The 114,561-nt window shown below is 41.3% G+C and carries 134 protein-coding genes, 1 other RNA gene and 2 pseudogenes (2 of these 137 cut by a window edge); 115 read left to right on the top strand and 22 right to left on the bottom strand.

Features of this window, described 5'->3' with window-relative positions:
- The 10 genes from MKX62_RS21590 to MKX62_RS21545 form a co-directional block, all read left to right on the top strand.
- A protein-coding gene (locus tag MKX62_RS21590) for a prephenate dehydrogenase (protein WP_067210359.1) crosses the window boundary here: on the top strand, positions 1-526 show its 3' end. The gene continues 575 nt to the left of window position 1, outside the view; 526 of the gene's 1,101 nt are visible here — the last part of the coding sequence; the start codon falls outside the window, past its left edge; it ends in the stop codon at positions 524-526.
- 17 nt (positions 527-543) lie between these two features.
- Entirely contained in the window at positions 544-1,851 is a 1,308-nt protein-coding gene (gene aroA / locus MKX62_RS21585) for a 3-phosphoshikimate 1-carboxyvinyltransferase (RefSeq protein WP_340742313.1), read from the top strand.
- 38 nt (positions 1,852-1,889) lie between these two features.
- Positions 1,890-3,155, top strand: a complete 1,266-nt coding sequence (locus MKX62_RS21580; protein WP_067210357.1) for a tetratricopeptide repeat protein — start codon at positions 1,890-1,892, stop codon at positions 3,153-3,155.
- Between the two features lies 1 nt (position 3,156).
- Positions 3,157-3,708 carry a ReoY family proteolytic degradation factor gene (locus MKX62_RS21575; protein ID WP_067210355.1) on the top strand — a complete coding sequence of 184 codons (552 nt, stop codon included), beginning with the start codon at positions 3,157-3,159 and terminating at the stop codon, positions 3,706-3,708.
- Positions 3,709-3,765: 57 nt separating this feature from the next.
- Positions 3,766-4,215, top strand: coding sequence for a YpiF family protein (locus MKX62_RS21570; protein ID WP_067210353.1), 450 nt, complete (start codon positions 3,766-3,768; stop codon positions 4,213-4,215).
- A gap of 147 nt (positions 4,216-4,362) precedes the next feature.
- On the top strand, positions 4,363-4,866 hold the full coding sequence (locus MKX62_RS21565) for a QcrA and Rieske domain-containing protein (RefSeq protein ID WP_067210351.1): 504 nt from the start codon (positions 4,363-4,365) through the stop codon (positions 4,864-4,866).
- A gap of 23 nt (positions 4,867-4,889) precedes the next feature.
- Entirely contained in the window at positions 4,890-5,564 is a 675-nt protein-coding gene (gene qcrB / locus MKX62_RS21560) for a menaquinol-cytochrome c reductase cytochrome b subunit (protein WP_067210348.1), read from the top strand.
- Positions 5,565-5,605: 41 nt separating this feature from the next.
- Positions 5,606-6,370, top strand: a complete 765-nt coding sequence (locus tag MKX62_RS21555; RefSeq protein WP_067210345.1) for a menaquinol-cytochrome c reductase cytochrome b/c subunit — start codon at positions 5,606-5,608, stop codon at positions 6,368-6,370.
- Positions 6,371-6,786: 416 nt separating this feature from the next.
- Positions 6,787-7,386 carry a DUF1405 domain-containing protein gene (locus tag MKX62_RS21550; protein WP_067210343.1) on the top strand — a complete coding sequence of 200 codons (600 nt, stop codon included), beginning with the start codon at positions 6,787-6,789 and terminating at the stop codon, positions 7,384-7,386.
- Between the two features lie 71 nt (positions 7,387-7,457).
- Complete coding sequence (locus MKX62_RS21545; protein ID WP_067210340.1) at positions 7,458-8,126, top strand: zinc metallopeptidase; 669 nt, start codon at positions 7,458-7,460, stop codon at positions 8,124-8,126.
- 713 nt (positions 8,127-8,839) lie between these two features.
- On the opposite strand, the gene MKX62_RS21540 is transcribed toward MKX62_RS21545, so the two are convergent.
- The gene (locus MKX62_RS21540) at positions 8,840-9,712 is read right to left on the bottom strand and encodes a YitT family protein (protein WP_067210339.1); all 873 of its coding nucleotides are present in this window, start codon (positions 9,710-9,712) and stop codon (positions 8,840-8,842) included.
- Between the two features lie 106 nt (positions 9,713-9,818).
- Here MKX62_RS21540 and MKX62_RS21535 point away from each other — a divergent pair, with 106 nt between their 5' ends.
- From MKX62_RS21535 to MKX62_RS21465, 15 genes are all read left to right on the top strand, one after another.
- On the top strand, positions 9,819-10,157 hold the full coding sequence (locus MKX62_RS21535; RefSeq protein ID WP_067210336.1) for a nucleotide pyrophosphohydrolase: 339 nt from the start codon (positions 9,819-9,821) through the stop codon (positions 10,155-10,157).
- Positions 10,154-10,954: a 4-hydroxy-tetrahydrodipicolinate reductase gene (dapB, locus tag MKX62_RS21530; RefSeq protein ID WP_187045121.1), complete on the top strand. Its 801-nt coding sequence runs from the start codon at positions 10,154-10,156 to the stop codon at positions 10,952-10,954. Before MKX62_RS21535 ends, dapB begins: the two co-directional genes overlap by 4 nt.
- A gap of 41 nt (positions 10,955-10,995) precedes the next feature.
- Positions 10,996-12,129: an N-acetyl-alpha-D-glucosaminyl L-malate synthase BshA gene (gene bshA / locus MKX62_RS21525; protein WP_067210332.1), complete on the top strand. Its 1,134-nt coding sequence runs from the start codon at positions 10,996-10,998 to the stop codon at positions 12,127-12,129.
- Entirely contained in the window at positions 12,126-13,316 is a 1,191-nt protein-coding gene (locus MKX62_RS21520) for a CCA tRNA nucleotidyltransferase (protein ID WP_187045120.1), read from the top strand. Before bshA ends, MKX62_RS21520 begins: the two co-directional genes overlap by 4 nt.
- Positions 13,294-14,277, top strand: coding sequence for a biotin--[acetyl-CoA-carboxylase] ligase (locus tag MKX62_RS21515; protein WP_338656377.1), 984 nt, complete (start codon positions 13,294-13,296; stop codon positions 14,275-14,277). Before MKX62_RS21520 ends, MKX62_RS21515 begins: the two co-directional genes overlap by 23 nt.
- 233 nt (positions 14,278-14,510) lie before the next feature.
- On the top strand, positions 14,511-15,356 hold the full coding sequence (gene panB / locus MKX62_RS21510; protein WP_340742312.1) for a 3-methyl-2-oxobutanoate hydroxymethyltransferase: 846 nt from the start codon (positions 14,511-14,513) through the stop codon (positions 15,354-15,356).
- 1 nt (position 15,357) lies between these two features.
- A complete protein-coding gene (gene panC / locus MKX62_RS21505; protein ID WP_340742619.1) occupies positions 15,358-16,236 on the top strand; it encodes a pantoate--beta-alanine ligase in 879 nt (292 codons plus the stop codon).
- On the top strand, positions 16,211-16,591 hold the full coding sequence (gene panD / locus MKX62_RS21500) for an aspartate 1-decarboxylase (RefSeq protein WP_340742311.1): 381 nt from the start codon (positions 16,211-16,213) through the stop codon (positions 16,589-16,591). Before panC ends, panD begins: the two co-directional genes overlap by 26 nt.
- Before the next feature lie 252 nt (positions 16,592-16,843).
- Positions 16,844-19,621 (top strand): ATP-dependent DNA helicase DinG, encoded by a 2,778-nt coding sequence (gene dinG / locus MKX62_RS21495; protein WP_340742310.1) that lies wholly within the window; start codon positions 16,844-16,846, stop codon positions 19,619-19,621.
- Between the two features lie 70 nt (positions 19,622-19,691).
- Positions 19,692-20,171: a cell wall elongation regulator TseB-like domain-containing protein gene (locus MKX62_RS21490; RefSeq protein WP_187045116.1), complete on the top strand. Its 480-nt coding sequence runs from the start codon at positions 19,692-19,694 to the stop codon at positions 20,169-20,171.
- A 13-nt stretch (positions 20,172-20,184) separates the two neighbouring features.
- Entirely contained in the window at positions 20,185-21,378 is a 1,194-nt protein-coding gene (locus MKX62_RS21485; RefSeq protein ID WP_340742309.1) for a pyridoxal phosphate-dependent aminotransferase, read from the top strand.
- Positions 21,379-21,611: 233 nt separating this feature from the next.
- Positions 21,612-22,907 (top strand): asparagine--tRNA ligase, encoded by a 1,296-nt coding sequence (asnS, locus tag MKX62_RS21480; protein ID WP_067210314.1) that lies wholly within the window; start codon positions 21,612-21,614, stop codon positions 22,905-22,907.
- Between the two features lie 28 nt (positions 22,908-22,935).
- Positions 22,936-23,649: a DnaD domain-containing protein gene (locus MKX62_RS21475; protein WP_067210312.1), complete on the top strand. Its 714-nt coding sequence runs from the start codon at positions 22,936-22,938 to the stop codon at positions 23,647-23,649.
- Positions 23,650-23,659: 10 nt separating this feature from the next.
- On the top strand, positions 23,660-24,313 hold the full coding sequence (nth, locus tag MKX62_RS21470) for an endonuclease III (RefSeq protein WP_067210310.1): 654 nt from the start codon (positions 23,660-23,662) through the stop codon (positions 24,311-24,313).
- Positions 24,303-24,650: a YpoC family protein gene (locus MKX62_RS21465; protein WP_340742308.1), complete on the top strand. Its 348-nt coding sequence runs from the start codon at positions 24,303-24,305 to the stop codon at positions 24,648-24,650. The genes nth and MKX62_RS21465 overlap by 11 nt, the downstream gene beginning before the upstream one ends.
- A 55-nt stretch (positions 24,651-24,705) precedes the next feature.
- On the opposite strand, the gene MKX62_RS21460 is transcribed toward MKX62_RS21465, so the two are convergent.
- The 3 genes from MKX62_RS21460 to MKX62_RS21450 form a co-directional block, all read right to left on the bottom strand.
- The gene (locus MKX62_RS21460; RefSeq protein WP_187045114.1) at positions 24,706-27,351 is read right to left on the bottom strand and encodes a transglycosylase domain-containing protein; all 2,646 of its coding nucleotides are present in this window, start codon (positions 27,349-27,351) and stop codon (positions 24,706-24,708) included.
- Positions 27,348-27,983, bottom strand: a complete 636-nt coding sequence (gene recU, locus MKX62_RS21455) for a Holliday junction resolvase RecU (RefSeq protein WP_067210303.1) — start codon at positions 27,981-27,983, stop codon at positions 27,348-27,350. The genes MKX62_RS21460 and recU overlap by 4 nt, the downstream gene beginning before the upstream one ends.
- 369 nt (positions 27,984-28,352) lie before the next feature.
- The gene (locus tag MKX62_RS21450; protein WP_067210300.1) at positions 28,353-29,201 is read right to left on the bottom strand and encodes a DegV family protein; all 849 of its coding nucleotides are present in this window, start codon (positions 29,199-29,201) and stop codon (positions 28,353-28,355) included.
- 825 nt (positions 29,202-30,026) lie between these two features.
- On the opposite strand from MKX62_RS21450, the gene MKX62_RS21445 reads away from it, so the two are divergent.
- Entirely contained in the window at positions 30,027-30,398 is a 372-nt protein-coding gene (locus MKX62_RS21445) for a YppE family protein (protein WP_067210295.1), read from the top strand.
- A complete protein-coding gene (locus MKX62_RS21440; RefSeq protein ID WP_340742307.1) occupies positions 30,395-32,668 on the top strand; it encodes a DEAD/DEAH box helicase in 2,274 nt (757 codons plus the stop codon). The genes MKX62_RS21445 and MKX62_RS21440 overlap by 4 nt, the downstream gene beginning before the upstream one ends.
- Before the next feature lie 32 nt (positions 32,669-32,700).
- On the opposite strand, the gene MKX62_RS21435 is transcribed toward MKX62_RS21440, so the two are convergent.
- From MKX62_RS21435 to MKX62_RS21425, 3 genes are all read right to left on the bottom strand, one after another.
- Positions 32,701-34,530 (bottom strand): recombinase family protein, encoded by a 1,830-nt coding sequence (locus MKX62_RS21435; RefSeq protein WP_340742306.1) that lies wholly within the window; start codon positions 34,528-34,530, stop codon positions 32,701-32,703.
- 87 nt (positions 34,531-34,617) lie between these two features.
- Positions 34,618-35,196 (bottom strand): ImmA/IrrE family metallo-endopeptidase, encoded by a 579-nt coding sequence (locus tag MKX62_RS21430; RefSeq protein WP_340742305.1) that lies wholly within the window; start codon positions 35,194-35,196, stop codon positions 34,618-34,620.
- Positions 35,197-35,219: 23 nt separating this feature from the next.
- Complete coding sequence (locus MKX62_RS21425; protein WP_340742304.1) at positions 35,220-35,864, bottom strand: helix-turn-helix domain-containing protein; 645 nt, start codon at positions 35,862-35,864, stop codon at positions 35,220-35,222.
- 158 nt (positions 35,865-36,022) lie between these two features.
- Here MKX62_RS21425 and MKX62_RS21420 point away from each other — a divergent pair, with 158 nt between their 5' ends.
- The 56 genes and pseudogenes from MKX62_RS21420 (at position 36,023) to MKX62_RS21145 (ending at position 69,239) form a co-directional block, all read left to right on the top strand.
- The gene (locus MKX62_RS21420; protein WP_340742303.1) at positions 36,023-36,247 is read left to right on the top strand and encodes a helix-turn-helix transcriptional regulator; all 225 of its coding nucleotides are present in this window, start codon (positions 36,023-36,025) and stop codon (positions 36,245-36,247) included.
- A gap of 11 nt (positions 36,248-36,258) precedes the next feature.
- Positions 36,259-36,435, top strand: coding sequence for a hypothetical protein (locus MKX62_RS21415; protein ID WP_340742302.1), 177 nt, complete (start codon positions 36,259-36,261; stop codon positions 36,433-36,435).
- Positions 36,436-36,555: 120 nt separating this feature from the next.
- Entirely contained in the window at positions 36,556-36,858 is a 303-nt protein-coding gene (locus MKX62_RS21410) for a helix-turn-helix domain-containing protein (protein WP_340742301.1), read from the top strand.
- A 6-nt stretch (positions 36,859-36,864) separates the two neighbouring features.
- Positions 36,865-36,999: a hypothetical protein gene (locus MKX62_RS21405; protein ID WP_340742300.1), complete on the top strand. Its 135-nt coding sequence runs from the start codon at positions 36,865-36,867 to the stop codon at positions 36,997-36,999.
- Between the two features lie 113 nt (positions 37,000-37,112).
- The gene (locus MKX62_RS21400; protein WP_340742299.1) at positions 37,113-37,394 is read left to right on the top strand and encodes a hypothetical protein; all 282 of its coding nucleotides are present in this window, start codon (positions 37,113-37,115) and stop codon (positions 37,392-37,394) included.
- 6 nt (positions 37,395-37,400) lie between these two features.
- A complete protein-coding gene (locus MKX62_RS21395) occupies positions 37,401-37,703 on the top strand; it encodes a hypothetical protein (RefSeq protein ID WP_340742298.1) in 303 nt (100 codons plus the stop codon).
- Between the two features lie 10 nt (positions 37,704-37,713).
- Positions 37,714-37,977: pseudogene (locus tag MKX62_RS21390) on the top strand (ORF6C domain-containing protein); the annotation flags it as partial.
- A 68-nt stretch (positions 37,978-38,045) separates the two neighbouring features.
- A complete protein-coding gene (locus tag MKX62_RS21385; RefSeq protein ID WP_340742297.1) occupies positions 38,046-38,828 on the top strand; it encodes a hypothetical protein in 783 nt (260 codons plus the stop codon).
- Entirely contained in the window at positions 38,825-40,084 is a 1,260-nt protein-coding gene (locus MKX62_RS21380) for a replicative DNA helicase (protein WP_340742296.1), read from the top strand. Before MKX62_RS21385 ends, MKX62_RS21380 begins: the two co-directional genes overlap by 4 nt.
- Entirely contained in the window at positions 40,053-40,484 is a 432-nt protein-coding gene (locus tag MKX62_RS21375; RefSeq protein ID WP_340742295.1) for a hypothetical protein, read from the top strand. Before MKX62_RS21380 ends, MKX62_RS21375 begins: the two co-directional genes overlap by 32 nt.
- Positions 40,485-40,516: 32 nt before the next feature.
- Positions 40,517-40,675 (top strand): hypothetical protein, encoded by a 159-nt coding sequence (locus MKX62_RS21370; protein ID WP_340742294.1) that lies wholly within the window; start codon positions 40,517-40,519, stop codon positions 40,673-40,675.
- A 427-nt stretch (positions 40,676-41,102) separates the two neighbouring features.
- Positions 41,103-42,080 (top strand): DNA cytosine methyltransferase, encoded by a 978-nt coding sequence (locus MKX62_RS21365; protein ID WP_340742293.1) that lies wholly within the window; start codon positions 41,103-41,105, stop codon positions 42,078-42,080.
- Positions 42,081-42,137: 57 nt separating this feature from the next.
- On the top strand, positions 42,138-42,332 hold the full coding sequence (locus tag MKX62_RS21360) for a hypothetical protein (RefSeq protein ID WP_340742292.1): 195 nt from the start codon (positions 42,138-42,140) through the stop codon (positions 42,330-42,332).
- Positions 42,333-42,673: 341 nt separating this feature from the next.
- On the top strand, positions 42,674-43,063 hold the full coding sequence (locus MKX62_RS21355; protein WP_340742291.1) for a DUF3797 domain-containing protein: 390 nt from the start codon (positions 42,674-42,676) through the stop codon (positions 43,061-43,063).
- 37 nt (positions 43,064-43,100) lie between these two features.
- Positions 43,101-43,358: a hypothetical protein gene (locus MKX62_RS21350; RefSeq protein WP_340742290.1), complete on the top strand. Its 258-nt coding sequence runs from the start codon at positions 43,101-43,103 to the stop codon at positions 43,356-43,358.
- A 160-nt stretch (positions 43,359-43,518) separates the two neighbouring features.
- The gene (locus tag MKX62_RS21345) at positions 43,519-43,917 is read left to right on the top strand and encodes a replication terminator protein (protein WP_340742289.1); all 399 of its coding nucleotides are present in this window, start codon (positions 43,519-43,521) and stop codon (positions 43,915-43,917) included.
- A 36-nt stretch (positions 43,918-43,953) separates the two neighbouring features.
- Positions 43,954-44,664: a hypothetical protein gene (locus MKX62_RS21340; RefSeq protein ID WP_340742288.1), complete on the top strand. Its 711-nt coding sequence runs from the start codon at positions 43,954-43,956 to the stop codon at positions 44,662-44,664.
- A gap of 80 nt (positions 44,665-44,744) precedes the next feature.
- A complete protein-coding gene (locus tag MKX62_RS21335; RefSeq protein WP_340742287.1) occupies positions 44,745-45,188 on the top strand; it encodes an ArpU family phage packaging/lysis transcriptional regulator in 444 nt (147 codons plus the stop codon).
- A complete protein-coding gene (locus MKX62_RS21330; protein ID WP_340742286.1) occupies positions 45,185-45,727 on the top strand; it encodes a site-specific integrase in 543 nt (180 codons plus the stop codon). The genes MKX62_RS21335 and MKX62_RS21330 overlap by 4 nt, the downstream gene beginning before the upstream one ends.
- Before the next feature lie 291 nt (positions 45,728-46,018).
- Entirely contained in the window at positions 46,019-46,735 is a 717-nt protein-coding gene (locus tag MKX62_RS21325; protein ID WP_340742285.1) for a hypothetical protein, read from the top strand.
- Between the two features lie 237 nt (positions 46,736-46,972).
- A complete protein-coding gene (locus MKX62_RS21320) occupies positions 46,973-47,242 on the top strand; it encodes a hypothetical protein (RefSeq protein ID WP_340742284.1) in 270 nt (89 codons plus the stop codon).
- A complete protein-coding gene (locus MKX62_RS21315; RefSeq protein ID WP_340742283.1) occupies positions 47,229-47,447 on the top strand; it encodes a hypothetical protein in 219 nt (72 codons plus the stop codon). The genes MKX62_RS21320 and MKX62_RS21315 overlap by 14 nt, the downstream gene beginning before the upstream one ends.
- Positions 47,448-47,687: 240 nt before the next feature.
- Positions 47,688-47,846 carry a hypothetical protein gene (locus MKX62_RS21310; protein ID WP_340742282.1) on the top strand — a complete coding sequence of 53 codons (159 nt, stop codon included), beginning with the start codon at positions 47,688-47,690 and terminating at the stop codon, positions 47,844-47,846.
- Between the two features lie 206 nt (positions 47,847-48,052).
- Positions 48,053-48,304 (top strand): hypothetical protein, encoded by a 252-nt coding sequence (locus tag MKX62_RS21305; protein WP_340742281.1) that lies wholly within the window; start codon positions 48,053-48,055, stop codon positions 48,302-48,304.
- A gap of 17 nt (positions 48,305-48,321) precedes the next feature.
- On the top strand, positions 48,322-48,651 hold the full coding sequence (locus MKX62_RS21300; protein ID WP_340742280.1) for a hypothetical protein: 330 nt from the start codon (positions 48,322-48,324) through the stop codon (positions 48,649-48,651).
- 20 nt (positions 48,652-48,671) lie between these two features.
- Positions 48,672-49,013 carry an HNH endonuclease gene (locus tag MKX62_RS21295; RefSeq protein WP_340742279.1) on the top strand — a complete coding sequence of 114 codons (342 nt, stop codon included), beginning with the start codon at positions 48,672-48,674 and terminating at the stop codon, positions 49,011-49,013.
- A 198-nt stretch (positions 49,014-49,211) separates the two neighbouring features.
- Complete coding sequence (locus MKX62_RS21290; RefSeq protein WP_340742278.1) at positions 49,212-49,544, top strand: hypothetical protein; 333 nt, start codon at positions 49,212-49,214, stop codon at positions 49,542-49,544.
- Complete coding sequence (locus MKX62_RS21285) at positions 49,541-51,175, top strand: terminase TerL endonuclease subunit (protein ID WP_340742277.1); 1,635 nt, start codon at positions 49,541-49,543, stop codon at positions 51,173-51,175. Before MKX62_RS21290 ends, MKX62_RS21285 begins: the two co-directional genes overlap by 4 nt.
- A 14-nt stretch (positions 51,176-51,189) precedes the next feature.
- Positions 51,190-51,420 (top strand): hypothetical protein, encoded by a 231-nt coding sequence (locus MKX62_RS21280; RefSeq protein WP_340742276.1) that lies wholly within the window; start codon positions 51,190-51,192, stop codon positions 51,418-51,420.
- A 78-nt stretch (positions 51,421-51,498) separates the two neighbouring features.
- On the top strand, positions 51,499-52,596 hold the full coding sequence (locus MKX62_RS21275; protein ID WP_340742618.1) for a phage portal protein: 1,098 nt from the start codon (positions 51,499-51,501) through the stop codon (positions 52,594-52,596).
- Positions 52,593-53,336, top strand: coding sequence for a head maturation protease, ClpP-related (locus MKX62_RS21270; RefSeq protein WP_340742275.1), 744 nt, complete (start codon positions 52,593-52,595; stop codon positions 53,334-53,336). Before MKX62_RS21275 ends, MKX62_RS21270 begins: the two co-directional genes overlap by 4 nt.
- 26 nt (positions 53,337-53,362) lie before the next feature.
- Complete coding sequence (locus MKX62_RS21265; protein WP_340742274.1) at positions 53,363-54,514, top strand: phage major capsid protein; 1,152 nt, start codon at positions 53,363-53,365, stop codon at positions 54,512-54,514.
- Between the two features lie 23 nt (positions 54,515-54,537).
- Positions 54,538-54,720, top strand: a complete 183-nt coding sequence (locus tag MKX62_RS21260) for a hypothetical protein (protein WP_340742273.1) — start codon at positions 54,538-54,540, stop codon at positions 54,718-54,720.
- 6 nt (positions 54,721-54,726) lie between these two features.
- Positions 54,727-55,029 carry a hypothetical protein gene (locus tag MKX62_RS21255; protein WP_340742272.1) on the top strand — a complete coding sequence of 101 codons (303 nt, stop codon included), beginning with the start codon at positions 54,727-54,729 and terminating at the stop codon, positions 55,027-55,029.
- Complete coding sequence (locus MKX62_RS21250; RefSeq protein ID WP_340742271.1) at positions 55,016-55,387, top strand: head-tail adaptor protein; 372 nt, start codon at positions 55,016-55,018, stop codon at positions 55,385-55,387. Before MKX62_RS21255 ends, MKX62_RS21250 begins: the two co-directional genes overlap by 14 nt.
- The gene (locus MKX62_RS21245) at positions 55,384-55,809 is read left to right on the top strand and encodes an HK97 gp10 family phage protein (protein WP_340742270.1); all 426 of its coding nucleotides are present in this window, start codon (positions 55,384-55,386) and stop codon (positions 55,807-55,809) included. Before MKX62_RS21250 ends, MKX62_RS21245 begins: the two co-directional genes overlap by 4 nt.
- Positions 55,806-56,243: a phage tail terminator family protein gene (locus MKX62_RS21240; RefSeq protein ID WP_340742269.1), complete on the top strand. Its 438-nt coding sequence runs from the start codon at positions 55,806-55,808 to the stop codon at positions 56,241-56,243. The genes MKX62_RS21245 and MKX62_RS21240 overlap by 4 nt, the downstream gene beginning before the upstream one ends.
- A 5-nt stretch (positions 56,244-56,248) precedes the next feature.
- Positions 56,249-57,307: a phage tail sheath C-terminal domain-containing protein gene (locus tag MKX62_RS21235; protein ID WP_340742268.1), complete on the top strand. Its 1,059-nt coding sequence runs from the start codon at positions 56,249-56,251 to the stop codon at positions 57,305-57,307.
- A gap of 12 nt (positions 57,308-57,319) precedes the next feature.
- On the top strand, positions 57,320-57,754 hold the full coding sequence (locus MKX62_RS21230; protein WP_340742267.1) for a phage tail tube protein: 435 nt from the start codon (positions 57,320-57,322) through the stop codon (positions 57,752-57,754).
- 16 nt (positions 57,755-57,770) lie between these two features.
- Positions 57,771-58,145 (top strand): phage tail assembly chaperone, encoded by a 375-nt coding sequence (locus MKX62_RS21225; RefSeq protein WP_340742266.1) that lies wholly within the window; start codon positions 57,771-57,773, stop codon positions 58,143-58,145.
- Between the two features lie 261 nt (positions 58,146-58,406).
- Entirely contained in the window at positions 58,407-60,365 is a 1,959-nt protein-coding gene (locus MKX62_RS21220; protein WP_340742265.1) for a hypothetical protein, read from the top strand.
- Between the two features lie 11 nt (positions 60,366-60,376).
- Entirely contained in the window at positions 60,377-60,925 is a 549-nt protein-coding gene (locus MKX62_RS21215) for a hypothetical protein (RefSeq protein WP_340742264.1), read from the top strand.
- Complete coding sequence (locus MKX62_RS21210; protein ID WP_340742263.1) at positions 60,925-61,902, top strand: XkdQ/YqbQ family protein; 978 nt, start codon at positions 60,925-60,927, stop codon at positions 61,900-61,902. The genes MKX62_RS21215 and MKX62_RS21210 overlap by 1 nt, the downstream gene beginning before the upstream one ends.
- Positions 61,895-62,302: a DUF2577 family protein gene (locus tag MKX62_RS21205; RefSeq protein WP_340742262.1), complete on the top strand. Its 408-nt coding sequence runs from the start codon at positions 61,895-61,897 to the stop codon at positions 62,300-62,302. The genes MKX62_RS21210 and MKX62_RS21205 overlap by 8 nt, the downstream gene beginning before the upstream one ends.
- Entirely contained in the window at positions 62,299-62,736 is a 438-nt protein-coding gene (locus MKX62_RS21200) for a DUF2634 domain-containing protein (RefSeq protein WP_340742261.1), read from the top strand. The genes MKX62_RS21205 and MKX62_RS21200 overlap by 4 nt, the downstream gene beginning before the upstream one ends.
- Positions 62,737-63,771, top strand: coding sequence for a baseplate J/gp47 family protein (locus MKX62_RS21195; RefSeq protein WP_340742260.1), 1,035 nt, complete (start codon positions 62,737-62,739; stop codon positions 63,769-63,771).
- A complete protein-coding gene (locus MKX62_RS21190; protein ID WP_340742259.1) occupies positions 63,772-64,935 on the top strand; it encodes a hypothetical protein in 1,164 nt (387 codons plus the stop codon). It abuts the gene before it with no gap.
- Between the two features lie 21 nt (positions 64,936-64,956).
- Positions 64,957-65,346 (top strand): hypothetical protein, encoded by a 390-nt coding sequence (locus MKX62_RS21185; protein ID WP_340742258.1) that lies wholly within the window; start codon positions 64,957-64,959, stop codon positions 65,344-65,346.
- Between the two features lies 1 nt (position 65,347).
- Positions 65,348-65,578 carry a hypothetical protein gene (locus tag MKX62_RS21180; RefSeq protein ID WP_340742257.1) on the top strand — a complete coding sequence of 77 codons (231 nt, stop codon included), beginning with the start codon at positions 65,348-65,350 and terminating at the stop codon, positions 65,576-65,578.
- Between the two features lie 75 nt (positions 65,579-65,653).
- Complete coding sequence (locus MKX62_RS21175) at positions 65,654-66,001, top strand: phage tail fiber protein (protein ID WP_340742256.1); 348 nt, start codon at positions 65,654-65,656, stop codon at positions 65,999-66,001.
- 9 nt (positions 66,002-66,010) lie between these two features.
- A complete protein-coding gene (locus MKX62_RS21170; RefSeq protein ID WP_340742255.1) occupies positions 66,011-66,823 on the top strand; it encodes a putative phage tail protein in 813 nt (270 codons plus the stop codon).
- Positions 66,824-67,609, top strand: coding sequence for a hypothetical protein (locus MKX62_RS21165; RefSeq protein WP_340742254.1), 786 nt, complete (start codon positions 66,824-66,826; stop codon positions 67,607-67,609).
- 95 nt (positions 67,610-67,704) lie between these two features.
- Positions 67,705-67,989 carry a hypothetical protein gene (locus MKX62_RS21160; protein ID WP_340742253.1) on the top strand — a complete coding sequence of 95 codons (285 nt, stop codon included), beginning with the start codon at positions 67,705-67,707 and terminating at the stop codon, positions 67,987-67,989.
- Positions 67,982-68,254 carry a hypothetical protein gene (locus MKX62_RS21155; RefSeq protein ID WP_340742252.1) on the top strand — a complete coding sequence of 91 codons (273 nt, stop codon included), beginning with the start codon at positions 67,982-67,984 and terminating at the stop codon, positions 68,252-68,254. The genes MKX62_RS21160 and MKX62_RS21155 overlap by 8 nt, the downstream gene beginning before the upstream one ends.
- Complete coding sequence (locus tag MKX62_RS21150) at positions 68,251-68,607, top strand: hypothetical protein (protein ID WP_340742251.1); 357 nt, start codon at positions 68,251-68,253, stop codon at positions 68,605-68,607. The genes MKX62_RS21155 and MKX62_RS21150 overlap by 4 nt, the downstream gene beginning before the upstream one ends.
- Entirely contained in the window at positions 68,607-69,239 is a 633-nt protein-coding gene (locus MKX62_RS21145) for a M15 family metallopeptidase (protein WP_340742250.1), read from the top strand. Before MKX62_RS21150 ends, MKX62_RS21145 begins: the two co-directional genes overlap by 1 nt.
- A gap of 57 nt (positions 69,240-69,296) precedes the next feature.
- Here MKX62_RS21145 and MKX62_RS21140 read toward each other — a convergent pair whose 3' ends face one another.
- On the bottom strand, positions 69,297-70,100 hold the full coding sequence (locus tag MKX62_RS21140; protein ID WP_340742249.1) for a hypothetical protein: 804 nt from the start codon (positions 70,098-70,100) through the stop codon (positions 69,297-69,299).
- A 407-nt stretch (positions 70,101-70,507) separates the two neighbouring features.
- Between MKX62_RS21140 and MKX62_RS21135 the strand changes: the two are divergent.
- The 7 genes and pseudogenes from MKX62_RS21135 to MKX62_RS21105 form a co-directional block, all read left to right on the top strand.
- Positions 70,508-70,990, top strand: a pseudogene (locus MKX62_RS21135) (Zn-binding domain-containing protein); the annotation flags it as partial.
- Entirely contained in the window at positions 70,980-72,266 is a 1,287-nt protein-coding gene (locus MKX62_RS21130; RefSeq protein WP_340742248.1) for a ribonuclease H-like domain-containing protein, read from the top strand. The pseudogene MKX62_RS21135 and the gene MKX62_RS21130, both read left to right, overlap by 11 nt.
- An 81-nt stretch (positions 72,267-72,347) precedes the next feature.
- A complete protein-coding gene (gpsB, locus tag MKX62_RS21125; protein WP_067210288.1) occupies positions 72,348-72,644 on the top strand; it encodes a cell division regulator GpsB in 297 nt (98 codons plus the stop codon).
- 48 nt (positions 72,645-72,692) lie between these two features.
- An RNA gene (rnpB, locus tag MKX62_RS21120) (RNase P RNA component class B) lies at positions 72,693-73,077 on the top strand.
- 170 nt (positions 73,078-73,247) lie between these two features.
- Positions 73,248-74,375: a THUMP domain-containing class I SAM-dependent RNA methyltransferase gene (locus MKX62_RS21115; RefSeq protein ID WP_067210287.1), complete on the top strand. Its 1,128-nt coding sequence runs from the start codon at positions 73,248-73,250 to the stop codon at positions 74,373-74,375.
- Positions 74,376-74,438: 63 nt separating this feature from the next.
- Entirely contained in the window at positions 74,439-76,349 is a 1,911-nt protein-coding gene (locus tag MKX62_RS21110) for an ATP-dependent DNA helicase (RefSeq protein WP_067210284.1), read from the top strand.
- A 1,004-nt stretch (positions 76,350-77,353) separates the two neighbouring features.
- Positions 77,354-78,853, top strand: coding sequence for a carboxypeptidase M32 (locus tag MKX62_RS21105; RefSeq protein ID WP_338656396.1), 1,500 nt, complete (start codon positions 77,354-77,356; stop codon positions 78,851-78,853).
- Between the two features lie 63 nt (positions 78,854-78,916).
- Here MKX62_RS21105 and MKX62_RS21100 read toward each other — a convergent pair whose 3' ends face one another.
- A complete protein-coding gene (locus MKX62_RS21100) occupies positions 78,917-79,372 on the bottom strand; it encodes a chemotaxis protein CheX (RefSeq protein WP_067210278.1) in 456 nt (151 codons plus the stop codon).
- A 164-nt stretch (positions 79,373-79,536) separates the two neighbouring features.
- On the opposite strand from MKX62_RS21100, the gene MKX62_RS21095 reads away from it, so the two are divergent.
- The 3 genes from MKX62_RS21095 to MKX62_RS21085 are packed head-to-tail and all read left to right on the top strand — an operon-like array spanning position 79,537 to position 84,558.
- Positions 79,537-83,127, top strand: a complete 3,591-nt coding sequence (locus MKX62_RS21095) for a dynamin family protein (RefSeq protein ID WP_340742247.1) — start codon at positions 79,537-79,539, stop codon at positions 83,125-83,127.
- Positions 83,128-83,949 (top strand): sulfurtransferase, encoded by an 822-nt coding sequence (locus MKX62_RS21090; protein ID WP_340742246.1) that lies wholly within the window; start codon positions 83,128-83,130, stop codon positions 83,947-83,949.
- Between the two features lie 18 nt (positions 83,950-83,967).
- Positions 83,968-84,558: a metallophosphoesterase family protein gene (locus MKX62_RS21085; RefSeq protein WP_340742245.1), complete on the top strand. Its 591-nt coding sequence runs from the start codon at positions 83,968-83,970 to the stop codon at positions 84,556-84,558.
- A 25-nt stretch (positions 84,559-84,583) separates the two neighbouring features.
- Here the strand turns inward: MKX62_RS21085 and MKX62_RS21080 are convergent, their stop codons facing one another.
- On the bottom strand, positions 84,584-84,973 hold the full coding sequence (locus MKX62_RS21080; protein WP_067210269.1) for a ribonuclease HI family protein: 390 nt from the start codon (positions 84,971-84,973) through the stop codon (positions 84,584-84,586).
- 90 nt (positions 84,974-85,063) lie between these two features.
- Here MKX62_RS21080 and MKX62_RS21075 point away from each other — a divergent pair, with 90 nt between their 5' ends.
- Entirely contained in the window at positions 85,064-85,252 is a 189-nt protein-coding gene (locus MKX62_RS21075; RefSeq protein ID WP_067210267.1) for a zinc-finger domain-containing protein, read from the top strand.
- Between the two features lie 40 nt (positions 85,253-85,292).
- Here the strand turns inward: MKX62_RS21075 and MKX62_RS21070 are convergent, their stop codons facing one another.
- Positions 85,293-85,502, bottom strand: coding sequence for a cold-shock protein (locus MKX62_RS21070; protein WP_067210265.1), 210 nt, complete (start codon positions 85,500-85,502; stop codon positions 85,293-85,295).
- A 145-nt stretch (positions 85,503-85,647) separates the two neighbouring features.
- Here MKX62_RS21070 and MKX62_RS21065 point away from each other — a divergent pair, with 145 nt between their 5' ends.
- Complete coding sequence (locus tag MKX62_RS21065) at positions 85,648-86,277, top strand: HD domain-containing protein (RefSeq protein WP_067210263.1); 630 nt, start codon at positions 85,648-85,650, stop codon at positions 86,275-86,277.
- Positions 86,278-86,493: 216 nt separating this feature from the next.
- On the opposite strand, the gene MKX62_RS21060 is transcribed toward MKX62_RS21065, so the two are convergent.
- Positions 86,494-87,063 (bottom strand): YkoF family thiamine/hydroxymethylpyrimidine-binding protein, encoded by a 570-nt coding sequence (locus MKX62_RS21060; RefSeq protein WP_067210260.1) that lies wholly within the window; start codon positions 87,061-87,063, stop codon positions 86,494-86,496.
- A 187-nt stretch (positions 87,064-87,250) separates the two neighbouring features.
- A complete protein-coding gene (locus MKX62_RS21055) occupies positions 87,251-88,630 on the bottom strand; it encodes a glycine--tRNA ligase (RefSeq protein ID WP_187047908.1) in 1,380 nt (459 codons plus the stop codon).
- Positions 88,631-89,073: 443 nt separating this feature from the next.
- Between MKX62_RS21055 and MKX62_RS21050 the strand changes: the two genes are divergently transcribed.
- The 9 genes from MKX62_RS21050 to MKX62_RS21010 all read left to right on the top strand — a co-directional run bounded on the left by MKX62_RS21050 (position 89,074) and on the right by MKX62_RS21010 (position 98,257).
- Entirely contained in the window at positions 89,074-89,703 is a 630-nt protein-coding gene (locus MKX62_RS21050; RefSeq protein WP_082786604.1) for a helix-turn-helix transcriptional regulator, read from the top strand.
- A gap of 10 nt (positions 89,704-89,713) precedes the next feature.
- On the top strand, positions 89,714-90,529 hold the full coding sequence (locus MKX62_RS21045; RefSeq protein WP_067210252.1) for a pyruvate, water dikinase regulatory protein: 816 nt from the start codon (positions 89,714-89,716) through the stop codon (positions 90,527-90,529).
- A 269-nt stretch (positions 90,530-90,798) separates the two neighbouring features.
- Entirely contained in the window at positions 90,799-92,613 is a 1,815-nt protein-coding gene (gene dnaG / locus MKX62_RS21040; protein ID WP_067210250.1) for a DNA primase, read from the top strand.
- Positions 92,614-92,647: 34 nt separating this feature from the next.
- A complete protein-coding gene (gene rpoD, locus MKX62_RS21035) occupies positions 92,648-93,766 on the top strand; it encodes an RNA polymerase sigma factor RpoD (protein ID WP_067210248.1) in 1,119 nt (372 codons plus the stop codon).
- A gap of 109 nt (positions 93,767-93,875) precedes the next feature.
- A complete protein-coding gene (locus MKX62_RS21030; protein ID WP_187045105.1) occupies positions 93,876-94,427 on the top strand; it encodes a hypothetical protein in 552 nt (183 codons plus the stop codon).
- 92 nt (positions 94,428-94,519) lie between these two features.
- Positions 94,520-95,659 carry an acyl-CoA dehydrogenase family protein gene (locus MKX62_RS21025; protein ID WP_067213966.1) on the top strand — a complete coding sequence of 380 codons (1,140 nt, stop codon included), beginning with the start codon at positions 94,520-94,522 and terminating at the stop codon, positions 95,657-95,659.
- Positions 95,660-95,856: 197 nt separating this feature from the next.
- Positions 95,857-96,225, top strand: a complete 369-nt coding sequence (cccA, locus tag MKX62_RS21020) for a cytochrome c550 (RefSeq protein WP_067210244.1) — start codon at positions 95,857-95,859, stop codon at positions 96,223-96,225.
- Between the two features lie 218 nt (positions 96,226-96,443).
- Positions 96,444-97,142 carry a tRNA (adenine(22)-N(1))-methyltransferase gene (locus tag MKX62_RS21015; RefSeq protein WP_340742244.1) on the top strand — a complete coding sequence of 233 codons (699 nt, stop codon included), beginning with the start codon at positions 96,444-96,446 and terminating at the stop codon, positions 97,140-97,142.
- Complete coding sequence (locus tag MKX62_RS21010; RefSeq protein WP_340742243.1) at positions 97,139-98,257, top strand: Nif3-like dinuclear metal center hexameric protein; 1,119 nt, start codon at positions 97,139-97,141, stop codon at positions 98,255-98,257. The genes MKX62_RS21015 and MKX62_RS21010 overlap by 4 nt, the downstream gene beginning before the upstream one ends.
- Positions 98,258-98,368: 111 nt before the next feature.
- On the opposite strand, the gene MKX62_RS21005 is transcribed toward MKX62_RS21010, so the two are convergent.
- Positions 98,369-99,346 (bottom strand): 4-hydroxy-3-methylbut-2-enyl diphosphate reductase, encoded by a 978-nt coding sequence (locus MKX62_RS21005; RefSeq protein WP_340742242.1) that lies wholly within the window; start codon positions 99,344-99,346, stop codon positions 98,369-98,371.
- Between the two features lie 64 nt (positions 99,347-99,410).
- Entirely contained in the window at positions 99,411-99,926 is a 516-nt protein-coding gene (vrrA, locus tag MKX62_RS21000; RefSeq protein WP_340742241.1) for a VrrA/YqfQ family protein, read from the bottom strand.
- Between the two features lie 112 nt (positions 99,927-100,038).
- Here vrrA and MKX62_RS20995 point away from each other — a divergent pair, with 112 nt between their 5' ends.
- Positions 100,039-101,334: a DEAD/DEAH box helicase gene (locus MKX62_RS20995; protein WP_338656415.1), complete on the top strand. Its 1,296-nt coding sequence runs from the start codon at positions 100,039-100,041 to the stop codon at positions 101,332-101,334.
- A complete protein-coding gene (locus MKX62_RS20990; RefSeq protein ID WP_340742240.1) occupies positions 101,331-102,236 on the top strand; it encodes a deoxyribonuclease IV in 906 nt (301 codons plus the stop codon). The genes MKX62_RS20995 and MKX62_RS20990 overlap by 4 nt, the downstream gene beginning before the upstream one ends.
- Before the next feature lie 62 nt (positions 102,237-102,298).
- Here the strand turns inward: MKX62_RS20990 and MKX62_RS20985 are convergent, their stop codons facing one another.
- On the bottom strand, positions 102,299-102,547 hold the full coding sequence (locus MKX62_RS20985; RefSeq protein ID WP_340742239.1) for a hypothetical protein: 249 nt from the start codon (positions 102,545-102,547) through the stop codon (positions 102,299-102,301).
- 102 nt (positions 102,548-102,649) lie between these two features.
- Between MKX62_RS20985 and MKX62_RS20980 the strand changes: the two genes are divergently transcribed.
- The 3 genes from MKX62_RS20980 to MKX62_RS20970 are packed head-to-tail and all read left to right on the top strand — an operon-like array spanning position 102,650 to position 104,696.
- Entirely contained in the window at positions 102,650-103,420 is a 771-nt protein-coding gene (locus MKX62_RS20980) for a metal ABC transporter ATP-binding protein (protein ID WP_067210223.1), read from the top strand.
- The gene (locus MKX62_RS20975; protein WP_338656420.1) at positions 103,417-104,283 is read left to right on the top strand and encodes a metal ABC transporter permease; all 867 of its coding nucleotides are present in this window, start codon (positions 103,417-103,419) and stop codon (positions 104,281-104,283) included. The genes MKX62_RS20980 and MKX62_RS20975 overlap by 4 nt, the downstream gene beginning before the upstream one ends.
- Positions 104,280-104,696, top strand: coding sequence for a Fur family transcriptional regulator (locus tag MKX62_RS20970; protein WP_067210219.1), 417 nt, complete (start codon positions 104,280-104,282; stop codon positions 104,694-104,696). Before MKX62_RS20975 ends, MKX62_RS20970 begins: the two co-directional genes overlap by 4 nt.
- Before the next feature lie 380 nt (positions 104,697-105,076).
- Here the strand turns inward: MKX62_RS20970 and MKX62_RS20965 are convergent, their stop codons facing one another.
- The 4 genes from MKX62_RS20965 to MKX62_RS20950 form a co-directional block, all read right to left on the bottom strand.
- Entirely contained in the window at positions 105,077-105,664 is a 588-nt protein-coding gene (locus tag MKX62_RS20965; protein WP_067210218.1) for a 5' nucleotidase, NT5C type, read from the bottom strand.
- Positions 105,661-106,785 (bottom strand): flavodoxin-dependent (E)-4-hydroxy-3-methylbut-2-enyl-diphosphate synthase, encoded by a 1,125-nt coding sequence (gene ispG / locus MKX62_RS20960; RefSeq protein WP_067210215.1) that lies wholly within the window; start codon positions 106,783-106,785, stop codon positions 105,661-105,663. Before ispG ends, MKX62_RS20965 begins: the two co-directional genes overlap by 4 nt.
- Before the next feature lie 82 nt (positions 106,786-106,867).
- Positions 106,868-107,206: a hypothetical protein gene (locus tag MKX62_RS20955; RefSeq protein WP_340742238.1), complete on the bottom strand. Its 339-nt coding sequence runs from the start codon at positions 107,204-107,206 to the stop codon at positions 106,868-106,870.
- A 45-nt stretch (positions 107,207-107,251) separates the two neighbouring features.
- Positions 107,252-107,755, bottom strand: coding sequence for a DUF1189 family protein (locus tag MKX62_RS20950; RefSeq protein ID WP_340742237.1), 504 nt, complete (start codon positions 107,753-107,755; stop codon positions 107,252-107,254).
- 199 nt (positions 107,756-107,954) lie between these two features.
- Here MKX62_RS20950 and MKX62_RS20945 point away from each other — a divergent pair, with 199 nt between their 5' ends.
- From MKX62_RS20945 to MKX62_RS20930, 4 genes are all read left to right on the top strand, one after another.
- Positions 107,955-109,586, top strand: coding sequence for a Na/Pi cotransporter family protein (locus tag MKX62_RS20945; protein WP_067210208.1), 1,632 nt, complete (start codon positions 107,955-107,957; stop codon positions 109,584-109,586).
- Positions 109,587-109,610: 24 nt separating this feature from the next.
- Positions 109,611-110,093 carry a DUF456 domain-containing protein gene (locus MKX62_RS20940; protein WP_067210206.1) on the top strand — a complete coding sequence of 161 codons (483 nt, stop codon included), beginning with the start codon at positions 109,611-109,613 and terminating at the stop codon, positions 110,091-110,093.
- 98 nt (positions 110,094-110,191) lie between these two features.
- Positions 110,192-110,794 (top strand): superoxide dismutase, encoded by a 603-nt coding sequence (locus tag MKX62_RS20935; protein WP_067210203.1) that lies wholly within the window; start codon positions 110,192-110,194, stop codon positions 110,792-110,794.
- Between the two features lie 108 nt (positions 110,795-110,902).
- Positions 110,903-113,050 (top strand): peptidoglycan D,D-transpeptidase FtsI family protein, encoded by a 2,148-nt coding sequence (locus MKX62_RS20930; protein WP_067210201.1) that lies wholly within the window; start codon positions 110,903-110,905, stop codon positions 113,048-113,050.
- 25 nt (positions 113,051-113,075) lie between these two features.
- On the opposite strand, the gene MKX62_RS20925 is transcribed toward MKX62_RS20930, so the two are convergent.
- Together MKX62_RS20925 and MKX62_RS20920 are read right to left on the bottom strand one after the other, a co-directional pair.
- On the bottom strand, positions 113,076-113,567 hold the full coding sequence (locus tag MKX62_RS20925) for a hypothetical protein (RefSeq protein ID WP_340742236.1): 492 nt from the start codon (positions 113,565-113,567) through the stop codon (positions 113,076-113,078).
- On the bottom strand, positions 113,564-113,926 hold the full coding sequence (locus MKX62_RS20920) for a hypothetical protein (RefSeq protein WP_187045098.1): 363 nt from the start codon (positions 113,924-113,926) through the stop codon (positions 113,564-113,566). Before MKX62_RS20920 ends, MKX62_RS20925 begins: the two co-directional genes overlap by 4 nt.
- 170 nt (positions 113,927-114,096) lie before the next feature.
- Here MKX62_RS20920 and rpmG point away from each other — a divergent pair, with 170 nt between their 5' ends.
- Entirely contained in the window at positions 114,097-114,246 is a 150-nt protein-coding gene (rpmG, locus tag MKX62_RS20915; RefSeq protein WP_067210194.1) for a 50S ribosomal protein L33, read from the top strand.
- Positions 114,247-114,307: 61 nt separating this feature from the next.
- Positions 114,308-114,561 carry the 5' end (the start) of a 5-formyltetrahydrofolate cyclo-ligase gene (locus MKX62_RS20910; protein ID WP_340742235.1) on the top strand. The gene runs 310 nt beyond the window's last position, so only the first 254 of its 564 coding nucleotides appear in the window; it begins with the start codon at positions 114,308-114,310; its stop codon lies beyond the right edge, outside the window.

The raw sequence follows: 114,561 nt of genomic DNA, 5'->3' as shown, positions 1-114,561 counted from the left end.
CGCTTCTTCGCTCGTTGGAAGGCTATCAGCACAACAAGAAGAGCAACCGTTTGTTAAAAAACTTGCGGCGGGCGGGTTTCGTGACTTGACTCGAATTGCATCTGCAGATCCCATCATGTGGCGTGATATTACGACGCAGAACAGGGAAGAGTTGTTAAAGCAACTGGACGGATGGCTTGAAGAGATGGAAAATGTTCGAAATATGCTAAAATCGAATGACCCCGACGAAATATATAATTATTTTGCAGGGGCGAAACAGTTCCGAGACGACTTACCGATTACGTCTCAGGGTGCATTTTATATGACATTCGATTTGCATATTGATATTCCTGATCACCCTGGTATCATTTCGGAAATCACAAAAATACTTGCGGATGAACGGATCAGTTTAACAAATATCCGAATCGTTGAGACGCGGACGGATGTCTTTGGAATACTTGTTATCAGCTTCCAAACTACTGATGACCGGGAACGAGCAAAATCCGCTCTTTCCAAAACAATGAATTTTAGCATGTACATAGTTTGAATGGGGGGCTTTTCTTGGTGGAGACGAAACTAGTGGCGTTCAATAAACCAGAATTGAAGGGTAATGTGGTAGTTCCAGGTGATAAATCGATATCGCACCGGGCCGTGATGCTCGGTTCCATCGCCGAAGGTAAAACAAAAATTACCGGATTCCTGGACGGAGAAGATTGCCTACGAACAATTGATATTTTTCGACAACTCGGCGTATCAATTGAAAGGGATGGTACTAACGTCACGGTAGATAGCCCTGGAATGCAAGGGTGGCAAACGCCGTCTGAGGAACTTTATGCAGGTAATTCTGGGACAACAGCACGTCTAATTCTTGGAATACTTGCGGGCTCAACTATCAAGTCTGTTCTGACAGGCGATGAATCACTATCAAAGCGTCCAATGAATAGAGTTACACTACCCTTGTCGTCCATGGGAGCTTCTGTAGTAGGAGAACCAGATGGCAATCTCCTGCCACTCACAATTACGGGTGGACCGCTCTCTGCAATTGAATACGACATGCCTGTTGCCAGTGCCCAAGTTAAATCGGCTATTCTGTTTGCTGGTTTGAATGCGGAAGGGACAACTGTTATTAGTGAGGAGACAGTTTCGCGCGACCATACTGAACGTATGCTGCAGCAATTTGGAGCAGAGGTTCAGGTGGACGGAACTAAAGTTAGTGTCAAGGGCGGGAATGTGCTCCGGGGCAAAGATGTGTTAGTTCCAGGTGATATTTCATCAGCGGCATTTTTCATGGTTGCAGCTGCAATGATTAAGGGAAGTTCCGTTACGTTTACGAATGTCGGGCTTAATCCGACAAGGACGGGGATATTGGACGTGCTTACGAATATGGGTGCTTGTGTTGAAATCCTTGAAGAAGTTAACGGGGCTGGCGAACCGTATGGTACTGTAAAAGTATCCTACGAAGGTTTGCATGGTACTGAAATCAGTGGGGACTTAATACCAAGGCTCATCGATGAGCTGCCTGTTATCGCATTGCTCGCAACGCAGGCCGAAGGAACAACAGTTATCAAAGACGCCGGGGAACTACGGGTCAAAGAGACAGATAGAATTGCTGCGGTAACAACAGAGTTGAAAAAATTGGGTGCAAATATCGAAGCGACGGACGATGGGATGATCATTCATGGACCTACGGAACTCTCGGGTGGCACACTTGTTTCGTACGGCGATCATAGATTGGGTATGATGGCTGCAATTGCAGCACTTGTCGCCTCAGCTCCAATCCAAATCGAAGATCCGTCATGCATAGCTATTTCATATCCAGGATTTTTCACAGACTTGGAAAAGCTCGCTGTTTCTATAAATACAAAAGGATAACAGCTTGATGTATACATTTTGAAAGTTCAGGTGAAAATATGGGACAGTTAGAAGAAATTGAACGAACTATTTTAGAAGGTGATGTAGAAGTACTCACCGGTGTTATCGATCAGTTAACGGGGTCGACCGATTTCGATTTGCTCTATGAAGCGGCAGATTTATTTGCTAGTTATGGATTTATGGGGGAGGCTGATCGCCTTTTTGAAACGTTGCGCCTTCATTTACCGGATGAAGCCCAGTTGAAAATTGATCGCGCCGGTACATTACTTGAGCTCGGGGAAGAGGACGAAGCGCTTCTTCTTCTCACGGATGTAGGGCCGGACGACGAAGAATATGTCCAAGCCCTTTTAGCGTTAGCGGATTATTATCAGATGTCCGGAATGGCGGAAGCAGCTCTTGCGAAGATTAAGGAAGCTCATGAACTTGTACCTGATGAACCTGTCATTCGGTTTGCGTATGCGGAATTGCTCCTTGATTCTGGGAAGTACGGAGAGGCTACACGGATGTATCTTGATTTGAATGATGAAACGGAAGAAATTGGCGGCATTCGTATTGTTTCAAGACTTGCGGAAACATATAGCGCTGGTGCTGCTTATGAAGAAGCAATACCTTACTACGAAGAAATGCTACAGGATAACGCCTTGCCAGATACACTTTTCGGGGCGGCATTTGCTTACTTCCAAAGTGGCAATGCAGAAAAAGCAGTCACATTGCTAGACGATTTAATTGAAATGGATCCAGATTACTTTTCTGCTTATATGCTGGCAGGACAGTCTTTGTCAGTTTTAGGTGATGATCAAAGAGCATACGATATGTTCAAAGATGGAATCCGCAGGGACGAATTTGATAAGGAATTGCAATTGACCGCTGGGAAATCAGCATTGAAATTAGGTATTCCAGAAAAAGCAGAAGAACATTTGAAAGAAGCATTGGCACTCGATCCAGAATACATTGAAGCACTTATTACGCTTGCCTCGCTGTATAATGAGAGAGAACAGAGCCCTGAGTTGCTCGATCTACTTACGTACTCACAAGATAATCAAGTTGACATACCTTTATTGGATGCGTTTATGGCCTATGCATATGAACGTGAAGAACAATATGAAGATGCATACACATCCTATGGTAAGGCATATATTGGGATGAAGGATGACCACAGTTTTCTTGGAAACTTCGCGAAATTCCTGATTGAAGAAGGAAAACGTGACGAAGCCCTCAAAATAGTCAAGGAATTGGTTGAACTTGACCCTGACGATGAGAATTGGAGAGCTTATCTTGAAGCACAAAATGACGAGGAGGTGTGACATGACGGCCATGGTTCCTGTCGCTGCTAAAAAGGACTTTGTGCGATGGTTCTTAAAGCGCTACAAATTGAAGCGCCGTGAATGTGTGTGGATTTTGAATTACCTTCTAAGCCACGAACAGCTTCTGCAAAACGTCCACTTTACGGATGAAGCACATTACTGTCCAAGGGCGATGGTGATGTCAACAACGGGTTCGGAGAGCATTCCGTTTCGTTTTTATAAAGGGAACTTAATGACTGCTGATGCCGAGAAGTCATTTCATGACTTAAGACTTCATCCAGATGATAAGATGTATATACAATTAAATTTTTCGAACAGCCACTCTTGCCCAGAATATGCGAGTGTTCGTGAGGAAAATCCTTTTCTTCCGGATTATTTACAGGTAAGTGAAGGCGATCGGGAAATTGCAGAACAATTACTGGAGGAAAGTGCTGCTTTAATGACCGTTGATATGCTTATGAAAAGGGTTGATGAGGCCCTCGATAACAACGATAAGGAACGGTTTATCGCATTATCTGCGCTGTTGAATGACATGAAGGTATCGAAGAACTAACGACTCCGCCCAATTTGGTGGAGTTCTTTATTGATTTTTCAAGGAGGTAATTTTGCAATGAACTGGATTGCACAAGATATGGATACATATTTGCAACAGAAAGAATATATCGATACACTTATAGTACCCTTACTTAAAGTAGAGACTGTGCCGGGGAATATGAAAACCAGCGCGTCATCTTCAGAGTTTCTGATGCATCTTACGACTTTCATCGAAACGCAATTCAAAGGGCGTATGATGCTAATGCCACCATTTGCTTATACGCAGTCAATGGATCTGACGGAGCTGGCTGCAACACTGTCTCGGGACTTTGCGGCGGCACCATTTAAACACGTATTTTTCTTGACGACTGATGTTACGTGGACAAGCCTTAAATTAGATGGTGAAGTGATCTGGTTACCGTCAATTCCGCTGGAAAGCATGGATCCACAATTAAGAAAAACAATCATTGAAGATCAGCTTCGACAGGTTTTACCACGCTTCACGGAAAAATGGTCGGAGCAGTAAAATTCGATATTTGTTCACAAACTTCCATCTGTTCGGAAAGCAGGATTGAATTTCCTTTAGTATTGATATATCATAGATATGTCCTAGTATTACAATTAGCAAAAGAATGTCCGTTGGACTGACCTTTAAGTAAGAGGAGGGAAATTAATGAGCAAGAAAGTGTCAAGACGCCAATTCATGAGTTATACACTTATGGGTGTTGGTGGATTCATGGCGTCAGGTATGTTGATGCCAATGGTCCGTTTTGCAATCGACCCTGTCTTGCAGAAGAAAGATGAAGGAGACTTCATTCCGACTCCGCAAAAAGTGGACGAGCTAACGGAAATACCAGTTCGTGTCGATTTCACTATCAAAGATCGTAAGGATGCCTGGTATAAATCTGACGTGTCAAACACTGCGTGGGTTTATAAAGAAGGCGATACGGTTATCGCGCTTTCCCCTGTCTGCAAACACCTTGGTTGTACAGTGAACTGGGGCGGCGATGAAAAGCATCCAGACCAATTTTTCTGTCCATGTCACGCAGGACGTTATATGAAAAATGGCGACAACGTAAAAGGAACGCCACCGCTTGGACCACTTGACGAATTTGATGTTAAAGTCGAAGGCGGATTCGTGTATCTTGGAAAAACAAAACCGAACACATTAGTTTAAAAATGTAAGGGGGTACGACCGAAGTGCTAAATAAAATTTATGATTGGGTTGACGAACGGTTGGATATCACCCCGATTTGGCGCGATATCGCTGACCACGAAGTACCTGAGCACGTAAACCCTGCACATCACTTTTCTGCATTCATCTATTGTTTCGGAGGACTGACATTCTTTATCACTGTCATCCAGATTCTTTCTGGTATGTTCCTTACAATGTATTACACACCGGACATTGAAAATGCATGGAAATCCGTTTATTACCTTCAAAATGAAGTAGCATTCGGTGAAATTGTGCGTGGGATGCATCACTGGGGAGCGTCACTGGTTATCGTAATGATGTTCCTACATACGCTGCGTGTATTCTTTACGGGCTCTTATAAGAAACCACGTGAACTTAACTGGGTTGTCGGAGTATTGATCTTCATGGTCATGCTTGGCCTTGGTTTCACTGGTTATCTACTGCCATGGGATATGAAAGCATTGTTTGCTACGAAAGTAGGAATCGAAATTGCGGCTTCCGTCCCGTTCATCGGTGAATCAATTAAAGTTCTCCTTGCAGGAGACTCAACGATTCTTGGTGCACAAACACTAACACGTTTCTTCGCGATTCATGTATTCTTCTTACCGGCTGCTTTGCTTGGGTTGCTTGCAGCACACTTTATCATGATCAGAAGACAAGGTATTTCAGGACCGCTATAAGATTGACTGGCGTCCAATGAAATTAATAAGGAGGGGACATTATGCACCGCGGAAAAGGGATGAAATTTGTCGGAGATTCGCGCATTAAGGCTAATAACAAGATGCCGAACGTCCCGAAAGATTACTCAGAATATCCGGGTAAAACGGAAGCATTCTGGCCAAACTTCCTCTTGAAGGAATGGCTGATTGGTGCAGTTTTCCTTATTGGATATTTAATATTGACAGTTGCTCATCCGTCCCCGCTTGAACGTCAAGCGGACCCGACGGATACGATGTATATGCCGGTTCCAGACTGGTATTTCCTATCTATGTATCAATTGTTAAAGTATCAATTTGCTTCAGGACCGTTTAATATTATTGGTGCTATTATCATGCCAGGTCTTGCAATGGGTGCCCTGATGCTTGTTCCATTTATGGATACTACAAAGGAGCGCCGTCCGTTTAAACGTCCGCTACCTACTGCATTCATGCTTCTTTCATTCGCAGCTTTGTTCTACTTGACATGGGAATCATACGTGAACCATGACTGGGATAAACAGAAAATACAAGGTGCGATTGTCGAAGAAGTTGAATTCGACACTGAATCTGAAGGTTATCAAATCTACGCTGGAGCGAGCTGTATTGGTTGTCACGGTGATGCATTCCAGGGTGGACTAGGTAAGCCCTTAGTAAATACTGGTCTGGCTGCCGATGAAATCGTGAAAATTGCTCATGATGGACAAGGCGACATGCCTCCTGGAACATGGGAAGGCTCAGATGAAGATTTACAAATACTTGCCGAATTTATTGAAGGCTTGAAAAACTAGTAACAAAAAAGAGTCAGGAAACTGACTCTTTTTTTATTACTTAGGAAACAATAAAGTTCGAGGATAGTGGGTAATCTAGGAGAGATGATATTCCACGTCCAGACTTCAGCACCTATAGACTCGGATAGTCCACAGGATGTGAGTCACGCAGACACTGCTGTAGGACGTGGCGTACCATGGTTGTGTTCTTTAATTTGTCGGTCCAACAAGGAGGGATTGAACTTCATCCCTCCTTGTTGTGACACGATGTCACAAACTAGACCGCCTTCCATTACACGTCCTATGCCTGCCGCGGGTCTACAGGATGTAGATCATGCAGCTGTTGTCACAGGAAGTGGCGTACTTAGGTTGTTTTTATTTGTAACACGCGCTTACGCTTTTATTGATACATATTAAGTTATTTTGGAGAGGTGTCCATGGGTTTATTTATACAGAAAATTTGGCTCGTGCTTTCTCATAAATCATTTCTTTGGATTCTGTTATTTATTAACTTGAGTGGAACGGTGTTCGGCTATGATTGGTATATGTGGCAACTTAAAATTACGGAGCCAAAGTTTTGGATTTTTGTGCCAGACAGTCCTACGGCCAGTTTGTTTTTCACACTTGCCATCATCGGTTGGCTAATCGGTAGGAACTTTAAGTTAATCGAAGCGCTTGCGCTTATAACGCTTGTAAAATACGGACTTTGGGCGGTCGTCATGAATCTATTGACGCTTGTCGAGACAGGTTCAATCGGCTGGATGGGCTGGATGCTTATCGGTTCGCATTTCGCGATGGCGCTTCAGGCAGTATTATACAGTCCGTTGTATAGGTTTTCATTTGTCCATATTGCAATTGCGGCGGTTTGGACACTTCATAACGATGTCATCGATTACGTTTACGGGCAAATGCCAATCTATTATGATTTAATGAAGCATATGGATCATATTGGTTACTTTACATTCTGGTTATCGATTGCCTGTATTTCACTTGCTTTTTGGGTATTGAAGAAGAGGTCGAAAACTGTTATATGGTAATAGTAAATAGTTGCGGATGAAGTGTGACCGCTATAGAATAGGTCATATAGAGAAAAGGGAGGAAGTTGACTATGTTCTGGATTTACTTGGGTGCAATTATACTATTGCCGCTTTATGCCCAATTCAAAGTGAAAAGCACATACAAAAAGTACTCTAAAGTGCGTTCTACATCTGGAATGACAGGTGCGGAGGTCGCGCGTCTTATCCTTGACCAAAATGGGTTACAAAATGTGCAAGTGATTGAAAGCCAAGGATTTCTGACTGATCATTATAATCCGATTACGAAAGTTATTGCGTTATCCACACATAATTTCCGAGAGGCATCTGTCGCAGGTACAGCAATTGCCGCACACGAAGTTGGTCATGCAATACAGGATAAGGAAGCCTATTCATTTTTACGTTTCCGTCACCGTTTAGCGCCAGTTGCGAGCATCACTTCCAATGCATCGTGGGTTTTCATTATGATTGGTGTGATTTTCTCAAGCATGAATTCCTTGCTTGGAATCGGTATCGCGCTACTAGCAGTCGGGGTTCTGTTTCAAGTTGTTACATTACCAGTTGAGTTTAACGCATCTACACGTGCGATGAATCAGATTGTTACACTTGGTATTATTCGCAATGAAGAAGAGAAAAGTGCAAAAAAAGTATTGAGCGCAGCGGCGATGACTTATGTCGCAGCAACTGCTGTTGCAGTACTTGAACTGGTTCGTCTTATCCTGATTTTTAGGGGCAGAGACTAAGTAGAATATAAAAAATCCGTCCTCATATTTTGAGGAACGGATTTTTTTTCGGTTACATTTAGTAGAAAAGAAAGTCACACGTGTTGATTAACCAAAAGCAACCAGAAAACAACTGAATCAAACACTAGGCGCTCCGAGTACAGTTGATTTAGATAGCTTTGGATTGAACGATTCATATAGATTAAGATATCTCGGTAATCGTATGGTGGTCGTTCATCCGTCGCTTTGAAAAGGTACACGAAGTGCTAAAGCTTTTTTGGATGAAAGAATAGTCGGCTTCTTATCTGGATAAAAGCAGCAAAAGATACAATTTGGGCTGCTCACTCCTTCTCTATGGTTTTTCTTTTTTTATTTTAAGGAAGCGTTAACCTCTACAGGAAATCACATGAGGACAAGCGTGATTTTACTGAAAATAAGAAAGGCACGCATTGTAGAAAATGCAAAGGTGCCCGAAATTGTATCTTCGGGCACCTGTAACTTCTGTGGAAAGTCATCTATTCTTATTTTGCAAGCAACTTCAATATTCACTCGAACGTTGTAGGTACGCGACAGGCAACTAATCGGAACAGGATTATAGAAAAGAGGGTGGCTAGTAGTGACGAAGTCACTGCTAGCCACCCTTGTGCCCCGGTAACACTGTCGTGATTAGTTTAGCCGAAAGCGAGCTGGAAACATACTAGTCCAAATGAAGACTTTTGCGCTTTCCGCTTTACTTATCGCTCAAGCGGCTGTTTTTGTTCATCCAGCGTAAAGCCTTCACCCATTACGTCGTGAACATCGGTGAGTGAAACGAAGGCATGCGGATCGACTGACGTTATGATGTTTTTCAAACGAACAATTTCATTTCTTCCGACGACACAATAGAGAATTTCTCGATCAGATTTAGTGAAATGACCGTATCCTCTGAAGACGGTTACACCACGATCCATTTCTTCAGTGATTTTCGTTGCGATATCATCTTGGCTATCAGAGATGATGAAAGCACCTCTAGCTGCGTATGCGCCTTCTTGAACGAAGTCGATGACGCGGGCGCCAACAAACAGCGCAACAAGCGTATACATCATCGAGCGGTGGTCTAGATAGACAGCCCATGAAACGAGAATGACAAGCGCGTCGAATAGAAACATTGTCTTTCCCATACTCCAACCGATGTATTTATGAGCAAGACGTGCGATAATATCTACACCACCAGTTGTTCCGCCATATCTAAAAATGATACCGAGCCCGATGCCGATAAAGACACCCGCGAACAGGGCAACAAGGAACATATCGTCTTTTAGATGGATATCAATTTGATAAATCATGAATACTTTAAGGAAAACAGACACAGCAATTGTTCCAATGACTGTATAGACAAATACTTTTTTCCCCAATAGTTTCCAACCGATAATAAACATTGGAATGTTCAAAATGAGGTTCATAATCGCTGGATCCCATTTGAAAGCGAACAGGAGAATCAGTGTAATTCCTGTAAAACCACCTTCGGCAAGTTCGTTTTGAATATTAAAATGGACGAGACCGAAACTGAAAATTGCAGCGCCAAGAATGATGAAAAAAATATTTTTGAATTTGATCCCGTCGAGCATGTAGCGCACACCTTTCTTTTTCAAGCAATATAACTATTATCAGCTATAATTTTTATTTTGACAATAGTGTTATTAATTTATACGATGGTAGAGGGAGTTGACGCAAATGGAGCAATCGCAGACGATGGAAAAACTACAACAAGAAGTAGATTTGTACATAAACGGCTTTAAAGAAGGTTACTTCCCCCCGATGGAACTGGTTGCCAGGTTGACTGAAGAACTTGGGGAATTGTCGAGAGAAGTACAACATGTATATGGCATGAAAAAGAAAAAATCGAGTGAGGCGATAAAATCACTGGAAGAAGAAACTGGAGATTTGTTGTTTGTTCTTATTTGTTTCGCCAATTCACAGGGAATTAGTTTGGAAAAGGCACTTTCAACAGTTCTTGATAAATTCAAGGATCGGGATGCCGACCGCTGGACAAAAAAGGAGGAAACGATATGACAATAAAAGTTGCAATTGCCGGAGCACGAGGCAGATTGGGGAGCGCGGCGTTAACTGCGATTATGAAGGCTCCCAATATGGATCTGGTTGCTGTTCTCGATTATAAGTATGAAGGTCAGTATTTACATGGAACTGAAGTGAATGATGATGCGAGCGGGATCCCGATTTATACATCCTTAGAAAAGTTGGCGGCTGCCAACAAGCCAGATGTACTTCTTGACGTCACTGATCCAGATGCTGTTTTCAAAAATGTACATGATGCCATCACACTTGGAATCCGACCTGTAGTAGGGACATCTGGGCTTTCTAAGGATAATATTGCCCTTTTGACAGATTTAGCAGCTAAGAATCTGATTGGCGGGATCATTGCGCCAAACTTCTCAATCGGAGCGGTATTGATGATGAAGTTTTCGGCCATTGCAGCGCGTTACTTAGGTGATATAGAAATACTTGAAATGCATCATGACAATAAAGTCGATGCTCCATCAGGAACGGCAGTAAAAACAGCTGAAATGATTAGCGAGGTTAGGGACTCACATAGACAAGGACATCCAGACGAAAAAGAACATCAAGCCGGAGCACGTGGAGCGGATTTCGAAGGTATGAAAATACATAGCATCCGATTGCCAGGGCTACTTGCACATCAGCAAGTGCTGCTAGGCGGCGAAGGTGAATTGCTAAGTATTCGCCACGATTCTTTCGATCGAAAATCATTTGCGCCGGGGATTCTTATGGCGATACACAATGTTATGGAACGTCTAGATTTGGTTTATGGGCTTGAAAATATTATCGACTAATAGTGAGGAAATAGTACTGTAAGTCGAAAGGGGCACTGTTATTGGAAAAGTTGAAAGTCGGTGTAATCTGCTATCCCTCTCTAGGGGGGTCTGGGGTTGTAGCAACCGAGCTTGGAAAAATGATGGCAGATAAGGGCCATGAAATGCATTACATCACATCGAGTAAACCGTTCAGATTTCTGGATGCACACCAAAATATACAATTCCATGAAGTGAAAATCGATGGTTACTCGGTGTTTAAATATCCACCTTATGATATTGCGCTCGCCAACCGTATTGCGGAAGTAATCGAGACAGAAAAACTTGACCTTCTTCATGTCCATTATGCTGTACCTCACGCGGTATCGGCTGCACTTGGTAAAGATATGGCGAATTCCACGATTGGCGTCATCACGACGCTACATGGAACAGATGTAACTATTCTTGGACATGATCCGGGACTGCGAAACACAGTGCGTTATGGAATCGATAAATCTACGATTACAACAGCTGTGTCCGAATCGCTTCGATTAGAGACATTGGAATTGATTCAACCGAAAAAAGATCTGGTAACTATTTATAATTTCATCGATGAAAACAAATACCATCCGGTCAATCCTGGTACACTAAAAAGCGATTTTGGGATTAAGTCGGATGAAAAAGTGATTGTCCATATTTCGAATTTCAGGAAAGTGAAACGAATTCCCGATATTATTGAAAGTTTCAGGGGCGTATTGAAAGAAATCGATGCAAAACTGCTTCTTGTCGGGGACGGACCTGAAAAAGTGGAGATGGAAGCGCTCGTTATGGAATTAGGTTTGCAGGCTCAAGTTATTTTCACGGGAAAACGGGATGACTTACCCGAACTTCTAGCTATCAGCGATGTCATGTTTCATTTGTCGGAAAAAGAGGCGTTCGGCCTTGTTCTGCTGGAAGCGCTCGCTTGCGGATTACCTTCAGTTGCGACAGATGTCGGTGGGATTCCGGAAGTGATTGAAGATGGTGTCAACGGTTTTCTTGTCCAAGTGGGTGATACAAATGCGGCAACACAAAAAGCGTTGCTACTACTGAAAGACGATGACTTACGTGCTACATTCAGGGAAAACGGACTGATAACAGCGGCAGACAAGTTCCATTCATCTACAATCGTTAATCAGTATGAAAAACTTTATTATGAGGTGGCGGGTAATAAATGACGACATCATTCGGAACCGTGCCGAGCCGCGAAGTTATCCATATCCTTGAAAATGCAGGATATGAAGCTGTTTTTGTCGGAGGTGCGGTACGGGATCACCTTTTAGGGAAAACGGCGACGGATATCGACATTGCAACTTCTGCGGAACCTAAAGAAGTAAAAGCAGTATTTCCGACAACTGTAGATATTGGTACAGCACATGGTACGATCCTTGTGTTGATGAATGGTGAACCGATTGAAGTGACTACTTACCGGACAGAAGGCACGTATACAGATCATCGTCGACCGGATGAAGTTCATTTCGTCAAATCTTTACAGGAAGATTTACGGAGACGTGATTTTACGATAAATGCGCTGGCAATGACAAAAGATGGTGAGCTAATCGATTTGTTCGGTGGTAAGGCAGATATGGCTGAACGAATCATTAGAGCTGTAGGAAACGCAGCAGATCGGTTTAACGAAGACGCACTCAGAATGTTCAGGGCTATCCGTTTTACTGCTGTCCTTGGTTTTGATATAGAAGAACAGACACTTAAAGCGATTCGTGATAATGCTACGCAAATTCGTTACATATCCGTAGAAAGACTAAAAGCTGAAATGGATAAATTATTTGCAGGTGATTATGTAGTTAAAGCTTTTCACAACATACAAAATACAGGATTAAATTTACATTTGCCTCTATTTCCAACAGACACCGAAAAACTCAACCGTACTGTGCCATTCGAATCGGCAGTTGAAGGTTGGGCTTGTTTTATGATTGTAGGTAACTTTTCACCGTCGGATGTTGCAAGAGCGTATAAATTATCAAACGTTGAAAGAACATTTCTATCAACCGTAAAAGATGCGTACGTGAATCGAATGGATTATCAATTTACGCTTGATGATTATTACAATTATGATTTAGCTACTTTGATTACAGCTGAAAAGTTGATTCGATCAATTCACGCTAATGGCGAAGCAATTTCATTTACGGAAATTAAAAAGATGAAACAGTCACTACCGATTCAGTCCATAGCAGATCTTTCTGTGGACGGTAAAAAACTGATGGAGTGGACAAGCCAAAAGGGCGGCAGATGGATCGGTGAATGGATAGGGAAAATCGAACAAGCCGTCTTGCACGGGACATGTAAAAATGATCCAAACGACATAAAGGAATGGTTTCTATATGAATTCAATCGTGAAAAATGAATTGTTGAAAAGACTGTTCGAAGCAGAAGGCGAACCCGTCTCCGGACAAGAAATTGCTGATCAATTCGGGTTATCAAGGACTGCCATTTGGAAATACGTAAAAGAGCTCGAAAAGGATGGCTACGTGATTGGGACGATTCGAAAAAAAGGGTATTATCTTATCGAATCACCGGATCGGGTGAACGAAGCGAATGTACAAAAATATTTAACAACAAAAAAGTATGGTCAGCACATCCATTATTACGAAACGTGTAAGTCGACGCAGTTAATCGCGCATGATGAAGAACAGAACGGTGCGGCAGATGGAACTGTTGTTATAGCGGAAGAACAAACTGCTGGTAGAGGCCGTATGGCGCGTCCATGGAGCTCCACAGCGGGTAAAGGGATTTGGATGAGTGTAATTACACGGCCATCACTAACACCACAACAAGCCCCACAGATGACGTTAGTTGCAGCGGTCGCTGTAACACGTGCCATTCAGGAAATGACAGGAATTGATCCAGATATTAAATGGCCGAATGATATCCTGATTAAGGGAAAAAAAGTGACGGGTATTTTAACGGAACTTCAAGCAGATCCAGATCAAGTAAAGGCAGTCATTCTAGGGATTGGCATGAACGTTAACCAGAACGAATCGGATTTTCCGGAGGAACTCCAAGGCATAGCTACATCACTAAAAATGCTAACCGGGAAGCCCATTGATCGTTCGCAATTGATCGCAAAAACGCTTGGATTTCTTGAAATATATACTGAACTCTATGTTAAACACGGATTTGGGCCGATCAAGATGTTATGGGAAGGCTACTCTAATACGACTGGGAAACGAATTCGAGCGGTTATGCTCAATGAAACGATTGTCGGGACAGCTCTCGGTATCTCTGAAGAAGGTGTACTCGAACTTAAACTTGATGATGGTACCATCCGAGGTATCTATTCGGCAGATATCGAACTTTCAAATTGATCGCTATACATGTAACATCCAATTTGTTATAGTAGTTTCGAAGGGCGGTATCTAGTGTGAACTGCACCTGTTAGAAATTTCGGTAAACTTAAATTCAATATGATCTGCCTTGATCTTTACTAAAAGACAGGGACGGAGGAAACCATCACAAGATGATACAACCCTTCTGTCCATTTTTTGGCGCAGAAGGGTTTTTATATCCGGTTTCTTCTCAAAGAGAGGGGAATAATACTATGAAAAGCACAGTTGATTTTATCAAAATGAAAAAGGCCAATGAAAAGATTGTCATGCTGACGGCTTATGATTATCCATCAGCAAAACTTGCGGAGGAGGCGGGAGTCGATATTATTCTCGTGGGTGACTCACTAGGAATGGTCGTTCTCGGCTATGATTCGACAATCGCGGTTACCACGGAAGACATGATCCATCATGGCAGCGCGACTAGAAGAGGGGCGAAGGAGACGTTTCTTGTTGTTGACATGCCATTCGGATCTTATCACGGTAGCGCAGACAGAACACTAACAGATGCGGTCCACATTTTTCAACAAACAGGTGCTAATGCATTAAAGCTTGAGGGTGCAGGGAACGTGGTCGATACGATTCGCCTCCTAACTGGAACAGGAATTCCGATTGTGGCACATCTTGGTCTATTGCCTCAGTCGGCATCCGTTGTCGGCGGTTATAAAGTACAAGGGAAGACGGCGGAAGCGGCTCAGCAACTTATAGATGATGCACGTGCGTGTGAAGCAGCAGGGGCATTTATGATCGTTTTAGAATGTATTCCTTATCAGCTCGGGGAACAAGTTGCTGCAGCAGTTTCGATACCAATAATCGGCATTGGTGCAGGAGCGGGAACGGATGGCCAAGTACTTGTATACCATGACACTGTGAAGTATGGCAGTCATCACGTCCCGAAATTTGTTGAGGCGTTTGCGGATGTTGGAACAGTTATCCATGAAGGTTTGAAAAAGTATGTGTCGTCAGTGAAAGATGGGTCATTCCCGGCAGAACGCCATCGTTTTACGATGAAAGAGGAAGAATTAACGGCGTTATACGGAGGCAATACGGATGGCAATTGAAATGGCGGTCGTTCACTCGATTGAGACCCTGCAAGGTATGATTGATCGTAATAAACGCGAGGGTCGTACAGTAGGATTCGTGCCAACGATGGGGTTTTTACACGAAGGTCACTTGACGCTTGTGAAGCATGCAAGAGAGCACAATGATATCGTTGTCATGAGTATTTTTGTCAATCCAGCACAGTTTGGCCCTGGAGAAGATTTTGAAGCCTATCCTCGTGATGTAGAACGTGATGAAAGTCTGGCTAAAGAGGGAGGGGTCGACATTTTGTTCATGCCGACTTCAGAAGAAATGTACCCGCAAGACGGCGGTGTTCGCATCTTGCCGGGACCTCAGTCAAAAGTTCTATGCGGAGCATCCCGTCCCGGTCATTTCGACGGCGTTCTGAAAGTTGTCTTGAAACTTTTTAATATTGTTGACCCGGACCGTTCATATTTTGGTATGAAAGACGCGCAGCAACTGGCGATTATTGAGACGTTTGTTCGTGATTATAACTTGAGAACGTCAATTGAACGGGTTCCTATTGTACGCGAGAAAGATGGCCTTGCGAAAAGTTCTAGGAATGTCAATCTTACTCAGATGGAACGTGCAGAGGCACCAATTATCCAGCAAGCACTTAAAAAGGGTGTATTGTTGTTTAATGAAGGTGTTTCGATCAATGAAATTGAACGGGAAATCACAGCTTATATTACGGAAAATAGTTCGGGCATAATGGATTATGTTTCGCTGCTGTCTTACCCGGAACTTACAGAATACGATGATTCGTCAGACGAGGCGATTCTTGCATGCGCTGTGAAATTCGGAAGAACAAGGTTAATAGATAATACTATTATGTCAACAAAGGATGGTTATCATGTTCAGAATGATGATGAACAGTAAATTACACCGAGCAACTGTAACAGAGGCTGATTTAAACTATGTCGGGAGCATTACGATTGACGCTGATCTCCTCGACGCAGCAGGTATGTTGCCAAATGAGAAAGTACATGTAGTTAACAACAATAATGGTTCACGCTTTGAAACGTATATCATTGCAGGGGAACGCGGGAGCGGTGTTATTTGCGTCAACGGTGCGGCTGCACGACTAGTGCAGCGTGGCGATATCGTTATCATCCTATCTTACGTCTATGTGACGGATGAAGAAGCGCGTACGCATGAACCGACCGTTCTTATCATGGATGAAAAAAACCGAGTGAAAGAAGTTATTCGCGAAAAACAAGGTATGACTATCTAATTAAAGAGGGCTCATTTTGAATCGGTACGCATGATTCCGAATGAGCCTTTTATATTTCTTGTCAATTTGTATATATTGAAATAAAGTACTTCATTGAATTTGCCACCGCTCTCGGCTGACCCTTATAAGGTGTCTTGGTTCAGTTGATTGAAGTATTCATTTGTTCAACATATATATGGGCTTAGTACCGACTCGAAAGCCAGAATGTGATACAATCTGCAGTAGTATGTTAAACAGGAAGTTGATGATTGAATGCACAACAAAACGTATGCAGTCGTCGATCTTGAAACAACCGGCCATTCACCGGCTAAAGGGGATCGGATGATTCAAATCGCGATTGTGTTTATAAAAGATGGAATAATTGGGGAGAAGTATGTCCGTTTTGTAAATCCAGGACAAAAAATCCCAGCTTTCATCCGTCAATTGACGGCTATTTCCGATGAAGACGTGAAAGACGCACCGTTTTTTGATGAAATTGCGGCAGAAGTTGCCACCCTTTTGGAAGGGACGGTATTTATAGCACATAATACTGACTTCGACTTGTCTTTCCTCCAAAGTGAGTTTGCGAGATGCGGTGTTGGTAAGTGGGCAGGGAAGAAAATCGACACGGTTGAACTTTCTAAAATCTTAATCCCATCCGCTCCAAGTTACAGGTTACAAGATATTACTGAAGAGCTTGGGATACCGCTGGGGTCGGCCCATCGCGCTGATGATGATGCAGAGGCGACTGCAAAGCTGTTTCTTATTTGCATGGCTAAATTGCATACATTACCAGAGGATACGCTGAATCTTCTGCACCGTAGATCGTTTCGATTGAAATCCGATCTTTCGACCCTTTTCTACGAAGCGTTAAAAATGGCGCGGATGAAAAAAGTAAACCCGGATTATTCATTTTTCCGGGGAATCCCTTATCGGAATATGTCCATTGCAAGGGATAATCACTTTGATCATCCTGTGTACCCAATTGACAATCAGGAGAAAACTGCTCAATTGAAAAAAGCTTATCCTGATTTTGAGCGAAGGGAATCGCAATTTGGATTTATGGATACAGTTTGGCATGCATTGTCTGGACAATCAGAAATTATTGCAGAAGTGCCGACTGGAATCGGAAAAACCATGGCTTATCTCTTACCAGCAGCAATTCATTCAATAGCGATTGGGAAACCAGTGGTTATCAGTACATACACCAATCATCTTGCTGATAAAATATTGGACGAAGAACTAGGTAAAGCCAGACTAATACTTGGATTTGATGTGACTGCGACCGTATTGAAAGGTAGAGAACAATACATTTCACTTGGTAAATTCGAGGAACTGCTACGAATTGCTGATGAGTCGTACGATGAAACGTTTGCCATCATGCAAACGCTTGTCTGGCTTACGGAAACTGTGTCAGGTGATTTGGAAGAACTGAATGTATCGGGTGGAGGCCAGCTGTTTGTAGACCGAATTCGAAAGCGGTCCAATGTGCTTGCAAAAGATGAACAAGTTGCTGATTATCATTACAGGTTGCTGGAAAGATGCGGACATTCAAATTTAATCATTACAAACCATTCCATGCTCCTTTCTGATATGAATAGAGAGAAAAAGATTTTCAGCTCACTCGCTGGACTCATTGTCGATGAGGCCCATCAATTTGTTCAAGCGGCAACATTTATGAATGAAACCGTATTTTCCTACACGAATTGGAAGTATGTAATGGGACAAATAACGTCTGATGCGACGGGACAACTGTTGCATCAGGTTGATAGGCTTAATACTCAATTCGGAACAAATCAATCTCGCAGTAGAGCTCAGTTGGATTCTGCATTCATGAAATTTTTGACATTGTTCGATTATGCGGTAGGCATCTTGACTACATTTAACCCTGCAAAGCGCAAGAAGCAACAGGGCAACAGAATCATTTATTCGTTAGCTGAACTGAACTATGGTAGAAACGATTTTTTAAAAGTTGCTGAAGCGATGTCAGACTACATTCATCAAGCTGAATTGTTCACAAGTGGCTTAGCAATTCATCTTGACAATATGACCAAGAATGAACAGGCACTACTTTCGGAATGGGATTTTTGGGTCCGTGAAATGACCATCAAAGCGGGAGAATGGGTTGAAGTCTTTGTAGATGAAAATTTAGATGATTTTACAGTTTGGATGGAAAAAGATATGCGCAGTATTCCGGGGAGTCTAACTGTTATCAAACGTTCACTAGATGGATCTGGGCTGATTCGTGCGCTCATTGACAGGCTGAAGGATGAACAAACCGGCATTGTGTGGACATCTGGAACACTTGCGATTCCGGAAAATGAGCGTTTCATTGCAAGACAGCTGGGTATCACTGATTCTATACCACTCTTAACATTTGATGCGCCTGCTCATTTCTATGAAGGTGCGGAAGTATTCATTGTTAATGATATGCCTGATATTCAGCAAGTCAGTCAATCAGATTATATCGAAGCCGTTACAGATGCGGTCGTTCAGACTGTCTTGGCCACGGGCGGAAGGCTCTTTGTCTTGTTCACTTCACAAGATATGCTCAGAAAAACCTATGATCTAATATCGGAAAGTCAGCAGTTAGAGGATTATACGTTGTTTGCACAAGGAATTAGTTCAGGTAGTCGGATCCGATTATTGAAGTCTTTCAGGCAGTTTACTAATTCCGTTCTATTTGGAACGAACAGCTTTTGGGAAGGTGTTGACGTACCTGGGGATGCGTTGGCTGCCGTTATCGTCGTCAGGCTACCGTTTTCATCCCCAGAAGAGCCAGTTTACAAGGCGAAGGCAGCTAAGCTGACGGCTTCTGGGCTGAATCCATTCACTGAGCATGCATTACCAGAAGCGGTTATGCGATTACGGCAAGGTTTCGGCAGACTCATTCGTTCATCTTCAGATAAGGGCTTTTTCATTATTTTGGATAGGCGGATTGAAACAAAGTCGTATGGCCCGCGTTTCTTGGAGGCATTTCCAAATGTACCTGTGAAAAAAGTGTCACTCGAACATATGGTTAATGAACTCGAAAATTGCTATAATGAATAGGTATCTTAAAGGAAGCGAGTCATAATGATTCGAAAAAAACATTTTTACGACGTACAGGACGTGAAGATTTATGCTGAATTGGATTAAATTCATCGTCGTCTTCCTTATAATGTTAACTTCGGTCATCACCGTCATGGTTTTAGTTAATGCCGAAAAACCTTTTTCGGCGGCTAAAAAGGCAGCAATCGAATCCGCGGTTCAATCGGGACAACTCGCATCAGTAAGTTCTGCTGATGTTTTCAATGGTACAATTCCGACTGTAACGGTATTCGGTGTGGACGCGGATGGCAAAGAAAAAGCGGTCTTCGTTGATGAAAACTCAAAAGATGGTTTTAAAGAAGTGAAGTTGACGGATGGGATTTCGGCAGAAAAGGCTGTTGCAAACGTCAAAAAGGAACTGGATGTAAAAAAAGTTCTTCATGTAAAGCTTGGCCAAGAGGAAGAGGGCCCAGTTTGGGAAGTCGCATTTAAAAGTGATAACGGAAAACTTAATTACGTTTATGTGTTTTTCGAGAACGGTCAATGGTGGAAACGAATATTGAATCTCTAAGGGAGCGATACAATTGACGAAATCATTAGCATCCAGGGTGAATACTCTTTCGCCATCAACGACGCTTGCCATAACGGCAAAAGCGAAAGAAATGAAGGAATCAGGTATAGATGTAATTGGTCTTGGAGCGGGAGAGCCTGATTATAATACACCTGCTAACATTATTGAAGCGGCGTATACATCGATGAAAGAAGGCAAGACGAAATATACGCCTGCCGGTGGTCTGCCTGCTCTAAAAGATGCCATCATTCAAAAGCTACAAAAAGACCAGGGATTAGACTATTCTAGAAAAGAAATCATGATTGGGATTGGTGCAAAGCATGTACTATATACTTTGTTCCAAGTTATTCTCAATCCGGACGATGAAGTAATCATTCCATCGCCTTATTGGGTCAGTTATCCAGAACAAGTGAAGTTAGCAGGAGGAGTTCCTGTACATATCGAAGGGACTGCGGCAGCACAATTTAAAGTGACGGCCCAGCAAATCCGTGACGCGGTTACATCTAAAACAAAAGCAGTCATCATCAACTCGCCGGGAAATCCGACAGGCATGATTTACTCAAAAGAAGAATTACAGCAAATTGCCGATGTTTGTCAAGACAAAGACATCTGGATCATTTCGGATGAAATTTATGAAAAACTTGTATATGATGGGGCAAAACATGTTTCCATTGCCCAGCTCTCCGATGACGCGAAAAAAAGGACACTGCTTATTAATGGCGTATCCAAATCACATTCAATGACTGGCTGGCGGATTGGTTATATAGCGGGTGATGCAGAAGTTGTTAATGCGATGACAGATCTTGCAAGTCACTCGACGTCAAATCCGACGACAACTTCCCAGTATGCGACAATCGAAGCCTATAACGGGCCGCAAGATGCAGTTGAAACGATGCGTAAAGCTTTTGAGTCTCGTTTGGAACAGGTCTATCCGCAACTATCGGCTATTCCTGGGTTTAACGTTATTAAGCCGCAAGGCGCTTTCTATCTTCTTCCGGATGTATCAGAAGCAGTTAAGAAAACAGGGTTTGCGAATGTGGATGATTTCGCAGCAGCATTATTGACGACAGCAAATGTCGCTGTAATCCCTGGATCTGGTTTTGGTTCTCCGGATACTATTAGGTTGTCTTATGCAACATCAATCGAATTACTTGAAGAAGCAATTCGACGTATTCATGCATTTGTAGAAGCAAATTGGAAAGAATAAGAAAAGCACAAATGCCTTGGTAGATCCGACAAGCGCTGGAGGGCCTTAAAACTTAAGGCCTGAAGCGACAGTAGTAGGCATCTTAGGATCGCGACATCCTGTCGCAACAGCTACATAACCCACGTCCTGTGGGCCAAGGGGCTGGACGCTGGAGTCTGGACACTACTCCAGTTGAAAAACTTATACTTTCATGTCTTTTAAAAAATAGAGAAGTTTAACTTTCGGAGGTTATTATGAAAACAATCATGATACATGAAATGCCAAACCACGCTGGTGAAACAGTTCGTATCGGTGGATGGCTTGCCAATAAACGCTCTAGCGGAAAAATTGCTTTCCTACAGCTACGTGACGGTTCGGGATTCGTCCAAGGAGTCGTAGTTAAAGAAGTTGTCGGCGAAGATATTTTTGCAAAAGCAAAATCAATGACACAAGAAAGCTCTCTTTATATTACAGCAGAAGTAACTGTAGATGAGCGTTCTACATTTGGTTATGAACTACAAGTGAAAGAAATTGAAGTTATTCATGAAGCAGTCGATTATCCAATCACACCGAAAGAACATGGAACTGAGTTTTTGATGGACCACCGTCATCTATGGCTCCGGTCTCGTAAACAGCATGCTGTTATGAAAATCCGCGACGAAGTAATTCGTGCAACGTATGAGTTTTTCCATATGAACGGATTTGTTAAAGTAGATCCTCCCATTTTGACAGGTTCTTCACCAGAAGGGACATCTGAACTGTTCAAAACAAAATATTTTGATGAGGACGCATTTCTTTCACAATCAGGTCAGCTCTACATGGAAGCTGCGGCTATGGCACTTGGAAAAGTGTTCTCATTTGGGCCGACATTCCGTGCAGAAAAATCAAAAACACGCCGTCATTTGATTGAGTTTTGGATGATTGAACCTGAAATGGCTTTCGTTGAGTTTGAAGAAAGCTTGGTTGTACAGGAGCAGTATGTGACGCATGTTATTCAATCAGTGCTACAAAACTGTCCAATTGAACTAGAAAGACTTGATCGTGATTTGTCTAAGCTTGAAAAAATTCAAGCGCCATTCCCACGTATTTCATACGATGATGCCATCAAATTCCTGAATGATAACGGCTTTGATGACATTAAATGGGGAGAAGATTTTGGAGCGCCGCACGAAACAGCGATTGCTGAAAGTTATGATATGCCAGTATTCATCACACATTACCCAATCGGCATCAAGCCGTTCTACATGCAACCACATCCTGACCGAGACGACGTTGTCTTGTGTGCGGATTTGATAGCTCCTGAAGGTTACGGAGAAATCATCGGTGGTTCTGAACGAGTTCATGACTATGAGCTGATGAAACAACGAATTAAAGAGCATAACCTAGATGAGTCTGCTTATGAATGGTACTTGGACCTTAGTAAATATGGGGCAGTACCGCATTCAGGATTTGGGCTCGGACTTGAACGTACTGTCGCTTGGATTTCCGGTGTAGAACACGTACGTGAAACGATTCCGTTCCCACGTCTATTGAACAGATTGTATCCTTAATACCTAAATAGAAGAGAGGAGTTCGGACATGCAACACGAAGAACGGCTCCGAATTTGGATTGAGCAGGGGAATGTAAACATTTCCCAGCTCTTTTTTCACAATTATAAAAGTCTCGGGATCAAAGATTTGGACGCAATGCTAATCATGCATATGACAGCATATAAATCCGAGGGCAATCATTTCCCAACTCCTAACGAGTTTGCAAGTCGTATGGATTTAACGGAAAATGAAGTATCCATGGTTTTACAACGTTTAATGCAACACGGTTTACTCCGAATTGGTCAAAGTGAAGATCAAAAAGGGGTTTTACATGAAACTTTTTCTTTGCAGCCATTGTGGGATCGATTAGTCGATCAGATTGCATTCGCAACGAATGAGGCTGAGGAAGAGACCCATAAGAATGCGGAAGGAGAAATTTTTTCGCTGTTTGAACAAGAGTTTGGACGCTTTCTGTCACCAATGGAGTGCGAATCAATCACGATGTGGCTGGATGACGATGGACATACAGTCGAAATTATCCGTGCAGCATTAAAAGAAGCTGTCATAGCACAAAAATTAAGTCTCCGGTATATCGATCGGATTCTTTTTGAGTGGAAAAAGAAAAATGTTAAGACATTGTCTGATGTTGAACGTCAAACAAAGTCATTCCGGACCGTAGGAACACGTCCGTCACAGCAGCCAGAAAAAACTGTTTCGGTAAAACGTGTTCCTTTCTATAACTGGCTGGAAGAACGGGATTAGGTGGGAGTACATGCTGACAAAAAAACAATGGGAATTTTGCCTTGAACAATTTGGCGAAATGTTCCCAGATGCACATTGTGAACTGGTGCATGACAATCCTTTTGAATTGACAATAGCAACGCTGCTATCTGCCCAATGTACGGATGTTCTCGTGAATCGGGTGACGGCGGAGCTGTTTAAAAAATATAAAACACCTGAAGATTATCTAGCGGTTGATGTCGAGGAACTACAAACGGATATCAGGTCGATTGGATTATTCCGCAATAAGGCGAAAAATATTCAAGCCCTAAGTCAAATGCTTATTGATAATTTTGATGGGGAAGTACCGGCTAATCGTGACGTTATGATGACGTTACCAGGCGTTGGCCGAAAAACGGCGAATGTTGTCGTATCGAATGCATTTGGCATACCTGCTATTGCTATCGATACACATCTAGAGCGTGTAGCGAAGCGACTTGGTATGAACAGGTGGAAAGATTCAGTACTAGCTGTTGAAGAAAAAATCATGCGCTGGACACCAATGGAAAAATGGACAGATACGCATCATCAAATCATTTTTTTCGGAAGGTATCATTGTAAAGCGCAAAATCCCGGATGTAATGTTTGTCCACTCCTGCCGTTATGCAGGGAAGGGAAGAAGAGGATGAAAGCAAATGCCAAATGAAGTAAATCGTATAAGTAAGGAGCTACTGGCACCTTATTTTGATCAATGGGAAACAGTACGGGATCAAATTGAAGCTTTTTATGACCAAAAAGATCATCAAGCAGTTGAGTTGATGAATGTGGCGATTGACAATTATAGTGAATTACTTGAACAAGGTGGGAAAGTGTTAGATGACCGTATAGGAAAGGTTGTTTATACGTTACTTCCACTGAATGGCATAGAGCGTTTCGAATTTGTGAAAGATAAAATAACGAGCCATTACGCTCATGTTCAACTGGATGCTCTATTTACAGAAACCAAAAAGAAAGTTGCCAGATTGGCGATACAAAAGAAATAAAAAAGCAGAAAGCGAAATGCTGATTAGGCATTTCGCTTTCTGCTTTTTAGTTTAGTTACGGGGAACCAGTACCGTCATCAGTAGTGGTTCCATCAGTCCCGGTTCCTGGTTCTGGTGGAACCGGGGTGCCGGTCCCATCATCGGGGGGCGTACCCTCGTTACCGCCATTACCATTGTTGCCGTTATTACCGTTATTACCGTTGTTGTCATTGTTACCGTTATTGCCGTTGTTCCAGTCGTTACCGTTATTGCCATTGTTCCAGTCTTCACCATCTGGGTTTTCAGTATCAATTTCTTCATCAGGTACTGGGACTTCTTCGGTAACCTCTTCAATCTGAACGGTCGTAGTAGCTGGACTACTAACTAAGTCGTCGAGTTTAGCAACGACGGAGAACGTATATTTCCGACCAGCTTCGGCTCCTGAGAATGTAACTGACGTGTCTGTTGTCGTTGTCATTTCTTGCATATCGCTACCATCCACACCCACTAATACGGTGAACTCTACATTGCCTATGATAGCTTCCGAAACTGGAGCATTATGGGACCAGTTTAAATCAATAGAACTCGTTTCTTCATTATATTGAGCAGCCAAACTATTTGGTGCTTCAAGTTCGATAATTTCTTCTTCAGCAACTTCTACGGGCGCAGTTCCTCTGACGAATAGTTCTGTACGCTTCCTATTGCTAGGTGTCGTCCGACTTGCTAAAACAAGTGGATTTGAACCGTATTCAATCGTCGCTTCCTCCACAGAGTCAGGTTTTTGGAACCGTGATGTATTTTTCCCAGCAGAAATGTCACTCATGACCATGCGAAACAGATTTTGAGGGACATACCTGCCTTTATCGAATGTAGTGATAGGTGTTGCATATTTCTCGTAACCACCCCATACGGCAATTGTGTAATCTGTCGTATAGCCAGCAAACCATGAATCGGGAACGTCTGAATTTTTCAAGCCGTTCTTTGTTATGATTTCAGATGGATAGTTTGTTGTCCCGGTTTTACCGGCAATATCCAGACCTGAAATAGCTGCTTTGGTTCCTGTTCCGGCTGTTAATACTTCACGTAAAATGTCCGTTACCATATATGCAGTCGAATCTTTCATGACTGTTTCTGATTTTGGTGTCATGTTAGGTGCTTTTTTTCCATCTCTAAAAATAATTTCCTTGATGGCATACGGTTTTGTGTAATTCCCACCGTTACCAAAGGCTGAATAGGCTCCTGCCATTTGAAGTGTAGAAAAATCATATTCTCCGCCGCCAAGTGCATTGGAAGAATTCAATTTATCAAACGGAAGTCCGAGCCCTTTCGCAAAAGCGCCTGCCTTTGCAGTTCCGACCTCTTCAAACACTTTTACTGCAGGAATGTTGCGGGATTTGTATAATGCTTCTCGAATTGTCATGGTCCCTTGATATTTACCGTCGACGTTCCGAATGGCTTTATCTGTCCCTTTATAGTTGTAAGGTTCATCTACGACCGTATTTCCTGTTGACCAGCTAAGGTTTTCGATGGCTGGGCCGTAAGAGAGAATCGGTTTAATCACCGATCCGGGTTGACGTTTTTGGTCTGTAGCAAAGTTCCAGTCCGTTCCAGAATAATTACGCCCTCCACCGACTGCAACGATTGCACCCGTTTTGGTATCAAGAACGGTCATTCCGGCTTGCATTTTTTCGGATTCATATAAATCGTTCGTATTTAATGCATTCTCCACAGATTGCTGAGCTGCAGGATCCAAATTCGTTTGAATTTTTACGCCTTCAGCAAGCAAGTGTGACATACCCGCTTCTTCCAATTCAGAGAGCACAAGATCGACATAAGCTGGGTATTTTGTGTTGCTAACCTGTCTTTTGTCGTCAGCCAGTAATGTTCCTGTGACTGGCATCGCCTGTGCTGCTTCCATTTCGACTTTAGTAATTTTTTTATGCTGGTACATTAGCCCAAGTACGATATTGCGTCGTTTTTTAGCACGAGCCGGGTTTTTATAAGGATTGTATCCGTTTGGACTTTGTGGAAGTCCTGCTAACATAGCGACTTCGTGTAGTTCAAGTTCATTCAGATTTTTACCATAAAAGTATTTTGAAGCTGTTCCAAATCCGTAGTTATTTCCGGACATCAGAATCTTATTAAAGTACATTTCAAAGATTTCTTCTTTTTCATACTTACGTTCAAGCTGGAAAGCGAGCCATGCTTCTTGTGCCTTCCTTTTTAACGTTTTCTCTTCTGACAGGAATGAGTTCTTAATGACCTGTTGGGTAAGTGTGCTCGCTCCTTGAGAACCGAAACCACTTCTAAAGTTCGCGATGACTGCACCACCAAGCCTCCAAAAATCCATCCCGTGGTGGGAATAGAAACGGACGTCTTCCGTTGCAAGTATTGCATCTTGCATCGGGTCCGGGATTTCAGCGTAGGGAACGAACTCCCTTTTTTCAGCGCCCGATTTCATGAAGACATCACCGTGGATATCAAGTAAATCAGATGATAAGGGGTCTTTTAAAAGGTTTTCGTCGAGATCAGGTGCAGAACTTGCATAAAAAGCGAATAAGCCCGCGCCGCCAACTAGTATGGCAACTCCGATGGCGACGATTGCCAGAACTATCTTCTTAATGATGCCTTTTCCCTTATTCGTCTTTTTACTTTTTTTCTTTGCGCGTTCTGCCTCAATGTTTTTCCGGCGTCCAGCTCTTGAATTTATATTATCGCTCATACATCTTCCTGCCTTTCAGTTGCATTGTTTGATGTCGTTGTCATAATAGACACCGCTTTTAAATAATCGAGCCTTGGATTGAAACGTGGTAGAATCTCCAAGGACATGGTCTCAAACTCTATAAGTGTGATCGATTTTCTTCCACCTTTTTTCATTCTTTCCCAATATTTCTCAAAATTATCATAAGGGACGATAAAATAGCGGTCAAGCGAAGTGAATTTGACAATGAAAAAAACAACTCCACCTTGCTTTGACACAGATTGCATATGTTCCACTTGATGGTCATGAATATTTTGCAATGGAAAAGATGTCGCACTCTTGGTTTCTTTTGCTTCGAAATCAATATAGTTCCCTTGCCATACTCCGTTAAAGTCAGTTGTAGACGGTGTCCTAAAATAGGCTTCGGTTATGACAGCGGCACTTCGCTCCGGATAATTCACGTTTACGACTTGGATTGGAACGGGTTTCTTATGGATGACAGCAATGCCGCGACTTAAATAGAACTCATTCGTTTCATTCAATTCATCTTCCAATGACTTCCCTCGGTTACTGAATGAAAGATCGACTTTTTTTTGATGGCCTATCTTCTGAATGGGTATATATTTCTTGCCGTTCGGATAGCGTATTGTCATAGGTATCACCTCGCATCTCACTATCATACCATATCAATTGGACGGATTAGTGCTCGGAAAGTTGCAATCTAATGTCCAGATATTGAACAAGCTTAAACCTATTCAATAAATCGGAAATAATTATTTATCATATAGGGCGTAAAAAATGTGGCGATATAGATAATGAAGGCTACTAATTAGGACAGCCGATAAGAGTAGAAAGGGGAGTGGATACAAGAAAGGGAACAAGGTATGTGAATAAAATGTAACGATAAAGCTGTTATATCATAGAAGAATGGACATCCAATTACAATCCAAAATAAGCCGATTGCCGACTAGTACAAGGCAGTCAGCTTATTATTTTCGTAAACATAAACTAGTTCCTACATTTTAATACCTCACCCAGCTTAGCCCAGTAGTACCTTCACCTGCATGTACGCCCACACAGACGCTGAGGGGGAGAACTTGTACTTTCAAGTTTGGGAATTCCTGCAATAGCTCTTCTTTCCAACTTTCAGCATTCATTACATTGTTACAGTGGATCACTGCGATTTCTGGGATGCTGCTATTTTCCATGTCGCTGCGCAGTAAATCTGTCACATTTATTTTAGCTCGTTTATTGGCACGAACTTTTTCTTTCATCACTGGTTTTCCATCTTCAAACGAGATGACCACTTTAATATTTAGCAAATTACTTAGAAATGCTTGTGTTCCAGAGACACGACCGCTTTTATGGAGCTGATTTAGATTAGCAGGTATGAAGGATAACTTGGAATTTTCCGTCATTTTTTTGATGGCTGCAACGACTTCTTTAATGTCATGTCCCTGTTCTAGTAGTTCATTGCCAATTTCAATCATTTTGATCATCGGATAGGAGCCGATTTTCGAGTCAATTGGATAGACCTTGAAGTCTACCATTTGTGCAGCTGTTTGCGAGCTATCAAATGTGCCGGATAGGCCGCTAGACACATGCAAGGCAATTGCGCAATCATAGCCTTGCTCCTGTAGTTTTTCATAAAGGGCAACCATTTCACCAATAGCGGGTTGGGATGTTTTGGGGGGATTTTTGGCAACACGTAATTTGTCGTAAAACTCTTCCTGTGTCATATCGACTGTTTCTTTAAAAACAACATCAGCAAATACGATACTCAATGGTAATATATGTACGTTATGTTTTCGTATAAAAGATTCGTCTAGTTGTGCAGCTGTATCAGTAATCCAAGCGATTTTCGTAGCCATTAACAAAGTTCTCCCTTAATGATGCATATTTTAACGTTGAAACAAGCTATCTATTATCGTTAATGTACCTTACACGTTAAAGGAGCACTAGTATTAGTTGTCATATAGAGAAGAAGTTTTAATTTCTGTGACATAATTTGAACATAATTATGATGTACACTTGTATCAAAGACGTTATTCTGCTGGGGAAAAGTGGAGATTACATTTAGTCCTGTTGAAAATTAACTATATAGATTGAGCTAAATGATTCCATTCAATAACGCTTCGGCGCTTCAGGGATGCCTTCCGCGATAAACTAAGGCACTGAAAAAGTACGATTTCCTTCAATCCCGTTGATTTCCGTTCCGAGCGGACGCTTTCCGCGGGCACGGCTTCAGCCAATCGAACAGCAGAGGGTTCGATTGGCCGTATTTCTGCGTTCTTTGCAGAAATTAAGGCATTCTTGCCCCGTGCTCCCAACGCTAGCGCTTTTGCTCGCAAGAGCCGTTCTTCGTAACGGCTCTTCCTGCGGGGTCTTCAGCTCGCGCTGTTCCCGCTGGAGTCGCCGCTCTTCACTACAATCAACTAGTTCTTACTATAAAAAAGAACTTTTTCAGTGCCCTCCCATAAGCCTGACAAGCTTCGTTGCCAGTCTTATGGTTCCAGCTGCCCCCTTGTAAGGCGCCTGCGCTCAGTTCATATGACGTATTCAATACTTCAACCTAAATAGCACTTTATCTAGTAATGAAGGATTAGTAATACCAAGGAATATACGTTCCTATGAATTTGGTGCATCTCGGTCATATCTGTTAAAATAAAAGAAACGTCCGGAAAGGGTGTATCATTATGAATCTACAACAAAAAACTGAAGCGCTACTTGCTGTTTGTAAGGAATGCTTCGAGCGCCATGCGCAGATGAGAGAACTCGATCGGGAACCCGACTTTTTCATAGAAGTAAAACCATATGCAGATCAATATCATACGTTGCTTGATGAATGGACAGAGGAAGTATCTGAATTCATCAAGACAGCCAAGCCGAAATATGTTCATCCAATTCAAATTGAAACACTGACTGACTCTATGAAGCAATTCATCGTCCAGTCATTTTATCAAAAGACAGGTAAAAAACGTTTTATCTTATCGATTAATTCAGCTGAATATACGTTAAAAACAATTTTGGACGCACTACGTCTTGAACAAGAAGGCGATGTACGATGATAAAGAAGAAAGCGGTTCACGAAGTGTTAGAAAAACTGCGCACTGACGCCTCTTTTTCCGCTAACGTCATCCATACTAAAACGATTGCTGAGAAAGAAGCAATCTACGCCGAATTTCCGGGAAAACTCCATCCATCGATTATTAAAGCACTTGCATCCAAAGGAATTGATAAATTATATAGCCATCAAAGAGAAGCCTTCGACCTGGCATCATCCGGAAATTCTATTACCGCCGTTACACCGACAGCTTCCGGAAAATCCCTTTGCTATCATTTACCTGTTATGCAAAGTATCCTCGAAGATGATACATCGAGAGCCATTTATTTGTTTCCAACAAAAGCACTGGCCCAAGATCAGCTGGCGGACCTCCATGAGCTGATTGAAGCGAGTGGGGAAACCATCCTCAGTTATACATACGACGGGGATACTGCACCTGGCTTGCGTTCTAAGGTTAGAAAGTCGGGTCATATCGTGCTGACAAATCCCGATATGCTGCATTCAGGTATCTTGCCACATCATACAAAATGGGTGTCGTTATTCGAGAACTTAAAATACATCATCATCGATGAATTGCATACGTACAAAGGTGTTTTCGGCAGTCATGTCGCACATGTGCTGCGAAGGTTGAAACGAATCTGCAACTATTATGGCAGTGATCCAGTGTTCATCTGCACATCTGCGACAATTGCAAATCCGCAAGAACTAGCGGAGTCGTTGATAAATGAGGACGTTCAAGTAATCATCAAAAATGGAGCACCCGCCGGAAAGAAACATTTTGTCTTCTATAATCCACCGGTCGTTCATCCAACGTTTGGTATTCGAAGAAGTGCTGTACTTGAAGTGCGAGATATCGCCGCGCTTTTATACCGGGAAGGCATCCAAACGATTATCTTTGCAAAAAGCCGAGTACGAGTTGAAATGCTTGTCACGTATATGAAAGCATTGACGAAAAAGAAACTGTTCGATGAAACAGTAATGGGCTATAGGGGAGGTTACCTACCTTCAGAACGCCGGAAAATTGAAAAAGGGCTTCGGGATGGAGCTATCCGTACGGTTGTTAGTACGAATGCACTTGAACTTGGCATTGATATCGGGCAACTACAAGCGTGTATTATGACGGGTTACCCGGGAAATATTGCGAGTGCATTTCAACAGGCAGGGCGTGCGGGAAGACGGCAAGATGAGGCGCTCATTATTTACGTCGCCCAATCCCTGGCTCTCGATCAATATATTATTGAACACCCTGATTATCTTCTTGGCCAATCACCGGAAGAAGCACGGATTCATCCGGATAATATGTTTATCTTAATGGATCATCTTAAATGTGCTTCATTTGAGCTGCCATTTTCTTCGACAGAAACATATGGTGAATTTGACGTACAAGAATTACTCGCGTTCCTTGAAAGCGAAGGAGTTTTGATAAAGACTACAGACAAATGGCATTGGATGACAGACAGTTTTCCAGCAAGTGAAGTGAGTCTTCGCTCTGCAACACAGGAAAACGTCATCATTATTGATAAAACGTATCCAAAAGAAACGAAGGTCATAGGGGAGATGGATCGTTTTAGTGCGATGACGCTCCTCCATGAAGAAGCAATTTATATCCATCAAGGAACCCAGTTCCAAGTTGAGCAATTGGATTGGGATGAAAAGAAAGCCTATGTCACAGAAGTCGATGTCGATTACTTCACGGATGCCAATCTTGCAGTGGAACTAAAAGTGATGAATGAAGATATCGCTGAACAGTTCGGAGATAACAAGGCCGCTTATGGTGATATCGCTGTACTTGCAATCCCGACGATTTTCAAGAAAATAAAGTTACATGGAAAACATGATAATATAGGTTCGGGTCCAATATCGTTACCACCCATGGAAATGCACACATCTTCGACCTGGTATGCATTCGATGTACCAAAGGGTTGGACGGAGTCAGGGCTGACAGACGCTATGACAGGCGCTGCTTATGCTATTCAATCATTCGTTCCACTCTTTGTACGTTGCGATAAAACTGATATTCATGTTGTGCCTCAAGTGAAAGCAGTCCATTCTGGCAAACCGACATTTTTCATTTACGACAGCTATCCAGGAGGAATCGGATTAAGTGAAAGTATTTTCGCTCGCTGGGACGACCTGTTACGCCAAGCAACTGATCATGTAACTGCTTGTCGATGTGAATCAGGATGTCCGGTTTGTATAGGAGCTCAAGAAGCAGGGATGGGCATGAAGCAAGATGTCAGTTTGTTGCTTCGAACTCTAGCAATGGAAAATTAAATCTACGAAGAGGGCAGGAGTAAGTAGTAAACTTAATCCTTCAAACCCTCTTCATCAATTAATTTATAAATCATCTTTCGGTTGATACCTGTATTCTCTTCCATCTGCCTGCCACTGATTCCCGGATTATTCACCAATTCTTTTTTTATTAATTCTATTCTTGTTTCGCGCAGTTCTGGACTGAGTTTATTTGGTTTAAGATGTTTGAATGGACCGAAGCGTTCTTGGTCTATCTTTAGTGTAGTCGGTTGACTGCCTACTGCCTTTCCAAGGGCTTCTAGTGATATGCCACGGTTCTTGTTCATATATTTTTGCGCCTGTTTGTGTCGTGCCGTGGACCGCTCTATCAATTCACGTTCTGTCATTTCTTCTATGGATTCAATTGCTACTTTTATATCAACTTTAACTTTTTGAGGTAAGTAGGCATGCAAAATTAGCAAGTTTTTTTCTGCGTCCATTGTAGCGGAAGGAAATAAGCTACCAATCAATCTTTGTTGATCCGATTCATCAAGTAACTGCTCGAATCGATTTGCAACGCTTAAAAATTCTGCGATCGTATCATAGTTAATTTGGTTATTTTTAATCAGTTCATATTTCCGTTTTCGTTCTGTTAAATCATTTCTTATCAATGCGAGTTGTGCATCCAGTTGTGCACGACTTTCATCCAGTTTCTCTTTTGGCCATTTGCCGTCCAAATATAAATCGAGAAGACGGTCTACCTTTTCTTGGGTAGATTGTTCTTGTTTTGCAAGTCGCTTGACGTCTTTGTCTAGCGCTATTAATTCGTTCTCATCAAAATCCGAGTCGATGTGTTTATGAGCTGTTTCTTTATCCATTAATATATCTTTGACGGCCTTTATTATGCGGTGTTTAATTCTTTTGTCATTAACGTAAGGTTTGGCCACGCAGTTGTCATGGCTGGTCTCAGCTGTGTGAGAAATGACGAACATAGGATAACGTTGATTCTCTTTTTTTCCATACGTAAAATTCTTTTTGACGCTGACTACTTTGCCGCAACTTGCACAAAGGATTTCGGTATCCCGTAGGAAATGGGGTTCGGCGGATTTGCGTATATACCTTTTCCGAAGTTCTTTTTGTATTCGATCATAAGTTTCCTCTGTTCTTAATTTTGGATAAACATCCGGCCTCGTAATCGTTTCAGTTTTAAATTTCTTTTCCAAAACGCCGTGATAAGATTTCCGTTTTAATTTAGCTAGCACCTGTTGGCTCGTCCACTTTTTACCTTCGATTGTCTTACAATGCTTATTTAACTCATTGGCAATTTTTGTGATTCCCCAATTTTTATCTAAATATAAGTCATCGATAAAAGGGATTAACCAAGATCGTTCTTCGTTCACTTCCAACACACCGGTTTCGGGGTAGTATGTATACTCTTCTGGTTGTCGGCCCCACACATTTCCTTCGCGCGTGTATTGACGTTTTCCTCTTATCATTTTTCTCAATAGATCTCTGCGTGACCTTCGCGCAAATAAGTTTTTTAAATCGGAAATAAACTCATCGTCTTCATTAGACAAATCAGTAATGCTACCAGGCTCGGCAATCTTTACGTTATTGTCCCGTAATATATCCTTTAAGTATTCCCACTTGATTGTATCCAGGCGAGATAGACGGTCCTGCTCGATACACAGCACTACATCCACCAATCCATCTTCGACAAAATCAAGCATTGCTTCCAAGCCGTCTTTGTCTAACTTCGTTCCACTGTCCACATCTCTAAATACATCAACGATTTCCCAACCCTGTGCATCTGCATAACGCGTCAATTCTAATTTCTGTGCACTCAGACTGTACCGATCTTCTTGTAGCTTGGTAGACACACGTATGTAGATTGCTACTCTCATGAAATTCACTCCTTTCACGTTGTTAAAACGTATGTTCGTTTATTAATTAAAAGAAAAGCCCGGGTTAGGGGACTGTACTAAAATACCTCACTCAAACAACTCAAACGTTCCTAACATGCCCCAATACGACACAAACGCATCAACCTTGCGATTAAATATCAATTCCAACCGATACTGCGCAAATTCTTCAGTGACGAGAAAGTAATCTGCGATATCAGATATGACAACAGCTTCATCATAAGCAGCTTCATAAACAGTTTTTATAAATCTATTTGGCATTAATAAGTAGGCAGCCATTCTTTTTGCTTGGTTTTCAAGTTTACCTATTTGGTGTTTATCCATAAAAACTTGTGATTTTTGATGTGCGTAGATATGACAAAATTCCTCTGTAAGCAGCAACTTTTTTTCGACAGCATTCAAATTTTCTTTGATAAAAATCGTACCACGACGGTCTGTTGTGCTGGGAAAAGAAACTGCTTTCAGTTGGTCATCTGTGTTTTCGACATATCCGTCCATGAACGGATGGTCCAGTGGAAGAATTCGAATACCGTAGCGCCAACAGATGTCAGAGATATTGATTTCGTCGGGAAACTCGTAGTGAAAGTGTGAGAGGACTTTTTCGGCCCGCTCTTCCCAATAGTCTGTTTGGGTTTTTATTTGTAGCATGAAGTCACGGCCCTCAATAGATTTTAATCCTTTAACTCTCCAAATCCATCACCATAATCCGAAGTATCTTCTTCTAGTAGCATCTTTTTCATTTCATAAAGTTTCAACAACTCTTTAATTTTGCGTTCCGGATCCGTAGCGAGATCATGAAAAAGGGCAGGGTGTCTTTTCAATTCCTCGAAAAGTTTTAGTTCTTCTATAGAGAGGTTAATATCTTGGCCAGCTACGGTTACTATATTTATCTGAAGATTTTTTTCGAATTCCTGATTGAGTTTCATTAAATCTTTCCATTCTTTAATGGGCTCTAATTCGAAATTGTAGGAACTCTTATGAAAATAACTCGAAAGAAGTCTATATTCCGCTTTTTCACTCTCGGTCAGAGCCCTGTTCATAAGTTCCAACTTTTGTCTTCTTTCAACCATTTCCATCATAGTTTTCAAAAAATGGTTATTTAGCATTCCATTTCGATCGTCAATTCTTCCCAGCAAGTAATCAGTAGTAACCTCAAAAAAATCGGCCATTATTTGAAGTGTATCAAAATCCGGTTGCCTCGTACCTTGCTCATACGCACCGTAAGTGGCACGGGCGACGCCGATTTTTTCTGCTACATCAGTTTGGAGAAGTTTCTTTTCTTTTCTTAAACTGATCAGTCTTTTATTGAACTCCACGATTCGCCACTCCTTCTATTCGTTACTCTTATTTTAACTCTACAAAAAGAAGAATAAAGATAATTCTTCAAAAAGAAGAATATTAGTTGACATGCTACAATATGTAGTTTATATTTAATTTAGAGCCAAGCTACGAAACGAAGAATGGAGGTGGCGACGTGAGGAAGTGGTTGAAAGAGATTCGTGAAAATGAGGGTCTCACACAAGAACAAATTGCGGAACGGTCTGGCATAGCCAGAGCAACTTACGGACATATCGAATCCGGAGAGCGAGGCGCTACAGTTGCTAATGCGAAGAAGATTTCTGCGGCGCTTGGTTTTCATTGGACTCTTTTTTTTGAAGATGAAAACCACGATTTGAAGAATGAGAAAGAAGTCGGATAGGAGGTGCAACCATGATTACACGTGAATTGGTCGAAATGAATGCTAACTTGCCGGTTAAACTGGCAGAGCTGTCAAAGGACGAGCCACAAACCGCACTTGAAATACTTCAAGCATGGGGCGATGGCACAAAACCTTTACGAGTGCTTTGGAAAGAAGTGTCGGACGCATTAGAATTACTCAGTGCATAAATGTGATTTGCAATCATTTAATCTTCCTTCTATTAAACATTTTACTAGATTAATAAAAAAATACTGTTCAAATCTTGAACTTGTTCAGAACTTGAACATTCAATGGGGTGGAAGAAAACTATGAATTTCGGGTCGTTTCTAATTACATCGCGAAAAGCGGTTAATTTGACGCAAGAGCAAATCGCTCCGCTGGTGAATATCTCAAGAAGTACTATCTCTAAATTGGAAAGGGATGAAATGACGCTCAAGGCAGAGGACTTAATCAGATGGCTTCAGGTGGTTCAATCGAAGACTCGGATGTCCAGCAATACAACACCTCTCGAAGCTGGGATCTCGTTGATACACGGCGTCGATATAGTGGCGTTGTCCCAAATGTTAACGAATTTGGTTGGAGGGGTTATTTATTTTATGGGAGGACGGTGATTACCAATGAAAATAAACGTGAAAGAATGGCTAGCAATGGATGTTAGCAAGCGTTTTTATTCAATAGCAATAGCTGCACGCAAAAATGACGTTAGTCTAAAAAGACATAAAAAAGGCCTACAAGCACTGGCATGCGAGTAAGCGGCTAAGAAATTATTCAGTAGATATATTGTCTCTGTTTTCGACTTAAAAGTCAAGTAAAGGAAGGCGCTTTACTCTTGATGGAATCGATAAAAAGAAAAGAGGTGATTGATATGGCAATCACACGCAACGAAAAATTAATACCGATGTTTGATGAAAAAGAAATCGAATGGACAAGTCAAAGCGGTTTGTGGAAAATCATCGGGAAAGTAAAACCGGATGTGAATGATCCTAGTTTCCCGTTTCGAAGCATCAATATTTACAAGCATCATAGCGATAGTAAAAAGCTTGTTTTGTATCCCATTGGACTTGGGAAGAATCGTGAAAAAATGCCGGCCTATGTTTTACAAAAATATAATGAAATCCACGATGAAATTCGAGGCAGGAAAGGATGAAGCAGTATGAATCAAATTATGAAAGCTTCGGACATCAAAGAATTAACCGATTTAGGTAAATTGGAATTCGAAAAGAACGTACTTGAAGGGCCGTTGTTTAAAAAAGTAGTTACTTCAATTGAAGAAGCAGCATTGAATGGTCACTCGGGATGGAGTATTGACAACGTTCCCTTCGAAGATATTCGAGGACTGAAAATAATCCAAACGGCATTACAAGAGGCAGGCTATGAGTGCGAAATTAATATGAATAATGAATTTAATTTTTTCGGAATGAAGCTTACAACTCGTCAATTCAAAGTTAGCTGGTGAAAGGGAGGTCGAAAGGATGTCCTACAATCAATCTTTGTTAGAACGCGGGGAACAAATTAGGTTGCAAAAGGCGATTGGTCAAAGGGTATATGTGATTGAAAACAAAGCGGTTTTAAGACCTGAATTGTTTAGTGCGATTCATAGGGACATTAAAGATCATTTTGGTGTAGAGTCCTATAAGTTTCTGCGGAGGGATGAATTACAATCCACAATTCACTTTATTGAATCGTGGAAACCAAACAAAAAAGCCACTCAGCAAAGTGGCCCTGTTTAAATAAAATATTTGTTTAATTATACCACATTTCTATCTAAAAATGGAAGTGATAGAAAGGGGCATTGATTGTGGATTTTCATACTGAAATAAGAAAGGTTCTTGCTCAATTAAGTGGTCACGACCGTATAGTTACGATACCAAAAACATACATCGAAATCACCGGGAATTTGGCAGAGTCCATTTTATTAAATCAGATCGTTTTTTATTCGGACAAGTCTAAAAGAAAAGATGGTTTTTTCTATAAGTCGTATAAGGAGTGGGAAGAAGAAACTTGCTTGACTGAAAGGCAGGTTAGGTATGCGACTAAAAAGTTGAAAGATAAGGGGCTTATTGAGACTAAGCTCCTAAAAGCGAACGGATCACCGACTGTCCACTACAAATTACACTCTGACAAACTTGTCAAATGGATAATGACAAATTGTGAGAATGGTAGCTTACAAAATGTCAGTAACGTTCCTAACATTTTGTCAGAAACATTAACAGAAGATGTTTCATATGACTCTACAGAAGATAAAGAGAGCATTGTTCATCAAGATGAACTTTTTGAGGAATGGTGGAACTTCTACGGTAATAAAAAAGGAAAAGTCAACTGCCTTGCAAAGTACAAAAGATTATTAAAAAAATATCAGCATGAATTGATAATGGCTGGAACTGAGAAGTACATGTTGCATCGGAAACAACTGTTGGCGAGAGGTGAGTTTCTTCCACAACAGAAGAATCCGCTGACATTCCTAAACGGCGAGAACTTTAACGATGAATACGAAACACCGAGACATGATGGGGCTTCAGCGATACAAGGGACACCACGAAAAGAATTCTCGTTGGACATTGGAAAGGGTGAAGACGAATGATTGCAGAAAAAGCTGTTCTCGGTTCGATGCTGAAAGAAAATTACTTGGTATCAGAATCGAATCTAAGCGTTGAACAATTCGGGGATTCGACAAACCGGAACATCTTCCGGGCGATGACAGAACTTCGAAAAGCAAACAAAGCCGTGGACATCATAACTCTACTAACCTCCAACGACCCAATAGATTTAGGGGGAGCGAATTATCTAAGCGACCTATCAAATTATTCGCAAGTTGAAAAGTTTGATAGCCATGTAGGTGCAATGCTCGAAGTTTGGAGAAATCGCGAAAAGAAAAACATATTACAGTTGGCAGCAATGGAAGATTGGGACATCGATCGTGTCACCAGTGAGTTAGCTGCATTGACTGATAATCGTGTAAGTGACCACTCTGATATTGAAACTTTACTCGTTGACGTATATGAAACTCCATTTATTAAAAGTGAGATTAAGAGCGGAGCACCATCCGGATTGGTCAAGCTGGATACGATGATGAATGGTTTCCAAGACGGAGAATTAACAGTGTTAGCAGGACGCCCAAGTATGGGGAAATCAGATGTAATGCTGCACATTGCCAAATCGTCCGGTTGGCAAGGTTATCTACCCATTATTTTCTCACTTGAAATGCCGGATAAGAGTTTACGAGACCGATTGATTGCTTCAACGGGCCGTTTCTCACGGATCAGAATGCGCGATCCATACACGATGCTGACGGATACGCAAAAATCGAAATGGTCCCAAGCAATCGGCCATCTGAGTAACACGAAAATCCAAATATTCGATAGACCTGGACAAACCATTTCAGAAATGAGAATGAAGACTAGAAAGATGATGAACCAGCACAAAGGGTTGAAGCCGATTATTATAATCGATTACCTAACACTGATTCGTTCGGTAGAAAAAGAGAGTAATAATCATTTACGGATCTCAGAGATTACTAAAAGTCTGAAAGGTATGGCGAGAGAGTTTGAATGTCCTGTTATCGTGCTTGCTCAGTTAAGTCGTGCAGTCGAACAGCGACAGGATAAAAGGCCACTCATGTCTGACTTACGTGAGTCAGGAAGCATCGAAGAAGATGCCGATGTCATCGTTTTCCTTTATAGGGATTCGTATTACACGAAAGAAGAAGCTGATAATGTTCTTGAGTTGATTGTCGCAAAGAATCGAAATGGTCCAGTGGGCACTGTTCTTACTGCATACAACAAATTCACCGGGGAGGTGCTGAATCTTGAAGCAGACAGTAAAAGAACTGCTGTTTGATGCAGTGAAATGGGACGAGCCTTATCTTGCTCATGCTGTTTACTACGCGGTACAACAAAATTTTGTGACGCTGGAAGACCTAGCAAACAAGATCCCTTATGAAAAGTTAGACCATCAAATTGTTATGAAGATGAGGGATGACAACGTGCTGTCTATGAGCAATGTAAAGCTTTTCACTGTCCCTATGGGTTCTCGCAAGTTCGCATTCTATTTAGCAGAAAAAGAGGATGATGCACGGGCAGAACATCATAAAGTTCATGGCGTCATTCCTTATCAAATAATAAATATGACTGAAAAAATGGATACATCGGTTTACTGCGAAGAAACGAAAAAGATTGAGTCTTTTCGCGAAATGAAGCAAAACGTATTACATTTTCCTTATTTTGCAGGTTGTATGTAAAACAAAAATAGAGGACGAGGAGGGACTTAACAATGGAGCGATTAGCAAGTATGTCAATTGATAACTTGTTTTCACGCATCGAAGGCTACGGGGCACTGTATATCCAAACGGGAGATGAACGGTTTCACTCCTATGTGCGGGAAGCGAAAGAAGAAATATCACGTAGGGTGAAGGCGAGGGAATCAAAATGATAATGGACATCGCGCTTCTGACATTTGCTGTTGCGGGATTATTATCCGGTATTAAGATTATCGAGTTGCAGAACCGGATTAATCGTTTGGAAAAGAAATGATGGAGTAGACGTAAAAGGAGTATTGAGAAGGAAATTATGTAGTTGGCTTACCTTACGTAAAGTCTATCATTTAACTAATCAGCCTGAACCAATGCAAGTTCACATTGGTTGGTGCGTTTACCATATCACCCCCTACCGAAGAGTAGTTTTCCGATTTCAATCACTATTTCTAGTAGTCGGAAAACGTCTTCTTTGCAGATTTTTTTGAATCTCATAATACCACCTCCTTTTCTGAGAGAGAGAGAGGTGACGCTTTCAGTATATGTGGATGGCGGTGAGAGTAGCACAGTATAGACACTTTACGTATAGGAAGGATGATGTTATAAATGCCGCTAAAGTTGTTGTCGCTTTATGGTGGCATAGGCGCGGATATCAAAGCAGCTAAACGCCGAGGCGTAAAAGTGAAAACGATAGATTACGTGGAATGGGCAGCAAATCGGGTGAAGGCATATAACGCAATGAATCCTTTCCGTTATGAAACACAAGATGTTCGTACATGGGATTTAAAGCCAGACATTTTAGTTCACGGTAGCCCGTGCCAAGACAATTCGGCCGCAAACCACAATGATGACGAAGGGCGTTCGGAATTACTGCTTGAAACGATACGGATCATTAAAGAAATGGGTGAATGGCGACCTAAATTCGTTATTTGGGAAAACGTGAAAGGGGCGTTATTCAAAAAGAAGCGGCCGATCTTTGACGAATACCTAACCGCAATGACAACCCTTGGATATACCAACAATTTCAATGTAGAAAACGCAATGAATTACGGTCTACCTCAAACAAGAGAACGAGTCTTTTGTGTATCGGTTTTGGGCGATGAAACGTTCGACTTCAACAAGCTGAAGAAACAGCCGCTACGTCCAATGAGTGAATTTCGGCAACCGGAAAGCGAAATCGAAGACATAGAAAAATATGTGGTGAAAATACCATCTATGTTGAATCGTTTAGAAGATTTAGCGACCGCGGAAGAAATTGAAAGCAACAAATCGAAATTTCGTTATGTGAAAACAATTGTCGATGTCTGCAATACGATTACCGAGCGACCGGATCGTTGTCCTGCTGCTGGAGTATTCAAAATGGATGATGGCAGATATCGATATCCAACTGAAAGAGAATGGTGGCGCTTGATGGATTTTGATGATGAGGATTTCGATTTGATGTTGGGTGTATTTCCAATCAAACCGAACAATCGAAGCGCCACGCTTTATGCGCTTGCTGGTAACAGCATTGCTGTATGTGTGCTTGAAGCGATATTCGAGGTTATTCTTTCTGGTGATTATGCAACAAGCTTTCACTACTGACGACGCAGGGCAGTTGCAACTGATCTGTTGAACAGCACGTGACAAGGAGGTGTTAGTTTGAAAACTATTTATCGGTATTACAAAGATACAGAGGTCTCGGTGTTAGCAACCAAAATAGAGTGTCCATATTGCGGTGAAGAATGGATGGAAGATGATATGGACGAACCAGGCGCAACCTACACACTTACTTGTGATGATGAAATTAATGAAGGTTGCGGGAAAGAGTTCGAAATGCACTTTGATGCTTCTTGATTCGTAGTACGACCAAATTCCGTAGTGTGGAAGGGGTGGCGAAATGACTTACAAAGTCCCGAAATGTAATTGCGGAGCAGTATTAGTTTATTCGGATTCAATTACCCAAGAACGATTTTATAAAATCAAAAGTGATGGAACGCCTTTTAAAAATCCCGTAAAAACTTGTAACAGTGATTTACAACATTCGAATCTGTATTGCCGCAAATGTAGGACCACTTATGCGATTGACAGTTATTCAGTTGGCCCAATTTTACGCGGTGGTCTGATTTAGCAGTACGCAGATCAACCATATAGCGTCACAAAAGACACAAAATGCGATGTAAGAGAGGGGATATAAAATGTTTATGCGTGAAACAAATGAACTAATAAGAAAGTACGGAGATTGCCCAGAGTGTGGTAATGACAAGGTTGGCGGTAATCCTTCACAAGGTGCATTGATCATTGAGGATGAAGTTTTTACGCGTAGTTGCAAATGTGGTTGGGAGGTTGTTGTAGACCGCAGAATAAAACACCAAGCAACAATGACTAAAAAAAGAGGGAGTAAGTTGGTGGGTGGTTGCTATGAGGTATCCATTCATGGGCTAGGTCGCAAACTTTTACCGTTGTTGGAGTTAAAGGAAAAAGCAGGCGTTACGCGTATTAATCAACACGCCAAAATTGAAGATTGGCTTAACGGTGATGAAGGCAGAAAGTGGGCGTTAGAAGTACCTGCAGAAAGCGTCTACTAATACGCCTTACAAATTAACAGTGAAGGAGTGAGGTTGAATGGATCAAATGACTTTCGATGATTTAATGGAAACAAACCCAGGACAGATTCCAGAATTGATACACTGTCCACTCACTGAGGATTACCACTGGTTAAGAATCACCGTCGGCCATACACCGACCCAATTTAAGGGATCAATCGAATTTGAACTTGCTGGATATGAGTACATGTATAAAGATACACCTTTTAAAGATTCTGTAATGTCGGCATTCAGTGGCAATGTAAGGCTAGTTGACTGGAAGAATGAAACGCAATGAGTGGTGATATTACACACTCAGAAGAGTTCGACCGTAATCAAATGGTTTTCACCTGCAGCACGATGGCGAACTACTCGGAAATCTATCTTGAATCTTTAGGATATGACGAACTACTGAACATATATAATCGTGTAATTCAAAAACAAGGAGATGAAAACTGATGAAAAACATTGTTGATTTAAACAGTTTTGCAAATGGTGCATTGGCTGAGAAGGTAAATATTGAATTGTTGAAAGTGCTTGAAAATATTGCGGACCCGAATACAGACCCGAAGAAATCGCGGAAGGTTACTGTGAATATCACCTTGAAGAGCAATGAAAATCGAAGCTTGGCAGATGTGCAGATAGAAGCAAAATGTACAATCGCACCTGCAAAGGCAATTGAAACAGCAATGATTATTGACTTTGGTACTGATGGCAAAGTAACTGGTGCAGAGCTGAAAAGTGGAGCTCCGGGACAGATGTATGTTGATGGCAATGGTGAAATTCTCGATGATCGTGGTGAGAAACCAGAAGAAGAATCATCGAAGTCATCTGATAAAGTCGTTGCCTTTAAATAAAAAACATAAAAAACAAAAAGAGAGAAGGAATGTAAAATGTTGAAAGAATTCACTCAGTACTTGTTAGGTTTAAAGCGTCCGGAGATTGTCGAGGCAAATGGAAACATCTATTCGACTATTAATCTTACACAGCTAGATCCAGAGCATGACGTTGCAGCTATTAAAATTCGAAGTCTTTCTGGACTTGTCGATTATGTGAAATCAAACTTTGACCATGAACGGCCTGTGATGATTCATGTGGAATCGCCAACAAGCGTCAATTTGTTCGATTCACTTAACGTCGTTAATGACCGCCGAATCTATGTGAAGGCAAATGCGTTATTGCCAGACATCACATTTGAGCGCTATATGTCTCGTGAGAATTTTAATGTAATGCTGCAGTCTTGCTTTGTTGGCAATGAGGACAAAGAACGGGTATTAAAAGTCATCAGCTCAATCATCGAAGAAAATTCAGTAACTCAGAATGATGATGGTGTCTCTCAACGCGTTACAGCTAAAACGGGAGTGGCAACGGTAGGGAATGCGAATGTGCCTAATCCAGTAGCATTAAAGCCTTTTAGAACTTTTGTGGAAGTGGGGCAACCGGAGTCGGAATTTATCTTGAGATTAAAAGAGGGCGCTCAGGTAGGTCTATTCCAAGCAGACGGAGGAGCATGGGAGCTTAACGCAATGGCTAATATTGCTGAATACCTTGAATTTAATTTAGCAATAGAAATCAAAGAAAAGAAAGTATACATTATCGATTAATTATTAATAAAGCATAAAAAAGACAGGTTTGCTACTGTCTTTTTTATGCATTTCAATACTATATCGAGGAGGCAACCTATATGCAGATAGAATTTAATTTACCGGCCATCGATAGAGACGAAACCAAGAAAGCCGTTGAGTCGATACTGGAAAGATACAGAATGTATGCCTTGCAAGTCAGCTTGGATCGCTTACCCGCAATCACGGCTAAATATTCGCTAATGCCTTTTTCAAATAGTTTGCCGGGGTCATCAACAGAGTCAGCGGCTATCGCAAACGTTGACTATGAGCAGGAGCGCGCCAAATTCATTGAATGGGTTGCCCGTGCGGTAAACCGTTTAACTTATGTGGAGCGCTCAGTTATCGTCATGCGCTATTTGTCTGACGAAGAGCTATATGATTACGAGGTGTATTCGGAATTGAATATGTCTGAAAGAAAGTATTACAGAATCAAGTCACGAATATTTTATAAGTTAGCCTTTGCTTTAAAAGTAGAAGTTTATGAGGAGGTAGCTATTTCATGAACTACGTACATCCTGTGCGAGACACCGACCAGATAGCTGAGATGAAAAAATACTTGCAAAGAAAATCCGAACGCGATTACATGCTGTTTGTCACTGGCATTAACAGTGGTCTTCGTATTTCCGACTTATTGCCATTGAGAGTTAAGGATGCTAAGAAAACATATTTTGACCTTCGTGAGCAAAAAACGCGGAAGCAGAAACGGATTGAGATGACACCGGGACTTAGGAGGGAATTGAAAAAGTATGTTGATGGAAGGGAAGATGATGAATACTTGTTTAAGAGTCGGGAAGGCCTGAACAAGCCGATTAGCCGCAGTATGGCATATAAGATACTAAGGGAAGCAGCTGACTATGTTGGACTGGATGGAGTTGGTACGCATACGTTACGTAAGACATTCGGTTACCATTTCTACAAGAGGCATAAAGACGTGGCATTGTTAATGGAGATATTTAATCACTCAGATGAAAAGATCACGTTACGTTACATTGGGGTTAACCAGGATTCAATGGATAGAGCTATGAAAGATTTCAAGATATGATCCATCTAACTTAATTGTTGGATGGATTTTTTATTTGTCCAATTTGACCAGGTAAAGAATCAATAACAAATGTCTTTTCGTTTCCACCCTTATCAGATAGCCATAAAAAACACTTGTGTAACTCAAAATAGCCAATAGGAGTTAGAAGAGTGGTATCAAGGGATTCAGCAGTTTCACGAGTTACCCAGTTTATAGATTATGGATAAGCGGGGGATATCAATGAACAATCTTGTTGGTTTGATGGTATGCTTCTATTCAGACTATAGATAAAATGGGTAGGGGGATAATATTGTGTATTTTTTAAATGGAATTGACGAGCAAGCAGATAAAGGATTTGGGATATTAGGAGATGCGTTCGTAGAAGCTGCAGACCAATTGTATAAAAGCAAAGAAAACAGCTTTTTAGCACATATCCATATGCCGATTGGGTATTTGTATAGACATGCAATTGAACTTCATTTAAAGTCAATGATTGTAATTTTTCACGAACAGTTGGAAATTCCTTACGGAGAATCTTCAGATAAACCTCAGATTCTATTGAAGGACGGCAGATGGAGAAATATAGATGATTGTCACTGGTTGAACGCATTGTATTGGTATTGGTCAAAATTAATAAATGATAACCGAGAGAAATTAGAGGAAATAGCCGCTGAAGGTAGCTGGTTGTTGAATCAAAAATGGGAAGCTATGATTGATGAAATTCATTCATACGATAAAGATAGTTCTTATTTCAGATATCCTTTTGTAAAAAAGGATGATAAGAATCGAGATGCAGAAAAGTTCTTGATGCAAGAGGTGGATGGTTTAGAAAACCTTGAAGTGAAAGATGGTGGGGTCTATATGGTATATACAGATCAACCTACGACATCCGGTGAAATCAATGCCGTTAAAATTTATTCACATAAAAAGGGTACATTGGACGATTTAATAGAAACAGCCCATATTCTTTCCAATGATTTAAAGGGATTTCATATCATGATGAGGCACACGCTTTGTGGTGGGAAATAAAGTGGCAGACTTCTGGCAGGATTACGGCAGAAGATTGTGGGTATAGAGTGGTATTCTAGTAGTGTTGGATGGTTTGGTTAACGGTCCATTTGAATAACATATAAAACTAACGAAAAGGGCAGCTCATTGGAGTTGTCCTTTTTAGTGCTCGGGAAAGTGTTAATTCTTATTGAAGGAAACAAGTGTTCTGAATGTGTGTTATAATATCCATCAATAGAACATGATGGAGGGATCTAAGTGAAGACAGATAAATTCTTCGAAACATTGGAAGACCATGTACAGGAAGTGGAGGGTAAACAGATACCCGAAACGCTTAATATGACCATTACCTATTCAACAGGTGAAAAGGATGTATTTAAAGCAACGCATGTGTTTTGGGCTAATTTGTTGATTGCTTGTAAAAACAGAAAGAAATATTCGTTGTACAAGAACAGATTAATAAACCTAGATCATGTCGTTAAAGTGGAATTCGAAGATTTGGATTGTGAACAACATGCAAGTAAATGATATGGATAAATACGTACTCACAGGAAGAGTGAAAGAATTGATGATGATTGTTATGGATCCTGAACTATCAATGCCTAACATTCCTGAAGATGTCCTTGAAGAGATATTAAATCCACCAACAGATGATGATGGTTATGTTCATCAGTTTTATTTGAAGGAGGAGACCAAGTTTTTTATTGAATTATTAACGGGTAAAGAAGACTGATACATAAAGTCTGCATCCAATCGGGTGCGGGCTTTTTATATACCTTGAAGACTATATACCATACAGTCACAAAATAATCGCGGGCTAGTAAGTAGCAACTACTTTAATGAATTATTGAGTGTAGTATGTAGTCTTGAACGTATAAAAAAGTTAATAAACTACTACTATAATTTGTGGTGGGATAACTGATACCATTAAAAAAGTAGATGAAAAATAGGAAACAAAGGGGGACGTGCAGAAATGAAAAACAACACTAAATCAACAGTTTCTTCAGGCATTACATTCGGTTCAGCTTTAGCTATTGCTATTTCTTGGAGTTTACACAAATCTATTTTATGGGCTTGTATACACGGATTGTTTAGCTGGCTGTATGTAATTTACTATGCTTTGACACGTTAAATTAGTTCACAGTCCGAGCAATAGAACATTCAAAGTCTACTCAATCGAGTGGGCTTTTTCTTATACATATGAAAGGTGGTGGTCAAACTGTTCGCTGTTCATCTAGATACAACGGAAAGGATTTGATCCATCATCTCGGTTGGCTGCTCCGTTATGCAGCTGATAATTTAACGGGTAACTAATATGAATTGTGGAGGACAACAGATATGCAATTAACTAAAGAGGATCTAATCAATACATTCAAGTCAGCACGTGAAGAGGACGCTTCATTCATATTCGTGGGTATCGAAGCAGAAGGTGTTAAAGAAGCTATTGCTGTACCATTATTCTCATTCGATGCTAAAGAACAGTTCTACATGAATGCATACAGCGATGAATTAGTTCACGTGATGAATAGTAAGGTTCGCATCTTCGGTCTGTCATTCGGTGGAGCAACAGCTATACACGACATCATTTAATTGTGGAGGGGTAAAAGATGGAAACCAAAATGTTACAAGTAAGAATAAGCAGTCGCGACATCATTAAGATGACGATAGATATTCTTAGCAAACGAATAGATCGTCTGGTTATAGCGTCGCGAGTCGGTAAGCATAGTAAGCGTATGGCCAACATGCAGAAGCTTCATGATACATTCGTTCAGTTCAGAGTAGGTCAGTTGGACAGATTGAATCTCATTGATAAAACCCGTGATGACTGCAAACGTAACACCTGCGACACCTGTGGAGGATATCTAGAAGCTGTATCCTTATTTTTAAATGGCGAAGAAACAAGGCTAAAGGATGAACGATGTCATCGTTGTGGCTAACTTTAAGCAGGTGATTAACAATGAAGGCTGAATACAAAACCAAGGCACAACAGAAGAAGTTCTATAACTCTGCTGCATGGAAAGGCAAGCAAGGCATACGACAACAAGCATTGAAGCGTGACAACTGGGAGTGCCAGGAGTGTAAGAAGGCAGGGCGTGTTCACGTTGACTCGGCTAAGGTTGAAGGCGAACGCAAGAGCGTACAACTAAACGTCCACCACATCATGGAGTTAGAAGACCATCCAGAGTTAGCTTTAAAGTTAAGCAACGTCACGACGGTCTGCCTGTTCCATCACAACGAGATACACAAAAGGTTTTACGGTAGTAGAAAGATTGATGAGTGGCGGGATGAAAAGTGGTAAATTAAATTACATTATTTATAATATAATTTTAAAAAAATAAATAAAAATAATAATTAATTTATTTTACCCCCCCAGAAAATATTTTGGTTTTTTTAAAAAAAGCGGTAGACCGTGTAGGGTCTCTTTTCACCAGATTTATTGGAGTTTTTGCGCGTAATACTATTTTGGAACTATTTGTAAACCGGGAGGAGGGAAACGATGGCGAACACCCCTAGAGATAAGTTGAGAAATAGAATCGAAAAAGACTTGAAGAAACAGCTGAAGGAGAAGGAAATAACCGGGAGTCATTATATTGACATGATGCAGGATTACCTCTCCTTGTGGGATTTAAAATGCAGTCTTATTGAGGACATTGAAGATACCGGAATACAGGTATCTGGAATGCATGGTCCAAAATCGAATCCCTCCATCAACGATTTACATAAAACAAACGATAGGATGTTGAAGGTCTTAGACGCTCTTGGATTAAAAGCGAATCCGGTTGAACCTGTAGTTCCTGGGAAAAAGAAGTCAGCTGATGATCTCATATGATTAGCAATCGGTACGTAGATGAGTATATTGACCAATATAAAACAGGCAAGATCAAGCTAAATGAAGAGCGCATCATGCTGATTGACTACTTGGAAAAATACGTATTGGTACGGGATGATATATACTTCGACGATAAGATGATTGAGAACTTTATTAAATTCTCTGAGCGGTGGTATTTTCTTTTATCTCCATTCCAAAAATTTTTAGCTGCATTTGTATTCTTACTCTACGAAGAAGATGATTCGGTTTTCTACGAACAGCATCTCTGGCTGATGGCGAGGGGAGCAGGAAAGAACGGTTTGATTTCTGCATTGGGCCACTTCTTTATTAGCCCACTCCACGGAATCCAGAAATACAATATATCAATCGTGGCAAATAGTGAACTTCAAGCGAAAACGTCATTCAGAGAAATTTATGAAGCTATCGAGACGAATGAAATATTAGGAGAAATGTTTTACCCCACTAAAGTAGAAATATTGGGTAATGACACAAAAAGCGTTCTCCAATATCACACTTCTAATGCGGGATCTAAAGATGGATTGCGTGATGGCGCGGTAATCTATGATGAAATTCACAGATATGAAAATTCAGATGTCGTAAACGTATTCTCTAGTGGGCTTGGTAAAGTGCCCAATGCTAGGGAATTTTTTATTGGAACAGACGGCTTCGTTCGTGAAGGTTTCCTGGATAAGTTGAAAGAACGGGCCATGAATATTCTCGATGGAAAAGACTTAGAAGATCCTCTTTTCCCTTTCATTTGCAAAATCGACGAACCTGGTGAAATCGATAATCCGGAAATGTGGGAGAAAGCCAACCCGATGTTTAGCGAACCCAGAAGCTTTTACGCAAAAGGTTTGTTCAAAAAAGTACGGACACAATGGCGGCAGTTGGCTAACAATCCATCGAACCGAGAAGAGTTCATGACGAAGCGGATGAACTATCCAGAAGTCGATTTAAACAAGACGGTGGCATCGTGGGAAGACATTCTTGCTACAAACAGACCTTTCCCGGAATTGAAGCACAGGACAGCGGTTGGCGGATTAGACTTCGCTAGCATCAAAGACTTTGCTTCAGTAGGATTACTTTTTAAAGTTGGTGAGGATTATGTGTGGAAGACTCATTCGTTTGTTCGCAAAGGTTTTTTGGACACAGCGAAATTAAAGGCGCCGATAAAAGATTGGGAGAAAGATGAACTGTTGACCATCGTGGACGAACCTGTTATTAACATTCAACACATTGTAAATTGGTTTGTTGAAATGCGTGAAATATACGGCGTCAACACTATTGTAGCTGATACATTCCGGTTGGATTTAGTCAAGTCAGCACTGGAAGCAGAAGGGTTTATCTTGTTATATATCCGCAATCCTAAAGCAATCCACTCACTCTTAGCTCCGCGGGTGGAAACGATGTTTGCGAATCATAACATTATTTACGGAGACAACCCATTGATGCGCTGGTACACGAATAACGTATATGTTCACATCAAGAAGGACGGCAACAAGGAGTATTTGAAGAAGGATGAATTCAGGCGGAAAACGGACGGATTTCAAGCGTTCATTCACGCATTGTGGCAAGCAGATAATCTATTGGAAGAAGAATTAGATTTCTTCATTGCGGATATTAAGTTTTAGGGGAGTTGAGGACTTTGGGAATTGGTAATAGAGAATTTAAATTAGCGACGGCTAACGAATTTGCACCATTTTATATGGTGCTTCCTAGGCACCTGAATGTAAAGAATCCAGAATTCGGTATTTGGGATGCAGTAAAGGAAGAAGATGGTGGGATTAAACGTTTTGATTCAGTTGAGGAAGCAAGAGAGTTTGCAAGTAAAAACATTAATGGGCGCGAGTTCTACGTACTAGCACTTGTAGGGTGATAGAATCATTACGTTTTAGGGGGTGATAAATTGGGTTTACTAGATGCAATCTTCAAACGAAATAGTGAACTAGGCTTTATGTTCGACGTAGAACTGTTTCAAGAGACTTCTAACCGAGCACATATGAAGCGTTTAGCAATTGATACATGTATATCGTTTCTAGGACGCACTATCAGTCAGTCGGAGTTTCGTGTAAGAAATGGTGACACATTTGAAAAAAATGAACTCTATTACCGTCTGAATGTTAGGCCGAGCAAAAACACAACCGCAAGTACATTCTGGCAAACGTTCGTTTATAAATTGTTCTACGACAATGAATGTTTAATCATTCAAGCTGATGACGGTGATCTGTTGATTGCGGATGATTTTACTCACAATGAGTATGCCGTATACGAGGATATATTTTCGAATGTAGTCGTTAAGGATTTTGAATTCAAAAGAACCTTCAAGCAAAGTGAAGTTATCCATTTGAAATATAGCAACGAAAATCTAGCTCCATTGATAGATGGACTATTTAAGGACTATGGCGATCTCTTCGGCAGAATACTAACCTCGCAAAAACGAAAGAACCAGATACGCGGGACCGTGGATATGGACATGCTATCAGCTAAATCGTCGGAGCATCAATCCAAGCTCCAAGAGTTTATTAACAATATGTATAAGGCTATCGGTAAAAACGATGTTGCTATTATTCCGCAACAGCCGGGCTTCAAATATACGGAAATGACGAATGGCGGTTCTGGCGGACAAAGTGTGGATGAAATCAATAAAGTGACAAACGGCTTTTTAGATCAGGTCGCCATGGCTATTGGAATCCCTGTCAGTTTACTTCACGGCGACATGGCCGATGTGGAAAAACAAACGAAAAACTATATGTTCTTTACCGTTTCACCATTGCTGAAGAAAATAAGTGACGAAGCAAACGTTAAATTCTTCACACAGAAAGAGTATCTGAGCGGCAAATGCGTAGATATTCGAAAGGCATCCTATCAGAATATCTTCGACTTGGCCACATCTGTAGATAAGTTGAGGGGATCCAGTGTGATGAGCGGGAATGAGCTTAGGGAGGAACTAGGTTTAGGAAGGGTAGACGATCCGATTATGGATAAATACTTTATCACCAAGAACTACCAAGAAAGTTCGAAAGCCCTTGAGGGAGGTGAAAATGAAGAATGAAATTCCTGAAATTTAAAAACGAAAAATACGTAGAACAATTAAAAAGTATTCCTCATAATTTTGTTGTAGCTCATAATAACGAAAAGAAAGAATCTACTTTAACCATTTACGGATTCATCGGAGATTCATGGTGGGATGATTCAACATCTGCAGCTGATGTTGATATTGCCTTAAAAGAATCTGGATCGAATGATTTGATTATCCACCTAAATTCACCCGGCGGAGATGCATTTGACGGAATTGCTATTTATAACCGTTTGATGAACTATAAAAAAACAACAGGCGCAAAGATTACAATTCACGTTGATGGTTGGGCATGTTCTGCGGCATCGGTTATTGCGATGGCAGCTGATTTATTAATCATGGGTGTTGGTGCAATGATCATGATCCATGAAGCAAGCACGATTGTGTGGGGGACGAAAAAAGATTTCCGTAAAGAAGCGGACGTGTTAGAAAAACTCGAAGACGGTATCATTGATATTTACATGACAAAAGCGAATGTCGAACGTGATGAAATAAAGACCATGGTCGAAAATGAAACGTGGTTTAGTGCAAGTGAGGCAATTGGAATTGGCTTTGCTACATCCGCTACCACACCATCAAATGTGGACGACAACGAAGAAGTCACTCAATTAAAAGCACAAATGCAATCAATGCAAAACGAAATACAACAATTAAAAAATGCGGAACCTGAAAAGCCGACGCCTGTTAAACAAAACAGAGCAGCAAGGCTTTTTTAAATTACAAAAAATGGAGGAATTAAACAATGACGATTAAATTTAATAAATCAGAAAAGTTCCAAAGTGCTAAAGCAGCACTAACGGCGGTCTTATCAAAAGAGGAGGTTACAGAACAGGAAACAACACAAGCGTATGAGAATTACTTTGATGCGTTACAAACAGAAGTGGCTTCGTCTATTCGTAATCAAGTAAACGATGAAATGTTAGATCGTTCTATTCTTCAACAACGTGGTCAGAACGTACTGACATCTGAAGAAACAAAATTTTTCAATGCAGCAATTGATAAGGGTGGATTGGATGATGAAAAGATTCTACCTGTTACTACTCAAGAAAGAATCTTTGAAGATCTTACTACTGAACACCCGTTACTTGATGCGCTAGGTTTACAAGATCTTGGAGCTGTTACACGGTTTATTTATTCAGATGCTGAAAAGAACTTTGTATGGGGTGAATTGTTCGGAGGAATTGCAGGTCAAATCGCCGCAAACTTCCGTGAAGAAACAGTTACTCAGCTTAAATTAACAGCATTCGCGGTATTGCCAAATGACATGATTGAACTTGGTCCAGTTTGGATTGAACGTTATGTGCGTACTGTAGCCGTTGAAACCATTTCTGTAGGTCTTGAATATGGTTTTGTTAATGGTAATGGGCAATCTCAACCAATTGGTCTTATGAAAGATAAAAATCCTTCAACAGGTGCTATTACTGATAAAGTCTCATCCGGTTCATTAACTTTTGCGCCTTCAGAACGTGGTGAAGTCGTTGCTGGTGAACTTTACGTAGTGGTGAAAGCATTATCTTCAGATGCAGCAGGTAAATCACGTAAAGTAAATAACCGAGTTGTAATGGTAATCAACCCTATTGATGCAATCGCCGTTTCTTTCCGGAATACTATCCAAACTGCAAATGGTCAATGGGTAATGTCCTTGCCTTACAATTTGCAAGTTGTTGAGTCCGAGGAGGTACCAGTCGGAAAAGCACTATTCTTTGTAAAAGGTGAATATATCGCGGCGATTGCTGGTGGTTACAAATTGAAGAAATATGATCAAACATTGGCAATGGAAGATGCGACATTATTCACAATTAAACAGTTTGCGAACGGTAAACCGAAGGATAATAAAGCCGCATTAGTTTATGACTTGGATATTGACTTCACACCTGTAGTTCCAGCGCCTTAATTTCAAAAAGGAGGTAAGTTTTTATGAGTTACAAAGTAGTAAATAAATTCAATGATTCGCAGGATAATAACCTTCTTTACGAAATTGGCGACGGGTACCCAAAAGGTAAACACAAACCATCGAAAAAGCGTATTGAAGAATTATCAAATGTTCATCCGAAATATAAAGTTGTATTTATTGAAGAAGTTGAAAAGAAGAAGGAGTGACGAAAAATGGATATCACCTCCGACATTCTTCTTCAGTTTAAAGACCGTATGCACTTGGAGGGTGACGAGGATGCCAATATAACACGTATCCTCACCGCATCTGAAAAAGAGCTCACCCGCATCTGTGGAAATTATGACATCAATACAGATGAAGTATTCAAGGAATTGGTATTTGAGCGCTCCCGTTATGTTTATAATGATGCTCTTGAATATTTTAATACCAACTTTCTAAGTCAGATTAACAGTTTGTCAATTGCGAAAGCGCTTGATGAAATCATCATTGTGGGTGATCCCGATGCAACCATTTAAGTATAAGCCTAAAGTGAATACGGGTGATTTGCGGAATCGTATCGACATTTACGCGAATGTGAAAACGACTAATGAACTGGAAGAAACAACTTATAAGTTTATGAAGATTAATACGATATGGTCGAGTCTAATCCCGCAAACAGGGACTTTGCAAAAACAGCAAGCTGATACTGTATTAACAAATGTTACGCATAAAGTCATTGTCCGATATAGCGCTGGTAAGAACATAACTAAAGATATGCAGATTTTCTTTAAGGATAAAAACAACGTGGTCCATCGTTATGAAATTAAATATATCCTTAACCCTTATTTCGCGAATGAGAAACTTGAAATCTTCTGTCAGGAGTTGATAACATGATGGATTTCGACATGAGCGGTCTAACTAACTTGCAACAGGATTTGTTGGATGTCGCGCAGAATAGGCTTCCTCGTGAATCTTTTCAACTCATGCGTAAAATCGGCAGTAAAGCCCGGACAGTAGTGGCAAAGGAAGCCCGCAGTAGAGTGAAAAAGGATTCAGGGGATTACCACAAGCGATTCAAGCGAGGCAAGGTATTTAAAGGTGCAGATGGTGAGATCGTGGTACGGGTTATTAACAGCGCCCCACACGCCCATTTAATTGAGCATGGTCACAGATTAGTAAGAGGTGGTAGGGAAATAGGTTTTGTTCCCGGAAAAAAAGTCATGGTTCATGGCTTGCAAAACTTCGAAAATAGCGGACAGTTCGAAAAGATGATTGAGGAATGGCTAGATAAGCTACTAAGGGACGGAAAGCTATGATCACTTACAAAGATTTACGAATAGCCGTTAATCGCAAATTAAAAACTACCGGAATTGAAGTGAATAGTGAAGATGTATCGGAGGGCTTTAATAGACCTTCTTTTTTTGTGGAGTTTTTAAATATTGCTCGGTCATCTGATGAGAACCAAGTCCACAAATCATTGAGTGTACAAATCTATTATTTCCCCACAGATCGTTACAAGTACGCTATCGAAGTGTTGGAAATGCAAGAAACGTTGGAAAACATGTTTGATTTGAAACTAGCTATTAAAGATAGGTTAATTAATGTGGAGGATATAAACACTGGTACCGTCGATGGTGTTTTAAACTGTTCATTTGATTTAGCGTTTTATGATGGTCGAGAAAGAAATAAATATGAACAATATCCATCGGAATTAATGCACGAATTGGATTTCGAAAAAGTAGAGGAGTGAATTAAATGGGGTTACCAGAAATAAATATTGAATTCATCGGTAAAGCCGTTACAGCTATTAAACGTAGTCAGTTAGGTATCGTGGCATTGATTCTAAAAGACGATACACAAACAGCAGGCACGCTTGTTTACAAGAGTGTGGAAGATGTAGTAACGACCGAATGGTCTGCTGACAATTTGGATTACATTCAAAAGACATTTGCGGGAACGCCAAGCAAAGTCATCATTGAACGATTAGACACAACAGCAATCGATTACAACGAAGCATTGAAACGGCTGAACAACAAGCGTTTCAACTATCTCGCCATTCCACAAATCGAAGCAGTAGATACTACCCTTATTTCTACTTGGATTAAGACTAAGCGTGATATTGAGAAGAAAACGTTTAAAGCAGTCTTGCCCAATATGGAAGGCGACCACGAAGGCGTTCTTAACTTCACAGCTAGGGAAATCAAAGTTGGTGAGAAGGAATACACAACAGCTGAATATACGGCACGTATTGCCGGAGCAATGGCTGGATTACCATTCACACGTTCATCCACATATCTTGAATTTCCTGAAATTGACTCAATCAAAGAAATTGAAGATCCGGACGCGGCAATTGATAACGGAGAACTTATCCTAATAAATGATGGCGAAAACATCAAAATTGGTCGTGGAGTAAATAGCTTGACTACTACTACCGGCAGCAAGACAGAAGACTTTAAATCAATCCGTATTGTGGAAGTCATGGATATGATTAAAGATGATATTCGCACAACTTTTGATAAATTCTATGTCGGAAAACTAAATAACATCTATGACAATCAAGTGTTGTTCATCACGTCGGTAAATGCTTACTTCTCCGGTCTATCAGATGACGAGATTCTTGATCCTAGCGCAGAGAACAAGGCTAGTGTAAATGTTCGCGCACAACGTCTAGCTTGGCAAGGTATCGGTACAGATACAAGCGAATGGGACGACCAGAAAGTGAAAGAAACATCGTTTAAACGGAATGTGTTTTTAGCGGGGAAAATAAAAATTGTCGATGCAATGGAAGACTTAGACTTCGACATTGCAATTTAAGGAGGGTAACTAATGACGAAGATTCGCAGTAATAAACAGATTAACGGAACGTTTGGTTCTGTGTGGGTAAACAACGAAAAATGGTTAGATGTCGATGCTTTTGAGGCAAAGGTAACAGTCAATTACGAAGATGTGAACATGGCCGAAGATTTGGCTACCCACAAGAAGATGACGGGTTGGGCAGGAGAAGGATCGTTGACAGTCAAGAAGGTTTATAGCCGCGGCGCTGCACTACTTGCCAATGCTGTAAAAACCGGCGTGTTACCAGAGATTAATCTAGTCGGTAAACTCGCTGACCCTGATGCCTTTGGTTCAGAACGTGTGGCAATCAACGACGTAACATTTAATGAATTCATGCTAATGAAATTCGAACAAAAAGCACTAGGTACGGAAGAACTTCCATTCAACTTTGCAGACTACGATCCAATTGATTTAATTACAGCATAAAAAAGGGGACTATCAAATGACTAAAATTGAAAAGAAAAAACTAACTTTAGCAGAATTAATAGATAAAAAAGAACAATATCTTGTTAAAAAAGATGTTACGCAAGAATTATATTTAGAAAAGTTAGATGCCACCGTGACAATCATTCAACCAAATCACCAAACGGTTTTGGACGCCATTGAATCAGAAAGTGATGATTACTTGGTATACAGCATGGTCACTGAACCAGATTTAAAGGATAAAGATTTACAAAAGGCATACGGATGTGCGGAACCTATAGATATTGTGTCTAAAATATTCGACCCTGGTACTGTTACAGGTATTGCTAAAGCGGGATTGAAATTAGCCGGATTTGAAAGCAATGTAACGGTGGTTGAAAACCTAAAAAACTAATTGAAAGTGATGATGATTTTTATTTACTTCATCACTATTTGCAAAAAGGATTTACACTTGATTATTTGATGAATGTACCATTAGATCAAAAACAATTCATGATGGCAAGTATGAGTTTACATTTTGAGGAGAGCGCTAAACAGGGGACTGTGTAGCCTCTCTTTTTTTCTATGAAAGTCGGTGAAATAAATGGCTGGAAATCGTGTGATATCCGCTATATTGAGGCTGAATAGTAGCAACTTTAACAGTGGTATGTCCGACATGGAACGGAACCTCAGAAGGACAGGTAATCAGATTGGTCGCTTTAAACAATCAGCCGTTTCAAACTTCGCTGGCGTTGCTAAGGGAGTCGCAGGAATGGCAGCGGCTTACATGGGTGTTAACGCAATTAAAGATCTTGGTGTAGGAATGATTCAAAGTGCGGCGTCTGCAGAGGCTATGAATGCGCAATTTTCCACCGTATTCGGAGATATGGAAGGGGCGGCAACCAAAAGTCTAGAAGGTATTGCGAGCGAAACTAACGCATTGTCTGGTCGCCTGAAGGGTAGTTTTCTAGGGATTGCGGCCTTTGCCAAAACATCCGGCATGGATACAGCGTCCGCGTTAGCAATGACGGAACGTGCGACGTTGGCCGCGGCGGACGGTGCGGCATTCTATGATAAATCAGTGGATTCAGTTGCCGAGAGTTTGCAGTCATTCCTAAAAGGTAACTTTGCGAATGATGCGGCGTTAGGTATATCGGCCACAGAAACAACCCGGAACGCGGCGGCCAATAAGTTATATGGGAAATCATTCAAAGATTTAGCCGAGGACCAAAAGCAAATGACCTTATTGCAAATGGTTGAAGACGGCAACAAGTTGTCTGGAGCCATGGGGCAGGCAGCCCGGGAAGGTGACGGTTTCGAAAACGTGATGGGTAATATGCGAGAATCATGGGATTTGCTAAAACAGAAATTCGGAGCGCCGATTCTGGAGCCGGTTATAAAAGGGATTAAATATTTAACAACAGAAATGCTGAACGTTGATACCGATAAGATTATCGGGGGTTTTAGCAAATTCGGAGGCGTTGTGAAAGGCGCGTTCGATTCTGTCAAACCAGGGCTAAATTGGATGAAGGATACTGCGCTTCCAGCAGTAAAAGACAAAGTAGTGGAGATGTACACTGCTGCACAACCGGGGCTTAATTGGTTGAAAGACGTTGCATTTCCGGCTGTTGGTGATGCTATCGTAGTTGTAGTTGAAAAAGCGACGGATTTGTATAACTACATTAAAGATAACTGGGCATTAATTGGTCCGGTTGTGGCAGGTGTGGCCGCTACGGTTGCGGCGTTTAAAATCGGAGTCGTGGCCATGACCACTGCTACAGCCATTTGGAAAGGTGTTACTACCGGCGTACAAATCGCTACAATGTTATTGAACGGCACTCTAATGTTATCCCCGCTCACTTGGGTTGCGCTTGCTATCGGAGCCGTAGTGGCGGTAGGTATCCTATTATGGAAGAATTGGGATACCCTCAAAGCATTAGGCCAAAGTCTGTGGGACAAACTGAAAGAAGTGTGGATGGGAATTGAGATAGGATTTTCTAATGCGTGGAATGTCGTTAAAACTGCTGCAGGGGATAGCTTAAATTTCATTATTGATAAAATTAATACCATGATAGGTGTTATCAATAAAATACCTGGCGTAAAAATTCCGATAGTCGCGAAAGTAGAATGGGGACAAGCTGCACAACCCGCGAATGCTGGTAAGGCGATAAAAGGAAATATGGAATCATTTGCGGTCGGGACGAACCGCGTTAAGCGCGACATGGTAGCTAATATTCATAAAGACGAAATGATTATTCCTGCTGTGCAGTCTAGGAATTTACGTAAACAGGGCGTGACGATTGATAATATTGACGGAGCTATGCCAAGGGCTATCGAACCTGTAGTTTCTAAAAGTGCTGGTAGTACGTTTGTAACTCGGAATGAAGATAATCGTTCATCAATTAATAATCAGACTCGAAATGAAGATAAGCATACCGTTACCAATATTGCGACAACAAACGTTCAAAATTCGGATTTACCAAATTTAATTCAACAAATAATGCAATTGATCCAGTTATTGAAAAACACCCCTAAAGGTGATGTGAAAGTAACCATAGACGGTCATAACAAATCCACAAGTGAGATCGTGAATGAATTAATACCAATGCTTAAACTCAGACTGGCAAATTTATAGGAGGTTGGATGATGGATATTTTTCTGAGTGTGAATAATAGAGAGCAAATCATTCAACTTCCTATTGTTCCTAGTGAGTTTAAGATTAACAGTCCCGTAAATAACGAAACGTTTACCACTATCAATCAAGGTGACATTAAATTGTTTGGCGAACGCGGACTGAAAGACTTGGCGATTGAAACTTTTTTCCCTAACAAAGAGTATTCGTTCGCGCGTTCAAACGATTACAAAGCGTGGGAGTACGTTGAAATGATTGAAAGTTGGATTGACAGAAAGTTGCGCGTGAGATTAGTTGTTACCGGATCGCCTGTAAACATCGTGATGGCGGTAGATGGCTTTGAATACGGCGTACAAGATGGATCGGGTGATATCTATTACACGCTATCTCTATCCGAATTCAAAGACATAAAGTTGCAAAAGAAAGCAATTGCGGCAGAAAGTAAACCAAAGATTACTAAGTCTAGTCTCAACAAAGGTACTCCTGCCGGAAAAGAGAAGCCGAAAGCAAAAAAGGTTATCAAGAAAAAAGTAGTCGCAAAGCCTAAAAAGAAGGTGGTTTAATGGCACATGAATTGTGGCTTATAAAAGGCGCAACCATGACAAACATTACACCTTTGGTCGGCTCAATCGGTTGGCGTAGCAATATGGACGAGTTGGGGGACGAACTATCTTTTAATATCGCGTTTACAGATGTCGAGTTTTTCCCTAAAAACCCGTGTGACATAGGTGATATGGTCATGTTAAAAAACAATGGTGTGGAAATCACTAGGGCGCTGATTGTGGACGAACAAAAAAGTGGTAGAAGTCCAGTAGATTATACTTCTTTTGATTTTGCGTTTTACCTAAATAAGTCTGAATCGACTTATCAATTTAGTAAAATGGCTGCGGATCAATGTATCAAAAAGATACTAGGAGATTTCGGTGTCCCGATAGGTAACATCGATTCAATACCTGTACCGATTACAAAGATATTCCCCGGCAAGAAGCCGAGCGACATCATTAAAGAAATCCTTGAAATGGCTGAACAGAAGTTAGGCATTAAATATCTGATGGAAATGCGGCAGGGCAAGTTCTTTATTGAAAAACAGAAGGACTTAATAATTACCGCTAAGTTTGAATTGGGTGGTAAAAGTTATAACGCCACTGACGCAATCATGAACCCTAGTCGCAGTCGGAGCATATCGGATATGGTGAATTCAATTCAAGTAGTCGGCAATAATGACAAGATTGTTTTGAATAAAGACGACGATGCGATGATTAAAAAATACGGTAAGATTCAAAAGGTTATTACACTGGATCAAGAAGAAAAAAAATCCGCTAAAGAAGTTGCAGAAAATGAACTAAAACTATTGTCCAAACTGACCGAAGAAATCAGCATTGATTTAATCGGTGATGATAATGTACGCGCTGGACGACTATTCAAAGTAGTTGAGCCGATAACGGGTATTGACGGAACTTATTTAATCAAAGATGTAGACCACAGTATCGAGAACGGTATACACAAGATGTCGCTGAATTTGGAGGTGTGGAATGGCTGAGAAAGATGGGTTGACGGAACTGGCTAAGTTGTTTAAAAAAAATGAGAACAAAACAATACCTTCGATCACAACTGGAATAGTCGAAGCGCTACCTCCTACCCCTGTGATACGAATTAGCGACATAATCACATTGGATAAAACACAACTTGTGTTTGCATCTAACTTGATAAGTGGCTACGAACGGAATATTAAATTTACCGATACAGATTGTGGAATCACAACAACAGATAGTGATGGTGGCGACAATGCTAGTCCTCATAGTCACGGAATAAAGACGCTAAACGTAGACACGCTCATGCAATGGACGGACACCCTAGTGATAGGCGACGAGGTTATAGTGATACCTGTTGCGGACGGACAGTTATACCACGTGATTGACAAGGCGGTGAGGTTTGAATGAATCTACCAGAAATAACGGAACTAGAGTTTAGCGAAGTAGAATTCGAAGAAGAATTGGAACCTATCGGTAAAACATTTCTCTATGATTTTGACAAAGGTGATTTTGTTATGCGCGGTGGAAAGCTAGTGGAGTTATTCGAATTAGATTCATTGAAAATGTGGATATTGAAAGTCATGAAGACTGAGAGTTTCCGTTTTAGAATCTATGAGGAAACCGTTTATGGCACTAGCATTGAATCACTGATTGGTTCATCTTTACCACGTGCTTACATTGAAGCAGAAATCGCAAGAGAAGTGACTGAATCCCTGCTGCTTAGTCCGTACATTAACAGACTGGAAGGTTGGCAGTTTGAGCGTGATGGGAAATGGATGCGGATAAACTTTAAAGTCATATCACCTATGTACAACACGTTCGACATGGAGGTGAGTATTTAAATGGTTGAAACTGAACAACAGATACACGAAAGAATGATGTATAACACGGATGACGAACACGACAAAACCGCAGGGAGCTTCATCTGGGATGCGAATATGGCGGCGGCTATTGAACTTTCAACATTGCAAGAAGAAGTGGAATATGTTGAGAGTCTGATGGATATTGAGAACTTATTTGATGATGAATTATCAAGATTTGTTTATCAACGTACAGGTGTTACGCATAAATACGCAACCAGAGCATTGACAACAGTTATTATAAGTGGTCAAGAAGGTGCGATTGTCAGTAAAGGCGATATGGTCAGTACCGATACAGTCAACTTCTTATCTCTCGAAGATAGAATCATTGATGCGACTGGACAAGTATCCGTTTTCGTATCTAGTGAAATACTAGGAAGTGTAGGTAATGTGCCGGCTAACTCTATCAATCGTTTTCCTGTTTCAATCAGCGGCTTAGTCAACGTGTACAATCCCGAACCTGTTACAAACGGATATGAAGCTGAATCAGATAACGAGTTACGACAACGTTATTACGATAAGTTGCAACGACCAGGTAAAGCAGGAAATAAATATCACTACGAAGAATGGGCGAAATCTGTTACTGGTGTAGGTGATGTTAAAGTATTGCCCCTTTGGAATGGTCCATTGACTGTGAAAGTTGTCATAATCGATAGCAATAAACAGCCCGCAAGTACAGAATTAGTACAAAACGTATTTAATTACATCGAAAGTGAGCGACCATTTGGGGCGACCGTCAACGTTGTTAGTGCTACAGGAAAACCGATTAATGTATCTGTCACTCTCTCATTAGCAAGCGGATATGCAGAATCATCTGTAAAAGAATCGATTAAATCAAATATCACAAAATACTTATCAGAAATAGCGTTCAATACAGATTACGTCAGCTACGCGAAAATTGGTAATGCGATTATCGGCAGTGAAGGTGTGTTGGACTATTCGAATTTACTTGTAAATGGCGGTACATCGAATGTAATGATTGGTGAAGAAGAAGTGGCGATCATGGGGGTGATATAAGTGTACGTATTGGATTTAGAAAAGACAGTCGTTAATGGTGTTTGGGAAGGTAATATTGGAAGAGTTAATAGAGGTACTGTTCAAGTTTTTACTGGTAAACGACTCAGTGGTACTGAATTAACTAATTTTTATACAAGCGGCGGTATTGATGACACTCGTTTAAAAGTGTTTGGCGAGGATGGATTAATTTATATCACCTATGAAACGCTTGAAATAAAGGAAGCAACGAACGATACGCCAACCCCTTCCACACCTATAGCGAGTGTGCCGACTAAAGTATTTGTGGACGAGAAGAATATTGAAAAGATTTTAGATCGTATGTATGAATTGGAATTGAAGCAAGGTCCTAAAGGCAAGGATGGTTACACTCCTGTTAAGGGTGTAGATTATTTCGACGGTGAAAAAGGTAACACAGGAACAAGCGAATGGGATGAAATTACTAATAAACCAACAGTATTCCCACCATCTGTACATCAGCATGATGCAAGCGCGATAAATGTTGTGGATGCAAGCAACAGGTTTGTAGGTACAAATGTTGAAACTGTACTAAATGAGCTTTTTACAAATGCCGATAACGCACAAAAAGGTGTCGCTACTGTTGTCGGCCCACCTGCCACCCAAAGCGACACACTGACTCAATTGATAACTCATATCCAAAACAGTAAGAACGCGTTGGCTACACCGTTAGGTATGGGAAATACAGCCACATTAAGCTCATTTGCAAGCACGCTTGTAACTCAACGGAATAGTGTTGCTACAGCTATAAATGCGAAAGGTGTAAGTGCTAGTAGTGCTGATACTCTAGCTTCGTTAGTCACAAAAATAGGGCAAATTAGCACAGGGAAAAAGTCGGCTAGTGGGACGCTCATTAAACCAAAAGATGGTTTCGTAGTAACAGGGCTAGGTTTTAGTCCTGAATATGTGATAGTTTATTCAGAGTCAAGTACACTTGACCAAGGAAACGCTGGCTTTATTAGCGTTATTGTAGCAAACTCGAGTTTGTTCTGGAGAAACAATCTAATATTCGGGGTTAATACGCTAGAAAGGAATAATTATTCATATCAAATTTCTCCTTTTTCTAGTAATCTCACAGGTGCGGGATATTTCATTATTTCGGGTGGTTATTCTGAGTATTTCAATCTCAAATGGGTGGCGTTTGGATAAAACGTAAGGGGAGATGAATTGATGAAAATAGGTAGAAAAATATACTATGACAAAGCAACAGGAAATATAGTGTTGGACACGGGTGAACGCCAAGGAGATGTAATCGAAACAACAATCGAACAAGACATCGCGGCATACACTGCCCTTTCGGAACGCAACCGAGGTACATTTGATGTACTAGAATTAGAATACGGTCAATATGCACAAGAATTTGCAGAATCAAATGGGTATCGAGTTAATCCCGAAACAAAAATACTTGAATTTAGTTATCCCAATCCGAATGAACCAGAAGCGCCACAAGAATTCAGAAAGCCTTTATCCCAAGAAGTCGAGGAATTGAAATTAGCACAAACAGAAACCGATTCAACAGTATTGGAATTAATGGAATTAGTATTATTAGGAGGAATGTAAAATGATAATTCATCAAATGCTAGTAAAGCAATACGCGGTATGTGTGTATGTGCACGGGACACGGAAATTCGAAACTGTGGTTGCTGATTATCACGAACCAGTAAAACAGTACGCAGCAGATAAATATACGCTTGAGCAGATTGATAATGCGGTGGTAAAAGGATACGTTACCGAACAAGAATACCAGGAAACAATTGCATATACGGCACCATCAGACGCACCTACAGAGTAAGGTGTATTTTTTATATCAAAAATCGGAGCATCCACATCGGGTACTCTTTTTTATATCAAAAGGAGGTAAAAACGAATGAATCATATGAGTGTTTATTTAAAAAATAAATTACTGACCGACAATTTACGTACAACACCTGTATATGTTGCATTATTTAACAATGATGTGGAAATAGCGCAACCAAGCTATAAACGTCAAGCAGTTTCGTTTATAGAACCTGTGGATGGTCAAACATCAAACAATGCAGATGTTTCATTTCCGATAGCTACTGAATCGTGGGGAACCATTTCACATATAGGTATTTATGATAGTGCTACTGAAGGAAATCTATTGTTCAAATCTCCTTCGGAATTTTTGGAAACTATCAATATATCTAACCAATATAGCATCCCTAAAAACTATCTAATTAATAGATTGAAGTAGGTGATATAAATGCAGGCAGTCCAAGAATCACAATGGGAGAAAGTTGTTGTACACGCTTGGGGTGATTTATCCGTTCATCAGTGGGAGTGCTTTCGATTTGCGTTAATGGAGACTGAAACTGAATTAGATTTTACACCAGTAATTATCCATAACGCTTCTTCTGCATCTGAAACATTAGCAGAGATGCAAGTCCAAGGTGTAAGGGGAGTAAGGTCATCCACAGTTATGGAAACACGAACAGAAATGATTACAAGTGTAGTTACTTCCGAACGTGATTACAAAACAGAGATGATTAAATATCTACCCTTGTACGAACGTAAATCAAGGACATTTAATCAGATTTTGAATTCGTATGACAGAGAATTTCGCCATACAGAACAACAATTAACGGTTGTTGAACGAAATATATTTCTTGATACTGCTATCGAAACATTACCGTTATCTGAACGTGATTTAGGAATTAAAACGATTCCTTCTTTAAGTTACGATCAGCGCAGAGAACAAATATTTTCCCGTAATCGAGCAAGCTTTGACCAAACAACCGAAGAAACTATCAAGAATGTAGCGAACGCCTACGGTAACGGCCAAATTGACATTTACGAGACTGGCATTGTGGGCATATACGAAATCGTGTTTTCTGGTAATGGAATACCGAATAACCTAGACGGACTTAAACAAGCAATTGAAGTTATTTTCCCCGCACACTTAGGTATTAAATACACACTAGCGTTTAATACGTGGGAATCTAACAAGGGGTTAACGTGGAACGAAGCAAGCGAGTTAACATGGTTAGAATTTATCATGTGGGATGGAGTGATTTAATTGAAATATACAGAGAATTTAAACTTAAAAAAACCAGACTTGACGGATTATGTGAATGTCTCAGACTTGAATGATAACTCAGATGTAATAGACGCTGTCATCGCCGGTTTAAGTGTCAACACCGAAACTTACAACGCACATATGGGTAACTTTGTCGAACATACTAGGTATGGTTCTGCGAGTGGTGTGAACGCCAAAAATGTAACATTGTCACCAGTCCCGACTACTTATACTGAAGGGATGAGCGTGGCTTTCAAAAACGTCACCACTAATACAGGTTCGGTAACATTGAACTTAAATAGTTTGGGCGCAAAACCACTAGTGAGGTCTGATGGTACTGCGATACCCCCTAACATCTTAAAAGCGAACAGTATTTATACAGCTAGATATAACGGTACGTCTTTTATCTTACAGGGTGAAGGGGGTGAGTTTAAATTAGTAGTTGGAAACACCTTATTGATACCGCAATTTAACGGTAATTTTGTAACGTTTCACACGGTTATGTCGGAAACTGCTTATAGAATAATTGGAACTAGTGGGGTTTATAGACTTTCGTTCACAATAGGTGCAGGCACTACAGGAGCAGACGTGTATGGTCAATGGTATAAGAACGGCATACCTTACGGAACTAAGAATTTCACTAATGGTACACCTACTGAATTTACAGAAGACTTACAGTTCGAAGCGGGAGATAGGGCCAGTATTTATATTCTGTCTAAGAGGCCTGCTGGAGATTCGGCAAACAGCATCCAATTTAAAACAATTGTCAAAGTGCCGTATGAGTGAACGAGATTTTAAACCATGAATGATAGGGACAAGCCGGAATAGAACGTCCACACCAGGGCGTTCTATTTCTTTACCCAAAAATAAGGAGTGATTGAATGTCATTGGAAATCGGAGTAATCGGGGCAATTATTGGTATGTTGATTGGCTATTTCACGTTTCAACGAAATCGAGATAAAGAAATACGCTCGAATGCTTCAGAGGACGCTGTTGTTCGTACTAAACTTGACCACATCAGTGTAGGGGTTCATTCGATACAATTGGATTTGGATAAGAGTTCGATGCGTATGTCCGAAGTGTCGGATCGCGTCATCCGTGTGGAGGAAAGCGCGAAGCAGGCGCACAAACGTATCGACAAGATTGATGGTGGTCGTAGTGATTAAGATTTCACGAGTTAAACGAAATCCGAAACAACCTATGGAGTTTTCAAAAAAAATCCTCATAGTGATGTTCTTAATAACGCTAATTATTGTTGCTTGTGCAATCACTATGTCATACATGACGCAAACTACGGATGTGTACGCTTATTTAATCCCATCTATTTTCGTCGAGTTGTCGGTCGGCACGGCGTTTTATTACAAAAAAGCAGAAAAAGAAAATCTATTGAAAATCGAACAAAGTTTTGAAAAGGAGGATGAAAACATATGAATCAACTAATCGAATACTGGTATATCGTCACCGTATTAATCGCGCTACTCACTATCGTGGGTAGTATTATTTTTGCGTTTTTAAAATCACCATCCGAAACGCAACTACGGAAAGTTAAAGCTTGGCTATTGTGGGCGGTCACGCAAGCTGAGATTGAACTAGGTTACGGAACTGGCCAATTAAAACTAAGATTTGTATACGATCTATTTATCTCGAAATTTACATGGATGTCTCGACTGATTAGTTTTGATTTGTTTTCTGAGCTTGTCGATGACGCACTTGACGAAATGCGCGATATGCTGAAAAATAATACAGCAGCATTTCACTTAGTTAACCGGGACGGTGATAAGTAATGAGCGTGAAGTCCGCAAACAGAAATGTTAACGATCTCCACAAGGTTGCACAGGAAGCTTGCCGACTCTTTTTAGCTGAGTGTGAAAGAGCAGGAATTAATATTTTCATTACTGAAACGCAACGAAGTCAAGCTAGGCAGAATTATTTATATGAGCAGGGAAGAACAAGACCTGGTAATAAAATCACGTGGACACTTAACAGTAACCATAAGGGAGGATTAGCGTGGGATATCGCGGTTAGCAAGCCTGCTGACCTGTATGATGTCGTTACGCTTAATAAAGCAGGGGCAATCGCGCGGAAACTCGGTATCACATGGGGCGGGGATTGGAAGAGTAGTATCGACCGTCCACATTTCGAAGTGAAAACGACTTGGAAAGCGCCCGCTAGTAATGTTTCGCAGGACAAGCCACTGACTACACAGACACCTATTAAAAAGGAGGAGATACGAATGTTTAATCCAACATCAAAGACGCTTAAAGATAGCGTGATTAACCTTTTAGATAACGCTGTACACGAAAAAATCATTGACGGAAAATGGCTGAAGCAAGCTAAACAAGGAAAGTTGAAATTGGATGACCTTGTGGCTTTGAAAGTAGAAATTGAGAGTCGTAGAAAAGCAACAGCTAAATAAGAACAAAGCAAAAAGCGGCCATCCACAGATTAGATTGTGGATGGCCGCTTTTTTATATTATTCTTTTATTAGGCCGAAACCAACATCCAATGCGGTTTTATTGATAACAGCGCTAAGCATTGGTGCATCTGCATACCCAACTGTCGACATAACCTTATCTATTTCCGATGGGGCGAATGTACCTTTATCCATCATTTTCTTAGCTTCATTACCAGCGGACTTCCGAGTCAATGCAGCGTCTTTTAAATTTGATTTAAATTCAGTGAGTTGTTTTTTATTATCCTTACTAAGTTTATCGCCGTTGATATTCGATATTTGATCGTTAAGTGCACCGTATCTCAATTCAAGCTGTTTCATGTTTTCGTAAGCTGTGTATACATCGACCGACCCGTCTGCAATACCCTCGAATGTCGGCACCCATAACTCACTCCATATAAGGTCATACGAAGCCATAGAGCCATCAATTTGAGGAGATACTTCCTTCGAATAGTAATCTTTTTCAATTGAAGCCTTTTTCTCTTTCTTTTCAGCCTCTGTTTTTGCCTTAGCTTCAGCAACTTCTTTCGCCTTTAAATCAGCTGCTACCTTTTGCTCTTCTGTCAATTCAGGTTCTTTTTCAACCTTATCAGCAACTTCTTTCGTCGATCCCGATACCTCAACTTTTTCTGGCTCAACTGTATCTGCTAGAGAGATGAACAAGATAAATGACACAACCATCACGCCGGCGGTTATTAAAGCCTGTTTTTTATAATTCTTTTTGCCGTCTTCAGCTTTCTTCACCTTCGACATTAGCATCCTGAGCATAAAATAAATCAGTACAGGGACTGATAAAAACGAGATTACGAAAAATAACATATCCAAAGTAATTCCTCCTAGTGTTTTCTGTTAGTTCTATGGTACGACATATTGTGGAAATTGGCTATATGTGGGCAAAAGAAAAATAGATAATCGTATCCGAGCCATTGAAAGTTCCGATGCCCGGCACGAGGATTGTACCAATAATTGTTCCTGTAGCAGCCTTGCCTAGTTTATAGTGGATGAGCGATTAGGATCGTTTCCCAGGAAATAAAATTCAAGATTCCTGCCGAAAGAGATTACACCAGGAATGCTCGTTTCCGACTTTGTCGCTTTCTTTTTGTTGAAAATGAAAACAACCACCTTCTATAATAAGTAAGTTGCTTCTTTGTTATAATAGTTCATGAAAGATTAACTGTGATTTTCTTCTAAATAGAAAGGTGGATGCAATCATGCTTTCTCGTGTGATTAATACATGCTTCATTAAAATTAGATTCGATACACATGATAATATCGGTTCTGGTCCGATTTCATTACCCGCAGAAGAATTACATACGTCTTCCACGTGGTACACATTCGACATACCTGAAGGATGGACTGGCGCTGGACTGACGGATGCGATGACGGGTGCAGCCTATGCGATCCAGTCATTTATCCCGTTATTCGTCCGCTGCGATAAAACGGATATCCATGTTGTGCCGCAAGTGAAAGCTGTTCATACCGGAAAGCCAACTATTTTCATTTACGACAGTTATCCAGGCGGAATAGGTCTGAGTGAAAAGATTTTTGAACGGTGGGATGAGCTGTTGCAAAAAGCAGCCGATCATGTGTCCACCTGTCGCTGCGAGTCGGGTTGTCCTGTTTGCATCGGTGCACAAGAGGCTGGTATGGGCATGAAACAGGATGTCGGATCCCTTCTTAAGACGCTAGCGGGAGGGGAAAGAAATGTCATATGAACAGAAACTGATGCAAATGAAGAAGTTGTTGAAAAAAACAACTTCTAAAGTGGTAGCTGAAGATGTGCCAGAAGTTGTAAAACCCGTTGCAAAAGTACCTGCCTATGAACAGCAGTGGCTGGACGCAGGTTTGACAAAAGCCGTAAATAAACACGGCATCGTCTATAAACGTATTGTTGAATACGACACTGACCATCAGCACGGAAACATTATTCTTTCGGGTTTGAAGTCAACGATCGATAAATGGAAGAAGTCCGGTGAAGTGCATCCACTGTCACCGGATTTTTCAAAACCGCTTGTTTTCTTTGATACAGAAACGACAGGTTTAAAAGGTGCAGGCACACTGATATTCCTCATGGGGTTCATTGAACAGACTGCATCATCTTTTAAAATGACGCAGTATGTCCTTCCGGGTCCTGATCACGAAGCGGCATTCCTTTATGCAACTGGATTATGGGAAAAGCCGTCGACACTCGTTACGTATAATGGCAAAAGTTTTGATATCCCAATGGTGGAAACACGGTGGACGATGAACCGTAAAGAATTACCGCCACTTCTCAAGCATACCCAAATCGATTTGTTGCATGGTTCCAGACGTATTTGGAAAGGTGAGATGGCAACGTTTCGACTACCTGCAATTGAGGAGGAACAACTTGGTTTCTTCCGACAAGGAGATATCCCAGGGCATATGGCGCCAATCATCTACCAAGATGCTGTTAAGAATGGTCGCGCGGAACTATTAATGAAAGTTCTCGTCCATAATGAATGGGATATCCTTTCACTAGTTGCGCTTTATATACGGTCAACCGATTTGCTATTGAAAAGCGATGTCCGAGAATCGGCCGTGACCCATACGAATATTGGGAAATGGTTTGGTGATTTAAAGTCGCATGACCGTAGTAAACAAATCTTTGAAAGTGTCATTGCTGAGTATGGGATCAATCATCCTGCGACACATTTTCACTTCGGGTTCATCTTGAAAAAGGAACAGGCTTACGAGGACGCAGTCTCTTCATTCAAGATAGCGGCAACAGGTCTTACCGGACGTGAACGAATTATCGCATTAGAGGAATTAGCGAAGCTTTACGAGCATAAGCTGAAAGAGTTAAACAAGGCATTAGACTCCACGAAAGAGGCGATTAAGCTCCTGAAGGCGGATTCCTACTTGGCGGTAAGATTTCGGGCACGTTCGAGAAATGATTTCTTGAAAAGGGAAATAAGGATAACTAGAAAATTATTTCCCAGGCAAGCGCACGAAGCGACAAAAAACGGTTGAAAGTCGGCTTTAGTAAGACAAAGTCGGACAATATATGTTATAATCAACGGTATGTAAACAGAGACGGAAGGGCGATTTTTCATGGACACTAAATTGGATACAAAAACGATTCTTGAGAAGGAATTCAAAACGGGCCTTCGCGGCTATAATCAGGAAGAAGTAGATCTCTTCCTTGATGATATTATTCATGACTATGAAGCTTTTAAAAAGACGATTACAGAATTGCGTACCGAAAATGAACGCATGCAAAGAGAGCTTGAATCTGCACAAAAACGCCCTGCGGCTGGAAGTGCTGGAACAACGAACTTTGATATATTGAAGCGGATTTCAAATCTGGAAAAGCATGTTTTCGGAAGTAAACTCTTCGACCAAGAATAATATATTGTAAATGAAACATAAGTACGGTATACTAAAAATATCATAGTGGAATTTAGGTAATCGCTGCAACATCCTATGTTGTAGAGGAAAGTCCATGCTCACACGGATCTGAGATGACCGTAGTGTTCGTGCTCGGCGAAAGAATAAGCCGTGGCTTCGCGTATAACGCGTTGACGGCGGGAATAAATCCTAAGTCTTCGGATATGGATGAGGTTCCCTGAACAGTGCCACAGTGACGTAGCTGTCTCGGAAACGGGGCAGATGGAACGCGGTAAACCCCACGAGTGAGAAACCCAAACTATGGTAGGGGCACTCTTCCGAGGGAAATGAACTGTAGGAAGAGACAGGTGTATACCTGTAGATAGATGATTACCACCCTAAGTACGAGGCGTGAGCCGTTTGAGTACACGGGAACAAAACATGGCTTATCGAATTTCCTATGGTATTATTTTTAAATTGATTGCTCTCCAATAAGATGGGGAGCTTTTCTTTTGGAGAATTAAAGTGTGAAAAAAATATGGTTATATTGGCAATACTATAAAAAGTTAACCCTTGATGAATTCATGGAAATGATTGATGGTATAGAATTGGAGTTGGAAATGCATGACGGAATTTAAACTAGTGGCAACATCTGCAATGGGGCTTGAATCACTTGTGGCAGATGAAGTAAAAGCTCTTGGTTATAAAACGACTTCGGAAAATGGGAAGATTTATTTCCAGGGCGATGAATTGGCGATTGCAAAAACGAATCTATGGCTCCGAGTAGCGGACCGTGTTCGTATTGTTGCAGGTGAATTCGAAGCTACGACGTTCGATGATTTATTTGAACAGACAAAAGCGATTCCATGGGAACGTTTTTTGCCAGTTGACGCAGAGTTTCCAGTTGCGGGTAAATCAGTGAAATCTACTTTGTACAGCGTGCCTGATTGCCAGGCCATTGTAAAAAAAGCGATTGTTGAACGCTTGAAGATTGCTTATAAACGAATTGGTTTCTTTGATGAATCAGGTCCTTTATTCAAATTGGAAGTATCGATTTTAAAAGATAAAGTAACATTAACGATCGATTCAAGTGGAACGGGACTACATAAACGCGGATATCGACTTGCACAAGGGGATGCACCGTTGAAAGAGACACTTGCAGCAGCGCTTGTGAAAGTGTCACGTTGGAATCCAAATCGTCCTTTCGTTGACCCGTTTTGTGGTTCAGGTACAATCGCAATTGAAGCTGCGATGATCGGGCAAAACATTGCACCTGGATACAATCGTGAATTTTTAAGTGAAGAGTGGCCATGGATCAATAAAAATATTTGGGATCAAGTTCGTGAAGAAGCGGAAGACCTCGCAAAATACGACCAACCACTTGATATTTCAGGATTTGATTATGATCCCCGAATGATTAAAGTGGCACAAGAGAATGCGGCAGGAGCTGGATTCATGGATTTGATCAAGTTCCAAACATGTGACGTGCGGGACTTGACGTTAGAGGGCTTGAACGGAGTTATGGTGGGGAATCCGCCATACGGTGAACGTCTTGGTGAGGTAGAAGAGGCTGAAGAAATTACGCAGGAACTTGGCCGTATAATGAAAAACTATCCATCATGGTCTGTTTATATGTTGTCTTCATTGGAAAATTATGAAAAAATGTACGGACATAGAGCAACGAAGAAAAGGAAATTATTCAATGGTTTTATTCGTACTGATTTGTATCAGTTCTGGGGCCAACGTCAATAATTGATAGAATGCGGAAGAGGGAAACTCCTCTTCCTTTTGCATGTAATAAGGAAGGGGTAAACGATGAAGAGCAAGATGCCATTCCCGTTATCAAAAGATAAATCGTTCTATGAGTCACTGAACGACTGGATAGGGGATACGTTATACGATGAACTGACTGAAAAAGGATTTGAATGCCGTGATGAGCAAATCTATATGGCGTTCCAAATTGAACAAGCACTGAAAGAAAAGAAAGTTCTTTTTGCGGAAGCGGGTGTAGGGACAGGTAAAACAATTGCTTATCTACTTCCTGCAATCGCTTATGCTCGCTATACTGGCAAACCGGCTCTCATTTCATGTGCGGATGAGACACTGATTGACCAGCTTGTAAAAGAAGACGGTGATATCCGGAAAATTAGTGAAGCGCTCGGCCTTGATATCGATGTTCGACTTGCTAAATCACGTGACCAATATTTATGCTTGAAACGATTGGAAGAGGCGGGTAATACGATTGACGAAGACTATGTTGATGTTGTGGCAGATGAACTACCTGAATTCGTTTACGGTTCCGGTTCATTGCAATCGATTTTTCCTTACGGAGAACGTTCGGATTATCCAAATTTAAGTGATGAAGAGTGGAAAACAGTGAACTTCCATCCCATCCAGCAATGTGCTGCGTGTGATGTTCGTAATCGATGTGGTCAGACAATTCACCGAAATCATTATCGCGAATCGGTCGAACTCGTTATTTGTTCTCACGATTTTTATATGGAGCATATTTGGACAAAAGAATCCCGTAAAAGACAGGGACAATTACCATTATTACCAGAACCGTCAATGATTGTCTTCGACGAAGGCCATCTTCTTGAGTATTCGGCTCAGCGTGCTTTGACGTATGAGGTACAAAATAGTACATTGCTAAATCTGCTTGAACGAATTATGGTCGATGGAATTAGAGAGTCGACACTTCAACTGATGGAGCGCCTAATTGATTCGCATGAAGCATTTTTTAAATTACTCGATGCGCTTGCGGATACAACGGAGAATGAACGGAAAGCGATTGAGAAAACACCTGAACTTCTGGCAATTGGAAAAGAGGTTGTGAAAATCTCGAATGCGCTTCTTGAAGAATTTGTTTTTGAAGGTGAACTCTATATCATTCCGGCATATGATTTGAGAATGGTCGAGGAATATCTGGATCAATACATTTACTCAATGGACCTCTTCACCTCTCAAAATGATGCAGTCGACTGGCTTGAAGGTCGCGAAGGCGAATCCACACTGGTTATCATGCCACGTCTAGTGACGGACATTTTAAGAGAGAAACTGTTTTCATCCAACACGCCAATCGTCTTTTCATCCGCTACATTATCAGTCGGTGAAACGTTTACTTATTTGGCAGATGGTCTTGGTATCCAAGATTACTTGTCATTCTCAGTGGAATCTCCGTTTGATTATGATGAAGTGATGGAAGTATTTGCGACGGATGTAGAAGCCGGTGGCAAAGCGAAGCGAGCGCTTGAACTTTTAGAAGATGGAGAGCAAACACTGATTCTCTTCAAGTCAGAACGAGCGATGAACCATTTCAAAGAGCGCGTTCCTAGCGAGTGGCAAGACCGTATCGCTTTCGAAGGTGAACGAGAATTGTCTTCTATCGTGCGTGACTTCCAACAGAAGAAAGTACCTGTTTTATGCTCTTATCACTTATGGGAAGGGCTCGACATTCCCCAAGATGCATTGACACGCGTCATTATTTACGATTTGCCATTACCACCATCGGACCCGTTGTTCGACGCGAGACGTCAGCACGCTAAGGATCCTTTCCGTGAAGTAGACTTACCATTCATGCTACTAAGGCTACGCCAAGGTGCAGGACGACTCATACGGACGTCAGCCGATTCTGGAACAGTACATCTTTTACTAGAAGGTAAAGAACAGGAAATGAAAGCTGAAATTGAAAGTATTTTCCCTGTTAAAATGAAAATGACAGTTTAATTATAATTTGTAAGGCTCTCCTAGTAATATTGGGAGGCCTTTTTGTATTTCTGAGGGAAACGCTATTATTTAGGACTGTCCAGCTCGTGCTGTTTATACAAGAAATGTATAAATGTTGTGAAGGACAATAAATAAAAAACACTTATTAAGGGTCTGAATAGGTCCTATAAAAAAGATTCAGTCATGCACATATAATTTGGGGTTCTACATTAACTCACATGTGTTGATTAACCAAAAACAACCCGTAAATAACTTAATCAAACAGCAGACGCTTCATGTACATTATATTTGGATCGCTTTGGATTGAACGGCCTCTCTACGATTATCGAGATTTCTTGATGTTTAGGGATGTGACTTCATCGCATCCCTAAACATCTTTTTCGATAATCGTATGGTGCTTATTCATCCGTCGCTCTCCAAATGTATACGTACGCAAAGTGCTTAAACTTTTCGGAACGAAAGAATAGCGGAACTTTTTATTTGGATAATAGCCGCCAAAGATACAATTTTGGCGGCTGAAGTCTTCTCCATAGTCTTGTCTTTTTTAGTTAAGGAAGAGTCACTTTCTTATAGTACATCGCATGATAATACGCGTAATCTTTACTAAAAGTAAGCAAGGAACACCTTGTACAAAGTACTAGAGTGCCCGAAATTGTATCTTCGGGCACTTACAACCTTTATAAAGAGTCATCTACTCTTTTTTTCAAAAGTAGCTGTATTTTTCACTTAAACGTTGTAGCCGCACTCGCCCCTCGGTAAAGTTGTCATGACTATTTCGCTGAAAGCGGACCGGAAATGATCAAGTTAAAATGGCGTTTTTCAAGCCTTTCTTACCTGCTTTTTATGCAAGAAAATGGTTAATCAGCAGACATGACATTAGCTAATTGTTTTATTTCAGCATAGTTTAATTACTGAAATAAAACTGATCTCCTACTAGGAGACTATATGAGTTGCCCGAATTATGTTAAAATAAAGACCAGTATAGTAAGTAAGGGGGAATGGATATGTCTACAGAAGAGAATTTCGTAGCTTTGCTAAAGAAAATGAGTGCATACTCAGAAGCCGTTTCAATCATGTATTGGGATATGCGTACGGGCGCACCGAAAAAAGGCATTCCGGCAAGATCGGAAGCGGTCGGTACATTGTCGACTGAACTATTTAAAATGAGTGTCTCAGAGGAAATGGGTGGCTATCTCGAGGAACTAGGCAATAGGAAAGACACACTTAACCCAATTTTGTTGAAAACAGTTGAAGAAGTAAAAAAAGAATATGACTTAAGCAAAAAAATTCCGGCGGAGGAGTACCGTGAATTTGTCGTTCTGACTTCTCAATCAGAATCAGCATGGGAAGAAGCGAAAGAGAAAGCTGATTTTGACATGTTCCTTCCATATCTTGAGAAAATCGTGGCAACGACTAAAAAGTTCATTGGCTATTGGGGAGAAAAAGATGGCAATCCGTACAATACATTGCTCGATCAATATGAACCGGGGATGACAACAGACATCATCGATGAAGTTTTCGGCCAATTGAAAGAGACAATCGTGCCACTTGTGAAGAAAATTTCAGAATCAGGTAACCAACCCGATACTTCATTTTTATTCAAAAAATTTCCGAAAGAAAATCAGAAAGCATTCAGTCATGAGATATTGAAGCAACTTGGTTATGACTTCGATGCAGGTCGATTGGATGAAACCGTTCATCCATTTGCCACAGGCATCAATATAGGGGATGTCCGAATTACGACGAAGTACGATGAAAATGATTTCCGTTCCGCCGTTTTTGGAACAATTCATGAATGTGGACATGCACTTTACGAACAAAATATTGATTTAGAACTTGAAGGATTACCAGTTGCAGATGGTACTTCGATGGGGATTCATGAATCGCAGTCATTATTCTATGAACAGTTTGTCGGACATAATGAAAACTTTTGGACGTATAATTTTGATTTATTAAAGAGCCAATCACCTGAACAGTTTGAAGGCGTAGCGCTCGAAGATTTCCTTCGTGCAATCAATGTGTCAAAACCATCGCTTATTCGGATTGAAGCAGATGAACTGACGTACCCACTTCACATTATGATTCGTTATGAAATTGAAAAAGGGATTTTTAACGGCGATTATGAAGTGGTAGACCTTCCTGAAATTTGGAATGATAAATATGAGGAATACCTGGGTATCCGTCCAAAAAATAACGGTGAAGGTATTTTACAAGACGTTCACTGGGCTGGCGGATCCTTCGGTTATTTCCCGTCATATGCACTTGGCTATATGTACGCAGCTCAATTGAAAGTGGCAATGTTAAAAGACCTACCTAATTTTGATGAACTTTGTGGAAATGGTGATTTTGGCCCGATTCTTGACTGGTTAACTGAACATGTTCACAAATACGGCAAGATGAAACAGCCACTTGAAATTATTAAAGATACGACAGGTGAAGGATTGAACGCCAAATATTTAGCAGATTACTTATCTGAAAAATACACGAAGTTATATAACTTATAAAAAAGTAAAAAACAGTCCCGTGAACCCGAAATAATCCAGGGAAGGGACTGTTTTTAGTGAACTTTAATTTTCATCAATTGTTAACAGGACGGTCAACATTCCGCCGCCGTCGATCTTGACTGGCAATTTAAATGCCTGTTTGAAACCATAAAATTTCGTTGTTCCCGTCATCACGGTAGGGGGGGAAATATCAAGGATGAGGCCGTCTTTTTCGAGTATTGTACATAAGTTTCCAGCAACCATATTGCCAAGCTCGCCTGTGAATGATTCAATCATTTCACCTTCGATTGACATGCCAAACATTGCTTGTCCAATCGTATTAATGGCGTCTAAAGATGCATCAATGATAAGCCTTCCTTTTATGCCTCCGACAAGTCCAATTAAGACGCTTATCTCTTTTTGTTCATACGGTTGAACTGTAATCGACGGAGCAAGGACATCCAATTTGACCGGAATAACAGTTGATAGTGAAGAGATTGTCCCATTTAAAATCATTTGTACATTCTTCGAAGTGCTCATTTTAGCTTCCGCCTTTCTGAAATATAACGATAGGTCGATTATATCATGACGAAAGGTAGAATAAACAAAAAACGACAAAATATGCACAGAAAAATTTGTTGATAATTCGAACGCCGATAAATGGTATGATAAAAAGAGCAATTGACGAAGGGATCGAAAGATAAATGCCAGAATTAGATAACTTATTACAACAAGCCGCGACATACGGCCTACTTTTCCAAAAAAATGATGATGAAGACCGCTTTAAGAAAACGGCGTTATTCGCCAAAAAACTCATAGATAAAGAATATACGATTGGATTTTCCGGTCATTTTTCCGCAGGTAAATCGTCGATGATCAATGCGCTAACAGGCCAAGACTTACTGCCGTCAAGCCCGATTCCGACAAGTGCTAACATTGTGAAAGTGCGGAAAACTGAAACGGATTTTGCTATTATCCATCATACGGACGGTACCGCAGTGAAATACGGCGGGCACGGATTTCCGGCTGCCGTTAAGTCGTTTAGTAAGGATGGTGCGGCCGTTTCACTCGTTGAAATTGGTCATACGGAATCGAATTTACCAGAAGGAATTACTGTTATGGATACACCCGGTGTGGACTCAACGGATGATGCACATCGTCTTTCGACAGAATCCGCACTGCATCTCGCGGATCTCGTCTTCTACACGATGGATTACAATCATGTGCAATCGGAATTGAATTTCCGTTTCACGAAAGAATTGATGCGTTACAACGATAACGTTTATTTGATTGTCAACCAAATTGATAAACACCGTGACAGTGAGTTACCATTTGTGGAGTTCAAAAAATCGGTTGAGGATTCATTTAAAATGTGGGGTGTCGTACCGAAAGGGATTTTTTATACCTCATTGAAAGATTTAACGCACCCGCATAATGATTTTAGTGCCGTGAAAGCGATTGTTGATGGGTCGATGGAAAACTGGCAAGAACGATTCGTCGACAATGCTGAGATGACGTTAGTAAAACTGAAGGATGAGCATAGCCAATTCTTGTCTGATGAAATCGTGGAACGAAAAAACACATTCTCCGAGATTGTTTTAGAAGATGAATGGACAAAGCTAGTTGAGCTTCAAGAAGAGGCTTTAGAATCTAAAAAAATGCTGAAGCTTCTCTCGGGTGATGCATTTTCTTTAACATTTGAAAAAGAACGAAATGACCTATTGCAAGGGGCGGCAATTACACCATATGAAACACGTGAACTGCTGAAAAACTATTTGGAATCGCTGTCGTCTAGATTTAAAGTTGGTATTTTGTTCGGTGCGAAAAAGACGGCGGAAGAAAAGGCACGAAGGAAAGATGCACTTGCTGACAATATGGGCAAACTTGTTCATGCCCAAATTGAAGTCCATCTAAAGACGCTTATGAAAAAATCGTTGAAAGAAGCGGGGATTTTAACGGATGAGCAATCACTAGTGATTGACGAAATCAACTTAACGATCCCATTTTCTGATATAGAAAAAGAGTTTAATGTATCTGATACCATAACTGGCGACACCGTCCTCAACTATTCTGAACGCATGAGAACAACGATTCAAGCCACATTTAGACGAATGACCGAGGATTGGAAACACGCAATGTCCGAAATTGCATTAGTAGCGGGGAATGACAACGCTGGTATTCTTGAACAAAGAGTGTACCGATTGGATGAGAAGTTACATGCAATCCAACAGGTAAGTGAAGTGGAAGCTCAATTGGCAAATCTCGAACATGAAATTATAGGCTCGACTGCGGAAGTCAATGCACTTCTTCAACAGTGGAAAGTACAGAAAACGCTACAATTAGTCGAATACAACGAAGCGGAAGAAGTACTTATCCTAGAGAATACCTCTGACCACACGGCAGAAGTCGAGCAAGTTCAGCGAGAAGTAGCTACTTTGGATTCAGATTCAGTGGTTAAGCACGCTATTCGTATCGCGAATTCGGTTGAAGCGATTCCTGGTTTTATGGAAACAGCAGACTACCTTCGAAAAAAAGCTGACCGACTAGATGGGCAAGAATTCACTGTTGCACTATTCGGTGCGTTTAGTGCAGGGAAATCATCTTTTTCCAATGCATTAATTGGTGAAAATGTCTTACCGGTTTCTCCAAATCCAACTACTGCAGCCATCAATCGAATACGTCCGATTTCAGTGGGAAAAGAAGATAAAACGGCCGATATTTTATTGAAAACAACAGACCGGATGACAGAAGATGTTTTCCGCTCTTTTGAAGCACTTGGTGTTGGCGCAACATCGTTGACTGATGCTTTTCAAAAAGCAGATGATGCACTAAATACAGAATTGACGGATGAGAGTCTCCATATCCATAAAGCATTTATTGCCGCATTCAAGAGAGGGTATCCTCTTTATCATGAAGCACTGGGCACAATTATTAAGGTCGGGCAGGAAGAATTCGTTAAATTTGTTGCTGAAGAAGACCGAAGCTGTTTCGTCGAATCAATCGACTTCTACTATGATTGTGAATTGACTAGGAAAGGAATCACCCTCGTTGACACACCAGGGGCCGACTCCATTAATGCGCGTCATACCGATGTTGCATTTGAATATATCCGAAATGCGGATGCGATTCTTTTCATCACGTATTATAATCATGCATTTGCGAGGGCAGACAGGGAGTTCCTAGTCCAGCTTGGTCGAGTGAAGGATGCTTTCGAGCTTGATAAGATGTTTTTTGTTGTCAATGCAATTGACCTTGCATCTGACGCGGAAGAGGCGGAAGCAGTTAAAACGTTCGTAGGGGATGAACTACGGAAGTTTGGTATCCGTAATCCTAGAGTTCATGGCATTTCAAGTTTGCAGGCACTCGAGGCGAAAGTGGAGAATCGGATGGATCCATTTATGGCGCCTTTTGAAGAAGAATTCCATCATTTCCTTGAATACGATCTAAAAGGACTTGCTGTTCAGGCACTCGAAGAAGAGGCGTTAAAAACGATTGAACGACTCTCGTCACTTATTAGCCGGACAGAAACGAATCGAACTCGTAAGGCAGAAAGATTGGACGAATTGAACAAACTTGAAGGAGAAGTGCGTCAACATTTCGCACATAAGTTTACACAAGTGCTAACAAAAGCGACTCATGATGAACTAAGCGAACTTGTCTATTACATTTTACAACGTGTATTTTTACGTTTTGGTGATTTCTTCAAAGAGGCATACAGTCCATCTGTTTTCGTTAACAATTCAGCAGACCGGGCATTGAATGGTGCACTCGCTGAAACCGTGCAGATGATTGGATTTGATTTGACACAAGAGCTTAAGGTGACAAATTTACGGATGCTAAACTTCATGAAAAAGCAGTTGACAAATCGGCAGCGTTTAGAAATTTCGGGGTTATATGAAAAAGATAACTCCATAGCACCTTCACCGTATGAACCACAAGATGCTGATATGTTGTCTTTCGGAGCTCCATACACTGATTCTAATAAATATAGAAGTGTCAACCGATTGTTCAAAAATCAGAAAGCATTCTTCGAAAAGGGAGAGCGCGATATCTTGAAAGTACGACTGGAAGAATTATTGAAGACAGATGCATCAATCTATCTTGGGCTTGAAAAAGAACTGCTTGAAAAATGGGCAGACCGTTGGATTGACAGTGAAGCGGAAGGGCTTAGACAGCACTTGTTGAAAGAGAGTTTGAATCAGATTGCCTCTGAGCGAACACTTCTTCAAGGAACGGAACAACTAAGCGAATGGCGTACAGTATATGAGAAACTACAAACTGAGGAGTGGGTTTGATTGGCTACCGTTTTTGTTTCGATAAAAGATATTGATCATGCTAAATTCAAATGGGTAGATACACGTTTTTCATTGCAAGATGCGGATGAAGGCAAGCAGAAATACACAAAAAGCCATGTAACAGGGGCAGTTTACTGGGATCTCGAACATGATTTGTCCGACATGACGAAATCGGAAGGAAGACATCCGATGCCAGGGAAGGCGACTTTGACCGAGCTCTTCAGAACGAGTGGACTTTCAATTGACGACCAAATCATCGTTTATGATGACGGTGGAAGCCCTTTTGCAACTCGTGCTTGGTGGCTATTGCAATATGCTGGATTTAACAATTCATATATCGCACTTGAAGGATTCCAGGCAATGAAAGAAGCGAGTTTACCTTTAGATAATCGTCCACCGGAGCCACTGAGGACTTCAGTTACTCCTCAGTGGGATGAAACAATCTATGCCCCTAGAGAGCACGTTGAAGAAATAGTGGCTGGAAAAACAGCGAGTGTCCTGCTAGATGCCCGCTCAGCAGAGAGATACCGGGGGGAGAAGGAACCAATCGACCCGATCGCTGGACGGATTCCAGGAGCGCTAAACTTTGACTGGGAGCAATTAAAAAAAGGAGGCGCCTTCAATTTGGATGGTGCTGTAAGAGAGCAATTGCATACTGTGGTGGAACCGGCAGAAGAAGTAACGGTTTATTGTGGTAGCGGTGTAACAGCAGCCCCATTATATGCTTTACTCAAACACAATGGCTATGAGAAGGCCCGTCTGTATGTCGGAAGCTATAGCGACTGGATATCACAACAAGGGGTCAAAGTCGAAAAAGATTGACTTTCAGGAGGCTTATAAATGCATTATGCACTTCTTGGTGACATACATTCCTCTAAAGAGGATTTAGAAAAAGTACTCATGGATATTTCGGAGAAGTATCCGGAAGCAGTCCGTGTCGGGACGGGCGATCTGTTTGAATGCATAATTAGTAAAAAGAATATTACTGATCAGAAGTTTACGAAACTTAAAGACGTTATGATCATTCCAGAAGGGTTTACCGAGCTATTAACATTCTTGTCGGTTAGCGGCAATCAGGAAGACCGAATAATGATGATTACAGAAACAGACGATCCGCTTCGAGAAAAACTGGGCACTATGCCGGAAATGCTGGACATTGCGACGGCTAAAATAATCCATGGTCATCAGTGGAAATGGGGCGGTGAACCGTGGGTGCTTATTCAAGCGGAAGTGGATGAATCTCCCGTGTTTTATGGGCATAGTCATACGTCCAAATTATCCCGAAATGGTGTGAATGAAGCAATTGAATTTGGAATTCCATATGATGTAAGTGGTGACAAGGTCCTCGTGAATGTAGGGGCAGTCGTCATTGATCGAGAATGGGCGCTGTATAATGTATCGGAGAATACGGTTACTTTTATGAAAGCCTAACAAAAAAGACTGAACAGATAACTGTTCAGTCTTTTTTATGAATTGCTTCTCGTGCAAGTGCGTCTGCAGCGCGGTTATCTACATCGGGAATCCATTTGATGAAAAAAAAGTCAAACGTGTCTGCAAACTCAAGTATTTTTTTCAAGTATTCTTTATATGCTTCATTTTTCACGAATTTCTTTTCCACGGCCATGACAACGATTTGGGAATCAGAACGAGCTGATACCATGCCAGTCGTCAGTTTGGATGTTTCTTCCAAGCCGCGTAACAGTGCTTGGAATTCGGCAGAATGATTATCCGTAGGTTCGATTTTTTCGGATAACTTTATTGCATGGCCCTCACCTTTTATGAAAATTCCAATACCACTTTTCCCGGGATTTCCTGCACTTGCGCCGTCTACGTACAACTCAATCATTTGATTTAGCACCTCGATTTAATTGGATTGTTGCACCAGTGTTCAAATAGTATTAGAATATATGAATCGTGTCTTTTGGGGGTAGTCATTATGAATAAAACAATTATTATGAATGAAATAGATGGAATTCTAGATGCCTATTGCGATGGCTGCTTCCTGAAAACACAGCTGTCAAAAGACAAAGGGAAGTCGGGATCACATAAGTTTTGTATTACCGTGTGTACAATCGGAGAGCAGCTTCGGTTTCTAGGCCAGGAAATGAATAAAAACACAAAATAATATCCCGCTGGAAATTGCATCAGCGGGATTTTGTGTTCGATCATTCATCTCCAAGTTTTAAGACATTCGCTGCCTGAGGACCGCGATTCCCTTCGATGATTTCGAAGGATACGGATTGTCCTTCATCAAGCGTTTTAAAGCCTTCAGATAGAATACCGGTAAAGTGGACAAACACATCTTCCCCGTCATCCGCTTCGATGAAACCATAGCCTTTATCATTACTGAACCATTTGACTTTTCCCTGGTACATGTATATTCCTCCTCGGCGATTCGATGTCCCATCCATTAGATACATGGATGCATCAACTATACATGAATCGACATTGTGCGTCAACGATATGCCTAAATATTCAGACGCATTTTCACATAAAAAATCTTTTTATAGGAGTGATTATATGATAAAAACGATTGAAAAATGCATGCAGATAGTCATTGGAATTTACAATAAGTTCGATGCAAGTCATGATTTCGCTCATATCCAACGCGTAATGAAAAATGCGGAAGAAATCTTGGTTCGGGAGCCTTCAGCGAATGAGGAAGTTGTCCGTCTTGCTGTTTTGTTGCATGATATCGAAGATGCTAAATATAAATCAGATGACAACCCATCCATCCTAGACATTTTACAGGAAATTGGTCTCGAAGATGAATTAACTAAGAAAGTAGTAGCGTGTATTGAAAGCGTGTCATTCAGTGGTGGTAATGCGAAGGACATCACGTCCATCGATGGAGCCATTGTGCGCGATGCAGACCGGCTTGATGCAATCGGTGCTATTGGGATTGCACGCACATTTGCGTTCGGCGGTGCAAGGGGAAGGAAGCTATACGATACAGACGAGATGGTTCGTGTTAATATGTCTGAAACAGAATACCGTAGCAAGGAAACGGCATCAGTTACACATTTCTATGAAAAGTTGTTGCTGTTAAAAGAGTTGATGGTGACAGAAGAAGGGAAGCGGCTCGCGGAGCAACGACATGACTATATGGAAGGTTTTTTGAAACAATTAGATCGTGAAATCGGTTCTTAATGGTAATGAAAATGTAACCCCTTGTTCAATAAGAGACAAGGGGTTTTTGAATGATGTCAGTTGGCATGTTTTAGTAATTCTTTCTCAATGATTGCCTGGATTTGATCAGTGCCGATTGCACCGCTAGAGAACGCTTTGCTTTTAATCCAAAATACGGTCCTCATCATTGTGCATCAGTCAATCGAAATTCGATGTATGGCCGATTGTCACCTAAAATTAAACGTTCTTATGCGAGGGACTATTCACACTCATATTCACGGTCATGATTACATGTGACTGAACACTTGAAAAACTATCCTCTAAGAATAAAAATACTGGGTGAACATCGCCGTGTAAACCACTACCATTTTTTGAAGTCGCATTGTACAAATCACTGTTTTTCAACCGGCTAATTTCGGAGCCTATACTATCCATATAATCAGGTTGACCCAAAGGATATAAATTGAACTTAGCGGAAACATATTGTTGAAATGGAGCGTATGATTCTTGATTAATACGGAATTTTTGTTCGGAAGGTTCATGGAATTCATGAACTACCGAAGGACATCCCGAGGAAAACGTACCATTGAATGCTATATGAGTCCCACTTTTTGAGGCGTGAATTATCATCGCTTTCACAGCGTCAAAGACAGCTTCCTGCTCGCCAATCATAGTTGAAGCTACGTCGTCTGTAGACATTGTCACATTTGAAGTGTTGACTCCTTGGAGTGCACCTTTTATGATTTCGATAAAGTTGTTAGTCATCGGATGGATGGAAAATTGGAGAGTGATCAAATTTTTTTTCATTTCAACGTCCCCCTTATTGGTCAAATTGACATTTGTACCTGTTATTTTTTATAGTATCAAAGTGGTAAAATAGATATAATTATTCCCTTAGAAATACGAATTTGAATAAAATAAAACCACTTGCCACCAAATTCATTGGTGGCAGGTGGTTTAGTCTTTCATCTGAATTTTTTCACGTTAGGATAGATTAAAATTCAAGCTGTTTTGCAATATAATCTTTCACTTCTGAAATAGGCATACGTGTTTGTTCCATTGAATCGCGGTGACGAACTGTCACTTGACGATCTTCTTCGGAATCAAAATCATACGTAATACAGAATGGTGTTCCAATTTCATCTTGACGACGGTAGCGTCTACCGATTGATTGTGCATCATCGTATTGTACGTTGAAATGTTTACGCAGTTCCGCATAGACTTCATCTGCGCCTTCCGCGAGTTTTTTCGATAATGGCAGAATCGCAGCTTTTACCGGTGCAAGCGCTGGGTGGAAACGAAGAACAGTACGTTTGTCGTCGCCTTCTAGCTCTTCTTCATCAAATGCATCGCATAGGAACGCAAGTGTCACACGGTCCGCACCAAGTGAAGGTTCGATACAATAAGGTACAAATTTCTCGTTTGTGATAGGGTCTAGGTAGTTGAAATCCTCACCGGAATGTTCCATATGACGTTTCAAATCGAAATCAGTACGGTTCGCAATGCCCCATAGTTCACCCCAACCAAACGGGAATTTGTACTCGATGTCAACAGTTCCTTTTGAGTAATGCGAAAGTTCGTCTTCATCGTGTTCACGTAAGCGCATATTGCCTTCTGTCAAACCAAGGTTCAATAACCATTGCTTTGAGAATTCACGCCAGAAAGCATACCATTCCATATCTTCGCCAGGCTTACAGAAGAATTCAAGTTCCATCTGTTCGAACTCACGCGTACGGAATGTGAAGTTTCCAGGTGTAATTTCATTCCGGAAGCTTTTTCCGATTTGTCCAATACCAAATGGCATTTTCTTTCTCATCGAACGCTGTACGTTTTTGAAGTTTACGAAGATACCTTGTGCAGTTTCAGGGCGAAGGAAAATTTCATTCGCTGATGAATCTGTAACACCTTGTGATGTTTTAAACATTAAGTTGAACTGACGAATATCTGTATAGTCCATAGCGCTACAAGTAGGGCAGACAACGTTATGTTCGTTGATAAGTTCTGCCATTTTATCGAAAGATAGACCATCGACAACCATTTCGATACCTTTTGCATCAAGTGCATCTTCAATTAGTTTGTCAGCACGATGACGTGTGTTACATTTTTTACAGTCAATCATCGGATCGTTGAAGTTTCCGATATGACCTGAAGCTTCCCATACTTTCGGGTTCATGAGGATAGCCGCGTCAAGACCGACGTTATACGGCGATTCTTGAATGAATTTCTGCCACCAAGCTTTTTTGATATTATTTTTTAATTCAATCCCAAGTGGGCCATAATCCCACGTATTTGCAAGACCTCCGTAAATATCAGAGCCTGGGAAAACAAAACCTCTTTGCTTTGCTAAGTTAACGACTTGTTCCATTGACATAATAAATCCCTCCAATTATTAATCAAATACGCCTTGGCGGATTTGCGTCCAGATTTTGAATTGAGCTTGCTCAAATAATTCCCCTCAAAATCTGTGACATCCGCCGGAGGCTTTAATTTTGTTCAGCGGGGGCTTATGCTGAAACAAATTAAAAAGCACCCATCCCTGGACATATGTCCAGGGACGAGTGCATGATTACCCGCGGTTCCACCCTAATTGGCTGACGAACAGCCCTCTTTAATAGTGCATTAGCTCCAGGTTGCCGTTTCATGTCGGTACGGGCTTTCACTATCCCCGCTCGCTTCAATTTGACATTACTCATAGACCTATCTTCGCCTATTCAATTCTAACTTAGTTTAGCATGGTTCCGATTTCTTCGCAATAGCTCGCGTCTTCGTATATAATAATCAAGGATAAACAATTGAACGCTTAGGGCGGTGACATATATGGAACTGAATAAGCGTCAGACGGAAATCTTTGAAATCGTTAAAGCAGATGGCCCAATTACTGGCGAACAGATCGCGGAGCGGCTTAAGCTAGCGAGGGCTACAATCCGTCCTGACTTAGCTATTTTAACAATGGCTGGCTTTTTGGATGCAAGACCTCGAGTAGGCTATTTTTATTCGGGAAAAAGACCTGCCCAATCAGTTGCTGACAGTATGACCGGCATGAGGGTGCGTGATTTTCAGTCAATTCCGGTCGTTGTGGAAGAAAATATTTCGGTTTATGATGCAATTTGTCAAATGTTCCTAGAAGATGTTGGGACATTATTCGTCGTCGATCAATCTTCATTTCTTACCGGAGTTCTTTCGAGGAAAGACTTACTAAGAACGAGTCTTGGGAACAATGAATTGGAGAAAATTCCGGTCCATGTCATTATGACGAGAATGCCAAATATTACGTATTGTGATAAGCAGGATACGCTCCTTCATGCGGCGAAGAAAATGATAGACCAGCAAATTGATTCGCTACCTGTTGTCGTTGACAATGGGGAAGGGCTTGAAGTTGTTGGTAGGGTAACCAAAACCAATATTACTGCAGCCTTCCTATCACTTGCGGATGATCACGAATTATGAGGGGGATACTATGAAGAAGCTAATTTTGTTCATCGTTTCTGACTCAGTCGGTGAAACGGCCGACCTTGTTGCAAAAGCAGCGGCAAGTCAATTCAGACAAGGGCTAGAAACCGTATTAATTAAAAGGTTTTCACATGTAGAGGATGAATCGCAACTTGATGAAATCGTCTATTTAGCGAAACAGCAAAATGCAATCATTATCTATACGCTTGTGAAAAGTGCAATGTGTCAAAAACTAAAGCAAGAATGTCGAATTAAAGAAATTCAGTGCATCGATCTCCTTGGGCCAATTATCGAACGGATAGGTATGGAACTTGGTGAAAAGCCATTAGAAGAACCTGGACTTGTGCGGCAACTTGATGAAGATTATTTCAAAAAAATTGAAGCAATTGAATTCGCCGTTAAATATGACGATGGTAGGGATCCGCGAGGTATTTTGAGAGCAGATATTGTTCTAGTAGGTGTTTCAAGAACGTCGAAAACACCCTTATCGCAGTACCTTGCACATAAACGTTTTAAAGTGGCGAATGTTCCACTAGTACCTGAAGTCGAGCCGCCGGAAGAACTATTTATGATTGACCCAGCTAAATGTTACGGACTTGTTATCTCTGCGGAAAAACTAAACTTCATCCGCAGAGAACGTCTCATCGCACTTGGTTTAAAAGATGATGCGAATTATGCGCGAGTTGAGCGGATTGAAGCTGAAATTACGCATTTTAATAATGTCGTCTCGAAAATCGGTTGCAATGTTATCGATGTAACAAACCGGGCTGTAGAGGAAACTGCAAATGTTATACTAAGTGAGCTTACGAATCGTCATTCGTAAGCAAGAAGTGGGAGTTACTGTTAATCCTGAGGTGGAAGGGTATTCATAATCAGGACACAGTGATGTAGAAGGACCGACCGCTAATACGGGTTGGTTCTTCTTTTGCGGATGAAGAATTTTTTTTTGAAATATGAGGTTCATATAGAGATAAAGCTTTACTATTAGTGTAGTATGAAAGATTCCGAGCATAATCGAAAATATTTTGTCGAAAATGAAGGGTTTTTGAATACTATCTCGAATTTAATCTTGATAGAGTGGTTGGTGATAGGATGACGAGAATACCAGAAGAGACTATAGAAGCCGTCCGATCAAAGACTGATATTGTAGATTTAATTGGAGAATATGTGCAACTTACAAAAAGAGGAAAGAACTGGTTCGGGCTTTGCCCGTTTCACGATGAAAGTTCACCTTCTTTCTCAGTTACAGAAGATAAACAACTCTTCCATTGTTTCGGATGTGGCGCTAGTGGAAATGCGATTACCTTCATTATGGATATTGAAAATAGCCCTTTCACCGAAGCCGTTGTAAAGCTCGCTGAACGAACTGGTATTGAAATCGATGCTACAGTGGGTGAAGGATCCGGAGCAAAGCAGCATAATGAATTTAAATCTATGATTGAAGCGCATGCTCTTGCTGCAAACTTTTATAGTCATCTACTCCTAAACACTGTAGAAGGTGAAGAAGCACTAGAATATCTTGAAAAAAGAGGGTTTACGAGAGAGAGTATCGAAAAATATGGAATCGGGTGGTCGCTAAATGATAATGAAGCGCTGTCGGGTCTACTAAAGCGTAAGAGTTTCGATATGAGGGATATGGAACGTGCTGGGCTTTGCATCATGAAAGACGATGGGACTGGCTATTTTGACAGATTTCGAGCACGTATCATGTTCCCGCTTCATGACGACAATGGTAACGTTGTAGCATTTTCTGGACGTATACTTACCGGTTCAAAACAGGAAGCCAAATACCTAAATAGTCCCGAAACCCCAATATTCGAAAAGAGTCATATTCTGTACAATTTTCACAATGCACGTCTTAACGTCCGGAAAACGGGTAAAGTAATACTGTTTGAAGGATTTATGGACACGATATCTGCTGATCGTGCTGGTGTGACGAATAGTGTTGCCGTAATGGGCACATCTTTATCAGATACACATCTGCTGAAATTAAAAAGAATTGCTAAAGATCTTATCATTTGCTGTGACGGAGATGATGCTGGATGGGAAGCGGCAAAACGATTCGCAGACATGGCCACCCAAAAAGGGTTGGATGTTAAAATCGCGTTGTTGCCTGGAAAGATGGACCCCGACGACTACATCACAGAGCATGGCGGTGATGCATTTCGCGAAAAGGTCATCGGTAATCCCCATTCATTCATGTCATTCATAATGGCATATGCAAAGCGATCAAAGAACCTATCTTATGAAAACGATGTGTTGCAATATATCCATGAAGTATTGGAAGAATTAGCGAAGCGTTCATCGCCAGTAGAGCGGGATCTTTATTTCCGGCAGCTTTCAACCGTGACTGGTGTATCAATCGAAGCCATTAATCAGCAGTTTATAAAAATGGCGGGACATCAAGCGAAGAAAGCAAAAACAGAACCAAAGCATGGGGAAACTATGCGTCCTCAACCTACTGTTCCAATCAGAAAGAAGACCGGTACTGAGCGTGCAGAGCGATTGTTGCTCTTTCACCTGTTAAGTGATGGGGAATTGTTTGATCGAATACGATTGGACAAGCAAAACCTGTTCGTTCGAGAAGATTATGTTGCTATCTTCATTCGGCTCGCTGGGTTTTATGAACAACACGGAATACCTGATTTCCACAGGTTTGCGGAATCGTTGGAAGACCGAGAACTTAGAAAAATTGTATTAGAATCTGCAATGGTGGAAAGAGATCCTGAACACGCTGCGGAAGAAATAGCTGATTGTATCAGTCACCTTGAAAAATATAAAATTAGTTTGACAATCCATGCAAAGATCCATGAATCGAAAGAAGCAGAAAAAATAAATGATCATACCCGGGCGCTGGAGCTGGCCAGGGAAATTATACAGCTCCGGAAATCATTGACGACATTGTAGTCGTTTTCCGGTGTACTTAGGAGGAACGGGTAAGATGAGCAAAAAAGAGCAAACAGAAGATATGGAAATTGAAATGACTGTTGAAGAAGTGAAGGCAAACCTGTTGGAGGCCGGAAAGAAAACAGGTGAACTTACGCTCGATGAGGTAACTGAGAAGTTATCTGTGTTTGAAATGGAACCTGAACAGTTCGAAGAATTCCTTGATTTGATTGAAGTACAAGGAATTGAAATGGACCGCAAAGCCGATGAAGAAGCCGGCGATGAGGGGAAAGTAGTGGCAGAAGAAAAGTTCGATTTGAATGACCTCAGTGTCCCACCAGGTGTTAAAATCAACGATCCTGTAAGAATGTACTTGAAAGAAATTGGGCGTGTTGATTTACTGACAGGTGCGGAGGAAGTTGAACTTGCAATTCGCATCCTGGATGGCGATGAAGAGGCGAAAAAGAGGCTTGCAGAAGCCAACTTGCGTCTAGTCGTAAGTATTGCAAAACGGTATGTCGGACGTGGCATGCTGTTCCTTGATTTAATTCAAGAAGGAAACATGGGGCTCATTAAAGCAGTCGAGAAATTCGACCATACGAAAGGCTTCAAGTTCAGTACGTACGCAACGTGGTGGATACGTCAGGCAATCACCCGTGCAATCGCGGACCAAGCCCGTACAATCCGGATTCCAGTTCATATGGTTGAAACCATCAATAAGTTGATTCGTGTTCAGCGTCAATTACTACAGGATCTTGGTCGTGAACCATCTCCAGAGGAAATTGGAGAAGAAATGGATTTAACTGCTGAAAAAGTACGTGAAATCCTAAAAATTGCACAAGAACCTGTATCACTTGAAACGCCAATTGGGGAAGAAGATGATTCTCACCTCGGTGACTTCATAGAAGACTCAGAGGCTCAGTCACCGTCTGATCATGCAGCATATGAGTTATTGAAAGAACAACTGGAAGACGTACTCGATACGTTGACAGACAGGGAAGAAAACGTGCTTCGTCTGCGTTTTGGTCTTGATGATGGTCGTACAAGAACACTTGAAGAAGTCGGTAAAGTGTTTGGCGTAACCCGTGAACGAATTCGTCAAATCGAGGCAAAAGCATTACGCAAACTGCGTCACCCATCTAGAAGTAAACGACTAAAAGACTTTCTTGAATAAAAAAGGGCATCGGCATAATTTGTGCCGATGCTTTTTTCACTGTTAAGCAACAGGGCAGCTGATTGGCGCTCTCTGATTTACCTACACTTTTCAAGGAGCGATTTATACTATGAATCCACAGCGAAAACGAATGATTATTTCGGAAATAAAATATTGGAAGCAGAATAAGTTGTTGCCGGAACATTACTGTGATTTTCTAATTACTCTCTATGCTCAAGGGCAGGATGAGAAGGAAGTGAAAGCCACCGAAGCCATTCTTGTCAAGGAAAAAAAGAAATTGGAACGGAAAATTGTTTTGATGACCATACTAGCGATAATCGTTAGTGGAGGCATGTTCGTATTTACCCAATACCCAGGGTGGACACTTACCTTGACGGCTGTTGTTTTGTTCTCGTTTCTCCTGTTGACGATGCGTAAATCAATGATTCAAATGGGAATAGCACCTATTTTATACATACTGGCATCCTTAATGTTGTTATTAATGTCACTGAAGCTATGGGTTGTCTTTTTCGATGGGCATACGATGTTACTAATCGGATTACTTATGTTGAACTGTGCGCTCTGGCTATTTGCAGGACGTATGCTAAAATTACAGTATTTCACAATCTCTGGTGCAGCTGGGCTACTATTAATCATCGTATTTTTACTTGTTTCGTTCTGAATTCTCCTATTCTTTCAGTAATAGTTGTGAAAACGGTAGACAATTCGTTATAATTGAAATTGTAAGCGTTCACAACAAAGGGGATGAAGATGTTGAATTTCGATTTGACAGAAGAACAACAGATGATTAAAAAAATGATTCGGGAATTCGCAGATGAAGTTGTTGCACCAGGTGCAATCGACCGCGACCGGACAAAAGAATTTCCAGTACAGGTGTTTAAACAGCTCTCCGAAATGGGAATGATGGGTTTACCGTTTTCTGAGGAATATGGGGGCGGAGGAGCCGACACAGTAAGTTTCGCAATTGTTACGGAAGAACTGAGCCGGGCATGTGCATCAACAGGAATTACATATTCGGCGCATATTTCTTTGGGAGGGGCACCGCTCAACCTATTTGGCACTGAAGAACAGAAACAGAGGTATTTGACGCCAATTTGTACAGGGGAATCATTAGGCGCATTTGGATTGACAGAATCGAATGCGGGCTCGGATGCGGGGGGGACGCAAACGACAGCAAAAGAAGACGGGGACGATTATGTCATCACCGGTTCTAAAGTGTTTATCACGAATGCGAGCTATGCCAAGCACCTTGCAATTACTGCTATCACTGGGAATGAAGACGGAAAGAAAGAAATTAGTGCAATAATCGTTCCGACTGATGCAGAAGGCTTCACGGTTATTGATAACTATGAAAAAATGGGGCTAAATGCTTCTAATACGACAGAACTTGTGCTTGACAACGTCCGAGTACCAAAAGAGAACCTGCTAGGGACTCAAGGTAACGGTTTCCGACAATTCCTCGTAACGTTAGACGGTGGACGTATTGGGATCGGTGCTATGGCAGTAGGAATCGCTCAGGCGGCATTTGACCGGGCACTTCGCTACTCTAAAGAACGTAAGCAATTCGGCAAAACTCTTTCTGAATTCCAGATAACACAATTTAAGCTGGCAGATATGGCGATGAAAATTGAGCTTGCACGCAATATGGTCCATAAAGCAGCATGGCTGAAAGATCAAGGACGTCCATTCTCGAAAGAAGCTTCCATGTGTAAACTATATGCATCGGAAATTGCTATGGAAGTAGCGAGTGAAGCAATCCAGATTCATGGCGGTTATGGCTATATGAAAGAATATGAAGTCGAACGCTATATGAGGGATGCCAAGCTTCTTGAAATTGGAGAAGGAACTTCGGAAGTCCAAAGAATGGTCATTGCCAGACTAATTGGCTGTTAACAATAAAAGCGTCTTGCACCCGCTTAGACCCGAGCATTTGGTGCCTGTAGCTAGATAATAATAAAATATTTGTCGAAATTGTCACAAACACCGAAAAGATCATCGTTAACCCTTTCAGTTTTCTATTGAATACAGTACAATAATAGTTGTGTACTGTATTCATTACAGAATAGATCCTGATAAAGGAGGGTAATTCAATGGGAAAAAATCCAATAATTCCTTATATTCTTATTTTTGCGCTTGGAATCGGTCTTATTTTCTTCATGTCCCTTTATGGACTTGAACAGAAAAGTGAAATCGCTGAACAAGGCGAAGAGGGGGTAACTGAAGAAGCTCCAAGTTCTGCGGAATTTGATGCTGAAGCAGTTGCTCAAGGGAAATGTATCGGCTGTCACGGTGGAGACCTTACAGGCGGAATGGGACCAGGACTGGTTGGAACTAAACTGTCTAAGGATGAAATTAAAAACATCATAAAAGACGGTACTGATGGCGGAATGCCAGCAGGACTCGTTTCGGATGATGCCGAGCTTGACGCTATGGCAGATTATATTTTATCACTTAAATAATCCTTAATTAGGAAGAGCTGTCAGTTAGCAGAGCATTTCTGTAAACTGATGGCTTTTTCTGTTTTTTATGTTGAACTATTGAATACTTACATAAACAAAGCGAAGGTTACTCTTAGCCCCGCTGCGAATTCAATAGGATTCTTAATTTCAACAAATAGGATAAAGTGCAAAATACGACAAAATCCAATACAATAAAAGTATTGAAAGGCGGCGATCAATTGAATTCCGAACGATTATCTAACAGATTGAAGGCGGTTGCTTCTTTCGTTGACGAGGGTGCAGTCGTTGCAGATATCGGCAGCGACCATGCTTATTTGCCATGTTTCCTCATTCATACAAAGAAAGTGAAGAGGGCAGTCGCAGGAGAAGTAGCCAAAGGGCCATTTGAGTCTGCGGTTAAAAATGTGAGACGTGAAGGTTTTTCCGATGCGATTACCGTGCGATTGGCAGATGGTTTATTCGCTATTGAAGAAAATGATGCTGTCGATACGGTGACAATCGCGGGGATGGGTGGACCGCTCATCGCTACAATTTTGGAGAGCGGAAAAGACCGTCTTTCTCAAGTGAAGCGAATCATCGCACAACCGAATATATATTCTAGAGCAATCCGAGAATGGGCCGTTTCTAACGGTTGGAAAATAATAAAAGAACACATTTTGAAAGAAGACGGCAAAATATATGAAATTATCGTGATGGAAAAAGGGCAAGCGGTCTATGAGGAACTAGAATTAATGGCAGGACCTTTGTTATTGACTTCAAAAACCGACGTATTCATTGAAAAGTGGGAAAGTGAATTGTCGGAATGGAATCGCGTACTTGATTCCCTCGAAAAAACAATTGAAACAGAGGCAATAAAAACGAAAAAAGTACAGTTGGTACGTCATATTGCGTTAGTTAGGAAGGTGTTGACAACGTGAAAAAAGTGAATGGTCATGAAATTATTGCGCTTTTTGAAAAGTGGTCCCCAAAACGATTTGCAATGGATGGAGATCCAGTCGGTCTTCATATCGGGCAATTGAATCGAACTGTAGAAAATGTGCTTGTTACATTGGATGTCAATGAAGAAGTGATTGATGAGGCGATTCGAAAAGGTGCCAACCTTATTATCGCGCACCATCCACCAATCTTCAGGCCGTTGAAAAGCCTATTAACAGACATGCCGCAAGGTAGCATGATCGAAAAGTGCATTAAAAATGATATAGCTGTCTATGCGGCACATACAAATCTTGACGTTGCACCGGGCGGAGTGAATGATATGCTCGCTGAAAAACTTGGTTTGGTTGACACGAAAATAGTTGAGTCGACGCATTCTGAGTCACTTTATAAACTGGTTGTCTTCAGCCCCGCAACACATGCGGATGACATTAGACAAAAGCTGGAAAAAGCGGGTGCTGGTGCAATTGGCGATTACGTCGGATGCAGTTTTAGCGCATCAGGTATTGGGCGTTTCACACCTGTCGAGGGGGCTGAGCCGTTTATTGGTGAAATGGGTAAAAGTGAGGCAGTTGAAGAGGAAAGAATCGAAGTGGTTGTCCCTGGACCTATTCGCAGTAAGGTACTAAAAGCGATGTTAGAAGTCCATCCATACGAAGAACCTGCGTATGATTTAGTCGTTCTTGATCAACAGTCAACTGACTATGGTCTTGGTCGTGTTGGGAAACTTTTGGAAAAGACAACACTTGGACAATTTGCGGAACTTGTAAAAAAAGCTTTTGATGTCCCGGCACTTCGATTTGTGGGTGATCCAAACAAGCAGATTCGAAAAGTTGCTGTCTTGGGCGGAGATGGGAATAAATATATAGGAGCTGCTAAACGAAGCGGAGCGGATGTTCTGGTAACCGGGGATTTGTATTACCATGTTGCACATGACGCAGAAGCGATGGGTATTGCTGTCATCGACCCGGGGCACAATATTGAGAAAGTAATGATTCAAGGTGTTGCGGACTATATGCAGGCAGCTTGCGCGCAGGCTAGCTATAATGTCTTGTTTATCGAATCGGAAATTGTCACAGAACCGTTTACTTTCATTTGATAATGTTTGATGAAAAAAACCAGCCTCTGTAAAAGAGGCTGGTTCATTTTAAAGATAAAATATGTTTTTCGACACGGAATAGTGTCTAGCTCTAAGCGCCAGAAGCTTATATTAAGTTGTTGTGTACGGTTCAATTCGTATCACAGGTGTAGGGTTTTTAATTTTAGGTAGAATTTTTTCTACTAGGAATTTCCGTTCTGGAAGATGTGTAGAAGTATCTTCAGGATCGAACTTCTCAAGGAAAGCAATTACTTCACGAACAATCAAAGTTGGTGTCGAAGCACCCGCAGTGACAGAGACAGTTTCAACACCTTCCAACCACTTCACATCGAGTTCCGAAAGATCCGAGATTCGGTATGATGGAGTGTTGGCAATTTCGACAGAGACTTGTGTCAGGCGATTCGAGTTGTTGCTCTTCGGATCTCCTACGACGATAAGAAGGTCTGATTCCCCGGCATGCTGTGCGACGGCCTCCTGCCTTACTTGAGTAGCAAGACAAATTTCCTTATGAACTTCGATATGTGGATATTTCAGTTTAAGTGCGTCCATAATGTGAACAACATCCCATTGGCTCATTGTTGTTTGGTTTGTGACAAGCAATTTAGCGTTCTGTACAGTAAGATTTTCGACATCCTTAATCGTTTCTATCAAATGGACCGCGTGAGGTGCCACACCGATTGCACCTTCTGGTTCTGGATGATATTTTTTTCCGATGTAAATGATGTCGTAGCCTTCTGCAGTTTTTTCCCCAATCAAGTCATGGGTGACAGTTACATCAGGACAAGTTGCATCAATCGATACAAGGCCTTTTCTTTTCGCAAGCTCCCGCACTTCAGGAGAAACACCATGTGCTGTGAAAATCACTGTACCTGTCTCAACTTTTTCAAGAATTTCTAGACGATTTTCACCATCAATCGTGATGATGCCATCTTCTTCAAACGCATCTGTAACATGTTTGTTATGGACAATCATTCCCAATATATAAATGGGTCTCGGCAATGTTTTGTCGAGTGCCGCATTTCTTGCGATGATCATTGCATCGACAACCCCATAGCAATAACCTCTAGGGGTAATCTTTAATACTTTCATGTCGTTTCACTCCTCTAATAGGATCTACCATCCATTATAACGGAGTTGGACGGCGGATTCAAAATTATCGGATGGGCGGCTGAAAAATACGGGGGGCTGACAGTCCGGAAGTGACATTAGCAACTGACCGTGCGGCAGCTGCTCCACTTGTAGGTAAACTAGCGGCACCAGCTACCGGAAGTGATTGAAAGCCTTTGTACAATCTCCACATTGCGGGCAAGTTTTGAACCATTGGCGCGAATTGTTGGACCACAGGAGCGAATTGCTGGGCTGTGTTTAAGAATTGGTTTGCCGTTTGCATATACGATTCCATTTTTGATGGAATTGGTTGCTCTCCTGGACCACCCATAGGGCCACCACCTAATGGATTGTTCTGCGGGCCATTCATTTGAGCACCTAATGGATTGTTCTGTGGACCCCCCATAGGGCCACCAAATGGATCGTTCTGTGGACCATTCATGAATGGTTGTATAGGTGCCTGCAATTGCCCCATTTGAGGAGGTGGTCCGAAGTTCATTTGTCCCATAGGAGCCGGTGGCGGTTGTTGTCGCGCGAATGGATAAAAGGATTCATATCTCATAATTATCTCCTTTCAATAAATCAGAATGGACTTTCACATAGTATACTATGCGAAAATCGCATACGGCGGAACGAAATCGTGTTATAATAGGTGTACATTAGGAGGGTTACGAATGTCTAAATTTACAGACTATCAATTTAAACCGTTTTTACGGGAAGCAATCGGGAGGCTCGGCTTTGAAAATCCGACACCGATCCAAAAGGAAATCATACCGCTTATTCTGAAGGGTACAAATGCAATCGGACAAGCACATACAGGAACGGGGAAATCCCACAGTTTCCTTATACCGATATTACAACGGACAGATGCAACTGTCGATGAACTGCAAGCAGTTATCACGGCCCCGACAAGAGAGTTGGCGACGCAACTGTACAATGAACTTGCGAAGATGACAGAAGGCACGGAGGTGCGCAGTTCGCTGCTCATAGGTGGTACGGACAAGCAGCGGTCTATCGGGAAATTAAAATCGAATCCGCATATTATCGTTGGAACGCCAGGACGAATTAACGATATGTCCGAAAATGGGGCACTTGTAATTCATACAGCAAAAATCTTGGTTATAGATGAAGCGGACCTTGCATTCGACATGGGCTTTATTGAAGATATCGATAAGTTCGCAGCAAAAATGCCTGCTAAACTTGAAATGTACGTATTTTCTGCAACGATTCCGGAAAAGCTAAAACCGTTCCTAACTAAATACATGGAATCACCTGTTCATGTAAAAATTGGTGAACGCAAACCATTGACGGAAGGGATGCACTACTCCCTAGTACCTGTTCGCAGTATGAGTAAAAAGAAAAAGTTACTGCAAGTAATGGAAGGGATCAATCCTTATTTGGCAATCATCTTTATGAATACAAGACAAAACGCTGAAGGACTCGCAACTTACCTTGCAGAAAGCGGCATTAAAGTCGGAAGAATTCACGGCGATTTAACACCGCGTGAACGGACACGAATGATGAAGCAAATCCGGGATCTAGAATTCCAATATATAGTAGCGACAGACCTTGCGGCACGCGGAATTGATATTCCTGGTGTCAGTCACGTTATTAACTTCGAACTTCCTGATGACCTTGAATTTTTCATTCACCGCGTGGGACGTACTGCACGTGCTGGGCTTAAGGGAACGGCAATTACACTGTATGAACCTTCTGAAGACGATAAAGTAGTCAGAATTGAAAAGATGGGTATTCCATTTGTTCATGAAGAAGTAAAAAATGGTGAGTGGGTTGAAGTAAAAGAGCGTCATTCAAGACGAAATCGAGTAAAAGAAGTAGATGATATTGACCGTAAAGCAATCTCATTCGTACCAAAGCCGTCGAAAGTGAAACCAGGCTATAAAAAGAAAATGGCTCAGCAAGTAGAGAGCTTCAAAAAGAGAGAAAGGAGACTGAAACGTAAAAAATGACAAATGATAAGCCACTATTGCTTGGCTCCCATGTTTCGATGAGCGGAAGCAAAATGTTGTTAGGCTCAAGCGTGGAAGCTGCAAGTTACGGAGCAACTACATTCATGATTTATACCGGTGCACCCCAGAACACACGGAGGAAGCCGATTGAGGAACTGAATATTGCAGCGGGCCATCTTAGTATGGAGGAAAATGGTCAGTCAAATATCGTCGTCCATGCTCCGTATATTATCAATATTGCTAATACGTTAAAGCCCGAGACATTCAGACTTGGTGTCGACTTCCTTCAAAGTGAAATCGAGCGCACAGCTGCACTTGGCGTTGACCAGATTGTTCTTCATCCAGGCGCGCATGTTGGTGCTGGTGTTGACCTAGGGATCGCGAAAATTATCGAAGGACTAAATGAAGTGCTTTCCCAGGACTATCCCGTCCGCATAGCTCTCGAAACGATGGCGGGGAAAGGGACTGAATGCGGTCGTAACTTTGATGAAATTGCCGCGATTATCGATGGAGTCACACATAACGAGCGTTTATCGGTTTGTTTTGATACTTGTCACGTTCATGATGCGGGCTATGATATCGTTGGTGATTTTGAAGGAGTGCTAAACGAGTTCGATAAAATTGTGGGCATGGACAGAATATCTGTTATTCATGTTAATGATAGTAAGAACGAGCGCGGTGCAATGAAGGACCGACATGAAAATATAGGTTTCGGCCATATCGGCTTTGAACCACTTTCTTATATTGTCCATCATGAAGGATTCCAATCGATTCCTAAAATTCTTGAAACACCATTTGTGGGTCTGGATCCAAAGAAAACATCGGCACCTTATAAATTTGAGATAGAAATGTTTAAGGCGAAATCGTTTCAACCAGATAAGATTGATCTGCTAAGAATTTAAATAGAAAACCCGCCTGCAAAGTATATATACGCAGGCGGGTTTTCTTCTTTTAAATAAATTTATCACTTGGTGGAGTCTAAATACTTCTTGAATAGGATTTCAGTCTTTCTATCACCAATAGCTCCACGGATTTTATTGATAAACGTTTCAGGAACACCGGTGAAAAGCCAATGGAAAGAAATTTCATCAAGCAATGGTCGAAGTGCCCTTATTTCTGTCTTAGATAAGTCAATTCCATATTGCTTTGCAATGATTTTCACTTCATCATCACTTCTCATTTTGACTTCATTCAGTAGTTGAGCATAATCCACTAATAATCCCTTCTTTCTTAAATGGTTGTATCCGGTCGTGTCATGGTTTATAATTTGACGAGTGAATCGGAATGATTCCTGTTTCAAAGAAAGGATAGTAAAATGACAAATAATCTTATTCAATTGGACGATGTCAGTTTCAATTATGAACAGTCAATCGCCCTTGATCATATTTCTCTTGAGGTAGGAGAGGGTGAATTTTGGGCGTTGATAGGGCCAAATGGTTCTGGTAAATCAACACTCATCAATATTATTCTCGGTCTCTTACAACCAACGAGTGGAACAGTAAAGCTTTTCGGTTCGGAAATAGAATCATTTAAGCACCGGGAACGGATTGGCTATGTTTCACAGAAATCCAATTCTTTTAACTCTGGTTTCCCAGCAACCGTTCTTGAAGTTGTGCGGAGCGGATTAACTCGGAAAGTAGGAATGTTCAAAAGCTTTTCAAAAAAAGATGAGCAGCGAACATTAGAAGCGCTTAGCATAGTCGGTATGGACACTTTCGCACAACGGAATATGGGCGAGCTCTCCGGTGGCCAGCAGCAGCGTGTGTTCATTGCAAGAGCGCTTGCAGGAAAACCAGATCTTCTTATTATGGATGAACCGACAGTTGGTATTGATCAGCAAAATGTCGCGTCGTTTTATTCTATGCTCAATACATTAAATCGTGAGCACGGAATTGCGATTTTACTTGTGACACATGAAATTGACCTTGTTACTGATCTCGCAACCCATGTGGCTTGTTTGAACCGAACAATTCATTTTCACGGTAAACAATCCGATTATAAAAAGATGGAAGATGATGACGTTTCTAGATGGTATGGACACCCAGTTCGCCGCGTCCATCAGCACACGGATGAGGTGGAACGATGATTAATGATATTTTATCGTATGAGTTTTTGCAAAATGCATTTCTTTCCGGCTTAATCATCGGTGTCATCGCTCCTTTACTTGGCTTGTTTATCGTCGTCAGACGTCTTTCCCTGATTGCGGATGCGCTCAGTCATGTTGCACTTGCGGGAATCGCTGGAAGCCTTTATTTAAGCCAGCAAGTGCTCTTCTTTGCTGCGCTGAACCCAGTTTACCTTGGGATCGCATCTGCAGTAGGTGGGTCACTACTGATTGAGAAGTTGCGGGGGGCATACCGTCATTATGAAGAACTTGCAATTCCGGTTATTTTGTCGGCAGGTATTGGCCTTGGCGCTATTTTCATCTCATTATCGAAAGGCTATGGCTCTGATTTGATTGGCTATTTATTCGGTTCAGTGTCAGCGGTTAGCAGGCAGGATCTTTTCGTTGTTATCATCATTGCAATCATTGTCATCACATATATCCGATTTCTTTATAAAGAACTATTTGCCTTATCATTCGATGGGGAGTATGCCAAGGTTTCTGGTATTAATTCACGCTATATCCAGATGGTGTTCATGATCATTGTAGCGCTTGTTATTGGGGCTTCTATGCGGATTGTCGGTATTTTACTTGTATCATCACTTATGACGATTCCGGTAGCGGCAGCTATCCAACTTGCGAAAAGTTTTAAGAGCGCGATGATCTACTCCATTATTTTCGGTGAGTTAGCGGTTATCATTGGACTTGTTTCTGCCTATTATCTTGATATTGCTCCGGGGGGAACGATTGTCGTCACATCGATAGTTATTTTGTTAGTGGTACTCGCTTGGAAGAAAATACAAGGCGGACGTAATGCCCGTACAGTGAAGGGGGAGTTGGTATGACACTCGATGAGGCATGGCGGATTCTTCAGGAAAATCAATTTAAACGGACGAAAAATAGAGATACAATTTTACAGTTCTTTTCGCATAAAGACCGCTATTTAACGGCTCTTGAAGTGAAGAATTTCATGGCGAAGGATAACCCTGGAATAAGTTTCGATACAATTTATCGAAACTTGACGACGTTTTCTGAACTCGGTATTCTGGAAGAAACCGATTTGAATGGGGAACGAAATTTCCGTATGCAATGTGATCCAGGCATCCACCATCATCATTTCATCTGTACTGCATGTGGTAAGACGCGCAGCATCCCGCATTGCCCTATGGAAATGATTACTGTTAATTTACCCGACTATGAAGTGGAAGGACATAAATTCGAAATCTACGGAAAATGTCCGCTATGTGTGGAACAATGAAAAGCGGAAGGCGCCTTCCAGATGCGACAGGCATAAGTCGATCCAGCGACGTGGCGATCTTTGCCACATAGCTGGATTGCTTATGACCAGAGCGGCTGGCGCCTGAAGCTAGACACAATGAAAAGCGGAAGGCGCCTAAAAGGAACGCAGCATAAGTGCGCCACTTAAGAGGAAGCGGTCTTAAAACCGTGACGTCCTGTCGCGACAAGGAGGGATGAAGTTCAATCCTTCCCCACTACGTACCCTGCAGCCTTGCGGGTACGTAGTGGCGTCTCTACAAGGCTTGAAGCGACTCGAGGGTCTAGGGCGCTGAAGCTAAACATAATTCTAAGTCGAAAAAACGGTGTGAAACTCTATCATGAGAGTTTCACACCGTTTTTTTAATTAAATGATGGTTCTTCTATAGGAAATAACTTCTTGATCCAACTATTCGCTTCTTGCCAATCGTAGACTCGGATGACGCCTTCAGGAATCGGCATCCTGTTATACGGTGTGTCAAATAGTATGACAGGAATGTCGAGTTCTTCATGGATTTCAACCGCGTTGTCATGCTTGTCTTCAAAAAATGCATGAACACCGAACTTTTTCGCGGTCTCAATTTTATAATGACTTCCGACAAGTTCGATATGATCGTACGGGATTTCCTGTTGTTTGAACCAGTCCAGCGTGGAGTCATAGACATGATGGCCACGGGCAGAAATGTAATACAGTTCAAACTGCGCTTGAAAGCTAGTTAAAATGTCTTTGGCATATTGTTGTGCGGGAGACGTTTTGTAAATATGTGCCTCCGCACCTTTATACCACTCGTAGAATGCTTTTTCATCTACTGTAAATGCTTTTGTTAAGTCATATTCTTTAATATCATCAAGGACAAGATTACATCCGAACTGTTCATTGATATGCGGCAAGAGAGAAGTGGGGCATGTCACTGTACCATCAATGTCGATGCCGAAGCGGAGGTTTCTCATTCCGCTGTCTCACCTTGCAGGAGGAGTTCTTCCTGTCTTTTCTTTTCGAAATACTCTTCCGCAAGCTTGTCGATTTCGATTTTTAACTCTTCAACCATCGTTGCTTCCGGTACTTTGCGGACTGTTTTTCCTTTCATGAAGAGAAGGCCTTCGCCACGTGCACCCGCGATTCCAATATCCGCTTCACGCGCTTCGCCGGGACCGTTGACTGCACAGCCAAGCACTGCCACTTTAAGTGGAGCTTTAATATGCGAAATATATTCTTCAATTTCATTTGCGATCGTAATAAGGTCAATTTCAATTCGTCCGCATGTAGGGCATGAAATAAGTGTAGCGGCGTTTGAGGAAAGACCGAATATTTTTAGCAACTCCCGTGCCACTTTAACCTCTTGGACAGGATCGGCACTCAGTGATACACGCATCGTGTTGCCGATGCCTGCTGATAGAAGGGTGCCGAGACCCGCAGAGCTCTTAATAGACCCCGAAAACAACGTCCCAGACTCTGTAATACCGAGGTGTAAGGGATAATCGAATGCTGCCGCAGCTTTTTGATACGCTTCGACCGCTAAATTTACATCGGAAGCTTTTAACGACACGATGATATCGTGGAAATCAAGGTCTTCCAATATTTTAATATGATGCAGAGCACTCTCTACCATTCCGTCGGCAGTTGGATAGCCATATTTTTCAAGAATTTTTTTCTCAAGTGAACCGGCGTTGACACCAATTCGAATCGGAATACCTTTTGCTTTAGCTGCATTGACGACAGCTTCGACTTTTGCCTGTCTTCCGATATTACCAGGGTTAATCCGAATTTTGTCTGCCCCTTGTTCAATAGCGATCAACGCTAATTTATAGTCGAAATGGATATCGACTACAAGAGGAATGTTGATGCGTTTTTTGATTTCACCGATAGCATATGCCGCGCGCTCATCTGGACACGCAACACGGACAATTTGGCATCCGGCATCTTCTAAACGCATGATTTCTGCGACTGTTGCTTCGACGTCATGTGTCTTGGTCGTTGTCATACTTTGGATGAAAAGCTCATCACTTCCGCCGATTGTCAGGTTGCCAACTCGTACAGGACGTGTGTTTTTTCTGTTTATCATAGCATTCATTTATTTCGCTCCTTAGTCGGCATTAGCCTCATAACTATAACTATTTTAGCAATCTTCATAGCAAAAAGACAAGGGACAACCCTTATCGATTAGACTCTATGCATTTTTCCGTTTGCATAACCGTAAGTGGGAGTACGATTTTCTCGCCTCCAATAATCTGTTGATTTTGAAGATGTGGGTTCAATGAATAGAAGGAAGCCAATCTATCAATGAAGCCAGATTCGGGATCGGGATACAATGAGAATAGTGTTTCAATCGTATCTCCATCAACTGTTGTGACAGGTATCGTCTTGACTTGTTCTTCTTCACATGCAGGCTGTTCTTGAACAAAAGAAGCAAGCGGGATTGTGCCTTCCATTAAATCGAGTCGGATGAAATGAACGGTTACGAATAATAAGGCTGCGAGTAGTAGTATTCTCATGGAAATTCCCCCTTTCGCCACTATATGCACGAAAAGAGGAAGTATTCATCGAGGTATTTTGGGATAGTACTTAGCCGCCGCCGCAATATAAGCGAAGTGGACAAGGGATGTAATACCTGTACTAACGTTTTTCATTGCCGGAAAGAAATCAAGTCCGATGGTCAGAAGAATAGGGATGGTAATCGCGATAGCGGAAGTTCTCCACATATGACGGTATTCTCCTCGTCTTTTCATCAGTTTTAACAACAGGATTCCCACGTAACCAAAAATACTGATTCGGATGAAGATATAAGTCGTACTGATAACGAGCTGCAGAAGAAATGCAATTGGATATATGAGTCCACCGATTGTTTCTCCATGTTCGAGCAGTTCTGGCGATGATTCGAATAAGACTGCATCTCCTGCTATATAACGGGTGAATGATAGCAATGTGAACAACGCAACGAAAATGAAAATATAGCGAAACACTTTGCCGATAGGTAATAGGCGAAAGGCTGCTAATTTTTTAGGTTCATGGATTGCTGCTTTGACTAGTTGGTGGAACTTCACTATAAAACCCCCTCCATCAATAACAGTCTATCATTTTACGACGCAATTGTGCGCGCTACTATTTTCGACAGAATGATGACGTTTCGTAAATCAATTGTAAAGGGAATGTAAAGATTCGACTACTACTATTTACAATTTGGGGTGACTATCCTCATAATGAGATGCAATACATAAAGCATAATGAGGGGTTGACTGCGTAATGGAGGTAAACTGGCAGGAAATGCTGTTTCAGTTTCTTGGTGGACTCGGAATTTTCTTGTTCGCTATAAAGTATATGGGAGATGGCCTTCAAAAAGCGGCGGGTGATAGGCTCCGCGCAATCCTTGACCGATTCACGACGAATCCGTTCATGGGTGTACTTGTCGGAATTATCGTCACAGTCTTGATTCAATCGAGTTCTGGGACGACTGTTATTACCGTAGGACTTGTGAGCGCAGGTTTCATGACGCTTCGTCAAGCGATTGGCGTCATAATGGGAGCGAATATCGGAACGACTGTTACTGCTTTTATCATCGGATTAGATGTAGGAGCCTATGCACTTCCGATTATGGCGTTTGGGGCGTTCCTAATCTTTTTCATTAAAAAGAGTTCAATTAGAAATATAGGTGAAGTTATTTTTGGATTTGGTGGCCTGTTTCTAGGACTTGAATTAATGAGTGGTGGGATGAAGCCGCTTAGGGAATTAGAAACGTTTACAGATCTAATGATATCGATGAGTGACCAGCCTATGCTCGGCGTCGTGGTTGGAACGGTATTTACTTTGATTGTTCAAAGCTCCAGTGCGACAGTTGGTATTTTGCAAGGGCTTTATGCAGAAAATCTCGTCGATATCAATGGAGCATTACCAATTTTATTCGGAGATAATATTGGAACAACGATTACAGCTGTGCTTGCTTCAATCGGAGCATCGGTAGCGGCAAAGCGTGCTGCCGCAGCACACGTATTATTTAATGTTGTCGGAACGGTCATATTCATGCTACTTCTTATACCCTTCACTGCGTATGTCGAGTGGATATCAGGGGTATTGACCCTTGAAAATAAAATGCAAATTGCATTTGCACACGGTTCGTTCAACATTGCCAATACAATCATCCAATTCCCTCTAATTGGAGCATGGGCTTGGTTGGTTACAAAAATGATCCCAGGTGAAGATGTATTAATAGAATACAAGCCGAAGCATTTGGACAGGCACTTTATAGAACAATCACCTGCAGTTGCAATCGGACAAGCGAAAGAAGAAATTATTCGTATGGGTGAATTCGGTGTCCGTGGTTTACAGGAATCTTTCGAATACTTGAAAACGGGTAATAAAAAACACGCAGAGACTGCTTATCAAATTGAAGATGCCATTAATAACTTGGACCGCAAGATTACGGACTATCTTGTTGAAATTACTTCAGTTAGTATTTCGCCAGTTGAATCTGCACGTCACTTTATGCTTATGGATACGGTTCGTGATATTGAACGCATTGGTGATCATTTCGAAAATATCATTGAACTCATTGACTATCGTGATGTTAACCGCGTAAAATTGACGGAAGATGCGATGAATGATTTGACGGAAATGTTCACGCTAACGATTGAAACCGTTCAGAAAGCTGTTGACGCACTCAATCAAAATGATATGGAAATGGCAAGAACGGTTGCTGAAAAAGAAGTTCTCATTGACAAGATGGAACGGAAATTTAGAAAAAATCATATTTTGAGGCTTAATGAAGGTCGTTGTACAGCGCAATCTGGAATGGTATTTGTCGATATTGTTTCTAACTTAGAGCGGGTCGGTGACCATGCCGTAAATATAGCCGAAGCAATTCTTGGAAACAGAGCATAATCGTTCGAATAAGGGGATGGTTTTTTGGAAGTTATAGGTTGGATTATTGCAATTGCCATGTTTATTATTGCTTTTGCCGGACTCGTATATCCGATCATTCCAACGGCTCTTTTCATTGTAGGAGGTTTCCTTCTATATGGACTCATCGATACATTTGAAGGGATGACTATTTGGTTTTGGATCATTCAGGTATTATTCGTTATCTTGCTGTTCGGTGCAGACACACTATCGAATCTCGTCGGTGTGAAAAAGTTCGGTGGCTCTAAGGCGGGGATGTGGGGAAGTACAATTGGACTTCTTATCGGTCCTTTCGTCATTCCGGTTGCTGGTATTTTAGTTGGGCCATTTTTAGGTGCGGTCATTGCGGAACTTGTCGTATCTCGGTCCGGAGTGAAGCAGTCTGTAAAGACAGGCATTGGTTCGCTCGTTGGATTTCTCACTTCGGTTGTGACAAAAGGACTTGTCATGGTTGTGATGATTGCAGTCTTTATTTTCTTTATCAAATGAAACGTTCCTAAATAGTCCATTTTATTTGAACGTTATTCATAATTTTGATAATGTTGAAAGGTAGCATATTTATGAATCTCTTGAGGAGGAATGGACAAATGACTTACAAATTACCAGAACTACCTTACGCTTATGATGCACTTGAACCACACTTCGACAAAGAAACGATGAACATTCATCACACTAAACACCATAATGCATATGTAACGAACTTGAATAACGCTCTTGAAGGAAATGAAGAACTTCTAAACAAATCTATCGAAGAACTTATTGCGAACCTTGATGCAGTACCTGAAAGCAAACGTACGGCTGTCCGTAACAACGGTGGCGGTCACGCAAACCATTCACTTTTCTGGGAACTTTTATCAGCAGAAGGTGGCGGCAATCCATCAGGCGCACTTGCTGAAGCAATCGACAACAAGTTTGGTAGCTTTGATGCATTTAAAGAAGAATTCGCAAAAGCGGGTGCAACTCGTTTTGGATCAGGATGGGCTTGGCTCGTACTGAATGGCGGAGAACTTGAAATTATGTCAACTCCAAACCAAGATTCACCAATCATGGAAGGCAAAACGCCTCTTCTAGGACTAGACGTTTGGGAGCATGCTTACTATCTAAACTATCAAAACCGTCGCCCTGACTATATTTCAGCATTTTGGAATGTTGTTAATTGGGACGAAGTTGCAAAACGTTTCGGTAAATAAATTTATAACTTTATCTAGAAGGAACCAAGCACACATCTTGTTCGTCAAGATGTGTGCTTTTGTTGTTTTGAGTGTTATAATTCAAAATGATTAACGAGGGGGGACATTATGAAAAAACAGGTGCGTAAGGCGGATCAGGCTAAAATACGCCAACGAAAACATATCGCATTCCGAATGAACTTCCTATTCTTTTCAATCTTTGTCCTATTTTCATTGCTCATTTTTCGCCTTGGTTATTTACAAATCGTTAAAGGGGAAGAATATTCCCGCGAGTTGGAAAAAAAGGAAGAAATCCCTATCAATACAAGCGTGCCAAGGGGGAAAATATTTGACCGCATGGGACGCGTTCTTGTTGATAATGATCCGAAAAACGCCATTACATATACGAAAATGACGTCGACGACTTCAGCAGATATGCTAAAAGTCGCTGAGCAACTTGCGATCTTGATTGAACAAGATACGAAAAGGATTACCATTGGGGATAAGAGAGATTTTTGGATTTTAAAGAATTCTGAGGCTGCGTTGAAAAAGGTTTCTATAAAGGAACAAGAGGCGCTGGAAAAGGATAGTACACTTTCACGGACGGAATTGCAGAAGGAGATTAATAGGCTTACACGAGAACGAATTACGGACGAAGAAATTGATTCTTTTACGGAAGAGGAGCTAGAAGTACTTGCGATTTACAGAGAAATGATGTCGGGCTATGCGTACTCCCCACAAATCGTTAAAAGTGGGAATGTGACGGATGAGGAATTCGCAACTGTATCTGAACGTCTAGGAGAGTTACCGGGCGTGGATACAACGACAGATTGGGAGCGTGTGAGGAAATCAGACAATACGATTCTAGGGACAACCACGAGTCCCATTGAAGGTATTCCTAAATCTCGTGAGAAGTATTTCCTGGCACGGGATTATTCAAGAAATGACCGTGTTGGAAAAAGTTATATTGAGCAATATTATGAAGATTTATTAAAAGGGCAAAAAACAATTGTGAAGAATATTAAAGATCGTAGCGGCCGTGTCGTCGAAACGAAAACAATCCGACAAGGCGAACCTGGCAAGGATCTTATTCTGACGATTGATAGCGAACTGCAAGAGACACTTGAAAATATAGTTTCGGATAAACTGTTGGAATTAAAAAGAAAACCAAATACCGGAGAATTGGACAGGGCTTTCTTAGTCATGATGAATCCGAATAACGGTGAAGTTCTATCACTTGTAGGCAAGCAGGTTGTTACGAATCCAGAAACAGGCAAGCTCGAAATATGGGACTATGCATTTGGTACGTTCACTGCACTTCACGAGGCTGGATCAACAGTGAAGATGGCGACGCTTCTTACAGGGTATCAGGAAAATGTGGTACGTATCGGCGAAACGAAGATAGATGAACCAATTAGAATCGGTGGTATTACAAAAAGATCGCTGTTTAATCAAAACTCTAGGGTTGCTGTAACTGATATTGAAGCAATCGGTAGGTCTTCGAACGTATACATGTTCCGTATTGCATTGGCCTTGGCGAATTCTAACAATAGCTCTGAAGACTCGGCGCTTATTAGAAAAAATGCATTCGATACGTTCCGACAATCTTTCGCTTCTTTCGGACTTGGAACAAAAACCGGCATTGATTTACCGGGCGAGTCAGGCGGGCTGATTGGGGATAGTAATTCAATCGGTATTTTATTGGATTTATCCATTGGACAGTACGATACTTATACAACACTACAACTTGCTCAATACGTCTCAACAATTGCAAATGGTGGTTATCGGGTGGCTCCGAAAGTATTAAAAGAAATTCGCGAACCATCTGAAGACGGTAAAATTCTTGGTCCCCTTATTCAAGAAACAGAGGTCAATATCTTAAATAGGATCCAGAATACTGATGCGGAAATTGCTCAAGTGAAGCGTGGAATGCACTACGTGTATTACGGGGCTAAAGGGACGGCCCCGAATTTCTTTGCTGGAAAAGAATATGATGGAGCCGGGAAAACGGGGACGGCGCAGGCATTTAGCTCTGGAAAACCGACAATCAACCTATCACATGTCGGTTTTGCGCCTTATGAAAACCCAGAAATAGCTTATGCAGTCGTCATTCCTAATATCTCTACAGTTCCGCGTGGCTACACATATGCAAACAATCAAATTGCAGAACAAGCTGTGGATGAATATTTTAAATTGAAAGCAAAAAGAGCTAAAGAAGAAACGTCCACAGCGGCTAAACAACCTATCATACAAGCACCTAAAGTAGAGTCCAATTAAAAAGTAGGAAAACCATTTGGTTTTCCTACTTTTTTACTGTCGTAATTTCTTTGGCGATTGTTTTGAAATTCATTGAAGAATCGACTTGGTGTTCACCAATCTGTATTTTGCCAGTTAAGTTATATTCTTCAAGATATGACTCGAAGATGGCTGCATTCTCGATAATACCCAATTCCTCTAGGGTTGCTGAGACAACTGTCGAATTCGAACCATTTTCAATCGTTAAAATGGTTTTAACAATCGAATCGGAGGAGGGGTTACTTTTGGCTGCGTCATCTTCCTTGCTAACGGCTTTCTCTGCATCTGTTTTTGGAACATTTTCTTTAACTGAAGATGTTGTCTGTGCAGTAGCTAATAGCTCTTTCGTTTTAGCAAGTTCGCTTTGGAGTTTCTCAACATTTGCCTGCAATTGTTGCGTGTCATTGTCTGAAGGAACCTTACTATCAATGGTGAAATAAAGGATTCCCGCGGCAAGAATACAACCAATCCCGACTGCCCGTAAAATTTCACGGATCATGTAATCACGCCTTTCGATTGTAACACTGCGATTACATCGTCGTTTGATAAGGAGGAACGTACAGCGATATCACTGATAGAATAACCTTGGGAATGCAATGATAGAATTTGATTGACAATGATTACGTGAACAGGTTTTGCAGTTGTTTGCGTTTTGCCGACTGTAGTTAGCGGACCAACACCAATCATTAACTCTTCTTCAACAGCCTTCAATCTTTTCTTTAAGCCATTCGTTTCCTGATGAATACTAATTGAAACCTGTTCCAATTCATCGGCGTAGCTGGATGAAGAATTGCCGAGGAAAAATGAAGTTATTATACATATAAGTCCAATAATAATCAGTATTATCGTGATGTCCATTTTACCACTCCTCTGGTGAATCATTTTGCTACTATTTTATCATAAGAAAGCTGTTGTGGAAATTATGGTTTTTTTAGTGGACATTTGCTGTTGATGTGGTATACTTGATAGGTCGTATAAGTTATGCTCATATAAAACTTTACATTCTTGATGAGTGGGAGGGACCAACAATGCGCGTAAATGTTACACTTGCTTGCACAGAATGCGGTGAACGCAACTATATTTCTAAGAAAAACAAACGTAACAATCCAGAACGGATTGAAATGAAAAAATATTGCTCACGTGAAAAGAAACAAACTTTGCACCGTGAAACGAAATAATCGCTCAGGCCAAAACCTTCACCGGTTTTGGTTTTTTCATTTCAGAACGGGGGGATACTAAATGAGTAAAGAGATTTTTAGGAATCAAGTGTTAGTTACATTGAATAATATAAATCGAACTGAACATCTAAAAAAATCTTTGAAGATTACAGACAGGGTACTTGCATCAGATGAATTTCGAAGTGCGGATACAATCGGGGTAACGATTTCTCGTTACCCCGAAGTGGACACACGCCCGCTTATCGAAGCGGCTTGGGCAGCTGGTAAACGAATTGCTGTACCTAAATGCATCCATGCAACCCGGAAGATGGATTT

This window comes from Sporosarcina sp. FSL K6-5500 (genome assembly GCF_038005665.1).
GTDB classification, from domain to species: Bacteria; Bacillota; Bacilli; order Bacillales_A; family Planococcaceae; genus Sporosarcina; species Sporosarcina psychrophila.
The sequence above is the reverse complement of the archived record's forward strand: the minus strand, read 5'-3'. Positions and strand labels throughout refer to the sequence as shown.

Coding starts and splice junctions, on each gene's coding strand:
- MKX62_RS21080 (WP_067210269.1), bottom strand. CDS start 84,973: ATGATTGAGTTGTACGTAGACGGCGCAAGTGCAGGAAATCCCGGGAAA.
- MKX62_RS21365 (WP_340742293.1), top strand. CDS start 41,103: ATGCCGCTAAAGTTGTTGTCGCTTTATGGTGGCATAGGCGCGGATATC.
- MKX62_RS21240 (WP_340742269.1), top strand. CDS start 55,806: ATGATCACTTACAAAGATTTACGAATAGCCGTTAATCGCAAATTAAAA.
- MKX62_RS21410 (WP_340742301.1), top strand. CDS start 36,556: ATGAATTTCGGGTCGTTTCTAATTACATCGCGAAAAGCGGTTAATTTG.
- MKX62_RS21100 (WP_067210278.1), bottom strand. CDS start 79,372: ATGAGCACTTCGAAGAATGTACAAATGATTTTAAATGGGACAATCTCT.
- MKX62_RS21045 (WP_067210252.1), top strand. CDS start 89,714: ATGAAGAAGCTAATTTTGTTCATCGTTTCTGACTCAGTCGGTGAAACG.
- MKX62_RS21520 (WP_187045120.1), top strand. CDS start 12,126: ATGACGACATCATTCGGAACCGTGCCGAGCCGCGAAGTTATCCATATC.
- MKX62_RS21005 (WP_340742242.1), bottom strand. CDS start 99,346: ATGAAAGTATTAAAGATTACCCCTAGAGGTTATTGCTATGGGGTTGTC.
- MKX62_RS21060 (WP_067210260.1), bottom strand. CDS start 87,063: ATGAAAAAAAATTTGATCACTCTCCAATTTTCCATCCATCCGATGACT.
- MKX62_RS21235 (WP_340742268.1), top strand. CDS start 56,249: ATGGGGTTACCAGAAATAAATATTGAATTCATCGGTAAAGCCGTTACA.
- MKX62_RS21270 (WP_340742275.1), top strand. CDS start 52,593: ATGAAATTCCTGAAATTTAAAAACGAAAAATACGTAGAACAATTAAAA.
- MKX62_RS21355 (WP_340742291.1), top strand. CDS start 42,674: ATGTTTATGCGTGAAACAAATGAACTAATAAGAAAGTACGGAGATTGC.
- MKX62_RS20980 (WP_067210223.1), top strand. CDS start 102,650: ATGACAAATAATCTTATTCAATTGGACGATGTCAGTTTCAATTATGAA.
- MKX62_RS21085 (WP_340742245.1), top strand. CDS start 83,968: ATGCATTATGCACTTCTTGGTGACATACATTCCTCTAAAGAGGATTTA.
- MKX62_RS21335 (WP_340742287.1), top strand. CDS start 44,745: ATGCAGATAGAATTTAATTTACCGGCCATCGATAGAGACGAAACCAAG.
- MKX62_RS21515 (WP_338656377.1), top strand. CDS start 13,294: ATGAATTCAATCGTGAAAAATGAATTGTTGAAAAGACTGTTCGAAGCA.
- MKX62_RS21115 (WP_067210287.1), top strand. CDS start 73,248: ATGACGGAATTTAAACTAGTGGCAACATCTGCAATGGGGCTTGAATCA.
- MKX62_RS21215 (WP_340742264.1), top strand. CDS start 60,377: ATGGATATTTTTCTGAGTGTGAATAATAGAGAGCAAATCATTCAACTT.
- MKX62_RS21295 (WP_340742279.1), top strand. CDS start 48,672: ATGAAGGCTGAATACAAAACCAAGGCACAACAGAAGAAGTTCTATAAC.
- cccA (WP_067210244.1), top strand. CDS start 95,857: ATGGGAAAAAATCCAATAATTCCTTATATTCTTATTTTTGCGCTTGGA.
- MKX62_RS20965 (WP_067210218.1), bottom strand. CDS start 105,664: ATGAGAAACCTCCGCTTCGGCATCGACATTGATGGTACAGTGACATGC.
- MKX62_RS21255 (WP_340742272.1), top strand. CDS start 54,727: ATGGATATCACCTCCGACATTCTTCTTCAGTTTAAAGACCGTATGCAC.
- dnaG (WP_067210250.1), top strand. CDS start 90,799: ATGACGAGAATACCAGAAGAGACTATAGAAGCCGTCCGATCAAAGACT.
- MKX62_RS20935 (WP_067210203.1), top strand. CDS start 110,192: ATGACTTACAAATTACCAGAACTACCTTACGCTTATGATGCACTTGAA.
- MKX62_RS21175 (WP_340742256.1), top strand. CDS start 65,654: ATGAATCATATGAGTGTTTATTTAAAAAATAAATTACTGACCGACAAT.
- MKX62_RS20970 (WP_067210219.1), top strand. CDS start 104,280: ATGACACTCGATGAGGCATGGCGGATTCTTCAGGAAAATCAATTTAAA.
- MKX62_RS21210 (WP_340742263.1), top strand. CDS start 60,925: ATGGCACATGAATTGTGGCTTATAAAAGGCGCAACCATGACAAACATT.
- ispG (WP_067210215.1), bottom strand. CDS start 106,785: ATGAATGCTATGATAAACAGAAAAAACACACGTCCTGTACGAGTTGGC.
- MKX62_RS21435 (WP_340742306.1), bottom strand. CDS start 34,530: ATGAGAGTAGCAATCTACATACGTGTGTCTACCAAGCTACAAGAAGAT.
- MKX62_RS21445 (WP_067210295.1), top strand. CDS start 30,027: ATGAATCTACAACAAAAAACTGAAGCGCTACTTGCTGTTTGTAAGGAA.
- MKX62_RS21205 (WP_340742262.1), top strand. CDS start 61,895: ATGGCTGAGAAAGATGGGTTGACGGAACTGGCTAAGTTGTTTAAAAAA.
- MKX62_RS21540 (WP_067210339.1), bottom strand. CDS start 9,712: ATGCTCGACGGGATCAAATTCAAAAATATTTTTTTCATCATTCTTGGC.
- MKX62_RS21395 (WP_340742298.1), top strand. CDS start 37,401: ATGAATCAAATTATGAAAGCTTCGGACATCAAAGAATTAACCGATTTA.
- MKX62_RS21350 (WP_340742290.1), top strand. CDS start 43,101: ATGGATCAAATGACTTTCGATGATTTAATGGAAACAAACCCAGGACAG.
- MKX62_RS21070 (WP_067210265.1), bottom strand. CDS start 85,502: ATGTACCAGGGAAAAGTCAAATGGTTCAGTAATGATAAAGGCTATGGT.
- MKX62_RS21300 (WP_340742280.1), top strand. CDS start 48,322: ATGGAAACCAAAATGTTACAAGTAAGAATAAGCAGTCGCGACATCATT.
- MKX62_RS21580 (WP_067210357.1), top strand. CDS start 1,890: ATGGGACAGTTAGAAGAAATTGAACGAACTATTTTAGAAGGTGATGTA.
- MKX62_RS20930 (WP_067210201.1), top strand. CDS start 110,903: ATGAAAAAACAGGTGCGTAAGGCGGATCAGGCTAAAATACGCCAACGA.
- MKX62_RS21465 (WP_340742308.1), top strand. CDS start 24,303: ATGCCAAATGAAGTAAATCGTATAAGTAAGGAGCTACTGGCACCTTAT.
- MKX62_RS21575 (WP_067210355.1), top strand. CDS start 3,157: ATGACGGCCATGGTTCCTGTCGCTGCTAAAAAGGACTTTGTGCGATGG.
- MKX62_RS21220 (WP_340742265.1), top strand. CDS start 58,407: ATGGAACGGAACCTCAGAAGGACAGGTAATCAGATTGGTCGCTTTAAA.
- MKX62_RS20925 (WP_340742236.1), bottom strand. CDS start 113,567: ATGATCCGTGAAATTTTACGGGCAGTCGGGATTGGTTGTATTCTTGCC.
- MKX62_RS21475 (WP_067210312.1), top strand. CDS start 22,936: ATGCAACACGAAGAACGGCTCCGAATTTGGATTGAGCAGGGGAATGTA.
- MKX62_RS21275 (WP_340742618.1), top strand. CDS start 51,499: ATGTTCGACGTAGAACTGTTTCAAGAGACTTCTAACCGAGCACATATG.
- MKX62_RS21285 (WP_340742277.1), top strand. CDS start 49,541: ATGATTAGCAATCGGTACGTAGATGAGTATATTGACCAATATAAAACA.
- MKX62_RS21265 (WP_340742274.1), top strand. CDS start 53,363: ATGACGATTAAATTTAATAAATCAGAAAAGTTCCAAAGTGCTAAAGCA.
- MKX62_RS21095 (WP_340742247.1), top strand. CDS start 79,537: ATGCCAGAATTAGATAACTTATTACAACAAGCCGCGACATACGGCCTA.
- MKX62_RS21400 (WP_340742299.1), top strand. CDS start 37,113: ATGGCAATCACACGCAACGAAAAATTAATACCGATGTTTGATGAAAAA.
- MKX62_RS21105 (WP_338656396.1), top strand. CDS start 77,354: ATGTCTACAGAAGAGAATTTCGTAGCTTTGCTAAAGAAAATGAGTGCA.
- MKX62_RS21440 (WP_340742307.1), top strand. CDS start 30,395: ATGATAAAGAAGAAAGCGGTTCACGAAGTGTTAGAAAAACTGCGCACT.
- MKX62_RS21145 (WP_340742250.1), top strand. CDS start 68,607: ATGAGCGTGAAGTCCGCAAACAGAAATGTTAACGATCTCCACAAGGTT.
- MKX62_RS21110 (WP_067210284.1), top strand. CDS start 74,439: ATGAAGAGCAAGATGCCATTCCCGTTATCAAAAGATAAATCGTTCTAT.
- MKX62_RS21405 (WP_340742300.1), top strand. CDS start 36,865: ATGAAAATAAACGTGAAAGAATGGCTAGCAATGGATGTTAGCAAGCGT.
- nth (WP_067210310.1), top strand. CDS start 23,660: ATGCTGACAAAAAAACAATGGGAATTTTGCCTTGAACAATTTGGCGAA.
- MKX62_RS21550 (WP_067210343.1), top strand. CDS start 6,787: ATGGGTTTATTTATACAGAAAATTTGGCTCGTGCTTTCTCATAAATCA.
- MKX62_RS21130 (WP_340742248.1), top strand. CDS start 70,980: ATGTCATATGAACAGAAACTGATGCAAATGAAGAAGTTGTTGAAAAAA.
- MKX62_RS20995 (WP_338656415.1), top strand. CDS start 100,039: ATGTCTAAATTTACAGACTATCAATTTAAACCGTTTTTACGGGAAGCA.
- MKX62_RS21290 (WP_340742278.1), top strand. CDS start 49,212: ATGGCGAACACCCCTAGAGATAAGTTGAGAAATAGAATCGAAAAAGAC.
- MKX62_RS21180 (WP_340742257.1), top strand. CDS start 65,348: ATGATAATTCATCAAATGCTAGTAAAGCAATACGCGGTATGTGTGTAT.
- MKX62_RS20975 (WP_338656420.1), top strand. CDS start 103,417: ATGATTAATGATATTTTATCGTATGAGTTTTTGCAAAATGCATTTCTT.
- MKX62_RS21305 (WP_340742281.1), top strand. CDS start 48,053: ATGCAATTAACTAAAGAGGATCTAATCAATACATTCAAGTCAGCACGT.
- MKX62_RS21450 (WP_067210300.1), bottom strand. CDS start 29,201: ATGGCTACGAAAATCGCTTGGATTACTGATACAGCTGCACAACTAGAC.
- MKX62_RS21030 (WP_187045105.1), top strand. CDS start 93,876: ATGAATCCACAGCGAAAACGAATGATTATTTCGGAAATAAAATATTGG.
- MKX62_RS20945 (WP_067210208.1), top strand. CDS start 107,955: ATGGAGGTAAACTGGCAGGAAATGCTGTTTCAGTTTCTTGGTGGACTC.
- rpoD (WP_067210248.1), top strand. CDS start 92,648: ATGAGCAAAAAAGAGCAAACAGAAGATATGGAAATTGAAATGACTGTT.
- MKX62_RS21340 (WP_340742288.1), top strand. CDS start 43,954: ATGTTGAAAGAATTCACTCAGTACTTGTTAGGTTTAAAGCGTCCGGAG.
- MKX62_RS21545 (WP_067210340.1), top strand. CDS start 7,458: ATGTTCTGGATTTACTTGGGTGCAATTATACTATTGCCGCTTTATGCC.
- MKX62_RS21570 (WP_067210353.1), top strand. CDS start 3,766: ATGAACTGGATTGCACAAGATATGGATACATATTTGCAACAGAAAGAA.
- MKX62_RS21345 (WP_340742289.1), top strand. CDS start 43,519: ATGAAAAACATTGTTGATTTAAACAGTTTTGCAAATGGTGCATTGGCT.
- recU (WP_067210303.1), bottom strand. CDS start 27,983: ATGACAATACGCTATCCGAACGGCAAGAAATATATACCCATTCAGAAG.
- MKX62_RS21050 (WP_082786604.1), top strand. CDS start 89,074: ATGGAACTGAATAAGCGTCAGACGGAAATCTTTGAAATCGTTAAAGCA.
- MKX62_RS21460 (WP_187045114.1), bottom strand. CDS start 27,351: ATGAGCGATAATATAAATTCAAGAGCTGGACGCCGGAAAAACATTGAG.
- panC (WP_340742619.1), top strand. CDS start 15,358: ATGGCGGTCGTTCACTCGATTGAGACCCTGCAAGGTATGATTGATCGT.
- rpmG (WP_067210194.1), top strand. CDS start 114,097: ATGCGCGTAAATGTTACACTTGCTTGCACAGAATGCGGTGAACGCAAC.
- MKX62_RS21245 (WP_340742270.1), top strand. CDS start 55,384: ATGATGGATTTCGACATGAGCGGTCTAACTAACTTGCAACAGGATTTG.
- MKX62_RS21370 (WP_340742294.1), top strand. CDS start 40,517: ATGGAGCGATTAGCAAGTATGTCAATTGATAACTTGTTTTCACGCATC.
- MKX62_RS21535 (WP_067210336.1), top strand. CDS start 9,819: ATGGAGCAATCGCAGACGATGGAAAAACTACAACAAGAAGTAGATTTG.
- MKX62_RS21250 (WP_340742271.1), top strand. CDS start 55,016: ATGCAACCATTTAAGTATAAGCCTAAAGTGAATACGGGTGATTTGCGG.
- MKX62_RS21170 (WP_340742255.1), top strand. CDS start 66,011: ATGCAGGCAGTCCAAGAATCACAATGGGAGAAAGTTGTTGTACACGCT.
- MKX62_RS21185 (WP_340742258.1), top strand. CDS start 64,957: ATGAAAATAGGTAGAAAAATATACTATGACAAAGCAACAGGAAATATA.
- MKX62_RS21315 (WP_340742283.1), top strand. CDS start 47,229: ATGCAAGTAAATGATATGGATAAATACGTACTCACAGGAAGAGTGAAA.
- MKX62_RS21555 (WP_067210345.1), top strand. CDS start 5,606: ATGCACCGCGGAAAAGGGATGAAATTTGTCGGAGATTCGCGCATTAAG.
- MKX62_RS21380 (WP_340742296.1), top strand. CDS start 38,825: ATGATTGCAGAAAAAGCTGTTCTCGGTTCGATGCTGAAAGAAAATTAC.
- MKX62_RS20990 (WP_340742240.1), top strand. CDS start 101,331: ATGACAAATGATAAGCCACTATTGCTTGGCTCCCATGTTTCGATGAGC.
- MKX62_RS21260 (WP_340742273.1), top strand. CDS start 54,538: ATGAGTTACAAAGTAGTAAATAAATTCAATGATTCGCAGGATAATAAC.
- dapB (WP_187045121.1), top strand. CDS start 10,154: ATGACAATAAAAGTTGCAATTGCCGGAGCACGAGGCAGATTGGGGAGC.
- MKX62_RS21075 (WP_067210267.1), top strand. CDS start 85,064: ATGAATAAAACAATTATTATGAATGAAATAGATGGAATTCTAGATGCC.
- MKX62_RS20955 (WP_340742238.1), bottom strand. CDS start 107,206: ATGAGAATACTACTACTCGCAGCCTTATTATTCGTAACCGTTCATTTC.
- MKX62_RS21490 (WP_187045116.1), top strand. CDS start 19,692: ATGCTGAATTGGATTAAATTCATCGTCGTCTTCCTTATAATGTTAACT.
- asnS (WP_067210314.1), top strand. CDS start 21,612: ATGAAAACAATCATGATACATGAAATGCCAAACCACGCTGGTGAAACA.
- MKX62_RS21200 (WP_340742261.1), top strand. CDS start 62,299: ATGAATCTACCAGAAATAACGGAACTAGAGTTTAGCGAAGTAGAATTC.
- MKX62_RS21065 (WP_067210263.1), top strand. CDS start 85,648: ATGATAAAAACGATTGAAAAATGCATGCAGATAGTCATTGGAATTTAC.
- panB (WP_340742312.1), top strand. CDS start 14,511: ATGAAAAGCACAGTTGATTTTATCAAAATGAAAAAGGCCAATGAAAAG.
- MKX62_RS20920 (WP_187045098.1), bottom strand. CDS start 113,926: ATGGACATCACGATAATACTGATTATTATTGGACTTATATGTATAATA.
- dinG (WP_340742310.1), top strand. CDS start 16,844: ATGCACAACAAAACGTATGCAGTCGTCGATCTTGAAACAACCGGCCAT.
- MKX62_RS21415 (WP_340742302.1), top strand. CDS start 36,259: ATGATTACACGTGAATTGGTCGAAATGAATGCTAACTTGCCGGTTAAA.
- MKX62_RS21330 (WP_340742286.1), top strand. CDS start 45,185: ATGAACTACGTACATCCTGTGCGAGACACCGACCAGATAGCTGAGATG.
- MKX62_RS21565 (WP_067210351.1), top strand. CDS start 4,363: ATGAGCAAGAAAGTGTCAAGACGCCAATTCATGAGTTATACACTTATG.
- vrrA (WP_340742241.1), bottom strand. CDS start 99,926: ATGAGATATGAATCCTTTTATCCATTCGCGCGACAACAACCGCCACCG.
- MKX62_RS21150 (WP_340742251.1), top strand. CDS start 68,251: ATGAATCAACTAATCGAATACTGGTATATCGTCACCGTATTAATCGCG.
- MKX62_RS21430 (WP_340742305.1), bottom strand. CDS start 35,196: ATGCTACAAATAAAAACCCAAACAGACTATTGGGAAGAGCGGGCCGAA.
- MKX62_RS21310 (WP_340742282.1), top strand. CDS start 47,688: ATGAAAAACAACACTAAATCAACAGTTTCTTCAGGCATTACATTCGGT.
- MKX62_RS21195 (WP_340742260.1), top strand. CDS start 62,737: ATGGTTGAAACTGAACAACAGATACACGAAAGAATGATGTATAACACG.
- panD (WP_340742311.1), top strand. CDS start 16,211: ATGTTCAGAATGATGATGAACAGTAAATTACACCGAGCAACTGTAACA.
- MKX62_RS21225 (WP_340742266.1), top strand. CDS start 57,771: ATGACTAAAATTGAAAAGAAAAAACTAACTTTAGCAGAATTAATAGAT.
- MKX62_RS21230 (WP_340742267.1), top strand. CDS start 57,320: ATGACGAAGATTCGCAGTAATAAACAGATTAACGGAACGTTTGGTTCT.
- gpsB (WP_067210288.1), top strand. CDS start 72,348: ATGGACACTAAATTGGATACAAAAACGATTCTTGAGAAGGAATTCAAA.
- MKX62_RS21160 (WP_340742253.1), top strand. CDS start 67,705: ATGTCATTGGAAATCGGAGTAATCGGGGCAATTATTGGTATGTTGATT.